This is a genomic window from Pseudomonas brassicacearum (assembly GCF_003732225.1).
In the GTDB taxonomy this organism is placed as follows: Bacteria; Pseudomonadota; Gammaproteobacteria; order Pseudomonadales; family Pseudomonadaceae; genus Aquipseudomonas; species Aquipseudomonas brassicacearum_E.
This window is the reverse complement of sequence record NZ_MOBJ01000015.1, coordinates 1-112,595: the sequence shown is the minus strand read 5'-3', so window position 1 is coordinate 112,595 and position 112,595 is coordinate 1. Positions and strand designations below refer to the sequence as shown.

Annotated in this window: 113 protein-coding genes and 1 pseudogene (1 of these 114 running past the window's edge); 51 read left to right on the top strand and 63 right to left on the bottom strand. The window is 58.6% G+C overall.

Features of this window, described 5'->3' with window-relative positions:
* From BK659_RS22280 to rpmH, 22 genes are all read right to left on the bottom strand, one after another.
* Positions 1-1,360, bottom strand: the 5' portion of a protein-coding gene (locus BK659_RS22280; protein ID WP_123427114.1) for an ABC transporter permease. The gene continues 383 nt to the left of window position 1, outside the view; 1,360 of the gene's 1,743 nt are visible here — the first part of the coding sequence; it begins with the start codon at positions 1,358-1,360; its stop codon lies off the left edge, out of view.
* 470 nt (positions 1,361-1,830) lie between these two features.
* Positions 1,831-3,663, bottom strand: coding sequence for a glutamine--fructose-6-phosphate transaminase (isomerizing) (gene glmS / locus BK659_RS22275; protein ID WP_123427112.1), 1,833 nt, complete (start codon positions 3,661-3,663; stop codon positions 1,831-1,833).
* Position 3,664: 1 nt separating this feature from the next.
* Complete coding sequence (locus BK659_RS22270) at positions 3,665-4,441, bottom strand: DeoR/GlpR family DNA-binding transcription regulator (protein ID WP_123427110.1); 777 nt, start codon at positions 4,439-4,441, stop codon at positions 3,665-3,667.
* Positions 4,442-4,645: 204 nt separating this feature from the next.
* Entirely contained in the window at positions 4,646-6,013 is a 1,368-nt protein-coding gene (gene glmU, locus BK659_RS22265; RefSeq protein ID WP_123427108.1) for a bifunctional UDP-N-acetylglucosamine diphosphorylase/glucosamine-1-phosphate N-acetyltransferase GlmU, read from the bottom strand.
* A gap of 117 nt (positions 6,014-6,130) precedes the next feature.
* Positions 6,131-6,556, bottom strand: coding sequence for a F0F1 ATP synthase subunit epsilon (locus BK659_RS22260; protein ID WP_071552658.1), 426 nt, complete (start codon positions 6,554-6,556; stop codon positions 6,131-6,133).
* A gap of 44 nt (positions 6,557-6,600) precedes the next feature.
* Positions 6,601-7,980, bottom strand: coding sequence for a F0F1 ATP synthase subunit beta (gene atpD, locus BK659_RS22255; protein WP_019694391.1), 1,380 nt, complete (start codon positions 7,978-7,980; stop codon positions 6,601-6,603).
* Between the two features lie 27 nt (positions 7,981-8,007).
* Entirely contained in the window at positions 8,008-8,868 is an 861-nt protein-coding gene (atpG, locus tag BK659_RS22250; RefSeq protein WP_019694392.1) for a F0F1 ATP synthase subunit gamma, read from the bottom strand.
* Between the two features lie 50 nt (positions 8,869-8,918).
* Complete coding sequence (atpA, locus tag BK659_RS22245; RefSeq protein WP_054594853.1) at positions 8,919-10,463, bottom strand: F0F1 ATP synthase subunit alpha; 1,545 nt, start codon at positions 10,461-10,463, stop codon at positions 8,919-8,921.
* A gap of 21 nt (positions 10,464-10,484) precedes the next feature.
* Positions 10,485-11,021, bottom strand: a complete 537-nt coding sequence (locus tag BK659_RS22240; protein ID WP_033059683.1) for a F0F1 ATP synthase subunit delta — start codon at positions 11,019-11,021, stop codon at positions 10,485-10,487.
* A gap of 12 nt (positions 11,022-11,033) precedes the next feature.
* Complete coding sequence (locus tag BK659_RS22235; RefSeq protein ID WP_019694394.1) at positions 11,034-11,504, bottom strand: F0F1 ATP synthase subunit B; 471 nt, start codon at positions 11,502-11,504, stop codon at positions 11,034-11,036.
* A gap of 58 nt (positions 11,505-11,562) precedes the next feature.
* A complete protein-coding gene (atpE, locus tag BK659_RS22230; RefSeq protein ID WP_019694395.1) occupies positions 11,563-11,820 on the bottom strand; it encodes a F0F1 ATP synthase subunit C in 258 nt (85 codons plus the stop codon).
* Between the two features lie 133 nt (positions 11,821-11,953).
* Positions 11,954-12,823 carry a F0F1 ATP synthase subunit A gene (atpB, locus tag BK659_RS22225; protein ID WP_123427106.1) on the bottom strand — a complete coding sequence of 290 codons (870 nt, stop codon included), beginning with the start codon at positions 12,821-12,823 and terminating at the stop codon, positions 11,954-11,956.
* Between the two features lie 16 nt (positions 12,824-12,839).
* Complete coding sequence (locus BK659_RS22220) at positions 12,840-13,247, bottom strand: F0F1 ATP synthase subunit I (RefSeq protein ID WP_123427104.1); 408 nt, start codon at positions 13,245-13,247, stop codon at positions 12,840-12,842.
* Between the two features lie 148 nt (positions 13,248-13,395).
* Positions 13,396-14,268: a ParB/RepB/Spo0J family partition protein gene (locus BK659_RS22215; protein WP_019694398.1), complete on the bottom strand. Its 873-nt coding sequence runs from the start codon at positions 14,266-14,268 to the stop codon at positions 13,396-13,398.
* A gap of 9 nt (positions 14,269-14,277) precedes the next feature.
* On the bottom strand, positions 14,278-15,075 hold the full coding sequence (locus tag BK659_RS22210) for a ParA family protein (protein ID WP_019694399.1): 798 nt from the start codon (positions 15,073-15,075) through the stop codon (positions 14,278-14,280).
* Positions 15,076-15,093: 18 nt separating this feature from the next.
* Positions 15,094-15,729 (bottom strand): 16S rRNA (guanine(527)-N(7))-methyltransferase RsmG, encoded by a 636-nt coding sequence (rsmG, locus tag BK659_RS22205; protein WP_185015445.1) that lies wholly within the window; start codon positions 15,727-15,729, stop codon positions 15,094-15,096.
* Between the two features lie 5 nt (positions 15,730-15,734).
* The gene (gene mnmG, locus BK659_RS22200; RefSeq protein ID WP_123427100.1) at positions 15,735-17,627 is read right to left on the bottom strand and encodes a tRNA uridine-5-carboxymethylaminomethyl(34) synthesis enzyme MnmG; all 1,893 of its coding nucleotides are present in this window, start codon (positions 17,625-17,627) and stop codon (positions 15,735-15,737) included.
* A gap of 639 nt (positions 17,628-18,266) precedes the next feature.
* Positions 18,267-19,637, bottom strand: coding sequence for a tRNA uridine-5-carboxymethylaminomethyl(34) synthesis GTPase MnmE (gene mnmE, locus BK659_RS22195; RefSeq protein ID WP_123427098.1), 1,371 nt, complete (start codon positions 19,635-19,637; stop codon positions 18,267-18,269).
* A 79-nt stretch (positions 19,638-19,716) separates the two neighbouring features.
* On the bottom strand, positions 19,717-21,399 hold the full coding sequence (gene yidC / locus BK659_RS22190) for a membrane protein insertase YidC (protein ID WP_123427096.1): 1,683 nt from the start codon (positions 21,397-21,399) through the stop codon (positions 19,717-19,719).
* Positions 21,400-21,401: 2 nt separating this feature from the next.
* Positions 21,402-21,647: a membrane protein insertion efficiency factor YidD gene (gene yidD, locus BK659_RS22185; protein ID WP_052966011.1), complete on the bottom strand. Its 246-nt coding sequence runs from the start codon at positions 21,645-21,647 to the stop codon at positions 21,402-21,404.
* The gene (gene rnpA / locus BK659_RS22180) at positions 21,640-22,041 is read right to left on the bottom strand and encodes a ribonuclease P protein component (RefSeq protein ID WP_221178169.1); all 402 of its coding nucleotides are present in this window, start codon (positions 22,039-22,041) and stop codon (positions 21,640-21,642) included. The genes yidD and rnpA overlap by 8 nt, the downstream gene beginning before the upstream one ends.
* A 16-nt stretch (positions 22,042-22,057) precedes the next feature.
* Positions 22,058-22,192: a 50S ribosomal protein L34 gene (gene rpmH / locus BK659_RS22175; protein ID WP_003213577.1), complete on the bottom strand. Its 135-nt coding sequence runs from the start codon at positions 22,190-22,192 to the stop codon at positions 22,058-22,060.
* A 565-nt stretch (positions 22,193-22,757) separates the two neighbouring features.
* Here rpmH and dnaA point away from each other — a divergent pair.
* From dnaA to BK659_RS22150, 5 genes are all read left to right on the top strand, one after another.
* Complete coding sequence (gene dnaA / locus BK659_RS22170) at positions 22,758-24,275, top strand: chromosomal replication initiator protein DnaA (protein WP_123427092.1); 1,518 nt, start codon at positions 22,758-22,760, stop codon at positions 24,273-24,275.
* Between the two features lie 39 nt (positions 24,276-24,314).
* Entirely contained in the window at positions 24,315-25,418 is a 1,104-nt protein-coding gene (dnaN, locus tag BK659_RS22165) for a DNA polymerase III subunit beta (protein WP_123427090.1), read from the top strand.
* Positions 25,419-25,438: 20 nt separating this feature from the next.
* On the top strand, positions 25,439-26,542 hold the full coding sequence (recF, locus tag BK659_RS22160; protein ID WP_019694407.1) for a DNA replication/repair protein RecF: 1,104 nt from the start codon (positions 25,439-25,441) through the stop codon (positions 26,540-26,542).
* Between the two features lie 4 nt (positions 26,543-26,546).
* Positions 26,547-28,964, top strand: coding sequence for a DNA topoisomerase (ATP-hydrolyzing) subunit B (gyrB, locus tag BK659_RS22155; protein WP_123427087.1), 2,418 nt, complete (start codon positions 26,547-26,549; stop codon positions 28,962-28,964).
* A gap of 305 nt (positions 28,965-29,269) precedes the next feature.
* Positions 29,270-29,599, top strand: a complete 330-nt coding sequence (locus BK659_RS22150) for a hypothetical protein (RefSeq protein ID WP_123427085.1) — start codon at positions 29,270-29,272, stop codon at positions 29,597-29,599.
* A gap of 136 nt (positions 29,600-29,735) precedes the next feature.
* Here BK659_RS22150 and BK659_RS22145 read toward each other — a convergent pair whose 3' ends face one another.
* Positions 29,736-30,446 (bottom strand): response regulator transcription factor, encoded by a 711-nt coding sequence (locus tag BK659_RS22145; protein WP_123427083.1) that lies wholly within the window; start codon positions 30,444-30,446, stop codon positions 29,736-29,738.
* A gap of 182 nt (positions 30,447-30,628) precedes the next feature.
* Between BK659_RS22145 and BK659_RS22140 the strand changes: the two genes are divergently transcribed.
* From BK659_RS22140 to BK659_RS22130, 3 genes are all read left to right on the top strand, one after another.
* On the top strand, positions 30,629-30,919 hold the full coding sequence (locus BK659_RS22140; protein WP_123427081.1) for a hypothetical protein: 291 nt from the start codon (positions 30,629-30,631) through the stop codon (positions 30,917-30,919).
* 431 nt (positions 30,920-31,350) lie between these two features.
* On the top strand, positions 31,351-32,352 hold the full coding sequence (locus tag BK659_RS22135; protein ID WP_123427079.1) for a FecR family protein: 1,002 nt from the start codon (positions 31,351-31,353) through the stop codon (positions 32,350-32,352).
* Positions 32,353-32,370: 18 nt separating this feature from the next.
* Complete coding sequence (locus BK659_RS22130; protein ID WP_123427077.1) at positions 32,371-34,677, top strand: CHASE2 domain-containing protein; 2,307 nt, start codon at positions 32,371-32,373, stop codon at positions 34,675-34,677.
* A gap of 352 nt (positions 34,678-35,029) precedes the next feature.
* On the opposite strand, the gene BK659_RS22125 is transcribed toward BK659_RS22130, so the two are convergent.
* The 4 genes from BK659_RS22125 to glyQ all read right to left on the bottom strand — a co-directional run bounded on the left by BK659_RS22125 (position 35,030) and on the right by glyQ (position 39,403).
* Entirely contained in the window at positions 35,030-35,791 is a 762-nt protein-coding gene (locus tag BK659_RS22125; protein WP_123427075.1) for a lysophospholipid acyltransferase family protein, read from the bottom strand.
* A gap of 63 nt (positions 35,792-35,854) precedes the next feature.
* Positions 35,855-36,394 (bottom strand): D-glycero-beta-D-manno-heptose 1,7-bisphosphate 7-phosphatase, encoded by a 540-nt coding sequence (gene gmhB, locus BK659_RS22120; RefSeq protein WP_185015443.1) that lies wholly within the window; start codon positions 36,392-36,394, stop codon positions 35,855-35,857.
* A gap of 4 nt (positions 36,395-36,398) precedes the next feature.
* The gene (gene glyS, locus BK659_RS22115; RefSeq protein ID WP_123427071.1) at positions 36,399-38,453 is read right to left on the bottom strand and encodes a glycine--tRNA ligase subunit beta; all 2,055 of its coding nucleotides are present in this window, start codon (positions 38,451-38,453) and stop codon (positions 36,399-36,401) included.
* Entirely contained in the window at positions 38,450-39,403 is a 954-nt protein-coding gene (glyQ, locus tag BK659_RS22110; protein WP_031319418.1) for a glycine--tRNA ligase subunit alpha, read from the bottom strand. The genes glyS and glyQ overlap by 4 nt, the downstream gene beginning before the upstream one ends.
* Before the next feature lie 81 nt (positions 39,404-39,484).
* On the opposite strand from glyQ, the gene tag reads away from it, so the two are divergent.
* Positions 39,485-40,066: a DNA-3-methyladenine glycosylase I gene (gene tag / locus BK659_RS22105; protein ID WP_123427069.1), complete on the top strand. Its 582-nt coding sequence runs from the start codon at positions 39,485-39,487 to the stop codon at positions 40,064-40,066.
* A 10-nt stretch (positions 40,067-40,076) separates the two neighbouring features.
* Here tag and BK659_RS22100 read toward each other — a convergent pair whose 3' ends face one another.
* Positions 40,077-40,412 (bottom strand): hypothetical protein, encoded by a 336-nt coding sequence (locus BK659_RS22100; RefSeq protein ID WP_123427067.1) that lies wholly within the window; start codon positions 40,410-40,412, stop codon positions 40,077-40,079.
* A gap of 3 nt (positions 40,413-40,415) precedes the next feature.
* Entirely contained in the window at positions 40,416-40,889 is a 474-nt protein-coding gene (locus BK659_RS27670; protein WP_148050447.1) for a hypothetical protein, read from the bottom strand.
* Positions 40,890-40,980: 91 nt separating this feature from the next.
* On the opposite strand from BK659_RS27670, the pseudogene BK659_RS22095 reads away from it, so the two are divergent.
* From BK659_RS22095 to BK659_RS22085, 3 genes and pseudogenes are all read left to right on the top strand, one after another.
* Positions 40,981-41,076 (top strand): annotated as a pseudogene (locus BK659_RS22095) (DNA-3-methyladenine glycosylase I); the annotation flags it as partial.
* Positions 41,077-41,127: 51 nt separating this feature from the next.
* Entirely contained in the window at positions 41,128-42,015 is an 888-nt protein-coding gene (locus BK659_RS22090; RefSeq protein ID WP_123427065.1) for a lysophospholipid acyltransferase, read from the top strand.
* A 71-nt stretch (positions 42,016-42,086) separates the two neighbouring features.
* Positions 42,087-42,326 (top strand): PilZ domain-containing protein, encoded by a 240-nt coding sequence (locus tag BK659_RS22085; protein WP_123427063.1) that lies wholly within the window; start codon positions 42,087-42,089, stop codon positions 42,324-42,326.
* A gap of 16 nt (positions 42,327-42,342) precedes the next feature.
* Here the strand turns inward: BK659_RS22085 and BK659_RS22080 are convergent, their stop codons facing one another.
* The 5 genes from BK659_RS22080 to def all read right to left on the bottom strand — a co-directional run bounded on the left by BK659_RS22080 (position 42,343) and on the right by def (position 47,055).
* On the bottom strand, positions 42,343-42,657 hold the full coding sequence (locus BK659_RS22080; protein WP_123427061.1) for a tetratricopeptide repeat protein: 315 nt from the start codon (positions 42,655-42,657) through the stop codon (positions 42,343-42,345).
* Positions 42,658-42,818: 161 nt separating this feature from the next.
* Positions 42,819-44,192, bottom strand: a complete 1,374-nt coding sequence (gene trkA / locus BK659_RS22075) for a Trk system potassium transporter TrkA (protein ID WP_123427060.1) — start codon at positions 44,190-44,192, stop codon at positions 42,819-42,821.
* A 23-nt stretch (positions 44,193-44,215) separates the two neighbouring features.
* Entirely contained in the window at positions 44,216-45,526 is a 1,311-nt protein-coding gene (gene rsmB / locus BK659_RS22070) for a 16S rRNA (cytosine(967)-C(5))-methyltransferase RsmB (RefSeq protein ID WP_123427058.1), read from the bottom strand.
* Complete coding sequence (fmt, locus tag BK659_RS22065) at positions 45,523-46,482, bottom strand: methionyl-tRNA formyltransferase (RefSeq protein ID WP_123427056.1); 960 nt, start codon at positions 46,480-46,482, stop codon at positions 45,523-45,525. The genes rsmB and fmt overlap by 4 nt, the downstream gene beginning before the upstream one ends.
* A 66-nt stretch (positions 46,483-46,548) precedes the next feature.
* Entirely contained in the window at positions 46,549-47,055 is a 507-nt protein-coding gene (gene def, locus BK659_RS22060; protein WP_123427054.1) for a peptide deformylase, read from the bottom strand.
* A 171-nt stretch (positions 47,056-47,226) separates the two neighbouring features.
* Here def and BK659_RS22055 point away from each other — a divergent pair, with 171 nt between their 5' ends.
* The 3 genes from BK659_RS22055 to tsaC all read left to right on the top strand — a co-directional run bounded on the left by BK659_RS22055 (position 47,227) and on the right by tsaC (position 50,045).
* The gene (locus tag BK659_RS22055) at positions 47,227-48,252 is read left to right on the top strand and encodes a LysM peptidoglycan-binding domain-containing protein (RefSeq protein ID WP_123427052.1); all 1,026 of its coding nucleotides are present in this window, start codon (positions 47,227-47,229) and stop codon (positions 48,250-48,252) included.
* 80 nt (positions 48,253-48,332) lie between these two features.
* Positions 48,333-49,436, top strand: coding sequence for a DNA-processing protein DprA (dprA, locus tag BK659_RS22050; RefSeq protein WP_123427051.1), 1,104 nt, complete (start codon positions 48,333-48,335; stop codon positions 49,434-49,436).
* A 51-nt stretch (positions 49,437-49,487) separates the two neighbouring features.
* Entirely contained in the window at positions 49,488-50,045 is a 558-nt protein-coding gene (gene tsaC / locus BK659_RS22045) for an L-threonylcarbamoyladenylate synthase type 1 TsaC (RefSeq protein ID WP_071552626.1), read from the top strand.
* A 133-nt stretch (positions 50,046-50,178) separates the two neighbouring features.
* Here tsaC and BK659_RS22040 read toward each other — a convergent pair whose 3' ends face one another.
* Positions 50,179-51,156: an NADPH:quinone reductase gene (locus BK659_RS22040; protein ID WP_123427049.1), complete on the bottom strand. Its 978-nt coding sequence runs from the start codon at positions 51,154-51,156 to the stop codon at positions 50,179-50,181.
* 179 nt (positions 51,157-51,335) lie between these two features.
* On the opposite strand from BK659_RS22040, the gene hemF reads away from it, so the two are divergent.
* Entirely contained in the window at positions 51,336-52,244 is a 909-nt protein-coding gene (gene hemF, locus BK659_RS22035; protein ID WP_123427047.1) for an oxygen-dependent coproporphyrinogen oxidase, read from the top strand.
* 104 nt (positions 52,245-52,348) lie between these two features.
* On the top strand, positions 52,349-53,170 hold the full coding sequence (aroE, locus tag BK659_RS22030; RefSeq protein WP_123427045.1) for a shikimate dehydrogenase: 822 nt from the start codon (positions 52,349-52,351) through the stop codon (positions 53,168-53,170).
* 115 nt (positions 53,171-53,285) lie between these two features.
* On the opposite strand, the gene BK659_RS22025 is transcribed toward aroE, so the two are convergent.
* From BK659_RS22025 to betC, 3 genes are all read right to left on the bottom strand, one after another.
* Positions 53,286-54,854, bottom strand: coding sequence for a SulP family inorganic anion transporter (locus tag BK659_RS22025; protein WP_123427043.1), 1,569 nt, complete (start codon positions 54,852-54,854; stop codon positions 53,286-53,288).
* Between the two features lie 166 nt (positions 54,855-55,020).
* Positions 55,021-55,953 (bottom strand): choline ABC transporter substrate-binding protein, encoded by a 933-nt coding sequence (choX, locus tag BK659_RS22020; RefSeq protein ID WP_123427041.1) that lies wholly within the window; start codon positions 55,951-55,953, stop codon positions 55,021-55,023.
* A gap of 15 nt (positions 55,954-55,968) precedes the next feature.
* Positions 55,969-57,483 carry a choline-sulfatase gene (betC, locus tag BK659_RS22015; RefSeq protein WP_123427040.1) on the bottom strand — a complete coding sequence of 505 codons (1,515 nt, stop codon included), beginning with the start codon at positions 57,481-57,483 and terminating at the stop codon, positions 55,969-55,971.
* 114 nt (positions 57,484-57,597) lie between these two features.
* Here betC and BK659_RS22010 point away from each other — a divergent pair, with 114 nt between their 5' ends.
* Together BK659_RS22010 and BK659_RS22005 are read left to right on the top strand one after the other, a co-directional pair.
* Complete coding sequence (locus BK659_RS22010; protein WP_123427039.1) at positions 57,598-58,548, top strand: choline sulfate utilization transcriptional regulator; 951 nt, start codon at positions 57,598-57,600, stop codon at positions 58,546-58,548.
* A 56-nt stretch (positions 58,549-58,604) separates the two neighbouring features.
* The gene (locus BK659_RS22005; RefSeq protein WP_123427199.1) at positions 58,605-58,931 is read left to right on the top strand and encodes a DOPA 4,5-dioxygenase family protein; all 327 of its coding nucleotides are present in this window, start codon (positions 58,605-58,607) and stop codon (positions 58,929-58,931) included.
* A 136-nt stretch (positions 58,932-59,067) separates the two neighbouring features.
* Here the strand turns inward: BK659_RS22005 and BK659_RS22000 are convergent, their stop codons facing one another.
* The 3 genes from BK659_RS22000 to trpB form a co-directional block, all read right to left on the bottom strand.
* Positions 59,068-59,499: an anti-virulence regulator CigR family protein gene (locus BK659_RS22000; RefSeq protein ID WP_123427038.1), complete on the bottom strand. Its 432-nt coding sequence runs from the start codon at positions 59,497-59,499 to the stop codon at positions 59,068-59,070.
* Between the two features lie 124 nt (positions 59,500-59,623).
* On the bottom strand, positions 59,624-60,436 hold the full coding sequence (trpA, locus tag BK659_RS21995) for a tryptophan synthase subunit alpha (protein WP_123427037.1): 813 nt from the start codon (positions 60,434-60,436) through the stop codon (positions 59,624-59,626).
* Complete coding sequence (gene trpB / locus BK659_RS21990; RefSeq protein ID WP_123427036.1) at positions 60,436-61,671, bottom strand: tryptophan synthase subunit beta; 1,236 nt, start codon at positions 61,669-61,671, stop codon at positions 60,436-60,438. The genes trpA and trpB overlap by 1 nt, the downstream gene beginning before the upstream one ends.
* A gap of 112 nt (positions 61,672-61,783) precedes the next feature.
* Here trpB and BK659_RS21985 point away from each other — a divergent pair, with 112 nt between their 5' ends.
* On the top strand, positions 61,784-62,677 hold the full coding sequence (locus tag BK659_RS21985) for a LysR family transcriptional regulator (protein ID WP_123427035.1): 894 nt from the start codon (positions 61,784-61,786) through the stop codon (positions 62,675-62,677).
* Here BK659_RS21985 and BK659_RS21980 read toward each other — a convergent pair.
* Positions 62,674-63,000 carry an ElaB/YgaM/YqjD family protein gene (locus BK659_RS21980; RefSeq protein WP_123427034.1) on the bottom strand — a complete coding sequence of 109 codons (327 nt, stop codon included), beginning with the start codon at positions 62,998-63,000 and terminating at the stop codon, positions 62,674-62,676. The two genes, BK659_RS21985 and BK659_RS21980, sit on opposite strands and share 4 nt — an antisense overlap.
* 142 nt (positions 63,001-63,142) lie before the next feature.
* Here BK659_RS21980 and BK659_RS21975 point away from each other — a divergent pair, with 142 nt between their 5' ends.
* Both BK659_RS21975 and BK659_RS21970 read left to right on the top strand, forming a co-directional pair.
* Entirely contained in the window at positions 63,143-63,358 is a 216-nt protein-coding gene (locus BK659_RS21975; protein ID WP_123427033.1) for a dodecin, read from the top strand.
* 131 nt (positions 63,359-63,489) lie between these two features.
* On the top strand, positions 63,490-63,711 hold the full coding sequence (locus BK659_RS21970) for a DUF1161 domain-containing protein (protein ID WP_123427032.1): 222 nt from the start codon (positions 63,490-63,492) through the stop codon (positions 63,709-63,711).
* A gap of 68 nt (positions 63,712-63,779) precedes the next feature.
* Here BK659_RS21970 and BK659_RS21965 read toward each other — a convergent pair whose 3' ends face one another.
* Complete coding sequence (locus BK659_RS21965; protein ID WP_123427031.1) at positions 63,780-64,781, bottom strand: LLM class flavin-dependent oxidoreductase; 1,002 nt, start codon at positions 64,779-64,781, stop codon at positions 63,780-63,782.
* A 242-nt stretch (positions 64,782-65,023) separates the two neighbouring features.
* Between BK659_RS21965 and BK659_RS21960 the strand changes: the two genes are divergently transcribed.
* Positions 65,024-65,455: an OsmC family protein gene (locus BK659_RS21960; RefSeq protein WP_123427030.1), complete on the top strand. Its 432-nt coding sequence runs from the start codon at positions 65,024-65,026 to the stop codon at positions 65,453-65,455.
* A 184-nt stretch (positions 65,456-65,639) separates the two neighbouring features.
* Positions 65,640-65,873, top strand: a complete 234-nt coding sequence (locus BK659_RS21955) for a DUF1161 domain-containing protein (protein WP_054594914.1) — start codon at positions 65,640-65,642, stop codon at positions 65,871-65,873.
* A gap of 6 nt (positions 65,874-65,879) precedes the next feature.
* On the opposite strand, the gene BK659_RS21950 is transcribed toward BK659_RS21955, so the two are convergent.
* Positions 65,880-66,299 carry a PA0061/PA0062 family lipoprotein gene (locus tag BK659_RS21950; protein ID WP_123427029.1) on the bottom strand — a complete coding sequence of 140 codons (420 nt, stop codon included), beginning with the start codon at positions 66,297-66,299 and terminating at the stop codon, positions 65,880-65,882.
* Between the two features lie 40 nt (positions 66,300-66,339).
* Positions 66,340-66,756 carry a PA0061/PA0062 family lipoprotein gene (locus BK659_RS21945; protein WP_123427028.1) on the bottom strand — a complete coding sequence of 139 codons (417 nt, stop codon included), beginning with the start codon at positions 66,754-66,756 and terminating at the stop codon, positions 66,340-66,342.
* Positions 66,757-66,815: 59 nt separating this feature from the next.
* On the opposite strand from BK659_RS21945, the gene BK659_RS21940 reads away from it, so the two are divergent.
* The gene (locus tag BK659_RS21940) at positions 66,816-67,892 is read left to right on the top strand and encodes an aminopeptidase (protein ID WP_123427027.1); all 1,077 of its coding nucleotides are present in this window, start codon (positions 66,816-66,818) and stop codon (positions 67,890-67,892) included.
* A gap of 120 nt (positions 67,893-68,012) precedes the next feature.
* Here BK659_RS21940 and BK659_RS21935 read toward each other — a convergent pair whose 3' ends face one another.
* On the bottom strand, positions 68,013-68,663 hold the full coding sequence (locus BK659_RS21935; RefSeq protein ID WP_123427026.1) for an HAD family hydrolase: 651 nt from the start codon (positions 68,661-68,663) through the stop codon (positions 68,013-68,015).
* Between the two features lie 27 nt (positions 68,664-68,690).
* A complete protein-coding gene (locus BK659_RS21930) occupies positions 68,691-69,236 on the bottom strand; it encodes a gamma carbonic anhydrase family protein (RefSeq protein ID WP_123427025.1) in 546 nt (181 codons plus the stop codon).
* A 76-nt stretch (positions 69,237-69,312) separates the two neighbouring features.
* Between BK659_RS21930 and prlC the strand changes: the two genes are divergently transcribed.
* Both prlC and BK659_RS21920 read left to right on the top strand, forming a co-directional pair.
* Positions 69,313-71,391 (top strand): oligopeptidase A, encoded by a 2,079-nt coding sequence (gene prlC, locus BK659_RS21925; protein ID WP_185015442.1) that lies wholly within the window; start codon positions 69,313-69,315, stop codon positions 71,389-71,391.
* Entirely contained in the window at positions 71,388-71,678 is a 291-nt protein-coding gene (locus BK659_RS21920) for a YheV family putative zinc ribbon protein (protein ID WP_123427023.1), read from the top strand. Before prlC ends, BK659_RS21920 begins: the two co-directional genes overlap by 4 nt.
* Before the next feature lie 136 nt (positions 71,679-71,814).
* Here BK659_RS21920 and BK659_RS21915 read toward each other — a convergent pair whose 3' ends face one another.
* Together BK659_RS21915 and BK659_RS21910 are read right to left on the bottom strand one after the other, a co-directional pair.
* Positions 71,815-72,471, bottom strand: coding sequence for a dual specificity protein phosphatase family protein (locus BK659_RS21915; RefSeq protein ID WP_123427022.1), 657 nt, complete (start codon positions 72,469-72,471; stop codon positions 71,815-71,817).
* A gap of 384 nt (positions 72,472-72,855) precedes the next feature.
* Complete coding sequence (locus BK659_RS21910; protein ID WP_123427021.1) at positions 72,856-73,158, bottom strand: hypothetical protein; 303 nt, start codon at positions 73,156-73,158, stop codon at positions 72,856-72,858.
* Positions 73,159-73,422: 264 nt separating this feature from the next.
* Here BK659_RS21910 and BK659_RS21905 point away from each other — a divergent pair, with 264 nt between their 5' ends.
* From BK659_RS21905 to BK659_RS21895, 3 genes are all read left to right on the top strand, one after another.
* The gene (locus BK659_RS21905; RefSeq protein ID WP_123427020.1) at positions 73,423-74,481 is read left to right on the top strand and encodes a PA0069 family radical SAM protein; all 1,059 of its coding nucleotides are present in this window, start codon (positions 73,423-73,425) and stop codon (positions 74,479-74,481) included.
* 244 nt (positions 74,482-74,725) lie between these two features.
* Positions 74,726-75,457 carry a carbonic anhydrase gene (locus tag BK659_RS21900; RefSeq protein ID WP_123427019.1) on the top strand — a complete coding sequence of 244 codons (732 nt, stop codon included), beginning with the start codon at positions 74,726-74,728 and terminating at the stop codon, positions 75,455-75,457.
* A gap of 89 nt (positions 75,458-75,546) precedes the next feature.
* Complete coding sequence (locus BK659_RS21895) at positions 75,547-77,088, top strand: SulP family inorganic anion transporter (protein WP_123427018.1); 1,542 nt, start codon at positions 75,547-75,549, stop codon at positions 77,086-77,088.
* A gap of 91 nt (positions 77,089-77,179) precedes the next feature.
* Here BK659_RS21895 and BK659_RS21890 read toward each other — a convergent pair whose 3' ends face one another.
* Complete coding sequence (locus tag BK659_RS21890; protein ID WP_123427017.1) at positions 77,180-77,830, bottom strand: hypothetical protein; 651 nt, start codon at positions 77,828-77,830, stop codon at positions 77,180-77,182.
* A 373-nt stretch (positions 77,831-78,203) separates the two neighbouring features.
* Between BK659_RS21890 and coxB the strand changes: the two genes are divergently transcribed.
* From coxB to BK659_RS21870, 4 genes are all read left to right on the top strand, one after another.
* Entirely contained in the window at positions 78,204-79,331 is a 1,128-nt protein-coding gene (coxB, locus tag BK659_RS21885; protein WP_123427016.1) for a cytochrome c oxidase subunit II, read from the top strand.
* 82 nt (positions 79,332-79,413) lie between these two features.
* Entirely contained in the window at positions 79,414-81,009 is a 1,596-nt protein-coding gene (ctaD, locus tag BK659_RS21880) for a cytochrome c oxidase subunit I (protein WP_019694463.1), read from the top strand.
* A 138-nt stretch (positions 81,010-81,147) separates the two neighbouring features.
* Positions 81,148-81,705: a cytochrome c oxidase assembly protein gene (locus BK659_RS21875; protein WP_123427015.1), complete on the top strand. Its 558-nt coding sequence runs from the start codon at positions 81,148-81,150 to the stop codon at positions 81,703-81,705.
* 34 nt (positions 81,706-81,739) lie between these two features.
* On the top strand, positions 81,740-82,627 hold the full coding sequence (locus tag BK659_RS21870; RefSeq protein ID WP_123427014.1) for a cytochrome c oxidase subunit 3: 888 nt from the start codon (positions 81,740-81,742) through the stop codon (positions 82,625-82,627).
* 8 nt (positions 82,628-82,635) lie between these two features.
* Here the strand turns inward: BK659_RS21870 and BK659_RS21865 are convergent, their stop codons facing one another.
* A complete protein-coding gene (locus BK659_RS21865; protein WP_123427013.1) occupies positions 82,636-82,839 on the bottom strand; it encodes a twin transmembrane helix small protein in 204 nt (67 codons plus the stop codon).
* Positions 82,840-82,909: 70 nt separating this feature from the next.
* Here BK659_RS21865 and BK659_RS21860 point away from each other — a divergent pair, with 70 nt between their 5' ends.
* The 5 genes from BK659_RS21860 to BK659_RS21840 are packed head-to-tail and all read left to right on the top strand — an operon-like array spanning position 82,910 to position 86,815.
* On the top strand, positions 82,910-83,650 hold the full coding sequence (locus BK659_RS21860; RefSeq protein WP_123427012.1) for an SURF1 family protein: 741 nt from the start codon (positions 82,910-82,912) through the stop codon (positions 83,648-83,650).
* Positions 83,616-84,206, top strand: a complete 591-nt coding sequence (locus tag BK659_RS21855) for a hypothetical protein (protein ID WP_123427011.1) — start codon at positions 83,616-83,618, stop codon at positions 84,204-84,206. The genes BK659_RS21860 and BK659_RS21855 overlap by 35 nt, the downstream gene beginning before the upstream one ends.
* Before the next feature lie 10 nt (positions 84,207-84,216).
* Positions 84,217-85,296: a COX15/CtaA family protein gene (locus BK659_RS21850; protein WP_123427010.1), complete on the top strand. Its 1,080-nt coding sequence runs from the start codon at positions 84,217-84,219 to the stop codon at positions 85,294-85,296.
* Positions 85,284-86,183 carry a heme o synthase gene (gene cyoE, locus BK659_RS21845; protein WP_123427009.1) on the top strand — a complete coding sequence of 300 codons (900 nt, stop codon included), beginning with the start codon at positions 85,284-85,286 and terminating at the stop codon, positions 86,181-86,183. The genes BK659_RS21850 and cyoE overlap by 13 nt, the downstream gene beginning before the upstream one ends.
* Complete coding sequence (locus tag BK659_RS21840) at positions 86,180-86,815, top strand: SCO family protein (RefSeq protein WP_123427008.1); 636 nt, start codon at positions 86,180-86,182, stop codon at positions 86,813-86,815. The genes cyoE and BK659_RS21840 overlap by 4 nt, the downstream gene beginning before the upstream one ends.
* 105 nt (positions 86,816-86,920) lie before the next feature.
* Here the strand turns inward: BK659_RS21840 and BK659_RS21835 are convergent, their stop codons facing one another.
* From BK659_RS21835 to BK659_RS21805, 7 genes are all read right to left on the bottom strand, one after another.
* Positions 86,921-87,694, bottom strand: a complete 774-nt coding sequence (locus BK659_RS21835; protein ID WP_123427007.1) for a MetQ/NlpA family ABC transporter substrate-binding protein — start codon at positions 87,692-87,694, stop codon at positions 86,921-86,923.
* A 61-nt stretch (positions 87,695-87,755) separates the two neighbouring features.
* Positions 87,756-88,430 (bottom strand): methionine ABC transporter permease, encoded by a 675-nt coding sequence (locus BK659_RS21830; RefSeq protein ID WP_123427006.1) that lies wholly within the window; start codon positions 88,428-88,430, stop codon positions 87,756-87,758.
* Positions 88,430-89,437: a methionine ABC transporter ATP-binding protein gene (locus BK659_RS21825; RefSeq protein WP_123427005.1), complete on the bottom strand. Its 1,008-nt coding sequence runs from the start codon at positions 89,435-89,437 to the stop codon at positions 88,430-88,432. Before BK659_RS21825 ends, BK659_RS21830 begins: the two co-directional genes overlap by 1 nt.
* A gap of 213 nt (positions 89,438-89,650) precedes the next feature.
* On the bottom strand, positions 89,651-90,364 hold the full coding sequence (locus BK659_RS21820; RefSeq protein ID WP_123427004.1) for a PA5502 family lipoprotein: 714 nt from the start codon (positions 90,362-90,364) through the stop codon (positions 89,651-89,653).
* Between the two features lie 37 nt (positions 90,365-90,401).
* Positions 90,402-91,190, bottom strand: a complete 789-nt coding sequence (znuB, locus tag BK659_RS21815) for a zinc ABC transporter permease subunit ZnuB (protein ID WP_071552583.1) — start codon at positions 91,188-91,190, stop codon at positions 90,402-90,404.
* Positions 91,183-91,968: a zinc ABC transporter ATP-binding protein ZnuC gene (gene znuC, locus BK659_RS21810; protein WP_123427003.1), complete on the bottom strand. Its 786-nt coding sequence runs from the start codon at positions 91,966-91,968 to the stop codon at positions 91,183-91,185. Before znuC ends, znuB begins: the two co-directional genes overlap by 8 nt.
* Complete coding sequence (locus BK659_RS21805) at positions 91,968-92,450, bottom strand: Fur family transcriptional regulator (protein WP_123427002.1); 483 nt, start codon at positions 92,448-92,450, stop codon at positions 91,968-91,970. Before BK659_RS21805 ends, znuC begins: the two co-directional genes overlap by 1 nt.
* Before the next feature lie 57 nt (positions 92,451-92,507).
* On the opposite strand from BK659_RS21805, the gene BK659_RS21800 reads away from it, so the two are divergent.
* A complete protein-coding gene (locus BK659_RS21800; protein WP_123427001.1) occupies positions 92,508-93,437 on the top strand; it encodes a zinc ABC transporter substrate-binding protein in 930 nt (309 codons plus the stop codon).
* A gap of 89 nt (positions 93,438-93,526) precedes the next feature.
* Here the strand turns inward: BK659_RS21800 and BK659_RS21795 are convergent, their stop codons facing one another.
* Together BK659_RS21795 and BK659_RS21790 are read right to left on the bottom strand one after the other, a co-directional pair.
* Positions 93,527-94,477: a homoserine kinase gene (locus BK659_RS21795; RefSeq protein WP_123427000.1), complete on the bottom strand. Its 951-nt coding sequence runs from the start codon at positions 94,475-94,477 to the stop codon at positions 93,527-93,529.
* A gap of 61 nt (positions 94,478-94,538) precedes the next feature.
* Positions 94,539-94,829: a DUF2782 domain-containing protein gene (locus BK659_RS21790; RefSeq protein WP_123426999.1), complete on the bottom strand. Its 291-nt coding sequence runs from the start codon at positions 94,827-94,829 to the stop codon at positions 94,539-94,541.
* Positions 94,830-94,903: 74 nt separating this feature from the next.
* Between BK659_RS21790 and polA the strand changes: the two genes are divergently transcribed.
* Positions 94,904-97,675, top strand: a complete 2,772-nt coding sequence (gene polA, locus BK659_RS21785; RefSeq protein WP_123426998.1) for a DNA polymerase I — start codon at positions 94,904-94,906, stop codon at positions 97,673-97,675.
* A 418-nt stretch (positions 97,676-98,093) separates the two neighbouring features.
* Here the strand turns inward: polA and yihA are convergent, their stop codons facing one another.
* Positions 98,094-98,738 carry a ribosome biogenesis GTP-binding protein YihA/YsxC gene (yihA, locus tag BK659_RS21775; RefSeq protein WP_123426996.1) on the bottom strand — a complete coding sequence of 215 codons (645 nt, stop codon included), beginning with the start codon at positions 98,736-98,738 and terminating at the stop codon, positions 98,094-98,096.
* A gap of 191 nt (positions 98,739-98,929) precedes the next feature.
* On the opposite strand from yihA, the gene BK659_RS21770 reads away from it, so the two are divergent.
* The 7 genes from BK659_RS21770 (at position 98,930) to BK659_RS21740 (ending at position 106,307) form a co-directional block, all read left to right on the top strand.
* The gene (locus BK659_RS21770) at positions 98,930-99,220 is read left to right on the top strand and encodes a c-type cytochrome (RefSeq protein WP_123426995.1); all 291 of its coding nucleotides are present in this window, start codon (positions 98,930-98,932) and stop codon (positions 99,218-99,220) included.
* A gap of 46 nt (positions 99,221-99,266) precedes the next feature.
* The gene (locus tag BK659_RS21765; protein ID WP_019694484.1) at positions 99,267-99,872 is read left to right on the top strand and encodes a c-type cytochrome; all 606 of its coding nucleotides are present in this window, start codon (positions 99,267-99,269) and stop codon (positions 99,870-99,872) included.
* 200 nt (positions 99,873-100,072) lie between these two features.
* On the top strand, positions 100,073-100,702 hold the full coding sequence (locus BK659_RS21760) for a thiol:disulfide interchange protein DsbA/DsbL (RefSeq protein WP_123426994.1): 630 nt from the start codon (positions 100,073-100,075) through the stop codon (positions 100,700-100,702).
* Positions 100,703-100,714: 12 nt separating this feature from the next.
* Complete coding sequence (locus BK659_RS21755; RefSeq protein WP_123426993.1) at positions 100,715-101,593, top strand: endonuclease/exonuclease/phosphatase family protein; 879 nt, start codon at positions 100,715-100,717, stop codon at positions 101,591-101,593.
* The gene (locus tag BK659_RS21750) at positions 101,590-103,737 is read left to right on the top strand and encodes a diguanylate cyclase (RefSeq protein WP_123426992.1); all 2,148 of its coding nucleotides are present in this window, start codon (positions 101,590-101,592) and stop codon (positions 103,735-103,737) included. Before BK659_RS21755 ends, BK659_RS21750 begins: the two co-directional genes overlap by 4 nt.
* A 100-nt stretch (positions 103,738-103,837) precedes the next feature.
* Positions 103,838-104,617 (top strand): N-acetylmuramoyl-L-alanine amidase, encoded by a 780-nt coding sequence (locus BK659_RS21745; protein WP_123426991.1) that lies wholly within the window; start codon positions 103,838-103,840, stop codon positions 104,615-104,617.
* A 73-nt stretch (positions 104,618-104,690) separates the two neighbouring features.
* Complete coding sequence (locus tag BK659_RS21740; protein WP_123426990.1) at positions 104,691-106,307, top strand: EAL domain-containing protein; 1,617 nt, start codon at positions 104,691-104,693, stop codon at positions 106,305-106,307.
* A 7-nt stretch (positions 106,308-106,314) separates the two neighbouring features.
* Here BK659_RS21740 and BK659_RS21735 read toward each other — a convergent pair whose 3' ends face one another.
* Both BK659_RS21735 and algB read right to left on the bottom strand, forming a co-directional pair.
* Positions 106,315-108,105: an ATP-binding protein gene (locus BK659_RS21735; protein WP_123426989.1), complete on the bottom strand. Its 1,791-nt coding sequence runs from the start codon at positions 108,103-108,105 to the stop codon at positions 106,315-106,317.
* Positions 108,106-108,115: 10 nt separating this feature from the next.
* Positions 108,116-109,462: a sigma-54-dependent response regulator transcription factor AlgB gene (gene algB, locus BK659_RS21730; RefSeq protein ID WP_123426988.1), complete on the bottom strand. Its 1,347-nt coding sequence runs from the start codon at positions 109,460-109,462 to the stop codon at positions 108,116-108,118.
* A gap of 443 nt (positions 109,463-109,905) precedes the next feature.
* Between algB and BK659_RS21725 the strand changes: the two genes are divergently transcribed.
* From BK659_RS21725 to gltP, 3 genes are all read left to right on the top strand, one after another.
* Complete coding sequence (locus BK659_RS21725; protein WP_123426987.1) at positions 109,906-110,193, top strand: hypothetical protein; 288 nt, start codon at positions 109,906-109,908, stop codon at positions 110,191-110,193.
* Between the two features lie 73 nt (positions 110,194-110,266).
* Positions 110,267-110,431 (top strand): DUF1328 domain-containing protein, encoded by a 165-nt coding sequence (locus tag BK659_RS21720; protein WP_007989444.1) that lies wholly within the window; start codon positions 110,267-110,269, stop codon positions 110,429-110,431.
* A gap of 595 nt (positions 110,432-111,026) precedes the next feature.
* Complete coding sequence (gene gltP, locus BK659_RS21715) at positions 111,027-112,358, top strand: glutamate/aspartate:proton symporter GltP (protein ID WP_123426986.1); 1,332 nt, start codon at positions 111,027-111,029, stop codon at positions 112,356-112,358.
* The last annotated feature ends 237 nt before the right edge of the window (positions 112,359-112,595 follow it).

Genomic DNA, 112,595 nt, shown 5'->3' with positions numbered 1-112,595 from the left:
ACTGGGTACCCAGCACGATCAGCGGGCTCAGCCAAATGTCCGGGTTCAACTTGTAGTGCAGAATCACAATGACAAACACCGGAAACAACAGGTTCGCCGGGAACGCCGCCAGGAACTGGGCCAGCGGCTGGATCTTCTCCGCCAGATGCGGACGCAAGCCGATCAGCACGCCCAGCGGTACCCAGATGAGCGAGGCCACCAGAATCAACAAGGCCACCCGCAGCAGGGTGATGGCGCCCAGACCGATCACATGCCAGAGTTCATCAAGCGTCACCTCGCTGCCGACGTAGATGACGATGTGATACAGCGCGTAAAGAGTCATGGCCACAATCGCAGTCGCCCAGATCCAGTCGATAGCCCTTGAAACCGTCGGGCTGGCCTGAACCATCACCGCTTTGGAGCGTGGCAGGCTCAGGCGCATGTTGGTGATGCGCACGATAGCCCGGAGAAAAGGCCGCAACAGGCGCTGAACGACCCGGGTGCGCTGGATCAGATTCAGTACCCACGACTCAGGGCTCCCGGCCTGGGAAGCGGTGTCCTCCATCCGGAATTTGTCTGCCCAGGCCACCAGCGGCCGGAACAGGAATTGGTCGTAAATCAGGATGACCACAATCATCGCCAGAATGACGTAACCCACGGCGTGCATGTCGCGCTGTTCGATGGCCGTCGCCAGATAGGAACCAACGCCTGGCAAAGTGATGGTTTTGTCACCCACGGTGATCGCTTCAGAGGCGACCACGAAGAACCAGCCTCCGGACATGCTCATCATCATGTTCCAGATCAGGCCCGGAATGGCGAACGGTACATCGAGCTTCCAGAACTTTTGCCAGCCGGAAAGCTGCAGATTGCTGGATACCTCTTCCAGATCTCGAGGCACCGTGCGCAGCGACTGGTAGAAGCTGAACGTCATGTTCCAGGCCTGGCTGGTAAAGATGGCGAAGATCGCCGCGCACTCCGCGCCCAGCACCCGTCCTGGAAACAGCAGCAGGAAAAATGTCACGGTGAACGAGATATAGCCCAGCACCGGCACCGACTGCAGGATGTCCAGCACCGGCACCAGCAGCTTCTCTGCCCGCCGGCTCTTGGCCGCCAACGTGCCATAGACCAACGTGAAAATCAGCGCCGCCACCATGGCCGCGAGCATGCGCAATGTCGTGCGGATCGCATATTCGGGCAAGTCGGCCGGATCCAGCGAAATGACCTGCGTCTGCAACGTCGAGATTGGAGCCCAGGTTTCGTGTGCACCAATCGAGAAGAACAGCAAGAAGCCAATCACCAACGGCATGGCGATCAGGTCCCAGCGGTTGGGAAGCAACCGTTGTGCCGTGGCCGGTATGTAATGACGCAATACCTTATTCATGTTCAGTGATTCCAGTAGCGTTCTGGAGGTGATCGTTGACCACCGATCAGCAGTTTCTAGAGCGACCGCGCACAGAACGGCTCAACAGGCAGTTGAAGCACAGCTAAGTACACTCTAGCGGGGTAATAAAACGACGGAGAGACGCCACACTAATATGGCTGGAGTCTCCTGAACGGGAGTGGAATGAACATTCGGGCAAGAATGACAAAATGTCATTCGCTGGCAGATGCGGCCTGAGGTTCACGCCATCGAAATCGACACCAACGTGTAGCTTTTCCGGTGCGGATTGTACGTTTCGAAATGTTACAGGAGCATAACCCTGAAGCAATTTTTGCGTATTTGAGAATGCCCACTCTCCGGCCGGTGAGCCAACGTCGGAGCAGAACAGCCCGTAATAAAAAGCCCCCATAAAATGGGGGCTTCGAGGGACTTTCATTCACCCGCTGGAAACACGCGACCAGCTGCAGCGTTTATTCCACCGTCACCGACTTCGCCAGGTTACGCGGCTGGTCAACGTCAGTGCCTTTGAGCACGGCGACGTAGTACGAGAGCAGTTGCAGCGGAATGGTGTAGAGGATTGGCGAGAGGATGTCGTGGATGTGCGGCATGTTGATCACATGCGTGCCTTCGCCATTGCTCATGCCGGCTTTCTCATCCGCAAACACAATCAGCTGGCCGCCACGGGCACGAACTTCCTGCAGGTTGGATTTCAACTTCTCCAACAGCTCGTTGTTCGGTGCCACCGTCACCACCGGCATGTCGTCGTCGACCAGTGCCAACGGGCCGTGCTTGAGCTCGCCGGCCGGGTAGGCTTCAGCGTGGATGTAAGAGATTTCCTTGAGCTTGAGCGAGCCTTCCATCGCCACCGGATATTGCGCGCCACGGCCAAGGAACAGCGTGTGGTGCTTGTCGGCGAACAGCTCAGCGACTTTTTCGACGGTGCTGTCCATGGCCAGCGCTTCGCCGAGACGAGTCGGCAAGCGACGCAACTCTTCCACCAGCTCGGCTTCCATGTCTTTGTCCAAGGTGCCACGCACCTGACCCAGAGACAGGGTCAACAGCAACAGACCCACCAACTGAGTGGTAAAGGCTTTGGTCGATGCCACACCAATTTCGCGACCGGCCTGGGTCAGCAGGGTCAGGTCGGACTCACGCACCAGTGAGCTGATGCCGACGTTGCAGATCGCCAGGCTGGCGAGAAAACCCAACTCTTTGGCATTGCGCAGTGCAGCCAGGGTGTCAGCCGTTTCACCGGACTGGGAGATGGTCACGAACAGCGAATCTGGCTGCACGACCACTTTGCGATAACGGAATTCGCTGGCAACTTCGACCTGGCACGGGATCCCGGCCAGTTCTTCGAGCCAGTAACGCGCGACCATACCGGCATGGTAGCTGGTGCCACAGGCGACGATTTGTACATTGCGGACCTTGGCGAACAGTTCGGCAGCTTGTGGGCCGAACGCTTGTACCAACACCTGGTTCGGGCCAAGGCGACCTTCCAGGGTACGTTGCACGACCGACGGTTGCTCGTGGATTTCCTTGAGCATGTAGTGACGGAACTCGCCCTTCTCGGCGGATTCGGTGTTATCGCGGTACTGCACCGCTTCGCGCTCGACAACTTTGCCGTCGACATCCCAGATCTGCACGCTGTCACGGCGGATTTCGGCGATGTCACCTTCTTCCAGATACGTGAAGCGGTCAGTAACCTGTCGCAGTGCCAACTGGTCGGACGCGAGGAAGTTCTCGCCCAGACCCAGGCCGATCACCAACGGGCTACCGCTGCGAGCGGCGACCAGACGATCCGGTTGTTGCGCGCTGATAACGGCCAGGCCATAGGCGCCGTGCAGTTCCTTGACGGTGGCCTTGAGGGCAACGGTCAGGTCAGGGAGCTCTTTGAGTTTGTGGTTCAGCAGGTGGGCAATGACTTCAGTATCGGTGTCCGAGGTGAAGACGTAACCCAGTGCCTTCAGCTGCTCACGCAGGGCTTCATGGTTTTCGATGATGCCGTTGTGCACCACCGCCAGATCGCCGGAGAAATGCGGGTGAGCGTTACGCTCGCACGGCGCACCGTGAGTCGCCCAACGGGTGTGGGCAATACCCAGACGGCCGGTCAGAGGCTCGGCGGCCAGCGCTTGTTCCAACTCGCTGACCTTGCCCGGGCGACGCATGCGCTCGAGTTTTTCGCCGTTGGTGTAAACCGCCACACCGGCGCTGTCGTAGCCGCGGTATTCGAGGCGCTTGAGACCTTCGAGCAAAATGGCGGTGATGTTACGTTCCGCGACTGCTCCGACAATTCCACACATGCTATATCTCCTGGCTGACTGCCGCGCATATCACGTTAATGCCGCGGGCCTGAATCTGGTCGCGAGCCTCTTGCGGCAGGCGATCATCGGTAATAAGGGTATGGACGCTGCTCCAGGGCAGCTCCAGGTTTGGAATCTTGCGGCCGATCTTGTCGGATTCGACCATCACGATCACTTCACGAGCCACGTCGGCCATTACTCGGCTAAGACCGAGCAGCTCGTTGAAAGTTGTGGTACCGCGCACCAGATCAATGCCGTCGGCACCGATGAACAACTGGTCGAAATCATAAGAGCGCAGGACCTGCTCGGCGACCTGCCCCTGGAATGACTCGGAATGCGGATCCCAGGTTCCACCGGTCATCAACAACACGGGCTCATGTTCAAGTTCGCTCAGCGCATTGGCGACGTGCAGGGAGTTGGTCATGACGACCAGACCCGGCTGTTGGCCAAGTTGCGGAATCATTGCGGCGGTGGTGCTACCGCTGTCGATGATAATCCGCGCATGTTCACGAATCCGCGTCACCGCGGTTCTGGCGATGGCTTGCTTGTACTGGGAGACGGATTGGCTCGGGTCACTGACCAGCTCTTGCGGCATGGTGATCGCGCCGCCGTAACGGCGTAGCAACAAGCCATTGCTTTCAAGCGCCGCCAGGTCTTTGCGAATTGTAACTTCCGAGGTTTCAAAACGCTTGGCCAATTCATCCACACTGACTTCGCCCTGTTCATTGAGCAAGGCAAGAATATTGTGGCGACGTTGTGGTGTATTGCGCTTCGACATGACTGGTAAGTTTCGATTCGAAAGATAACGAAAGCAATCAAAACCTATCGGCGAAACTTCGTCAAGCTGGCGCATCAAAAAAATATCTGTGGGTAACCTATAAAAAGATCGCAGCCTGCGGCAGCTCCTACGGGGATCGGGTACACCTATTCCGTAGGAGCTGCCGCAGGCTGCGATCTTTTGATCTTACGATCTGTGGATAACTCAGCTCTTCTGGATTTTCACCGGTCGCTTCCAGCCATCGATGTTCTTCTGCCGAGCCCGACCAACGGCCAACTGGGACTTATCCACATTCGAGGTAATCGTCGAACCCGCCGCAGTCGTCGCGCCGTCCAGGATATCCACAGGCGCCACCAACGAGTTGTTGGAGCCAATGAATACGTCTTCACCCAGGACCGTCTTCCACTTATTGACGCCATCATAGTTGCAGGTGATGGTGCCCGCGCCAATGTTGGTCCGCGCGCCGACTTCGGCATCGCCCAGATAGGTCAGGTGACCGGCCTTGGCGCCTTCACCCAGATGGGCATTCTTCAATTCGACAAAGTTACCCACATGGGCGCGGGCTTCCAGCACAGTGCCCGGACGCAAGCGTGCAAACGGACCGGCATCGCTGCCTTCGCCCAGCACCGCGCCTTCGATGTGGCTGTTGGCCTTGATCACTACGCCTTTGCGCAAGGTGCTGTCCTTGATCACGCAGTTCGGACCAATGACCACGTCGTCTTCGATGACCACACGGCCTTCAAGGATCACGTTGATGTCGATCAGCACATCACGACCGACAGTCACTTCACCGCGTACATCAAAACGTGCCGGATCGCGCAGCGTCACGCCTTGAGCCATCAGACGAAGGCCTTCACGCAACTGATAGTGACGCTCCAGCTCTGCGAGCTGTTTGCGGTCGTTGGCGCCCTGCACTTCCATCGCGTCGTGAGGTTGCTCGGTGTCCACTACCAGACCATCGCTGACGGCCATGGCAATCACGTCGGTCAGGTAGTACTCGCCTTGGGCATTGTTGTTGGAGAGCCGGCTCATCCAGTCGCCCAGATGACTGGCCGGCACCGCCAGAATGCCGGTGTTGCCTTCGGTAATCGTACGCTCGGCTTCGCTGGCATCTTTGTGCTCGACGATAGCGGTCACCCGACCGTCAGCATTACGCACGATGCGACCGTAACCCGTCGGGTCATCGAGCTCGACGGTCAACAGTCCCATCTGCAGTGGCGCCACAAGCTTGAGCAGGCGTTGCAGGGTCGGGACTTCGATCAGCGGCACGTCACCGTAAAGGATCAACACGGTATCGGCGGTAATGAACGGCACAGCCTGGGCCACCGCGTGGCCCGTGCCGAGTTGCTTGTCCTGCAGCACGAAATTCAAGTCGTCTGCAGCCAAGCGCTCGCGCACTGCATCGGCACCGTGGCCAATCACCACGTGAATGCGCTGTGGATCAAGTTGGCGGGCAGTGTGGATAACATGGCCAAGCATCGAGTTGCCCGCCACCGGGTGAAGAACCTTCGGCAGTGCCGAACGCATGCGAGTGCCTTGACCGGCAGCAAGAATAACGATTTCAAGTGACATGACTGGCTACCAATCCTGGGAGGTCAGCGGCTGCGACCAAGAGATGAATTGCAAAAAAAGAAAAAGGGTAGCCGAGGCTACCCTTTTTAATCAATCACACAACAAGCGGGAGGCTTATCAGCCGCCGAACTTCTTGCGGATCTGCTGGACGGTGCGCAGCTGAGCTGTCGCCTCGGCCAGACGTGCGGCAGCGGAACCGTAGTCGAACTCGGCGCCTCTTTCATGCAAGGCCTTCTCGGCAGCCTGAACGGCTTGCTGAGCGGAGGCTTCGTCCAGGTCGGCAGCACGTTGCACGGTGTCGGCAAGAACCTTGACCATGTTCGGCTGAACCTCGAGGTAACCACCGGAGATGTAAAACACCTCGGCTTCCCCACCCTGTTTGATCAGGCGGATCGGACCTGGCTTGAGTTCAGTGATCAGCGGTGCGTGACCCAGAGCGATACCAAGATCACCCAGGCTGCCGTGCGCAATCACCATCTCGACCAGACCGGAAAAGATTTCTCCTTCCGCGCTGACGATGTCGCAATGGACTGTCATAGCCATCTGCTTGCCTCAACCTGATTAGCGCCCGTTGCCGGGCGCCGGGATTACAGTTTCTTGGCTTTCTCGATCGCTTCTTCGATGCCGCCGACCATGTAGAACGCTTGTTCTGGCAGGTGGTCGTAGTCACCGTTGAGGATGCCTTTGAAGCCAGCAATGGTGTCCTTCAGGGAAACGTATTTACCCGAAGCACCGGTGAAGACTTCAGCCACGAAGAACGGCTGCGACAAGAAGCGCTGGATCTTACGAGCGCGGGATACCAACTGCTTGTCGGTTTCCGACAGCTCGTCCATACCCAGGATCGCAATGATGTCCTTCAGTTCTTTGTAACGCTGCAGAACATACTGAACGCCGCGAGCGGTGTCGTAGTGGTCCTGACCGATCACGTTCGGGTCCAGCTGACGCGAAGTCGAGTCCAGTGGATCTACTGCTGGGTAGATACCCAGGGAAGCGATGTCACGGGACAGAACGACGGTGGCGTCCAAGTGGGCGAAGGTGGTCGCTGGCGACGGGTCAGTCAAGTCATCCGCAGGTACGTATACCGCTTGGATCGAAGTGATCGAACCGTTTTTGGTGGAAGTGATGCGCTCTTGCAGAGTGCCCATCTCTTCAGCCAGGGTCGGCTGGTAACCTACTGCCGAAGGCATACGGCCCAGCAGTGCGGATACTTCAGTACCGGCCAGGGTGTAACGATAGATGTTGTCGACGAACAGCAGAACGTCGTTACCTTCGTCACGGAACTTCTCGGCCATGGTCAGGCCAGTCAGTGCTACGCGCAGACGGTTTCCCGGCGGCTCGTTCATCTGACCGTAAACCAGTGCCACTTTGTCCAGAACGTTGGAGTCCTTCATCTCGTGGTAGAAGTCGTTACCCTCACGAGTACGCTCACCCACACCGGCGAACACGGAATAACCGCTGTGCTCGATGGCGATGTTACGGATCAGTTCCATCATGTTTACGGTTTTGCCTACACCGGCACCACCGAACAGACCGACTTTACCGCCCTTGGCAAACGGGCAAACCAGGTCGATAACCTTGATGCCGGTTTCCAGCAGGTCGTTGCCGCCAGCTTGTTCAGCGAAGGACGGCGCAGGACGGTGAATGCCCCAGCGTTCTTCGGTGTCAATCGGGCCAGCTTCGTCGATCGGGTTACCCAGTACGTCCATGATCCGGCCCAGGGTCGCTTTACCGACCGGTACGGAGATGGCTGCGCCGGAGTCCTTGACTTCCAGACCACGCTTCAAGCCCTCGGTGGAGCCCATCGCAATGGTACGAACCACGCCGTCGCCCAGCTGCTGCTGAACTTCCAGAGTGGTTCCGGCCGCGCTTTGTACTTCCAGCGCGTTGTAGATGCTCGGTACGCTGTCGCGTGGAAATTCCACGTCGATAACGGCGCCGATGATTTGAACGATACGTCCGCTACTCATAGCTGGATCCTCTGAATATTTGAACCGTTAAACCGCGGCAGCGCCGCCGACGATTTCCGAGATCTCTTGGGTGATCGCAGCCTGACGCGCCTTGTTGTAGATCAGCTGCAAATCGCTGATCAAGTCACCGGCGTTGTCGGTAGCGTTCTTCATTGCGATCATCCGCGCCGCTTGTTCAGCTGCGTTGTTCTCGACCACCGCCTGGTAGACCTGCGACTCCACGTAGCGGACCATCAAGCCGTCAAGCAGCTCCTTGGCATCCGGTTCGTAGAGATAGTCCCAGTGGTGCTTGAGTTCTTGATCCGGGGTCGCCACCAGTGGAATCAATTGCTCCACGGTAGGCTGCTGCGTCATGGTGTTGATGAACTTGTTGGACACCACGCACAGGCGGTCAATACGGCCGTCCAGGTAGGCATCCAGCATCACCTTGACGCTGCCGATCAGATCATTGATCGACGGCTCTTCACCCAGGTGGCTGATAGCTGCAACGACGTTACCGCCGAAGTTGCGGAAGAAAGCCGCACCTTTGCTACCAATCACGCACAGATCGATCTCGACGCCTTGTTCGCGGTTTACCGCCATGTCCTTGACCAAAGCCTTGAACAGGTTGGTGTTCAAGCCACCACACAGACCACGGTCACTGCTCACGACGACATAACCGACGCGCTTGATAGCACGGTCGATCATGAACGGGTGGCGATATTCCGGGTTAGCGTTGGCCAGATGACCAATAACCTGGCGGATGCGCTCCGCGTAAGGACGGCTAGCCGACATGCGCATTTGTGCCTTGCGCATTTTGCTGACCGCCACTTTTTCCATGGCGCTGGTAATTTTTTGCGTGCTTTTGATGCTCGCAATCTTACTGCGAATCTCTTTTGCGCCTGCCATGTAACACCTATCAGGTTAGCAAGCGGGAGCCTCTCGGCCCCCGCTGCGGCTTACCAGGTTTGGGTGGCCTTGAACTTTTCGATACCGGCTTTCAGGCCAGCGTCGATTTCGTCATTGAAGTCACCCTTCACGTTGATCTTCGCCATCAATTCGGCGTGATCGCGGTTGAAGTAAGCAATCATGGCCTGCTCGAAGCTACCGATTTTTGGAATCTCGATGTCTACCAGGAAGCCACGTTCAGCGGCATACAGGGACAACGACATGTCGGCAATGGACATCGGCGCATATTGCTTCTGCTTCATCAGCTCGGTAACGCGCTGACCGTGCTCAAGCTGCTTGCGAGTGGCTTCGTCCAGGTCAGAAGCGAACTGGGCGAATGCAGCCAGTTCACGGTACTGAGCCAGAGCGGTACGGATACCACCGGAAAGCTTCTTGATGATCTTGGTCTGAGCGGCACCACCCACACGGGATACCGAAACACCGGCGTTCACTGCAGGACGGATCCCGGAGTTGAACATGGCGGATTCCAGGAAGATCTGACCGTCGGTGATGGAAATCACGTTGGTCGGAACGAACGCGGAAACGTCGCCAGCCTGAGTTTCAATGATTGGCAGAGCGGTCAAGGAACCGGTCTTGCCAGTCACGGCACCGTTAGTGAACTTCTCTACGTACTCTTCCGAAACGCGGGATGCGCGCTCCAGCAGACGGGAGTGGAGATAGAACACGTCGCCTGGGTAGGCTTCACGGCCTGGTGGACGGCGCAGCAGCAGGGAAATCTGGCGGTAAGCCACTGCTTGCTTGGACAGATCGTCATAAACGATCAGCGCGTCTTCACCGCGGTCGCGGAAGTATTCGCCCATGGTGCAACCGGAGTACGGTGCCAGGAATTGCAGTGCAGCCGATTCCGAAGCACTGGCAGCTACGACGATGGTGTTAGCCAAGGCGCCGTTTTCTTCCAGCTTGCGAACCACGTTGGCGATGGTCGATTGTTTCTGACCGATAGCAACGTAGACGCAGAAGATGCCGCTGTCTTTCTGGTTGATGATCGCGTCGATCGCCAGAGCGGTTTTACCGATCTGACGGTCACCGATGATCAGCTCACGCTGGCCACGGCCGACAGGGATCATGGCATCGACAGCCTTGTAGCCAGTCTGTACAGGCTGGTCTACCGACTTACGCCAGATCACGCCCGGAGCAACTTTCTCGACCGCATCGGTCTCGGTGTTGTTCAGCGGACCTTTGCCGTCAACTGGGTTACCCAGTGCATCGACTACGCGACCCAGCAGTTCCTTACCAACCGGAACTTCGAGGATGCGGCCAGTGCACTTGGCGCTCATGCCTTCAGCCAGAGTCTGGTAAGAGCCCAATACAACGGCACCTACAGAGTCTTGCTCCAGGTTGAGGGCCATACCGTAGACGCCGCCCGGAAACTCGATCATCTCGCCGTACATAACGTCGGCCAGACCGTGAATCCGCACGATGCCGTCAGATACGCTGACGACAGTGCCTTCGTTACGGGCTTGGGAGGTCACATCGAGCTTTTCGATGCGGCCCTTGATAATTTCACTTATTTCGGAAGGATTGAGTTGCTGCATTGCTCTGCTGCCCCTTCAAACTCAAGATTTCAATGCTTCGGCAAGGTTCGCGAGTTTGCCGCGAATCGAGCCATCGATTACCAGGTCGCCGGCGCGGATGATGACACCACCAATAAGGGTGGCATCCTCCGCAGCGTGCAGTCGCACTTCCCGGCCGAGCCGTGCACTGAGAACCTTGGCGAGTTTGTCTTGCTGTTCTTGGTTCAATGCAAAAGCACTGGTGACATCCACATCTACCGATTTCTCTTGTTCGGCCTTGTACAGGTCAAACAGAGCGGCGATCTCCGGCAAAAGCGGGAGACGGTCGTTTTCAGCAACGACGTGGATGAAATTCTGTGCCTTGGCATCGAACTTGTCGCCACACACGTCGATAAACGTGGTGGCCTTGTTTGCGCTCGTCAGTCGCGGGGCCTTGAGCACGCGCTGCATGGTGTCGTCTTGCGACACTGCTGCAGCCAGGCCGAGCATGGCTGACCAAGAGGCCAGTTGCTGGTGGGCCTGGGCGTGCTCGAAGGCTGCCTTAGCGTAAGGTCGGGCCAACGTGGTCAGTTCTGCCATGATCGCCCTCGCTTAAATTTCAGCAGCCAGTTTGTTAACCAGCTCCGCGTGCGCGTTTTGATCGATTGTGGCACCCAGGATCTTCTCGGCGCCGCCAACGGCCAGGGCACCCAGTTGGGCACGCAGCGCGTCTTTGACACTGTTCAGTTCCTGCTCGATCTCGGCCTGAGCCTGCACCTTCACACGTTCAGCGTCGACACGGGCTTTATCAACAGCCTCTTCGACGATCTGATTACCGCGTTTCTTGGCTTGCTCAATGATTTCGGCTGCCTGAGCTTTAGCTTCGCGCAGTTGTTGACCCGCTTTATCTTGGGCCAATTCCAGGTCGCGAGCTGCTCGGGCGGCAGCGTCCAGTCCATCCGCGATCTTCTTCTGACGTTCGTGCAAAGCCGCGATGACCGGAGGCCACACGAACTTCATGCAAAACAGTACAAAAATGAAGAACGCAACGGACTGGCCAATCAGGGTTGCATTAATGTTCACGCCAACACCTCGCTCGTTCGTTGTCCATCAGACTTGCTCAACTCGAAAATCCGAGTGATTAGTGAGCGAGTTGACCAACGAAAGGGTTCGCGAAGGTGAAGAACAGAGCGATACCAACGCCGATCATGGTTACGGCGTCGAGCAGACCGGCAACGATGAACATTTTGACTTGCAGCATTGGAACCATTTCTGGCTGACGCGCTGCGCCTTCCAGGAACTTGCCGCCCAACAGGCCGAAACCAATTGCGGTACCCAGTGCGCCCAGGCCGATCAACAGTGCAACAGCGATAGCGGTTAGACCAACTACAGTTTCCATCTTTCCTCCCGACTTTTACGTCGTATGGTTTAGGTTTTTTAGATTAAAGCGGTAAAACAAATCGTTTCATCGAGCCCGGTACGGGCCCCCTCTCACCGAAGCGAGAGGGACATCAGACTAGCCGAAGCAGGTCTTAATGGTTCTCTTCGTGCGCCATCGACAGGTAGACGATGGTCAGCATCATGAAGATAAACGCCTGCAGGGTGATGATCAGGATGTGGAACACAGCCCACGCCCACTGCAGCACAATGCCCAGGCCGCTAAGCCAGAGCAGGCCGCTGCCGAACATCACGGCGATCAGGATAAACACCAGCTCGCCAGCGTACATGTTGCCGAACAGACGCAGTGCCAGCGAAATTGGCTTGGCAATCAGCGTCACGAACTCCAGCAGGAAGTTCACCGGAATCAGCAGGGCTTGAAGGAAAATGTTCTTGCTGCCGAACGGGTGCAAGGTCAGTTCGCCGATAAAGCCGCCGATGCCCTTGATCTTGATGCTGTAGAAAATGATCAACGCGAACACCGAGAAGGCCATGGCCAGCGTAGCGTTCGGGTCGGTGGTCGATACGGCACGGAACGGGATCTCGTGGTTGCCGGAAATGGCCGCGGCCAGTTGCGGGATCCAGTCGACCGGTACCAGGTCGATGGCGTTCATCATGAACACCCAGACAAAGATGGTCAGCGCCAGAGGTGCAACCACCGGGCTACGGCCATGGAAGCTGTCCTTCACGCTGCTGTCGACGAATTCGACCAATACTTCAACGAAGTTCTGCAAGGCACCTGGTACGCCGGAAGTCGCCTTCTTCGCCGCCATGCGGAAAAGAAGAACGAAGATCAGACCCAACGCGACCGACCAGCCGAGGGTATCGACGTGGAAAGCCCAGAAGCCCATTGCCTTGGCTTCTGCTGCGGTATGGGCAAAGCCCCAGCCGCCGGTAGGTAGCTGACCGAAGGTCAGGTTTTGCAAGTGGTGCTGGATATAGCCCGAAGCGGATTCTGCTGCCATGGTTGCCTCAAACGCCCTAAGGTCTCGAAAGTCTTGTTCTCATCAGCAGGGGAGCGAACCAGCTGACCAGTTGGGTCAGCACGAAGACGCCGAATACAGCTAGCGGCGCCAGTGGCTTCACACCTGCGAACGTCAATGCAAAAAGCACTGCCGTCAAAATCAGTTTGCCCGCCTCGCCGGCATAAAAAGACCGGACGATGGCTTGAGCTGCTCGGGCGCCGGAAAACCGAAATGCCCTGTGAGCGAAATAAACATTGGGAAGCAAGGCTATCAGGCCTCCGCAGAGTCCTGAGTATCCGGCTACGACTCCATGCCATCGCCAGAGCGCCAAAGCGGCAAGCAGCAAAACGACAAATTGCGCCAATAACACGGGAAAAACCGCCAAGCGATGGAACGGCAAGCGGTTTGGCGTGCGGGTTTCCATCACTTTTGCTCCTCAAAGGCCGGCTGCCAGAATTCAATAACTTGGCATAATTTGTGCCGACAAAATGCGCGCAGAGTATAGGGGCGGTTCAGCCCCTATTCAACTGTCAGGTAGTGATTTCGAACTCTGCGCTACATGAGGAAATGTTTCAGCGGATATGCGCGAGGACGCCTTGAAGCTCATCGAGGGAGTTGTAACCAATCACCAACTGCCCTTTGCCCTTCTTCCCGTGGCGGATCTGCACCGCAGAGCCTAGGCGCTCTGCCAGGCGCTGTTCGAGACGAGCGATATCCGGGTCGGGTTTTGAGGGTTCGACAGGCGCAGGTTTGCCACTCAACCACTGGCGAACCAGTGCTTCGGTCTGGCGCACGGTGAGGCCACGTGCGACAACATGTCGCGCCCCCTCAACCTGTTGATTTTCCGGCAAACCAAGCAAAGCACGGGCATGACCCATTTCCAGGTCACCGTGGGACAACATGGTCTTGATGACTTCCGGCAATGCAATCAGGCGCAACAAGTTGGCGACGGTCACGCGGGATTTGCCCACCGCCTCGGCGACTTGCTGCTGAGTCAGCTGGAATTCCTGCTGCAAACGCTGCAGGGCGACCGCTTCCTCGATCGGATTGAGGTCTTCACGCTGGATGTTCTCGATCAGCGCCATGGCGATCGCGGTCTCATCCGGCACATCGCGGACCATCGCCGGGATGGTTTCCTGGCCAGCCTGCTGGCTGGCACGCCAGCGGCGTTCACCGGCGATGATTTCAAAGCGGCCAGCACCGATCGGGCGAACCACGATCGGCTGCATCACGCCTTGAGCCTTGATCGACTGCGCCAGTTCTTCCAGCGCCTGTGGGTCCATGTCCCGACGCGGCTGGTACTTGCCGCGCTGGATCAGGTCCAGCGGCAGGTGTTGCAGCTCACGCTGATCGGCCTGCACCGCCTGTTCTTCCAGCAAGCTGACAGTCGGACCACTCAGCAGTGCATCCAGTCCACGTCCGAGACCTCGTTTCTTGACGGCCATGGGGATTCCTTAAGTTGCCTGAGCAGCGGCAATGCGTGAATTTTTGCGCTGACGACGAACCATCTCGCCCGCCAGGGCCAGATAGGCCAGTGCGCCACGGGATTGTTTGTCATAGGCCAACGCCGGCATGCCATAACTTGGCGCTTCGGCCAGACGGATGTTGCGCGGAATCACGGTGTCATACAGTTGCTCACCGAAGTGTTCCTTGAGCTGCGCCGACACATCGTTCATCAGGCTCAGGCGCGGGTCATACATGGTCCGCAGCAGGCCTTCGATTTTCAGATTCGGGTTCAGCAATTCAGCGATACGCTTGATGTTATCCACAAGGTCGCTCAACCCTTCGAGCGCGAAGTACTCGCACTGCATGGGGATAATGACCCCGTCGGAAGCAACCAGAGCATTGAGCGTGAGCATCGACAGCGACGGTGGGCAGTCGATCAAAATGTAATCGTAGTTCTCACGGATCGGCGCCAAAGCGCTGCGCAGACGGCTTTCCTTCATCTGCATTTCCAGCAGAACGACTTCAGCCGCCGTCAAATCGCGGTTGGCCGGCAACAACTGGTAACCACCGTGTTCGGAAAAGTGCATGGCCTGAGCCAGATCGCATTCGCCGATCAACAGGTCGTAGACCGAGTTTTCCAGACCGTGTTTATCCACACCGCTACCCATGGTGGCGTTGCCCTGTGGATCAAGATCGATCAACAACACCCGTCGCTTGGTCGCGACCAGGGATGCTGCGAGGTTGATGCAGGTGGTGGTCTTGCCCACACCACCCTTTTGGTTCGCTATCGCGAATACCTTAGCCATTCTTGCTTGTGTTCCCAATCATGCCGTGCGGCGCAGTATCAGCAGATGGCGTTGGCCTTGGCAACCGGGTACGGCCAGGGCGTGTTCGCTATCGAGGTGGAAGTCTGCCGGCAATGCTACCAGCTCATCCGCGGGATGAACGCCCTTCATTGCCAGCCAACGTGTATCGCTATCGCCCAAGTGGCGAGTCCAGTTGCTGAAGTTCTCCATGCTGCTGAATGCCCGGGAAATGATCCCGTTGAACGGCAGTTCAGGCGTGAAAGCTTCGACGCGACTGTGGATAACTTGCAGGTTATCCAGTTTGAGTTCGAGTTTGACCTGAGTCAGGAAGCGGGTTTTCTTGCCGTTGCTGTCCAGGCACGTCACTTGCGACTCGGGAAACAGGATCGCCAGTGGAATACCCGGCATACCGCCGCCGCTGCCAACATCCAGCCAGCGGCCGTTTTCGATGAAGGACATCACGCTCAGGCTGTCGAGCAAATGCCGTGAAACCATTTCGTCGGGATCACGCACGGCGGTCAGGTTGTAAGCCTTGTTCCATTTGATCAACAGGGCCAGATAACCCAGCAGCTGCGCGTGCTGGGTTTCTGTCAGGTTGACACCGAGCTGGCGAGCACCTGTGGATAACTCTTCGGCGTGTTGCGAGGTGACCATCGAACTCAAGCGCTTTGCTCCAACTGACGGCCCGCGCCGCGTTTTTTCAAATGAATCATCAACAGCGAAATCGCTGCCGGGGTCACACCCGGGATCCGCGATGCCTGGCCCAGGGTCTCTGGACGGGTCGCGCCGAGCTTGCTCTGGATCTCTTTGGAGAGACCGGAGATGTTCGTGTAATCGATATCCATAGGCAATTTGGTGTCTTCGCTGGCCCGCAGGCGAGCGATTTCATCTTGCTGGCGGTCGATGTAACCGGCGTATTTGGTCTTGATTTCGACCTGCTCGGCGACCTGTGGATCTTCTGCACCGGCGCCCGTCACCGAGATCAGACCAGCGTAGTCGATTTCCGGACGGGTCAGCAGGTTCAGCAAGTTGTATTCGTGAGTCAGCGGCGTGCCAAATTTTTCGGCAATCGCATCGCCCTGTTCAGTGCCCGGGCGAACCCAGGTGCTTTTCAGGCGTTGCTCTTCGACTTCGATGCTTTCGCGTTTTTTGCAGAAAGCCGCCCAGCGCACGTCATCCACCAGACCCAGTTCGCGACCTTTTTCGGTCAAACGCAGGTCGGCGTTGTCTTCACGCAGGATCAAACGGTATTCGGCGCGGGAGGTGAACATTCGGTACGGTTCCTGGGTACCCAGGGTAATCAGGTCGTCGACCAATACGCCGATGTACGCCTCGTCGCGACGCGGGCACCAGCTGTCTTTGCCCTGGGCGCGCAATGCTGCGTTGGCCCCGGCCAGCAAACCTTGGGCACCGGCTTCTTCGTAACCGGTGGTGCCGTTGATTTGTCCGGCGAAGAACAGACCGCCGATGACTTTGGTTTCCAGGCTGTACTTCAGGTCACGCGGATCGAAGTAGTCGTACTCGATGGCGTAGCCCGGGCGAACGATATGGGCGTTTTCCATGCCGCGAATCGATTGCACGATCTGCAATTGCACGTCGAACGGCAAGGATGTGGATATCCCGTTCGGGTACAGCTCGTGGGTGGTCAAACCTTCCGGCTCGATGAAGACCTGATGGCTTTCCTTGTCGGCAAAGCGGTGGATCTTGTCTTCGATCGACGGGCAATAACGCGGGCCAATACCTTCGATCACCCCGGAGTACATCGGCGAACGGTCGAGGTTCGCGGCAATGATCTCGTGAGTACGGGCGTTGGTATGGGTAATCCAGCAGCTGACCTGCGCTGGATGCTGTTCTTTGGACCCCATGAACGACATCACCGGAATCGGTGTATCGCCGGGCTGCTCGGTCATCACCGAGAAATCCACAGAACGGCCATCGATACGCGGCGGCGTACCGGTTTTCAGGCGACCCACGCGCAAAGGCAGTTCACGCAGACGATGGGCCAGGGCGATCGACGGTGGATCGCCGGCACGACCGCCGGAATAGTTCTGCATACCGATGTGGATAAGTCCACCGAGGAAGGTGCCAGTGGTCAACACCACGGAGTCCGCGAAGAAACGCAGGCCCATTTGGGTGACAACACCACGCACTTGTTCCTGTTCGACGATCAGGTCGTCGGCCGCCTGTTGAAATATCCACAGGTTCGACTGGTTCTCGAGAATCTCGCGCACAGCGGCCTTGTACAGAACGCGGTCGGCCTGGGCGCGAGTAGCGCGCACGGCTGGGCCTTTGCGGCTGTTCAAGACGCGAAACTGAATACCGCCTTTATCGGTAGCCATGGCCATCGCGCCGCCAAGGGCATCGATTTCCTTGACCAGATGGCTCTTGCCGATCCCGCCAATCGCGGGGTTGCAGCTCATTGCTCCGAGGGTTTCCACGTTATGCGTCAGCAACAGGGTTTTTGCCCCCATACGTGCTGATGCAAGTGCTGCCTCGGTACCGGCATGACCGCCGCCGATGACGATCACTTCAAAACGGGAAGGGAAATCCACCACGCACCTCGTGCCTGCTTCAGTTAGGTAATCAGGAATAGTTTGAGCTCAGGTTTTTGGACCTGGGCGGCAAGTATAGGGACTTCGCCCTTTCTAAAGAACCCTTTGCACAAAATTTAACCAGCTGTGGAGAAGTCGGGGTAATAGAAATTAAAAAGAGAGAAATTTATTAAATCTTTGTTTTTATGTTTATTTCTACTGCGCTACCTTTCTGTGGATAGATTCATACAGCCCTTTATTTTCAATGTGTACAGAGGTTCAAAACCCTGTGGTCATGTGCCAAGGAGGCCCTTGGATAACCGGTGTAAGCCTGTGGATGAATGAGGTGGTTATCCACAGAGGTGGTTTTCCTCAGTTTTGAGGCCCTGTTATCAACTGTGCTCAGTGGCAGTTATTCACAGGGCTTAATCCACAGAAAAGCGCTGAATGGGGCAAATTCCGCCCACGGGGAAACCACCTGTGCGATGGATACGCATGGCAACGGAAGAAGAAAAAGGGATTTGATGCGATGCTCACCCTCGTAGGAGCTGCCGAAGGCTGCGATCTTTTAGCGGTTAATGCGCCTACGAAGCTCAAACGCACAGGGCAAAACATCAAAAGATCGCAGGCTACGCCAGCTCCTACGTGGGGGATGTAGGGCTATTTACCGATACAGAAGCTGGAAAAGATCCTTCCCAGCAGGTCGTCGGAGCTGAATTCGCCGGTAATTTCACCCAACGACTGCTGCGCCTGACGCAAATCTTCAGCCAGTAGCTCTCCGGCACCGGCCAAGGTCAGCTGTGCGCGACCATGTTCGAGTGAGGCACTGGCATGGCGCAGGGCTTCCAGGTGACGCCGACGGGCGCTGAAACTGCTTTCCGAGGTCTGCTCATAGCCCATGCAGGCCTTGAGATGATCACGCAGTAGCTCCAGGCCTTCGCCTGCAGACCTGGCGCTCAGGCTGATGGTCACGTGGCCATCGTCGCTGACTTCCAGTGCAATCGCCTCGCCAGTGAGGTCTGCCTTGTTGCGGATCAAGGTCACTTTGGCCGGATCTGGCCGCTGTTCGAGGAATTCTGGCCACAAGGCAAAAGGATCAAGTGCTTCAGGGGCAGTGGCATCGACCACCAACAACACCCGATCTGCCTCGCTGATAGCCTTCAATGCCCGTTCCACGCCAATCTTCTCGACCTGGTCATCGGTATCGCGCAATCCAGCCGTATCGACCACATGCAGCGGCATACCGTCGATGTGGATATGCTCGCGCAGGATATCCCGGGTAGTGCCGGCAATTTCGGTAACGATGGCCGCTTCACGGCCGGCCAATGCGTTGAGCAGGCTGGATTTACCGGCATTCGGACGACCAGCGATCACCACGGTCATGCCGTCGCGCAGCAATGCGCCTTGCCCGGCTTCACGCAACACGGTGGATAACTCATCGCGCACCGCATCGAGCATCGTCAGTACGTGGCCATCGGCAAGAAAGTCGATTTCTTCTTCAGGGAAGTCGATTGCCGCCTCAACGTAGATCCGCAGCGCAATCAGTTGCTCGGTGAGGTTATGCACACGTTGCGAAAAAGCGCCTTGCAACGAGCGCAAAGCGTTACGAGCAGCCTGTGCAGAGCTTGCCTCAATGAGGTCGGCGATGGCTTCGGCCTGAGCCAGATCGAGTTTGTCGTTGAGGAACGCGCGTTCGCTGAATTCCCCCGGCCGGGCAAGTCGGCAACCCAATTGCAGGCAACGCTGCAGCAGCATATCCAGAACGATCGGCCCGCCGTGGCCCTGGAGTTCTAGCACATCTTCGCCGGTGAATGAATTCGGCCCAGGGAAATACAGGGCGATGCCTTCGTCCAGCACCTCTTCGTGTTCACTGAGAAACGGGCCGTAATGGGCAAACCGCGGTTTCAGCTCGCGACCGCTGATGGCTTTGGCCGCCACGTTTGCCAGCGGTCCGGAAATACGGACGATACCGACACCGCCACGGCCTTGAGCGGTGGCGACGGCGGCGATGGTTTCACGAGGAGCGCTCATGATTCGATATCCAGATCAAAATGGCAGATAGCAAAACGCCCCACTAGGGGGCGTTTTGAGTGGTTATCCACAGAGTAAGTTATGCGGCGGCTTTTTTGGTAGCCGCTTCAATCTTACGAGTGATGTACCACTGTTGGGTGATGGACAGGCAGTTGTTCACAACCCAGTACAGCACCAGACCCGCCGGGAACCACAGGAAGAAGAAGGTGAAGATGATTGGCATCAGCTTCATCACCTTGGCCTGCATCGGATCCGGAGGAGTCGGGTTCAGCTGCTGCTGGATGAACATGGTTGCGCCCATGATGATCGGCAGAATGAAGAACGGATCCTTGATCGACAGGTCGGTAATCCACAGCATGAACGGTGCCTGGCGCATTTCAACGCTTTCCAGGAGTACCCAGTACAGCGAAAGGAATACCGGCATCTGCACGAGGATTGGCAAGCAACCACCCAGCGGATTGATCTTCTCTTTCTTGTACAGCTCCATCATGGATTGCGACATTTTCTGCCGGTCATCACCATGTTGTTCTTTCAGCGCAGCCAGTTTCGGCGCCACTGCACGCATGCGCGCCATGGATTTGTAGCTGGCAGCCGACAGCGGGAAGAAAATCCCCTTGATCAGCATGGTCAGGAAGATGATCGACCAGCCCCAGTTACCGACAATCGCGTGGATGTGTTGCAGCAACCAGAAGATCGGCTGGGCAATGAACCACAGAATGCCGTAGTCGACCGTCAGTTCCAGACCTGGGGATAACTCTTTCAGTATCGCCTGGCTTTTCGGACCTGCGTACAAGGTAGCGCTGGTTTCAGCCTTGGCGCCAGGCGCAACGGACAATACCGGGCCAGTAAAACCGATGATGTAGTTGCCTTGGCTGTCTTTGCGAGTCTGCACCACGTTGCTGTCGTTCTTGGCTGGAATCCAGGCAGTCACGAAGTAGTGTTGCAGCCAGGCGACCCAGCCACCGTTAACGGTTTCTTTCAACGACGCCTTGTCGATATCTTTCATCGACACTTTTTTGTACGGCTCTGCACTTGTCCACAGGGCAGCGCCCAGGTAAGTAGCAGTGCCGGTAGCGGTGGTCGAAGAAGGATCGGCACTTGCATCACGCTTGAGCTGGGCAAACAGGTTGCCAGTCCAGGCCTTGTCGCTGGTGTTGTCGATCAGATAAGTGACTTTCAGATCGTACAGACCGCGAGTAAAGCTGAAGCGCTTAATGTAATTGACGCCAGCGTCGCTGAATTTCAGGTCAACGTTGAGCTGGTTCTGGCCATCAGCCAGTTGATAAGTCTTCTGTTCGGTCGAGTAAACCGGACGACCGGTAGGACGAGCATCCGGACCGTTGGTACCGGTCAGGCCGCTTTGGGCCAGATAAGTACGTTCGCCACCGTTATCAAACAGCTGGAACGGAATTTCCGGGTGGTCCTGACGACGTGGATACAGCGGCAGCATCAGCTGGGCGATATCACCACCTTGAGGATCGATAGCCAGTTCGAGCACATCCGTTTTGACGCGGATGAGATCTTTGTTGGTCACTACCGGCATTGCGGTAGGGGTACTGGTATCGGTATTCGCGCTGGGTACATCGGCACTGGCGGCAGCATTGTTACCAAGTGGCGTGTCCGGAATAGCCGGGGCAGCCTGATTGGCAGCAACATTCTGAGTCGGCAGGGCAGCCTGACCGTAGTCCTGGTTCCATTTCAGAACCATAACGTAGGACACGATTGCCAGGGCGACGATCAGGATCGTGCGTTTAATATCCATGATTACTCGGCCATCGAAGAAGAACGGGAGGTAGGGATAGATGGAACCGGGTCATAACCACCGGGATTCCACGGATGACAGCGACCTAAACGACGAAAGGTCAGCCAGCCACCGCGCAGAAGGCCATGATTTTCAATGGCTTCATACGCGTAGCAGGAACAACTGGGGTAGAAACGACAGTGGCTGGCCATCAGAGGACTAATGGCATAGCGATAAAACTGGATCGGAACGAGTGCCAGTTTACGCATCGGTGCTGTCTACCCCTACAGTTTCGGTTTTGACTGCTGGTACCGGCGTGCTGCGTGCCAGACGTTTCCAGAGTTTGCCGAAATGCTGAATCAATTCGGGGTTTTCTACGTCGCCCAAACCTTTGCGCGCGACGATAACGATATCCCAGCCAGCCAGAGAATCCTGGTTGAGGCGAAAGGATTCGCGCATCAGACGTTTGAGGCGATTGCGCTCAACGGAGAGCTTCACACTCTTTTTCCCGATAACCAGTCCTAGACGGGGGTGATCGAGATCGTTGGTGCGTGCAAGGAGCAGGAGATTTTTCCCCGGAACCTTGCCGGTAGGGGAGTCAAAGACTGCCTTGAAATGCCGGGGGGTAAGCAAACGCTTTTCCCGACTGAAGTCCTGACTCACCTCCAGTACCTGATTATCAAACTGCCAGACGCGCACGACCTTTGGCGCGACGACGCGACAGGACGGCACGGCCGTTCTTGGTAGCCATGCGAGCACGGAAACCGTGAGTACGAGCGCGTTTGATAGTGCTTGGTTGGAAAGTACGTTTCATGTCGTGTTACCTGGTTCGTCCACAACGGGCCGGAATGGCCCCCGTTTTAAGAGACCGGGGATTCTAGAGAAAGCAAGCCTCTAGGTCAATTTCCAACCAACGTTTCCTTTAAATGGATATCTGCAGGGTTCGTCCTTGAACGGTGGACAGCTAGATATAAAAATAAAGAAGGGAATTATTTAAAGCTTTTCTGTAAAGCTTATAAAAGCTAGGCACACCATCCTCTGTGGATAACTACCTTAAGGCCTTCTACTACGGGCTGTACAGAGAATGACAACTACCGTGGAAAACGGTGTTCAGCCTGTGCTGCGCTGTCGGATAAGCTGTGTGTGGAATGGCTGGTTATCCACAGGCAGGTTATCCACCGAGTTTGCCCCCCACTTGTACAACGATCTTAAGGGGGCTTATCCACAGAGCTTATGCACAGACCATTGGTCGTCTTTTTTCCGTATAAAGCGTTGATTCTTCGACACCCGTGAGCAACCTACGTGTGGATAAGTCGGCGTCTGGTCGCTACAATGGCCGCTTGTTTTTGCCTCACCGGCTTTCAACTTAGGGGATATCCGTGTCAGTGGAACTTTGGCAGCAGTGCGTGGAGCTTTTGCGCGATGAGCTGCCTGCCCAACAATTCAACACTTGGATCCGTCCACTACAGGTCGAAGCCGAAGGCGACGAGTTGCGTGTCTACGCACCGAATCGTTTTGTTCTCGACTGGGTCAACGAAAAATACCTGAGCCGCGTGCTCGAGCTGCTGGATGAGCACGGCAACGGCATGGCGCCCGCGCTTTCCTTATTAATAGGCAGCAAACGCAGTTCAGCACCTCGTGCTGCGCCGAATGCGCCGTTGGCTGCAGCGGCGTCTCAAGCCCAGGCAGCTGCCGCACCGGCACCGGTCAGCGCATCTGCGCCTGCCGCGCCGACCAAGCGTGCAACGCAAAAAGTCGCCGAGGTCAGTGAAGAACCGTCCCGCGACAGTTTCGACCCAATGGCTGGCGCCAGTTCGCAACAGGCCCCGGTCCGTGCAGAACAACGCACCGTGCAGGTCGAGGGTGCGCTCAAGCACACCAGTTACCTGAACCGCACCTTTACCTTCGAGAACTTCGTCGAAGGTAAATCCAACCAGCTGGCCCGTGCGGCAGCCTGGCAGGTCGCGGACAATCCCAAGCACGGTTACAACCCGTTGTTCCTGTATGGCGGCGTTGGCTTGGGTAAAACCCACTTGATGCACGCTGTGGGTAACCACCTATTAAAGAAGAACCCGAATGCCAAGGTCGTGTACCTGCATTCCGAGCGCTTCGTGGCTGACATGGTCAAGGCTTTGCAGCTGAACGCGATCAACGAGTTCAAGCGCTTCTACCGTTCGGTCGATGCGCTGCTTATCGATGACATTCAGTTCTTCGCCCGCAAGGAACGTTCCCAGGAAGAATTCTTCCACACGTTTAACGCCCTGCTTGAAGGTGGCCAACAGGTCATCCTCACCAGTGACCGTTATCCGAAAGAAATCGAAGGCCTTGAAGAGCGCTTGAAGTCGCGCTTCGGCTGGGGCCTGACAGTTGCCGTCGAGCCGCCGGAACTGGAAACCCGCGTCGCGATTCTGATGAAGAAGGCCGACCAGGCTAAAGTCGACCTGCCGCACGATGCCGCGTTCTTCATCGCCCAGCGTATTCGTTCCAACGTCCGAGAACTCGAAGGCGCGCTCAAACGCGTGATTGCCCACTCGCACTTCATGGGCCGCGATATCACCATCGAGTTGATTCGCGAATCCTTGAAGGACCTGTTGGCGCTTCAGGACAAGCTGGTCTCTGTGGATAACATTCAGCGCACCGTCGCCGAGTACTACAAGATCAAGATTTCGGATCTGCTGTCCAAGCGCCGTTCACGTTCGGTCGCACGTCCACGGCAAGTGGCCATGGCCCTGTCCAAGGAACTGACCAACCACAGCCTGCCGGAAATCGGCGATGTGTTTGGCGGCCGCGACCACACTACGGTGTTGCACGCATGCCGCAAGATCAACGAACTTAAGGAATCCGACGCGGACATCCGCGAGGACTACAAGAACCTGCTGCGTACACTGACCACTTGATGAACACCAGCGCAGCTTATTAAGGCAAGGGACTAGACCATGCATTTCACCATTCAACGCGAAGCCCTGTTGAAACCCCTGCAACTGGTCGCAGGCGTCGTCGAGCGCCGACAGACCTTGCCGGTGCTTTCCAACGTGCTGCTGGTTGTCGAAGGCCAGCAGTTGTCGCTGACCGGTACCGACCTGGAAGTCGAGCTGGTCGGGCGTGTGCAACTCGAAGAACCGGCCGAGCCGGGCGAAATCACTGTCCCGGCGCGTAAGCTGATGGACATCTGCAAGAGCCTGCCGAACGACGCGCTGATCGACATCAAGGTCGATGAGCAGAAGCTCGTCGTGAAAGCCGGCCGTAGCCGTTTCACCCTGTCGACGTTGCCAGCCAACGACTTCCCGACGGTGGAAGAAGGCCCGGGCTCGCTGACGTGCACTCTTGCGCAGAGCAAGCTGCGTCGCTTGATCGAGCGCACCAGCTTCGCCATGGCTCAGCAGGACGTTCGCTACTACCTCAACGGCATGTTGCTGGAAGTCTCCGCCGGCATCATCCGCGCCGTGGCCACCGACGGTCACCGTCTGGCCATGTGCTCGATGCAGGCCGACATCGGTCAGCCAGATCGTCACCAGGTGATCGTTCCACGTAAAGGTATTCTGGAACTGGCACGCTTGCTGACTGAACCGGAGGGCAATGTCAGCATCGTTCTGGGCCAACACCATATTCGCGCCACCACCGGCGAGTTCACCTTCACCTCGAAACTGGTCGACGGCAAATTCCCCGACTACGAGCGTGTTCTGCCGAAGGGTGGCGACAAGCTGGTACTGGGTGATCGTCAGGCATTGCGTGAAGCGTTCAGCCGTACCGCGATTCTGTCCAACGAGAAGTACCGCGGCATTCGTCTGCAACTGGCCAACGGTCAGCTGAAGATCCAGGCGAACAACCCGGAGCAGGAAGAGGCGGAAGAAGAAGTTGGCGTTGAGTACAACGGTGGTTCGCTGGAAATCGGCTTCAACGTGAGCTATCTGCTCGACGTGCTGGGCGTGATGACTACCGAGCAAGTGCGCTTGATCCTGTCTGACTCCAACAGCAGTGCGCTGGTGCAAGAGTCCGACAACGACGACTCGGCTTACGTTGTCATGCCGATGCGCCTGTAAACATGTTCAGCAGACGCTAGATGTCCCTCAGTCGTGTCTCGGTCACCGCGGTGCGCAATCTGCACCCGGTGACCTTCTCCCCCTCCCCCCGCATCAACATCCTGTACGGCGCCAACGGCAGCGGCAAAACCAGTGTTCTGGAAGCCATCCATCTGCTGGGGCTCGCCCGTTCGTTTCGCAGCACCCGCCTTTTACCGGTCATCCAGTACGAGCAGCTAGCGTGCACGGTATTTGGTCAGGTCGAATTGGCCGAGGGCGGACATAGCGCCTTGGGAATTTCGAGGGACCGCCAAGGGGAGTTTCAGATTCGCATCGACGGGCAGAACGCCCGCAGTGCTGCTCAACTGGCAGAAATCCTGCCGCTGCAATTGATCAACCCCGACAGCTTCCGTCTGTTGGAAGGTGCGCCAAAGATTCGCCGACAGTTTCTGGATTGGGGCGTGTTCCACGTGGAACCACGTTTCATGTCTACGTGGCAACGGTTGCAGAAGGCCCTGCGCCAGAGAAACTCTTGGCTGCGGCATGGTACACTTGACGCCGTTTCGCAAGCGGTTTGGGACAGAGAATTGTGCCAGGCCAGCGCTGAAATTGATGAATACCGCCGCGCTTATATCAAAGCCTTGAAACCAGTCTTTGAACAGACCTTGAGCGAACTCGTCGAACTCGAGGGCTTAACGCTTAGCTATTACCGGGGTTGGGACAAAGAGCGAGAGCTGAGTGCAGTGCTCGCCGCATCCGTTCACCGGGATCAGCAAATGGGGCATACCCAGGCCGGACCACAACGCGCTGATTTGCGTCTTAGATTGGGCGCACACAATGCCGCGGACATCTTGTCTCGTGGTCAGCAGAAGTTGGTGGTCTGTGCATTGCGGATTGCCCAAGGGCATTTGGTCAGCCAGGCCCGGCGCGGCCAATGTATTTATCTGGTGGATGACTTGCCGTCCGAGCTGGATGAGCAGCACCGCCGTGCGCTGTGCCGTTTGCTGGAAGACTTACGCTGCCAGGTGTTTATCACCTGTGTAGATCACGAATTATTGAGGGAAGGCTGGCAGACGGAAACGCCAGTCGCCCTGTTCCACGTGGAACAGGGCCGTATCACCCAGACCCACGACCATCGGGAGTGAAGGCATGAGCGAAGAAAATACGTACGACTCAACGAGCATTAAAGTGCTGAAAGGCCTGGATGCCGTACGCAAACGTCCCGGTATGTACATTGGTGACACCGACGATGGCAGCGGTCTGCACCACATGGTGTTCGAGGTGGTCGATAACTCGATCGACGAAGCTTTGGCCGGCCATTGCGACGACATCAGCATCATTATCCACCCGGACGAATCCATTACCGTGCGCGACAACGGTCGTGGCATTCCGGTAGACGTGCATAAAGAAGAAGGCGTCTCGGCGGCCGAGGTCATCATGACCGTGCTGCACGCCGGCGGTAAATTCGATGACAACTCCTACAAAGTATCCGGCGGTCTGCACGGTGTAGGTGTGTCGGTTGTAAACGCCCTGTCCGCAGAACTGGTCCTGACCGTTCGCCGCAGCGGCAAGATCTGGGAACAGACTTACGTCCACGGTGTTCCGCAAGAGCCGATGAAGATCGTTGGTGAAAGCGAGTCCACCGGTACGCAGATCCACTTCAAGCCTTCAGCTGAAACCTTCAAGAACATCCACTTCAGCTGGGACATCCTGGCCAAGCGGATTCGTGAACTGTCCTTCCTCAACTCCGGTGTCGGCATCGTCCTCAAGGATGAGCGCAGCGGTAAGGAAGAACTGTTCAAGTACGAAGGTGGCCTGCGTGCGTTCGTTGAATACCTGAACACCAACAAGACTCCGGTCAACCAGGTGTTCCACTTCAATGTCCAGCGTGAAGACGGCATCGGCGTGGAAATCGCCCTGCAGTGGAACGACAGCTTCAACGAGAACCTGTTGTGCTTCACCAACAACATTCCTCAGCGCGATGGCGGCACTCACCTGGTGGGTTTCCGTTCGGCACTGACGCGTAACCTGAACACCTACATCGAAGCGGAAGGCCTGGCGAAGAAGCACAAAGTCGCCACCACCGGTGACGATGCCCGTGAAGGCCTGACCGCGATCATTTCGGTCAAGGTACCGGATCCGAAGTTCAGCTCCCAGACCAAAGACAAGCTGGTTTCTTCCGAAGTGAAGACCGCGGTCGAACAGGAAATGGGCAAGTACTTCTCCGACTTCCTGCTGGAAAACCCGAACGAAGCCAAGCTGGTTGTCGGCAAGATGATCGACGCAGCCCGTGCTCGTGAAGCGGCGCGTAAAGCCCGTGAGATGACCCGCCGTAAAGGCGCGCTGGACATCGCCGGCCTGCCGGGCAAACTGGCGGACTGCCAGGAAAAAGACCCTGCCCTGTCCGAACTGTACCTCGTGGAAGGTGACTCTGCTGGCGGCTCCGCCAAGCAGGGACGTAACCGCAAGACCCAGGCGATTCTGCCCCTCAAGGGCAAGATCCTGAACGTCGAGAAGGCGCGTTTCGACAAGATGATCTCTTCGCAAGAAGTGGGCACCTTGATCACCGCGTTGGGCTGCGGCATCGGCCGTGACGAGTACAACATCGACAAGCTGCGTTATCACAACATCATCATCATGACCGATGCTGACGTCGACGGTTCGCACATCCGTACCCTGCTGCTGACCTTCTTCTTCCGTCAGCTGCCGGAGCTGATCGAGCGTGGTTACATCTACATCGCTCAACCGCCGTTGTACAAAGTGAAGAAAGGCAAGCAAGAGCAATACATCAAAGACGACGACGCCATGGAAGAGTACATGACGCAGTCGGCCCTGGAAGATGCAAGCCTGCACCTGAACGAGGAAGCACCGGGCATCTCCGGCGAAGCCCTCGAACGTCTGGTGAATGACTTCCGTCTGGTCATGAAGACCCTCAAGCGTCTGTCCCGCCTGTACCCACAGGAACTGACCGAGCACTTCATCTACCTGCCAGCGGTGAGCATGGATCAGCTGTCCGATCACGCTGCGATGCAGGATTGGCTGGCCCAGTACGAAGTTCGCCTGCGCACCGTCGAGAAGTCTGGCCTGGTCTACAAAGCCAGCCTGCGTGAAGACCGTGAACGTAACGTCTGGCTGCCAGAGGTCGAACTGATCTCCCACGGCCTGTCGAACTACATCACCTTCAATCGCGACTTCTTCGGCAGCAACGATTACAAGACTGTTGTCTCCCTGGGCGCTCAATTGAGCACCTTGCTGGACGACGGCGCGTACATCCAGCGCGGCGAGCGCAAGAAGCCGGTCACCGAGTTCAAGGAAGCCCTTGAATGGCTGATGGCTGAAAGCACCAAGCGTCACACCATCCAGCGATACAAAGGTCTGGGCGAGATGAACCCGGATCAGCTGTGGGAAACCACCATGGACCCAAGCCAGCGCCGGATGCTCAAAGTGACCATCGAAGACGCCATCGGCGCGGACCAGATCTTCAACACCCTGATGGGTGATGCGGTCGAACCACGTCGCGACTTCATCGAAAGCAACGCGTTGGCAGTCTCTAACCTGGACTTCTGATCTGTTGTTGGTTCACAAAATAGTTGCTCATTTTCACCCATAAATGAGTCCGGCTCCCCACTAAGAGGTGAGCCTGAAAAAAGGCCAGCGCACCGCGCTGGCCTTTTTTTTGCATTTTTTTGAACATCGAGGCTCGACTATCCTTAGGGATCCTGTACGGCACAGCTTCCTTTTCGCTTCAGCAATAGTGAACTGGCGAGACTGAATCGTGTCTATGAAACCAGGGACGACTCAGTAACTACATGGCCGGCGGTGCCGATCAAATCAACCGGGCCAGCCCTTAAAGCGTTCAGTAGGAATCAAACATGTCTAAGAAGCTTGCTGCTGTTTTGTTGTCCGCAGTTGTAGGTATGGTTGCCGGTAATGCAATGGCAGCTGATGCTCAGTGGAAAAAAGATCACCCACGTCGAGCCGAGGTCAATAGTCGTCTGGCCAACCAGAACAAGCGAATCCATAACGAAGTCAAAGAGGGTGAAATGACCAAGGGACAGGCGGCCAATCTGCATAAGGAAGACCGCCAGATTCGTCAGGAAGAACGGGACATGGCTAGCCAGAATAAAGGGCACATTACAAAGCAGGAGCAAAAGAGCCTTAACCAGCAAGAAAATGCGGTAAGCCACCAGATTGGTGGCTAGGTTCAATTTGCTTCTGCTGAACGGGTCTCTGTGCTGAGACCCAACAGCCTGCAAAAATGTAAAAGGCCAACGTTCAGCGTTGGCCTTTTTTATTGTTTGCGAGAAGACATTTAAAGATCGCAGCCTGCGGCAGCTCCTACGAGGCGACGCTTTCCAGTCGATACCCATACCCGTAGATCGTCAGCAACTGCCAACCACGATCGGCCGTCAGCCCGAGCTTGTTGCGCAGGCGGTAGATGTGAGTATCCAGTGGCCGTGAAGACACCATCTCTTCATGGGTCCAGAAACGCTCGTAGAGATATTCCCGTGACAGCGGCCGGCCCAGGTTGGCAAACAGGCAGCGGGCCAGGCGGTATTCCCGTTCGGTCAGGCTGATGGGTTTGCCGGCGCGGGTCACCGTCAGTTCGGCGTCGTCGAAGTTCAGATCGTTGAAACTCAGCACTTCGCTGGCCGCATTGCGCTGTAAGCCGTGTCGGCGCAGTACGGCGCTGACGCGGGCCTGGAGCTCGTTGGGACGAAACGGTTTGCTGACGTAATCATCGGCGCCGGCGTTCAACGCCTGGACGATGTCACTCTCGGCATCGCGGCTGGTGAGCATGATGGCGGCGGGAGGTGCCTCCATATGTTCGCGGGTCCAACGTAGTAGCGATAGACCGCTGAGATCAGGCAACTGCCAGTCGAGTATCAACAGGTCGAAGGTCTCGCGTCGAAGCTGGCGCAGCAGGTCTTCGCCGCGTTCGAAGCTATGTAAGGTCCACGCTTGCTCCCCGGTTCCGGGAATCTGTCGCAGTGTCTGTTCCACCCGGCGTAGCTCGGCGGGTTCGTCATCCAGTATTGCGACACGCATGCGGGGGCGTTCCTTCATCTCGTAGAGTGCGATGGGTAAAAAATCCTATGTGCGGAGTTTAGGCTCATTGTCTGAATCTGAACAATTATGGTGAATTGCTCCAGATTCCCTGCGTCTGGGTAGGCTGATATCAATTGGCCGTTAACCGGCGGATATCAGCTCGAAGACTCGAGGACACAACGATGGGGAACAGGCTGAATCTTCGTGTACTGATCACGAAGGTGATCGAGGGCAAGGCGCTCACACGCTGTCTGTCGTTGGCGTTTGTGGCCTTTGTCGGGGTTACGTCGCAGACCGTGAGCTCAAGCAGCGAAGCACCGGATGAGCACGCGACACAGCGCTTCTTCAGTCCTGCTGCGGTGAATGTGGCGTTCAGTGATTCACGAGGCTTTGCACCGGTCAGCACCTCCGCAGACAGCGCGCAACCGGTTCCCCTGCTGCTCCCTGAAGAGCAGCAGCGTTGGGTGTTCTAACAACGGGCTCGGGCAATTCTGAACAATTATGGAGAATTGCCTCATCGACCATGGGTGCCGGTAAATTCTCAAGCGTTGAGTGGCACAGGAGCATTCGGAAGTGCTCCGACACAGGGAGTGTCATCGCCAACCTGGCGGGACCGCCGATCGCCGGTTCGCTTGCGGTCTGCAGTTCAGGGGAAAAAAAGGAGTGCCTGCTCACGTTGTAAAACCGGATCGATGTTGAATCGATTCCGACACAAGGATGTGTCACCTCCTACCCTCTTCGATTTGTTTACCTTCATGGATAACCGCGACTGCCTTTGTAATCGATGCGGGCGTTTTGCATAGACGTGGGCTATCTGCCATCGAGCCCTGTCAGGTATGGTGCGTAAGGCTGATGAATTAGCTGGTCGGCCAGATTCTAAGAAAAAGCGTGAAAAGCGAATCCAATGAACCGAATGACTTCTTTGCACTGTCGCCACCTTGGCACCTGTCTGTTGCTGGTTGTTGGCTTGGTGGGCCCATTGACGCAGAACGCATCCGCAGCGTTCTTCGACTCAAAGCGCTTGCCGTATATCGATGACCATCAGCAGTGCCGTGGACAACCCCTGCCCGCCACTGTCGAGCATCTGACGGGCGAAGCCTGGAAGCTCGACCGCAAGGGCAAGCAGGTGGCGCTTGAAGAAGGGATGACGATTGACGAGCAGGAAGGCGTGAAGACCTCCCCTTCGGCGTTCGTCAGCCTGTCGTTGGGTGACGGATCGCGCATCGTTCTGCCGTCCAGTTCACAGGTCACGTTGCGTTTGAACGAAGAACTCGTTATCCCGCAGGTGATTCTTGAGCAAGGTCAGGTCGAGTCGTATGTGATCAAGCGCGCCAGCGACTATGATCGTTTTCAGATCGTGACGCCGGTGGGCGTGCTCGGGGTCCGAGGCACACACTTTCGGGTGCGCAACGAGGACAATGGGCAATCGCTGATCGAAGTACTGAATGGCCAGGTGGCCGTCGATCGTGGTGAAGACGTTGATGCGCCACCAAAAAAACGCACGGGTAAACCGCTCGCGAAAAAGGCCGAAAAACCAGCAGATGAAGTGCAGGTCATGGCGCGCCAGGGGTTACGCATTCAGAAGGAAGGCAAGCTCACACCGATCGACCTGTTGCCCGCGCCGCAGTTGTTGGGGCAGACGGGTCAAAACGGCCCCACACCGGTCTGGCAGTTGATCATGAAACCCTTGCACGGTGCCACGCGCTACCGGGCGCAAGTGGCGACCGACACAGACTTTCTGAACATCAAGCAGGAACAGTTTTCCAGCACGCCAGAGATCGACTTCAGTGGATTGAAGGCATTTTTCTACCATGTTCGACTCTCTGCGTACGACGCGCAGGGGCTTGAGGGGGAAACCGGGGTATATGACATCTTCTATTACCCCAGGACCACGCGTGTCCAATAGCGACTCGGTTATTTGCCGATGAAGCACAGACCAAGGAGGGAAGGTCGCGAGCCGACTCAGGCCCAGCGGCTGTTTCATCGGATGGTCCGGGAATGGCTGTGGGTCAGTCTGATCCTGCTGCCGTTGACGGCGATTCTGTCCTTGAGCCATGGGCTGACGCTGAGCAATCTGCTGTACGACAACCTGCGTCGATTGAGCCCGCTCCCGGTCGATCCACGAATCCTCGTCGTCACTATCGACGATTACAGCCTGCAGCAACTCGGTCAGTGGCCCTGGTCACGAACCTTACACGCCGACCTGCTGGATCGGCTCACCGATGCGAAGGCCAAGGGCGTGCTGTTCGACGTCATCTTCAGCGAGCCCGACAAACTTCCCGACAACGACCTGCGCCTGGCACAAGCGATGTGCCGGGCCGGCAATGTGTTCGTGCCTTTGTTGCGCGAAGGGGTTGCGCGCTATGGGCAGCCGCTGGGTGAAATCGAACCGGTAGCGCCGTTGAGCCACTGCGCCAAAGGTATCGGGCATATCAACGCCGAGGCGGACGCTGATGGCATCGTGCGCAGCGTCTACCTGCGTGAAGGCCCTGAGCGCAACCCGAGAGCGCAATTGGCCGGGTTGCTCTACGAGATGACCACAGACGGCCCTGATACCCTGCCCGGCTCGCCGTTGTCATTGACGGTTCAAGGCTGGCAACGAACCAACGGTATTCGAATTCCCTTTATCAGCGCGAATGCGGGCTTCCCCAGTGTTCCCTATGTCAGCGTGCTGCGCGGCGAAGTCCCACCCGAGTTGTTGCGTGATCGCCTGATCCTGATTGGCTCCACGGCGCCTGGGCTGGGCGACCGCTATGTGACACCGCAATCGGAGAGTATCGGCACAACGCCGGGCATCGAGATTCAAGCCAACATCCTCAACGGTCTGCTGCAACAGCGCAGCATCGTGGTGCTCGCCGATGGCTGGGTGGTCGGGTTGTCGACGGTCATCGTCGCGTTGCTGCTGGCCTTGCTGCTGTTCCGTCCACGGCGCGCCTTGTGGTTGACCCTGGGATGCATGGTGATGGCCCTGCTCGCCTCGGCTCTGCTGCTTCGAGCGGGTTGGTGGTGGTCGCCCGCGGCCAGTTTGCTCGGAATGCTGCTGGGTTACCTGATCTGGAGCTGGCGACGCCTGAGCGCGGTGCTCGCCTACTTCGGCTGGGAACTGGCCCGGCTTGATAGTGAGCCGAAAGTGTTCCCTGAGCGGCGCCGCACGCCATCGCCGGTCGGCGATGTATTGCAGGGGCAGATCGTTGCTCTGGAACAGGCCATGAGCCGGACCCGCGACACCCGACGGTTCATCGCCGACGGCCTGGAGTACCTGCCAGTGGCGACACTGATCAGTGATCCTGGCGGGCGAATCCTGCTGGCCAACCGCAACGCCCGGAGTCTGTTTGCCAGTGATCTGGTTGGCGAAGACCTGCTGCAACGGCTCTCGAACATTGGTTATCCGGCGCTGGTTGAAGAGGGACATCCCGCGTTGTCGACGCTTGAAACCAGCGAGTTTCGCGACACCCAAGGGCGAAGCCTGCGTCTGGATCTGGCGCCGTTACTGCCGGCGGAAGGTGGAACAGCGATTGGCTGGCTGCTCAGCCTCACGGATTTGAGCGTCGAGCGTGATGCCGAGGAGCAGCGCGCGGTGTTGTTGCGGTTTCTTTCCCATGACTTGCGTGCGCCGCACTCGGCGATTCTGGCCTTGCTCGACGTTCAGCATTACCAAGGCACAGGTGACGCGCAGCTGTTCAGCCAGATCGAGTTGCAAGTGCGCAAAGCCTTGAGCCTGACCGAGGCCTTTGTGCAGTTAGCCAAAGCTGAGTCCGAGGCGTACCAGTTCGAACCGAGCATGTTCGCGATGCTGGTGCTTGATGCGTTTGATCAGGCGATGAGTACCGCGCAGCTCAAGCAGATCGAGTTGCTGCATGATCTGGATGAAGAGGCGGAAGGCATGGTCCTGGCCGACCAGTCGTTGCTGACCCGGGCGCTGTTTAACCTGTTGGAAAACGCCATCAAGTACAGCCCGGCAGGTTCGCAGGTCCGCGTGTGGGTGAATTGTGCACAGGGCTGGCTGACCTGCGAGATCACTGACCAGGGCAAAGGAATTACGGCTGAGGAACTGCCCGAGTTGTTCAGCCAGTACCGGCGCTTTGCATCGTCTCAAGGCAGTGACGGATTGGGCCTGGGGTTGTCGATGGTCAAAGCTGTGGTGGATCGACATGGCGGACGGATTTTCTGTGAAAGCCGGATTGGGCAAGGCACGACGTTCAGCGTTCAACTGCCGTTGCTGGAGGAATGAAATACGGTGTAGAGCTGCCCCCGTAGCAGCTGTCGAGCCCGCGAGGCTGCGTCCGGCTGCGAAGCAGTCGTAAAATCAGGCAACGCATTCTTCCAGGCAAACCGCATACACAGGATTTGCGAGGACTTCGTCCTCGAACGCAGCCTCGGCAGCTGCTACGGATCGCGTGATAACCAGGGGTAGAAACAGGTATAAAAAAACCGGCGCAAATAGCCGGTTTTTTTTGCGTCGTGAAAACTTATGCACGTTTTTCCGCGTTTTATGAGCTTAAGAAATATCTATATAAATCATAAATTTAGCTAACAAATAAGACGCTTTTCAACAAAACCGTACACAGGTTATCCACAGAACCTCAGACAGTCTCTTTATCCGCCGCAGCAGGCAGTGAGCCCATGTCTCGTTGGGTCTGTTCGTTCCAGGCCGCAGCGCGGTCGTTGAGCTCGGCAATCGCTCGTGGGCCGCTGCCTTCGGCGTACATCGGCGCGCCGATGACCACGGTGATGGTGCCAGGTGTTTTCAGCCAACCGGTTTTCGGCCAGAACTTGCCGGCGTTATGGGCGATTGGCAGCACAGGCAACTGCGCATTGACCGCCAGCGCCGTACCACCCCGAGAGAACTTGCCCACCGTGCCGAACGGAACGCGGGTGCCTTCCGGGAAGATCAGCACCCAGACATTGTCCTTGAGCAGCTCGTCGCCCTTCTTCGCCACGTGCTTGAGCGCGGCTTTCGGGTTGTCGCGGTCGATGGCGATCGGTCGCAGCATGGCCATCGCCCAGCCGAAGAACGGCACATACAGCAGTTCGCGCTTGAGCACCTGGCTCAACGGCTCGAAGTAGGCCGACAGAAAGAACGTCTCCCAGGTGCTCTGGTGGTTCGACAGAATCACGCACGGCTGGTCAGGGACGTTCTCGGCGCCTTTGACTTCATAGCGAATGTCCAGGAACACCTTGCTCAGCCACAGTGCGCAGCGGCACCAGTAGACGTTGATGAAACGGTAGCGCGCCTTGAACGGTAAAAAAGGCGCGATAAAAAAGCTCAGGCTGCACCAGAGCAACGAGCTGGTGCCCAGCAGCAGGTAAAAAAGAAAGGTTCTGATTGCCTGCAAGATCGACATAGCGGCATTTGCCTATTAAAAGTGCGCCCCCGAACAGTCCTTGATCAGGATGTCAGAATCGCCCTAGTTGTGGATAAGTTCTGCGGCAATCGCCGCCAGATCGTCAAAAATCAAAGTACCTACCGGTAGGGTCAAGCCCTGAGTCTTTTCGCCTTTTCCGGTTTTTACCAAAACTGGCTGACAGTCGACGGCTTTTGCCGCCTCCAGGTCACCGAGACTGTCGCCGACGAACCACAGGTTAGTCAGCGCCACGTCGTAATGTGCGGCAATGGTTTTAAGCATGCCAGGTTTGGGCTTACGACAGTCGCAGCCTTCGTCCGGCCCATGCGGGCAATAGACGATCAGCCCGACCTCGCCACCCTGCTCCGCCACCAACGTGCGCAAGCGCTCGTGCATGGCGTCGAGGGTGGCGACATCGTAGTAGCCGCGAGCAATGCCCGACTGGTTGGTAGCGACGGCTACCGTCCAGCCGGCCTTGCTCAACTGCGCGATGGCTTCGATCGAGCCGGGGAGCGGAATCCACTCTTCCACCGACTTGATGTAAGCGTCGGAGTCGTAATTGATCACTCCGTCCCGATCGAGAATCAGCAGTTTCAACAGCAGCTCCTCAGCCCAGCAACGAGATGTCGGCAACGCCGAGGAACAGGCCACGCAAGCGTGCCAGCAACGCATAACGGTTGGCACGGACCTTGGCGTCTTCCGCGTTGACCATCACCGCTTCGAAGAACGCATCGACCGGCTCGCGCAAGGCGGCCAGACGCGCGAGCGATTCGCGGTACTGACGGGCCGCAGCCATTGGCTGCACCGCTTGATCCGCTTGCTGGATCGCCGAGTACAGGGAGAACTCGGCGGCGTTGTCGAAGTACTTGGCTTCAACGGTGGACGGCACACTGCCTTCGAGTTTGCTCAGCAGGTTCGATACGCGTTTGTTCACCGCCGCCAGTGCCGCGGCTTCCGGCAATTTGCGGAACGCTTCCACGGCTTGTACACGCTGATCGAAGTCCAGCGCCGAACCTGGTTTCAGGGCACGTACCGACAGGTAGGTGGCGACATCCACGCCTTCGTCTTCGTAACGGGCACGCAGACGGTCGAAGACGAACTCCAGTACCGAATCAGCCAGGCCAGCAGCCTTGACCTTGCTGCCGAACGAGTTGACAGCGAAAGCCACGGCGTCGGTCAGGTCGAGGTCGAGCTTCTTGTCGATCAGGATCCGCAACACGCCAAGAGCGGCACGGCGCAAGGCATACGGGTCTTTGCTACCGGTTGGCAGCATGCCGACACCAAAGATACCGACCAGAGTGTCGAGCTTGTCGGCGATTGCCACGGCTGCACCGGTCAGGGTGGTCGGCAATTCAGCGCCGGCACCGCGCGGCATGTATTGCTCGTTCAGCGCCAGTGCGACATCTTCTGGCTCGCCATCGTTGAGGGCGTAGTAGTAGCCGGCGACACCTTGCATCTCCGGGAACTCACCGACCATCTCGGTCGCCAGGTCGCACTTCGACAGCAGGCCCGCACGCGCCGCCCACTGGGCGTTGCCGCCAATGTGTGGAGCGATGAACGCGGCGAGTCTGGAAACGCGTTCGGCCTTGTCGTAGACGCTGCCGAGTTTTTCCTGGAACACCACGTTCTGCAGACGCAGGTTGAAGTCTTCGAGTTTCTGCTTCTTGTCTTGCTTGAAGAAGAATTCGGCGTCGGTCAGACGTGGGCGAACCACTTTCTCGTTACCGTCGATGATCTGCTGCGGGTCTTTGCTCTCGATGTTGGCCACGGTAATGAAGCGTGGCAGCAACTTGCCGTCGGCATCCAGCAGGCAGAAGTACTTCTGGTTGTCCTGCATGGTGGTGATCAGGGCTTCTTGCGGCACATCGAGGAAACGCTCCTCGAACGAGCACACCAGCGGCACTGGCCATTCCACCAGCGCGGTCACTTCGTCGAGCAGCTCTGGTGGAACGATTGCAGTCCCTTCCTGACGGGTGGCCAGCTCGGCGGTACGCGTGCTGATCAGCTCGCGGCGCTCATTGGCATCGGCCAGTACGTAGGCTGCGCGCAGGTCGTTCAGGTAGTTGGCCGGCGAGGTGATGCGCACGCTTTCCGGGTGATGGAAGCGGTGACCACGGGAATCGCGACCAGCCTTCTGGGCGAGGATGGTGCAGTCGACCACCTGGTCGCCGAGCAGCATCACCAGCCATTGGGTTGGGCGAACGAATTCTTCCTTGCGAGCGCCCCAACGCATGCGCTTCGGGATAGGCAGGTCATTCAGCGAGTCTTCGACGATGGTCGGCAACAGGCTGACGGTCGGTTTGCCGGCGATGCTTTGGCTGTAACGCAGCTTCGGCCCGCTTTGATCGATTTCGCTCAGCTCGACGCCGCACTTCTTGGCGAAGCCCAGGGCGGCCTGGGTCGGATTGCCTTCGGTGTCGAAGGCGGCCTGACGTGGCGGGCCGTCGAGGTTAATGCTGCGATCCGGCTGTTGAGTGGCCAGTTTGGTGATCAGCACGGCCAGACGACGCGGTGCGGCGTAGACCTGCTTGGCTTCAAAGCCCAGGCCAGCGGCCAGCAAGCCCTTCTCGATGCCGGCGAGGAACGCATCGGCCAGGGTGTTCAGGGCCTTGGGTGGCAGCTCTTCGGTGCCCAGTTCAACCAGGAAATCTTGAGCACTCATTGTGCAGCCTCCAGCTTAGCCAACACTTCATCACGCAAATCCGGGGTCGCCATCGGGAAGCCCAGCTTGGCGCGAGCCAGCAGGTAGGCTTGCGCAACGGAACGCGCCAGGGTGCGGACACGCAGAATGTATTGCTGACGTGCAGTCACCGAGATCGCCCGGCGTGCATCCAGCAGGTTGAAGGTGTGCGAGGCCTTCAGCACCATTTCATAGCTTGGCAGCGGCAGCGGTTGATCGAGTTCGATCAGGCGCTTGGCTTCGCTTTCGTAGAAATCGAACAGTTCGAACAGCTTCTCGACGTTGGCGTGTTCGAAGTTGTAGGTCGACTGCTCCACTTCGTTCTGGTGGAACACATCGCCGTAGGTCACTTTGCCGAACGGGCCGTCAGCCCAGACCAGGTCGTAGACCGAATCCACGCCTTGCAGGTACATGGCCAGACGCTCGAGACCGTAGGTGATCTCGCCGGTTACCGGGTAGCACTCGATGCCGCCGGCCGCCTGGAAGTAGGTGAATTGGGTCACTTCCATGCCGTTGAGCCAGACTTCCCAGCCCAGACCCCACGCGCCGAGGGTTGGCGATTCCCAGTTGTCTTCGACGAAACGGATGTCGTGCACCAATGGGTCCAGGCCCACGTGCTTGAGGGAGCCCAGGTACAGTTCCTGGAAGTTGTCCGGGTTCGGCTTCAGGACTACCTGGAACTGGTAGTAGTGCTGCAGACGGTTCGGGTTTTCACCGTAGCGGCCGTCAGTCGGGCGACGACTGGGCTGCACATAAGCGGCGTTCCAGGTTTCCGGGCCGATGGCGCGCAGGAACGTGGCGGTATGGAAAGTGCCGGCGCCTACTTCCATATCGTAGGGCTGAAGTACCACACAACCTTGCTCGGCCCAGTATTGCTGGAGGGCGAGGATCAAGTCTTGGAAGGTACGCACGGCTGGCGTAGGCTGGCTCACGAAATTCACCTGTTTCTTGGGCTGCGATTTAAAGAGCGGGAGTATACCCGATTCGTTCGTCCGCACGCCCCCTGGAGCCTTATGCCACGCTGCTTTTGGTGTTCCGAAGATCCGCTGTACATGGCTTATCACGATCAAGAGTGGGGCGTACCGCTACGCGATGCGCAGCGCTTGTTCGAGTTGCTTTTGCTCGAAGGGTTCCAGGCCGGTCTGTCATGGATCACCGTGCTGAGGAAACGCGAACGCTACCGTGAGGCGCTGTTCGGCTTCGACGTGCAGCGCGTGGCGCAGATGAGCGACGCCGAAATCGACGATTTGATGCTCGATCCGGGGATCATTCGCAACCGTCTCAAACTCAATGCCGCCCGGCGCAATGCCCAGGCCTGGATGGCGCTGGAAGACCCGGTGGCGCTGCTCTGGTCGTTTGTCGGCGGCGTCCCGAAGATCAATCATTTCAAGGATCGCAGCGAAGTGCCGGCCGTGACGCCCGAGGCCGAAGCGATGAGCAAAGGTTTGAAGAAAGCCGGCTTCACCTTTGTCGGCCCGACCATTTGCTATGCCCTGATGCAGGCCTCGGGGATGGTCATGGATCACACCACCGATTGTGATCGCTACGCCATCTTGCGCAGTGGGCGGTTAGAAATGTTTTCTGCGGGCATCTGAATGTTCCTTCTTATAGTGTCGGGCTAGGCTGACGCTTTCCTCTAACCGATGGGAAAATGCCTAGAAACTGGCCAAGACCAAAAATGCTTATTAATCCAAGCAAAGCCAATACATATTTAGTTTTTACAAGAAGTTTTATTCCATCAGGGCAGTCCTGTACTTGTTGCCAAACCAGTTTCTCTTCACAGCCAATGGCGATGTCAAATAGTGACATTTCATTAGTTAGGGACCACCAAAAACCTGCTACCGGGCTGTAGCCGTCAGAGAGAATAAGCGTTATAAGTATAAGAATTAATGCAGAAAGCCCTATAAAAATGCTTTCCTTTTTTAGTTCGGCGTTATTCATTTTTCACATCTCATTTTTTTCTGATGCGGTTAATATAGCTAGTCCACTTATTCTCATAGTCCAAGTTAAAACTAACAAGCCCAGTACTATGAAAAATCCAACCCATAGCCCTTTTGACATAGTTGCAATCATCGCGAATGGCACTATCAGGCCACCAAATCCAGCTATGCCAACAAATGCCCAAAATCCACCCCAAAGAGACCAAGTAAACAAAACGCTATACAGGAATAATATAAGGCCGAAGACATAAGAACTTATATATATTCCAGTTCCAGTATAGGGTCTTAATTTTCGAACTGCTGAAAGGGGTAGAAGCAAAATCAGGACAACAGCAAGACATATCCAACCGAAAGAAATCAAAGGAGGTAAGAAGTACTCGTATGCCCGAGTAATACCAATGAAGAAAAAAACTGGCAAAGCTAGGGCTGCTAAAATTACTGCTATAGAGAAAAAAATCCCGCCTAATCTACTAAGCATGCTGACACCTCCTTGTTTTCAATTGTCATATAGTAGCGTTTGGATTGTCGCTATACCATGTTGAACAATCCAGTAAAATCGTGCCATGCGAATTGACTACGCCTGCACGCAGGCCTCGGGGATGGTCATGGATCACACCACCGATTGTGATCGCTACGCCATCTTGCGCAGTGGGCGGTTAGAATAGCCGGCTCGCGATACGGATCATTACGTCGGTTCAGAAGATCAGGAGTGACCTGTGGATAAGTTTAAAGGCGCCTTGCTGGTAGGCGCTCTGCGTTTGTTTGCCCTGCTCCCGTGGCGGGCGGTGCAAACGGTAGGCGCGGCGATTGGCTGGGTCATGTGGAAAACCCCCAACCGTTCCCGCGACGTGGTGCGCATCAACCTCGCCAAGTGTTTCCCGGACATGGACGCCGCCGAGCGCGAGCGTTTAGTGGGACAGAGCCTGATGGACATCGGCAAATCATTGACCGAAAGCGCCTGCGCCTGGATCTGGCCGGCCCAGCGCTCTATCGACCTGGTGCGTGAAGTCGAAGGTCTGGACGTGCTCAAGGACGCGCTGGCTTCCGGCAAAGGCGTGGTCGGCATCACCAGCCACCTGGGCAACTGGGAAGTGTTGAACCACTTCTATTGCAGCCAGTGCAAACCGATTATTTTCTACCGTCCACCCAAGCTCAAGGCAGTGGATGAATTGCTGCGCAAACAACGGGTGCAATTGGGCAACCGCGTGGCGGCGTCCACCAAGGAAGGTATCCTCAGCGTCATCAAGGAAGTGCGCAAAGGTGGTGCGGTGGGCATACCCGCTGACCCGGAACCGGCCGAATCCGCCGGGATCTTCGTGCCCTTCTTTGCCACCAAGGCCCTGACCAGCAAGTTCGTGCCGAATATGCTCGCGGGCGGCAAAGCGGTCGGCGTCTTCCTGCACGCCCTGCGCCTGCCGGACGGTTCAGGCTACAAAGTGATCCTGGAAGCCGCGCCCGAGGCGATGTACAGCACCGATACCGAGACGTCCTGCGCGGCCATGAGCCAGATCGTCGAGAAGTACGTGCGGGCTTACCCGAGCCAGTACATGTGGAGCATGAAGCGCTTCAAGAAACGCCCGCCGGGTGAAGAGCGCTGGTATTGATCCCATTGGCATGATCTGTGGATAACCTTGGGCTGGGGTTATCCACAACCGTTCAATCAAGGGCGCAGAAGATGTCCGAACACCGTAAGTCATTTCGAATCAAGATCCAGCACGAGAGTTTCGGCGAGTGCCTGGGCCAGACTCGCAACCTTTCCGCCAGTGGCGTCTACGTGAAGCATCCGACGCTCGCGGCGTTGGCCAAGGGCGCGGTGGTCTATGGCCAGGTGCAGGGTTTGCCGTGCGGTGCGCCGCGAGTGCGCATGGAAGTGGTGCTGGTCGACGCTGAAGGCATCGGACTGCGTTACCTTTGAATTGAGCGTTTTTTGATCAGTTTTTCAACCGGTCAAGCTTCTTCAGAAACACCGTCATTTCCTTTTCTGCCTGCTTGTCGCCGTGAGCGCGGGCGGCTTCCAGGCCCTGCTCCCAAGCCTGACGGGCGGCTGCATGGTCAGCCAGCGCCAAGTGGGCCTTGCCCAACAACTTCCAGGCTGCCGAATACTTCGGATCGAATTCCACGCAACGGCTGAAATGCTCGGCTGCTTGGGCATTTTCGCCCAGATCCAGATAACCCTTGCCCAGACCGAAGCGTAGCAGCGAGTTATCCACACCCTTGGCGAGCATTTTTTCGAGGGATTCGAGCATCGGTAGCTTCCTTCTAAGGGGGGCGTCAGCAAGGGATGTGAGTTTTCAAGATAGCTATCGCGAGCAAGCTCGCTCCCACATTTGATCTGTGGCGTACGCAAATCCAATGTGGGAGCGAGCTTGCTCGCGATGAGGCCAGGCCTGTCAGCACAAATCCAGGATCAGAAAAAGCTCAACCCCACATGGAACAACTTCTCCACATCGCGGATATGCTTTTTATCCACAAGGAACAGAATCACATGGTCGCCAGCTTCGATCACCGTGTCGTCGTGGGCGATCAGTACTTCTTCGTCACGAATGATCGCACCAATGGTAGTGCCTGGCGGCAGGACGATGTTTTCGATGGCCTTGCCGATGACCTTGCTCGACTTCGCATCGCCATGGGCAATGGCCTCGATGGCTTCTGCCGCACCGCGGCGCAGTGAGTGCACGCTGACGATATCGCCACGGCGCACGTGGGCCAGCAAGGTGCCGATGGTCGCCAGTTGCGGGCTGATGGCGATGTCGATGTCACCGCCCTGAATCAGGTCGACGTAGGCCGGATTGTTGATGATGGTCATCACCTTCTTCGCGCCCAGGCGTTTGGCCAACAGTGACGACATGATATTGGCTTCGTCATCGTTGGTCAGCGCCAGGAAGAGATCGGCGTCGGCGATGTTCTCTTCCAGCAGCAAATCGCGGTCCGAGGCGCTGCCCTGCAACACCACGGTGCTGTCGAGGGTGTCCGAGAGGTGGCGGCAGCGCGCCGGGTTCATCTCGATGATTTTCACCTGATAGCGGCTTTCGATAGCCTCGGCCAGCCGTTCGCCGATCTGCCCGCCACCAGCGATGACAATACGTTTGTAGCTCTCGTCGAGCCGGCGCATTTCACTCATCACTGCACGAATGTTCGCTTTGGCGGCGATGAAAAACACTTCGTCGTCGGCTTCGATCACTGTGTCGCCTTGCGGCAGGATCGGCCGGTCACGGCGGAAAATCGCCGCCACGCGGGTGTCGACGTTCGGCATGTGTTCGCGCAATTGGCGCAGTTGCTGCCCTACCAACGGCCCGCCGTAGTAAGCCTTGACCGCCACCAGCTGGGCCTTGCCCTCGGCGAAGTCGATCACCTGCAAGGCGCCGGGATGCTCGATCAGGCGCTTGATGTAGTGGGTCACTACCTGTTCCGGGCTGATCAGCACGTCGACCGGAATCGCGTCGTTGTCGAACAGGCCGGCGCGGGTCAGGTACGCGGCTTCGCGCACCCGGGCGATTTTGGTCGGCGTGTGAAACAGGGTATGCGCGACCTGGCAGGCGACCATATTGGTTTCATCGCTGTTGGTCACCGCCACCAGCATGTCGGCGTCGTCGGCACCGGCCTGGCGCAGCACCGTCGGGAACGAGCCACGACCTTGCACGGTGCGGATATCGAGGCGGTCACCGAGGTCACGCAGGCGTTCGCCGTCGGTGTCGACCACGGTGATGTCATTCGCTTCGCTGGCCAAGTGTTCCGCCAGTGTGCCGCCCACCTGCCCGGCGCCGAGGATGATGATCTTCATCCGGTCACTCCCTTGAAATCCGCTTAACCGCGTGCGGCGGCAATCTTGATCAGCTTGGCGTAATAGAACCCGTCGTGACCGCCCTCTTGCGCCAGCAACTGGCGGCCATGCGGTTGCTTGATGCCGGCCTGGCTGGCGATGTCGAGTTCGCGAGCGCCCGATGTGCGAGCGAGGAAGGCTTCGATGACTTCGGTGTTTTCAGTCGGCAAGGTCGAGCAGGTGGCGTACAGCAGAATGCCGCCGACTTCGAGGGTCGGCCACATTGCGTCCAGCAACTCACCTTGAAGCACCGCGAGCGCGGCGATGTCATCCGGCTGGCGGGTCAATTTGATGTCCGGGTGCCGGCGAATGACGCCGGTCGCCGAGCACGGTGCGTCGAGCAGGATGCGCTGGAACGGCTTGCCGTCCCACCACGCCTGAGTGTCGCGGCCGTCGGCGGCGATCAATTCGGCGCTGAGGCCCAGCCGCTCAAGGTTTTCCCGCACGCGAACCAGACGCTTGGCTTCCAGGTCCACGGCCACCACGCCGGCCAGTTTGGGCTCGACTTCGAGGATATGACAGGTTTTGCCGCCCGGTGCGCAGCAGGCATCGAGCACCCGTTGGCCCGGCGCGAGGTCCAGCAGATCCGCCGCCAGTTGTGCGGCTTCGTCCTGCACGCTGATCCAGCCTTCAGCAAAGCCCGGCAGCTGGCGCACATCGCCCGGCGTGTCGAGCACGATGCCGTCCTGGCTAAACACGCACGGTTTGGCTGCAACGCCGGCATCACTCAGCAAGGCGAGGTAGGCATCGCGGGAATGATGACGACGGTTGACCCGCAGGATCATCGGCGGGTGCGCGTTGTTTGCCGCGCAAATGGCTTCCCATTGCTCAGGCCAGAAAGCCTTGAGGGATTTTTGCAGCCAGCGCGGGTGGGCGGTGCGCACCACCGGATCGTGCTCAAGCTCGGCCAGCAGCGCTTCGCTTTCACGTTGGGCGCGGCGCAGTACAGCGTTGAGCAAGGCTTTGGCCCAGGGCTTTTTCAGCTTGTCGGCGCAACCCACGGTTTCACCGATGGCGGCGTGAGCCGGGACGCGGGTGTAAAGCAGTTGGTAGAGGCCGACCAGCAACAGCGCTTCGACATCGGCGTCAGCGGCTTTGAAGGGCTTTTGCAGCAACTTGGCCGCCAGCGCCGACAAGCGCGGCTGCCAGCGTGCGGTGCCGAAGGCCAGGTCCTGGGTGAAACCGCGATCGCGGTCTTCGACCTTGTCCAGCTGCGTCGGTAGCGAACTGTTCAGCGAGGCCTTGCCGTTAAGGACGGCGGCCAGTGCCTTGGCGGCGGCCAGACGCGGATTCATTGGGCTTCCACCGCTTGGCCCAGGACGGTGCCCAGGGCAAATTTCTCACGACGACTGTTGAACAAGTCACTGAAGTTCAGCGCCTTGCCACCGGGCAATTGCAGACGGGTCAGGCACAGCGCCTGTTCACCGCAGGCGACGATCAAGCCGTCCTTGCTGGCGCTGAGGATCTCGCCCGGTGCGCCTTTGCCTTCGGCGAGGCTGGCGGACAGCACTTTCAAGGCTTCGCCATTGAGCGTGCTGTGGCAGATCGGCCACGGATTGAACGCGCGAACCAGACGTTCCAATTCGACCGCTGGACGGTTCCAGTCGATGCGCGCTTCGTCTTTGTTCAATTTGTGAGCATAAGTGGCGAGGCTGTCGTCCTGCACTTCACCTTCCAGCGTACCGGCGGCCAGACCGGCAATTGCCTGAATGACTGCCGGCGGACCCATCTCGGCGAGACGGTCATGCAGGCTGCCGCCGGTGTCAGCGCCGCTGATTGGCGTAGTGACCTTGAGCAGCATCGGCCCGGTGTCGAGGCCGGCTTCCATGCGCATCACGGTCACGCCGCTTTCACGGTCACCCGCTTCGACGGCGCGCTGGATCGGCGCCGCACCGCGCCAGCGTGGCAGCAACGAGGCGTGGCTGTTGATGCAGCCCAGGCGCGGAATATCCAGCACCACTTGCGGCAGGATCAGGCCGTAGGCCACGACGACCATCAGGTCCGGCTTGAGCGCGGCCAGTTCGGCCTGGGCGTCGGCGTTGCGCAGGGTTGGCGGCTGCAACACCTGGATGTTGTGCTCCAGAGCCAACTGCTTGACCGGGCTCGGCATCAGCTTTTGCCCACGGCCCGCCGGACGATCCGGTTGGGTGTAGACCGCAACGATCTCGTAAGGGCTGTCGAGCAGGGCCTTGAGGTGTTCGGCGGCAAATTCGGGGGTGCCGGCAAAGACAATGCGCAGTGGCTCAGTCATGGGAATTCTCGGTTGGAAACACGCGGAAAAGAAAAAGGCTTGCCGCAGCAAGCCTTTGGAAGGGCATCAAGCGTTCTGGCGATGGAGCTTTTCCAGTTTCTTCTTGATGCGGTCGCGTTTGAGCGTGGACAGGTAATCGACGAACAATTTGCCGTTGAGGTGGTCGCATTCGTGCTGAATGCACACCGCCAGCAGCTCTTCGGCGATCAGCTCGAACGGCTTGCCGTCACGGTCCAGGGCCTTGATCCTGACGCGTTGCGGGCGGTCGACGTTTTCGTAGAAGCCCGGTACCGACAGGCAGCCTTCCTGATACTGGCCCATCTCGTCGGTCAGGGTTTCGAACTCGGGGTTGATGAACACCCGAGGTTCGCTGCGGTCTTCGGAAAGGTCCATGACCACGACGCGTTTGTGCACATTGACCTGGGTTGCCGCGAGGCCGATGCCGGGTGCTTCATACATTGTTTCAAACATGTCATCGACCAACTGCCGCACTTCGTCGTCCACTACGGCCACTGGTTTGGCGATAGTACGCAGGCGCGGGTCGGGAAATTCGAGGATGTTCAAAATAGCCATAAGCGTAATTGCTGCACGTGTGAAGTAAAGTCTGGGCCGATTGCCTGGCGGGTCCGAAGATGCAGGCTACCGTTGTAAAACGTAGTTCCCTTCTTTTCATTAGCAAGAGGGGAGCGAGCCACGGGGGCTCCGGCGTTCTACTCGAATGCACATAATAAAGGGATTCACTGCATGAGGAAATCACTACTCGCCTTGCTGCTTCTAGCCTCGGCCGGTTTCGCACACGGACAAGTGCAACTCAAGGAAGGTTTCCCACAGCATTACACCGTAGTGGCGGGTGACACGCTCTGGGGCATTTCGGGGAAATATCTCCGCGAACCCTGGAAGTGGCCCGAACTCTGGCAGGCCAACCCGCAAATCGAAAACCCGAACCTGATCTATCCCGGCGACTCGCTGTCGCTGGTCTATATCAACGGGCAACCGCGCCTGACCGTCAATCGCGGGGCTTCAAGGGGCACTATCAAGCTCTCGCCACAAGTGCGTAGCACACCGATGGCCGACGCCATTCCGAGTATTCCGCTGCGATCCATCAACAGCTTCCTGTTGAGCAACCGCATCATCGACAACGTAGAAGACTTCAACAAGGCGCCGTATATCGTTGCCGGTGACGCCGAACGGGTGCTCAGTGGCATGGGCGATCGCATCTACGCGCGCGGAAAGTTCGACCCGGCGCATTCGGTGTACGGCATTTTCCGTCAGGGCAAGGTCTACAGCGACCCGCAAAGCAAAGAGTTCCTGGGGATCAACGCCGATGACATCGGCGGCGGCGAGATCATCGCCACTGAAGGCGACGTAGCGACCCTTGCCTTGCAACGCACGACCCAAGAGGTTCGCCTCGGCGACCGCTTGTTCAGCGGCGAAGAGCGGGCGATCAATTCGACCTTCATGCCCAGCGCACCCACAACCGATATTCACGGCTTGATCATCGACGTGCCACGGGGTGTTACGCAGATCGGCGTGCTTGATGTGGTGACCCTGAACAAGGGCCTGCGCGACGGTTTGGTCGAAGGCAACGTGCTGGTGGTGATGAAAACCGGTGAAACCGTGCGTGACCGGGTGACGGGCGAGCAGGTGAAAATCCCGGATGAGCGCGCCGGTTTGCTGATGATCTTCCGCACCTACGAAAAGCTCAGTTATGGCTTGGTGCTCAACGCCTCGCGCTCCTTGGCGGTGATGGACAAGGTGCGTAATCCGTAAAAGACTCAACAAGTTACCAACAGACTTATCCACAGCTTGTTCCTGACTCAACAGGACCAATAACGATCAAGGATGATCTTATGCCGCTGTTTGCCCCTACGCAGGTTTCGCCGGCAGAACTGGAAGCGCGTTTGCGTTTGCATCGCCTCCCGGAACTCGGACCACGACGTTTTCAAAAGCTGCTCGAAGCCTTTGGCTCGGCCTCAAAAGCCATCAGCGCCCCGGCCAGTGCCTGGCGTGCGTTGGGGTTGCCAGCGGCCAGTGCCGAGGCCAGGCGTAGCCCTGAAATTCGCGACGGCGCCTACCACGCATTGGCCTGGCTAGAGCGTGAGGGCCAGTATTTACTGATGTTTGACCAACCTGGCTACCCGGCGCTGCTGGCAGAAATCAGTGATCCACCGCCGCTGCTGTTCGTCGCGGGCGATCCGGGCATTCTGGAAAAACCGCAGTTGGCGATGGTCGGCAGCCGACGCGCATCAAGGCCGGGGATGGACACCGCCACGGCGTTTTCTCGCAGCCTCGCGGGCGCCGGTTTTGTCATCACCAGCGGCTTGGCATTGGGCATCGATGCGGCGGCGCATCAGGCCGCATTGGATGTGGGTGGGCAGACGGTTGGAGTGCTCGGCACCGGACTGGAAAATTTTTATCCACAGCGCAATCGACGAATTGCCGACGCGATGATTGCCCAGGGCAGCGCGGTGGTGTCCGAGTTTCCGCTGGATGCCGGGCCACAGGCCAGCAACTTCCCGCGTCGCAACCGGATTATCAGCGGTTTGTCCCTCGGGGTGCTGGTGGTCGAGGCCAGTGTTGCCAGCGGCTCGTTGATCACCGCCAGGCTGGCGGCGGAGCAAGGGCGCGAGGTGTATGCGATTCCAGGCTCCATCCATCATCCCGGCGCCCGTGGTTGCCACCAGTTGATCCGCGATGGCGCAGTGTTGGTGGAAACTATCGAACATATCCTCGAAGGCCTGCGCGGTTGGCAGAATCTGCCGTTATCCACAGAGGCCCCGGCCGCCATCGATCACCCGTTGCTGTGCCTGCTGTTTGCCGCGCCGCATACCAGTGAGGCCCTGGCCGACGCGGCGGGATGGGCGTTGCCGAAGGTATTGGCCGCGCTGACAGAGCTTGAAATGGATGGCCGGGCGGTGAGCGAAGGCGGACGCTGGTTTGCGCGCGTAAGCTAGGTTCATAAAAGATCGGTAAACTGCGCACAGCCTTATTTTGGAGAGTCGGTAATGGTCAACAGTTGGCGTGTGCAACAAGCCGCACGAGAAATTCGCGCAGGGGCGGTGATTGCCTATCCAACCGAAGCCGTCTGGGGCCTGGGTTGCGACCCGTGGGACGAAGAGGCGGTGTATCGTTTGCTGGCGATCAAGGGCCGTTCGGTGGAAAAGGGCCTGATCCTGATTGCCGACAACATTCGCCAGTTCGACTTCCTGTTCGAAGACTTCCCGGAACTGTGGATGGATCGCATGGCCAGTACCTGGCCGGGGCCGAACACCTGGCTGGTGCCCCATCAAAACATGCTGCCGCAATGGATCACCGGGGTACACGAGACCGTGGCGCTGCGGGTCAGCGATCATCCGCAAGTGCGGGACTTGTGTGCGTTGGTCGGGCCGTTGGTGTCGACTTCAGCCAACCCGCAAGGCCGGCCGGCAGCGCGCACGCGAATTCGCGTCGAGCAGTATTTCCGTGGGCAAATCGACCTGGTGCTGGGCGGTAATCTGGGTGGGCGCAAAAATCCCAGCCTGATTCGCGATCTGGCGACTGGCAAGGTTGTGCGCCCGGCTTAAGACCGAGGTGAACCCATCGCGAGCAAGCTCGCTCCCACAGTAGATCTTTAGTGAACACAGATTTTGTGTACGACAACGATTCAGTGTGGGAGCGAGCTTGCTCGCGATGAGGCCCTTCCAAACACCCTGATACTTAAGGCAGCAACACCGTCGACCCGGTAGTACGCCGCGCCGACAACTCAATGTGTGCCTTCGCCGCTTCAGCCAGTGGATAACGCTGGCTGATGTCCACCTTCAACTTACCGCTGATGATCATCGCGAACAGCTCATCGGCCATGGTTTGCAGGTTCTCGGCATTGTTGGCGTAAGTCCCCAGGGTTGGCCGGGTCACGTACAGCGAGCCCTTCGCGGCGAGAATCCCCAGGTTCACGCCGTCCACCGCCCCCGACGCGTTGCCGAAGCTCACCACCAATCCGCGTGGCGCCACGCTGTCGAGCGAGGTCAGCCAGGTGTCCTTGCCGACGCCGTCGTACACCACGGGGACCTTTTTGCCGTCAGTCAACTCCAGCACCCGCTGTGCGACGTTTTCATGGCTGTAGTCGATGGTTGCCCAGGCGCCGTTGGCTTTTGCCAGCGCGGCTTTCTCAGGTGAACTGACGGTACCGATCAACTTCACGCCCAAGGCCTTGGCCCATTGGCAGGCCAGCGAACCGACACCGCCGGCAGCGGCGTGGAACAGTATGGTTTCGCCACCTTTGAGCTCATAGGTTTGACGCAACAGGTACTGCACGGTCAGGCCCTTGAGCATGACGCCCGCTGCCTGTTCGAAGCTGATAGCGTCCGGCAGATGCACCAGATTGTCTTGCGGCAGTACATGCATCTCGCTGTAAGCGCCCAGCGGGCCACTGCCGTAGGCCACGCGGTCACCGACCTTGAAACGCGTGACATCGCGGCCCACCGCGTCGACCACGCCAGCGCCTTCTGCGCCCAGGCCCGATGGCAAGGTTGGCGGTGCGTAGAGGCCGCTGCGGAAATAGGTGTCGATGAAATTCAGGCCGATGGCCTTGTTGCTCACGCGCACCTGCTGCGGGCCCGGCTCGGCAGGCTGATAATCCACATACTCAAGCACTTCGGGCCCGCCATGGGCTCGGAACTGGATACGTTTGGCCATCTGCACTCTCCTTGGGTGTGTTTGCCGTCAGTCTTTCGGCGAAGGTCCCTATCGGACTCCTAAGCTTGATCTTCGTCAACTGCGACGGTCACGAGTGCAGTGTTATGCTACGCGCCCATTTGCGCCGGCCGCCGTTCTGATCGAGCGCCGCGTAGCTTTGCCCGATTCAAGGTGATGCCATGACTACCCGCACCGAGGCCGTAAAAGCCTACCTGCTCGACCTGCAAGACCGTATTTGTGCCGCGCTGGAAGCCGAAGACGGTGGTACTCGCTTCGTCGAAGACGCCTGGACCCGGCCTGCCGGTGGTGGCGGTCGTACGCGGGTGATCGAAAACGGCGCAGTTATCGAGAAGGGCGGCGTCAACTTTTCACACGTCTTTGGTAGCGGTCTTCCGCCTTCCGCCAGCGCTCATCGGCCGGAACTGGCCGGACGCGGCTTCGAAGCCCTCGGCGTGTCGCTGGTGATTCACCCGCACAATCCGCATGTACCGACCTCCCACGCCAACGTGCGCTTTTTCATCGCCGAGAAAGAAGGCGAAGAGCCGGTCTGGTGGTTTGGCGGCGGCTTCGACCTGACCCCTTACTACGGCAATGAAGAAGACTGCGTGCACTGGCACCGCGTGGCCGCGCAGGCCTGCGCGCCGTTTGGTCCGGACGTCTACAGCCGTTATAAAGACTGGTGCGACAGCTATTTCCACATCAAGCATCGCAACGAGCCTCGGGGTATCGGTGGCCTGTTCTTCGATGACTTGAACGAGTGGGACTTCGACACCTGCTTCGCCTTCATGCGTGCCATCGGCGACGCTTACATTGACGCTTATCTGCCAATCGTCCAGCGTCGCAAGGCGCAAGCCTTCACCGCGAAGCAGCGCGAGTTCCAGGAATTTCGTCGTGGGCGCTACGTCGAGTTCAACCTGGTGTACGACCGTGGCACGCTGTTTGGTCTGCAATCGGGTGGGCGTACCGAGTCGATCCTCATGTCGCTGCCGCCGCAAGTGCGCTGGGGCTACGACTGGAAGGCCGAGCCTGGCAGCGAAGAAGCGCGCCTGACCGAGTATTTCCTGCAAGACCGCGATTGGTTGGCCTAACCCCTGTAGGAGCTGCCGAAGGCTGCGATCTGTTCAAGGCGTTGCGCCGATTTAGATCAAAAGATCGCAGCCTTCGGCAGCTCCTACGCGAATGAGGAATCCTGATGGACCGTTACGTCGTATTCGGTAATCCGATTGGCCACAGCAAATCGCCGTTGATCCATCGCCTGTTTGCCGAGCAGACCGCTCAGCACCTGGACTACAGCACCTTGCTGGCGCCGCTGGATGACTTTTCCGGTTGTGCCCGGGCGTTTTTCAACGAAGGTCGTGGCGCCAACGTCACGGTGCCGTTCAAGGAGGAGGCCTATCGTCTGGCCAATAGCCTGACGGAACGGGCGCAGCGAGCGGGTGCGGTCAACACCTTGAGCAAACTGGCGGATGGCAGCCTGTTGGGTGACAACACTGATGGCGCCGGGCTGGTGCGGGATTTGATGGTCAACGCCGGGTTCAGCCTGCGCGGTAAACGCATTCTGCTGCTGGGCGCAGGCGGTGCGGTGCGTGGCGCGTTGGAACCGTTGCTGGCCGAGCAGCCGGCGTCGGTGATCATCGCCAACCGTACAGTGGAAAAAGCCGAATTGCTGGCCGAACTGTTCGCCGATCTCGGCCCGGTGTCTGCCAGTGGTTTCGACTGGCTACGTGAGCCGGTCGACCTGATCATCAACGCAACGTCGGCCAGTCTGTCAGGCGATGTACCGCCGATTGCCAGCAGCCTGATCGAACCGGGCAAGACCGTTTGCTACGACATGATGTACGGCAAGGAACCGACCTCGTTCTGCCGCTGGGCCAGCGAACACGGCGCTGCGGTGTCGATGGATGGCTTGGGGATGCTCGCCGAACAGGCCGCCGAAGCATTCTTCCTGTGGCGCGGCGTACGCCCGGACACCGCACCGGTGCTGGCCGAACTCCGTCGGCAGTTGGCGTTATAACCAATGTGGGAGCGAGCTTGCTCGCGATAGCCATCTGTCAGTCACATCAGTGCTGGAAGTTGCTGGCGTCATCGCGAGCAAGCTCGCTCCCACAGGGGGCCATCGTGATGTCGGTTTAATCCTCGAACCGGATCGGGCATTTCTCCGGTCCTTCGAGCTTCATCAACTCCTCGACCACATGCCCCCGCGCCCGGCGCAGGATCAGGCTGCGGCCTTGTCTGAGCAGTCGTCGCGCTTCCTGGTGCAGCATCTCCACGCCGGAATAGTCGATGAAGTTGATGTACTGCCCTTCGATCACCACCTTCAACCCTTGAGTGCGTTGCAAACGCACTTGCAGGTAGTGGCTGGCGCCGAAGAAGATCGAGCCGCCGACCCGCAGAATCTCTTCATCGCCTTCGCGCCACTGCTGCACGCGGGGTTGTGAGGTGCGCTTGAGGTAGAAGAACAGCGAGACCAGCACACCGGCATAGATTGCCGTTTGTAGCTCCAGCAGCAAGGTCGCGACGCAGGTCAGTGCCATCACCGCGAATTCGGCATGGCTGACCCGGAACAACGCGCGAATGCCGCGATGGTCCACCAATCCCCAGCAAATCAGCAGAATGCTCCCGGCCATGGCCGGAATCGGGATATGCGCAATCAGCGCCGCCCCAGCCACCGCAAACAACGCCACCCACAGCGCCGAGAACACCCCGGCCAACGGCGAGCAGGCGCCCGCTTCATAACTCAAACCTGAACGGGTGAAGGAGCCGGCCGACAAGGAGCCTGAGAAAAAACTGCCGACAATGTTCGAAAGCCCCTGCGCGCGAACTTCCTGATTCGCATCGAGCAACTGCTGCGAACGCGCCGACAACGAGCGGGCAATCGACAGGCTGGTGACCAGCCCGAGCATGCCGACCGCCACCGCGCTGGGCAGCAGACGCAACATCAGGTCCAGATCCAGCGGCAACGGGCTGAACGGCGGCAACCGGCCCACGAATGAGCTGACCAACTTCACATGGCCAAACATCGATGGCCACAGCCACACCAACAGGCCGCTGAAGATCAGGCTGATCAGCAGGCTCGGCCAACGCGGCAGCAGCAGTTTCAGCGCGATGCCTACCGCCAGCGTGACGAGGCCCAGCACCAGCGACGGTTTATCCAGCGCGCCGATGTCGCCGATCAATGACATCAGGCTGTTCAACGCCGTGGCCTGATTCGGCAGGTCCAGCCCCAACAGGTTCGGCAACTGCCCGAGGGCGATCACCACCGCCGCACCGAGGGTGAAACCCAGCACCACCGAGTGCGAGACGAAGTTCACCAAGGCACCGAAGCGCAACATGCCCAGCAGCCACTGGAAAACACCGGCGAGGAAGGTCAGCAGCAGAATCAGCGTGACGTAATCCTGGGAGCCGGGCACGGCCAAGGGACTGACGCTGGCGTAAAGAACGATAGAGATTGCCGCCGTCGGGCCACAGATCAAATGCCAGGAGGAACCCCAGAGGCAGGCGATCAACACCGGAATGATGGCGGCGTACAAGCCATATTCGGCGGGTAACCCGGCGATCAATGCGTAGGCAATGGATTGCGGCAACGCAAGAATCGCCCCGCTGAGGCCAACGACAAGATCGCGGCCGACGTTGGCGCGGGTTTGCCTGGGCAGCCAGCTGAGAAAGGGGAAGAGTTTATGGCGGTTGGGGATTGCCATGGATCCTCTCGGTGAGTGACTGAAAATGCTTCAGGGTGGTGTTTCAGTTGCGGCGGTGCAAGGGCAAAAGTCGATTCGCGAGCAAGCTCGCTCCCACAGGTTCGCGCATTTCCCTGTGGGAGCGAGCTTGCTCCGGGCGGCGATCCGACGATGGCGTCCTCGGACTTTATAACTTGGCTTTGACCACTGACAATGCATCCTTCCCATCCGCCGTTTTCACGCCGTCCAGCCACTTCTCCAGCACTGCCGGATTAGCCTTGATCCACGCCTTCGCCGCATCGGCGTTGCTGACCTTCTTGTTCACCACCTCGGCCATGATGCTGTTCTCCATCTCCTGGGTGAAGCTCAGGTTGGTCAGCAGTTTGCCGACGTTCGGGCAGGCCTGTGCATAACCTTTACGGGTCAGGGTGTGGACGCTGCCGGTGTCGCCGAAGTACTTCTCGCCGCCCTTCAGGTAATGCATTTTCAGTTGCACGTTCATCGGGTGCGGGGTCCAGCCGAGGAAGGTCACGAACTTCTGTTTTTTCACCGCGCGGGACACTTCGGCGAGCATCGCCTGTTCGCTGGACTCAATCAGCTTCCATTGGCCTAGGTCGAAATCGTTCTTCTTGATGATCTCTTGCAGCGAGATGTTCGCCGGCGCGCCGGAGCCAATGCCGTAGATCTTTTTATCAACTTCTTTTGGGTGTAGCTCGGCGTATTTGTTCAGGTCGGCAAAGTCATGCACACCGGCGTCCCACACATAGTCCGGTACCGCCAGGGTGAACTCGGTGCCGTCGAGGTTCTTCGACAGTTGGGTGACATCGCCATTGGCCACGAACTTGTCGTAGAAACCCTGCTGCGCCGGCATCCAGTTGCCCAGGAACACATCGACCTGGCCATCCTTGAGCCCGCCAAAGGTGATCGGCACCGCCAGGGTGTCGACCTTGGCCTTGTAACCCATGCCTTCAAGCAGGAAACCGGTGATGGCGTTGGTCGCGGCGATGTCGCTCCAGCCCGGGTCCGCCATCTTCACCGTGTCGCAGCTTTGCTCGGCGTAGGCCGACACACTGCTCAAGGCCAGCAGCCCCGCCGTCAGTACTATGGATAACCTTTGCATGTTCTTCCCCTTACGTTATTGGTTTTGGCAGGGTTGTGGATAACGTGCTTTGCGCTCCAGATCATCAAGGTCGATGTGGTTGCGCATGTACTGCTGACTGGCGTCGACCAGCGGCTGGTGGTCCCAGCTCTTCAGCTTGCCGAGGGTCAGCGCCTGAGTGACGAAACGTCGTCGACGCTGGCTGGCGAGCACCTGTTGGTGGATTGCCGGGATATCCCATTTAGCGCGTGCTTCGGCGAGAAAATCGTCGAACATCTGGCGATGTTGCACGGATTGGCTGAGTTCTTCCTGTTCGTGCGGATCGTTGTGCACATCGAAGAGCAGACATGGGTCGTCTTCGCTGTAGATGAATTTGTACGCGCCACGGCGGATCATCATCAGCGGGCTGATCGTGCCTTCGGCCATGTACTCGCCGAACACTTCGTCGTGCCCGCCCTGCCCCTGCAAGTGTGGAACCAGCGAGCGACCGTCCAGTGGCAAACCGGGTTCCAGGCTGCCACCGGCCAATTCCACCAGGGTCGGCAGCAGATCGGCGGTGGACACCGCAGCACTGACTCGCCCAGCAGCGAACTGCCCCGGCGTGCTGACCAGCAGCGGTACGCGGGCGGCCATTTCGAACCAGTGCATTTTGTACCAGAGCCCACGCTCGCCGAGCATGTCGCCGTGGTCACCGGAAAAGACAATGATGGTGTCGTCGATCAGCCCCGTATCCTCGAGGGTTTGCAGAAGTTTGCCGACGTTGCTGTCGATATAGCTGCACGCACCGAAATAGGCGCGCCGCGCATCGCGAATCTTATCCACAGGCAGCGGCTTGCCCCACAGATCGTAAACCTTGAGCAGACGCTGGGAATGCGGATCGAGATCGGTTTGCGCCGGGGTTTCCGGCAGCGGGATATCTTTGTCGTCGTACAGGTCCCAAAAGGCTTTGGGAATGGTGTACGGATCGTGTGGGTGAGTCATCGACACGGTCAGACAGAACGGCTGATCGCCGTCTTCGCGGATATGATCGAACAGGTACTGCTGGGCCTTGAACACCACCTCTTCATCGAAATCCAGCTGATTGGTGCGCACGCAGGGCCCGGCCTGTAGCACCGAGGACATGTTGTGATACCAGCTCGGGCGCACGTCCGGTTCATCCCAGTTCACTGCCCAACCGTAGTCAGCCGGATAGATATCGCTGGTCAGGCGTTCTTCGTAGCCATGCAGCTGATCCGGACCACAGAAGTGCATCTTGCCGGACAACGCGGTGCGGTAGCCGAGGCGCCGCAGGTAGTGGGCATAGGTCGGCACGTCTGCAGGAAAATCCGCCGCGTTGTCGTAGGCGCCGATCTTGCTCGGCAACTGGCCGCTGACCAGGGTGAACCGCGAAGGTGCGCACAACGGGCTATTGCAATACGCGGCGTCGAATACCACGCCTTGCGCGGCCAGGCGGCTCAGGTTGGGCAGCTTGATCGGCGATGGGCCGTAGAACGGCAACAGGGGCGCAGCCATTTGATCGGCCATGATGAAAAGAATGTTCTTGCGCTTCATGTGATCGCGGCATTCCATAGTGAGGAGTTATGCGAAAGTGCTGTGATCGAGGATGTAGCCCACGCACTTCGTGGTAAAGCCCACGCCAGGCAATGACTAGGATAAGAACAGCTTATGTATGACGCCCTTGGTGATTTGTCCCTGGACCTGTTCCGCGCCTTTGAAGCCGCTGCGCGTCATCGCAGCTTCACCGCCGCGGCAGTGGAGCTGGGCACCACGCAACCGGCTGTCAGCCAGCAGATCAAACGGTTGGAGGAGCAACTCGGTACGCGGCTGTTCGACCGCATCTACCGAGGTATCGAGCTGACCGAGGCCGGGGCGATTCTGTTCGAGCAAGTGCAGGCCGGTTTGCAGAGCATCGACGCCGGGCTGAATGCGATCAGCGCCCAGCATCAGCACGAGGTGTTGCAGGTGGCCACCGACTTCGCCTTTGCCGCGTATTGGCTGATGCCGCGACTGCACCGTTTTCATGAAGCCAATCCGCAGGTGGACGTCAGCCTGGTCACCAGCGAGCGCAGCCACAACATGCTGCGCACCGACATTGACGTGGCCGTGCTGTTTGGTGATGGGCGTTTCAAACAGGGTGAAAGTCATTGGTTGTTCAGCGAAGAAGTATTTCCGGTGTGCAGCCCGCTGCTGCTTAAAGACCGCGCGGTGCCCCTGCCTGCCCACGCTCTGCAAGAGTTGCCGTTGCTGCATTTGCGCGGCGAAAACAGCAGCCACTGGTTCGACTGGAGCGGCGTGTTCCGCACCTTGGGCATCGCCACCCCTCCCGCGCCGGGGCAGTTGCGCTTCGACAATTACACGCTGCTGATTCAAGCGGCGATTGGTGGCCAGGGCGTGGCCATCGGTTGGCGACACCTTGTGGATAACTTGCTGGCGCAAGGCTTGTTGTGCCGGCCGATTGCCGAGACGGCGATGTCGAGCTTCGGTTATTACGTGGTCCTGCCCCAGCGCAAACGCCGCAGCGCGCTGATCCAGAAGTTCGTTGACTGGCTGATGACCGAACAGGCCAGCAGCGCGGAGTCGCTGACAGGTTTGGCCCTGCCGTCGATTGCGGTGTAGCGTTGCGGCTGGAATGAATCCCAAGACACGAGAACGCTATGCAACAGATCAAGGGCATGCAACGGATCAAGGGCTACCACGCCCACGTTTACTTCGACGCAAACACCATCGACCAGGCGCGAGCCCTGTGTGAGCAGGCTGCGCAGTTGTTTCCGCTGACGATGGGCCGGGTGCACGAACGGCCGGTAGGCCCGCACCCGGACTGGAGCTGCCAGTTGGCCTTCGCGCCGGAGCAGCTTGGCGAAGTGCTGCCGTGGCTGGCGCTCAATCGCAAAGGTTTGGTGGTGTTTGTGCACCCGGATACCGGTGATGACCTGGCCGACCACACTGACCATGCGATCTGGATGGGTGCGATACGGCCACTGGATTTGTCGATTTTTTGAGCAGGTTTGAGAGCTAGGTTGCCTGTCAGGGCCTCATCGCGAGCAAGCTCGCTCCCACAGGGGAACGCATTTCAATGTGGGAGCGAGCTTGCTCGCGATGACGGCGGTTCGGACTACACAAAACCCTGATCAACACTCAATACAGCACACCCTCCAGCACCTCATAAACCACCCCGGTGCCTATGGCGATCAGCACAATGTCGCCGCCCATGCGTCGCCATTCGTAACCCGGGTAGTACGGCAAGTGTTCGAGGGCTCGGCTGTCCAGGCGTTCGCCGTAGTAGCCGCGCGGCAAAGGTTGGCCTCTGACCCAGCGAACGCCCGGCGGTGGTGGCGCACCGCGTACGAAATACCCGTGGTTGACGCGGATCACTTCGCGTACCGGACCGAAGTCCCGAGGTGGCTGTCTGTATTCAGGGCCATGCTCGCGGTGTTCATCGCCACGATGCTCATACCGCGGGCCGCCGCGATCATGATCGTCGCGTTCATCGGCGCTTACGTGGAGCAAGGGCGTGGCGCCGAGCATCAATACACCCAGGCTGGCGATCAAGCGTTTGGGCATTTTCATTTGGGTCTTCCTCACAGCGTCCACAGCAAAAAAAGGGGCTCAGAACTCGGTTCCAAACCCCTGGGTCTTGCTATTTAGTCTGCGGTGCCGGGCACTTAATTCCTCTGTATCAGGAACTTTACTCTTAGCTGACGCGGGCTTTACGCACACCTTCGGACAACGCCGAGCACAGGCCCAGTACGCCGTCGATGGCCTGCTCAGGTGTGGCCGCGTTGGCGATGTGGTCGATCAGCGCCGAACCCACCACCACGCCGTCTGCCAGACGGGCGATGGACGCCGCTTGCTCCGGTGTGCGGATGCCGAAACCGATGCTGATCGGCAGGTCGGTGTGGCGACGCAAACGGGTGACGGCTTCTTCGACGTGTTCCAGGGTCGCCGCGCCAGCACCGGTCACACCGGCTACCGACACGTAGTAAACGAAACCGGAACTGCCATTGAGCACGGTTGGCAGGCGCACGTCGTCGGTGGTCGGGGTGGTCAGGCGGATGAAGTCGATGCCTGCCGCTTGCGCCGGGTCGCACAGCTCGGCGTTATGCTCGGGTGGCATGTCGACCACGATCAGGCCGTCGACGCCGGCTTCTTTGGCATCGCTGATGAAGCGCGGTACGCCGTAGTAGTGGATTGGGTTGAAGTAACCCATCAGCACCAGTGGAGTGTCGGTATTGTCTTTGCGGAACTCGCGAACCATTTGCAGGGTTTTCGCCAGGTTCTGTTTGGCGCCCAGGGCGCGGATGTTGGCAAGCTGGATCGCCGGACCGTCGGCCATCGGATCGGTGAAGGGCATGCCCAACTCGATCACGTCGGCGCCGGCTGCTGGCAAACCCTTGAGGATCGCCAGCGAAGTGTCATAGCTCGGGTCACCGGCGGTGATGAAGGTCACCAGGGCGGCGCGGTTCTGTTCTTTGAGTTCGGCGAAGCGTGTTTGCAGGCGGCTCATCAGTGTTTCTCCTGCTGGGAGTGCTCTTGTTGAGAGTGCTCCATGTGGTGCATCACGGTCTGCATGTCTTTGTCGCCACGGCCGGAAAGGTTGACCACCATCAGGTGATCTTTCGGCAGGGTCGGTGCGCGTTTGAACACTTCGGCCAGGGCGTGGGCGCTTTCCAGTGCAGGAATAATCCCTTCCAGGCGGCAGCATTTGTGGAAGGCGTCGAGGGCTTCGTGGTCAGTTACCGAGGTGTACTGGACGCGGCCGATGTCATGCAACCAAGCGTGTTCCGGACCGATACCCGGGTAATCGAGACCGGCGGAGATCGAGTGGGCGTCGATGATCTGGCCATCGTCGTCCTGCAACAGGAAGGTCCGGTTGCCGTGCAGCACGCCCGGTACGCCGCCGTTCAGGCTGGCCGCGTGTTTGCCGGTTTCGATGCCATGACCTGCTGCTTCAACGCCAATGATTTCGACGCTTTTATCATCGAGGAACGGGTGGAACAGGCCCATGGCGTTGGAACCACCGCCGATGCACGCCACCAGGCTGTCCGGCAGGCGACCTTCCTGGGCTTGCAGCTGTTCGCGGGTTTCCTTGCCGATCACCGCCTGGAAGTCGCGGACCATTGCCGGATAAGGGTGTGGGCCGGCCACGGTGCCGATCAGGTAGAAGGTGCTGTCGACGTTGGTCACCCAGTCACGCAGGGCTTCGTTCATCGCGTCTTTCAGGGTGCCGGTGCCGGCAACTACCGGGATCACTTCGGCGCCCAGCAGCTTCATGCGGAACACGTTGGCCTGTTGGCGCTCGATGTCGGTGGTGCCCATGTAGATCACGCAATCGAGGCCAAAACGTGCAGCCACGGTGGCGGTCGCCACGCCGTGCATGCCGGCGCCGGTCTCGGCGATGATGCGTTTTTTACCCATGCGCCGCGCCAGCAGGATCTGGCCGATGCAGTTGTTGATCTTGTGCGCGCCGGTGTGGTTCAGCTCTTCGCGCTTGAGGTAGATCTTCGCGCCGCCGCAGAATTCGGTCAGGCGTTCGGCGAAATACAGAGGGCTTGGACGGCCGACGTAGTCGCGCTGGAAGTAGGCCAATTCTTCTTTGAATGCAGGATCTTCCTTGGCCGCTTCGTATTCGCGGGCGAGGTCGAGGATCAACGGCATCAGGGTTTCGGCAACGTAGCGGCCGCCGAACGCGCCAAACAGGCCGTTGGCATCAGGGCCGTTGCGCAGATTAGTCTGGGTCATGGGGCGCTCCAGTTGAATACGTGAAGTGGCAATGGCGTTCACTCTACCCCTGACGTTCCACGCTGAAAACCGATAAGATCGCCGTAACCTGTCAGGAAAACTCACAGATCCCATGAGCCATGACCTTCCCCCGCTGAACGCCCTGCGCGCCTTCGAGGCCACTGCCCGCTTGAACAGCGTCAGTCAGGCTGCGGAGCAATTGCACGTGACCCACGGTGCGGTCAGCCGGCAGCTGAAAGTGCTCGAGGAGCATCTGGGGGTGAGCCTGTTCGTCAAGGATGGGCGCGGCCTGAAACTCACAGATGCCGGCGTGCGCTTACGCGATGCCAGCAGCGAGGCCTTCGAGCGTTTGCGCACCGTGTGCGGTGAGCTGACGCAAGGCCACGCCGACGCGCCGTTCGTGCTCGGCTGCTCCGGCAGCTTGCTGGCGCGCTGGTTTATTCCGCGTTTGGGCCGGCTGAATGCCGACCTGCCGGATTTGCGCTTGCACCTGTCGGCGGGTGAAGGTGATCTCGACCCACGACGACCGGGGCTGGATGCCTTGCTGGTGTTTGCCGAGCCGCCGTGGCCTGCGGACATGCAGGTTTATGAGTTGGCCAGTGAGCGCATCGGCCCGGTGTTGAGCCCGCGCTTTGCCGGTTACGACAGCCTGCGCCAGGCGCCGGCTGCTGCGTTGCTCAACGAACCCTTGTTGCACACCACTTCACGCCCGCAAGCCTGGCCCAGTTGGGCGCAGCGCAACGGCCTCGATGCCAAAGCGTTGAAGTTCGGGCAGGGTTTCGAGCATTTGTATTATTTGCTGGAGGCGGCGGTGGCGGGGTTGGGCGTGGCGATCGCCCCTGAGCCGCTGGTGGCCGAAGATTTGCAGGCCGGTCGCCTGGTTGCGCCGTGGGGGTTTAGCGAAACCCCGGCGCAACTGGCGTTGTGGCTACCCAAGCGCGCCGCGGACGGGCGCGCTCGACAGTTGGCGCAGTGGCTGAAAAACGAGCTGCGCCAAACCCTTTAATTACCGCGTTTGTACAGCAGATACGCCGCCAGCAAACCCAAGGCACCGACCGCGACGCTGGCGGTGGTCCACGGGTGCTCCTGGGCGTAATCGCGGGTGGCGATCCCGGTTTCGCGGGTTTTGACTTTGACTTCTTCGTACGCATCGCTGAGCAGGTGGCGCGAATGCTTCAGCGCGCTCTCGGCGTTGTTTTTGAGAGCCTTGAGGGTTTTCAGCGACTCGTCCGAGGCATCGCTCTTCAGGCTTTCCAGCGACTTGAGCAGACTCTCGATCTCGGCTTCCATGCTTTGCAATGACGCTTTACGCAACGAGGTGATGGCCATGATGACTCTCCTGCATTGATTGAGTGCGTATGTTGGTTGGGACTCCAGCGGTTCGCGAAAGTGCAGTAAATCTTGGGAATGGCAGGCACAAGAAATACCGAAAATCGCTGCTAGGCTCTAATCACTACTCAAGGAGAGCGCCATGACTGACCATCACACTTACAAGAAAGTCGAGCTGGTTGGCTCGTCCCCGACCAGTATTGAAGAAGCCATCAACAACGCCCTGGCCGAGGCCAGCAAAAGCATCAAGCACATGGAATGGTTCGAAGTCACCGAAACCCGCGGGCACATCAAGGACGGCCAGGCGGCGCACTTTCAGGTGACGCTCAAGGTCGGTTTCCGGATTGCCAATAGCTGAGGTTGAGCTAGGCTTCTGAACTTGTGCGCTGGCCGATTGCCATAGGGAATGGCAAAGCGCTACTTCGTCTTGGGCGACAGACGCTCAGTGTTAACGCTTACCCCTTTTGATCCGACCAGGGAATGTGACCGATGAAGAAATTTATGTTGGCGGTGGGTTTGTTGAGCATTGCGGGAACAACCTTTGCGGCGGGCAAGCCGTGCGAAGAGTTGAAAAGCGAAATCGCGGCAAAAATCGACGCCAAGGGCTCCAAAAACTATTCGCTGGAAATCGTTGATAAAGGCGCGGCCGCGGGTGGCAAGGTGGTCGGCAAGTGCGAGGCAGGCAAGAAGGTCATCGTCTACAAGAAGTAGATTGAGTCCGTTGTTTATGTAAAAGCCGACGCCATGGCGTCGGCTTTTTTCCGGGTGCTGTTTGGGGCTCAGCCCTTCATCACTTGCGCCAGCAGTTCGTAGGAATGCAGGCGATCGGCGTGTTCGTACAGATCGCTGGTGAAGATCAGTTCGTCGGCCTGAGTCTGCTCGATCAGCACCTCAAGTTTTGCGCGAATCTTCGCCGGGCTGCCGACCATCGCCAGACCGAGGAAATCACCGACGGCTTCTTTCTCATGAGGCAACCACAGGCCGTCCATGGTTTTCACCGGTGGACGCTGAACCAGGCTTTGGCCGCGCATCAGTGCCAGAATCCGTTGGTAGACCGAGGTCGCCAGGTAATCGGCTTGTTCGTCGGTATCGGCGGCTACCAGCGGCACGCCGAGCATCACGTAGGGTTTATCCAGTACGGCTGAAGGTTTGAAGTGATTGCGGTAAACCCGAATCGCTTCATGCATATATCGTGGTGCGAAATGCGAGGCAAAGGCGTAAGGCAAACCGCGTTCGCCGGCCAGTTGCGCGCTGAACAGGCTGGAACCCAGTAGCCAGACTGGCACATTGGTGCCCGTGCCGGGCATCGCGATAATGCGCTGGTCCGGCGTGCGTGGGCCCAGGTAGCGCACCAGTTCGGCCACGTCTTCCGGGAAGTCGTCGGCGCTGCCGGAGCGTTCACGGCGCAAGGCGCGGGCGGTCATCTGATCGGAACCCGGTGCGCGTCCCAGACCGAGGTCGATTCGCCCCGGATAGAGACTTTCGAGGGTGCCGAACTGCTCGGCGATCACCAGCGGTGCATGGTTGGGCAGCATCACGCCACCGGAACCTACACGAATGGTCGACGTCCCGCCGGCCAGATAGCCAAGCAGTACGGAAGTCGCGGAACTGGCGATGCCATCCATGTTGTGGTGTTCGGCGACCCAGAAGCGGTTGTAGCCCCACTTCTCGACGTGTTGCGCCAGGTCCAGCGAGTTGCGCAGCGATTGGGCGGGGCTGCCGTTCTCGCGAACGGGCACCAGGTCCAGCGTCGAGAACTTGATATCGGACAGTTGTTTCATAAGCCGGCTTCTCCAATGAGGGTACGCAGGCTTTTCTCACCAACGAAAACCTGCCGAATGCATGAGCGTGCTCTATGCAATGTGGGCATATACCCGAGTTTCAATAGCAGACATGAATTTGCCGACCAGATAAGTGGTTCGATCTGACAAGGTGAACTTTGCCCAGTCTTCTATCCTCAGAACCCTGGCAACCGAAAACCATGAAGGCGCGACCCTTCGCGCCGGATTTTGAGGAGGCAGAGATGAGTATCAAAAAGAAAGCATCGGCGCATTGGGTCGGTGATCTGAAAACCGGCCTGGGTTCTATCTCGACTGAAACCGGGGTTTTGAAAAATGCACCTTATGGCTTCAAGGCGCGTTTTGAAGGCGGCCCCGGCACCAACCCGGAAGAGCTGATCGGCGCCGCTCATGCGGGATGTTTCTCCATGGCATTTTCGATGATTCTCGGTGAGGCTGGCCTCAAGGCCGACACAATTGACACCAATGCCGAGGTGACACTGGATCAGGTCGACGGTGGTTTTGCGATCACCGCCGTGCACCTGACGCTCAAAGCGAAAATCCCCGGCGCCAGCCAGCAGCAGTTCGAAGAACTGAGCAAAAAAGCCAAAGAGGGCTGCCCGGTGTCCAAAGTGCTGAACGCCAAAATCAGTCTGGATGCAACGCTGGTGAATTGAGTTCTGTGCAGTAAAGATCGCAGCCTTCGGCAGCTCCTGCGGGTTCACATCGATCCTCGTAGGAGCTGCCGAAGGCTGCGATCTTTTTTGTTCCGGATCAAACTCGCTGGGTAAAACTGTGGTCGAATAAGTGACAGCAGCTTCAGCGCATAACTGTGCGCGCTGCCTGAAGGGAGCTTCAACCATGAAACGTTTTGCCTTGGCGGTTATCTGCAGCGTGCTGGCCACATCGGCCCTGGCGGCAACCAAATCCTGCGAAGAGCTCAAGGCCGAGATCGAATCCAAGATCCAGGCCAATAACGTATCGTCCTACACCCTGGAGATCGTCACCAATGACGAAGTGCACGACCAGAACATGGTGGTCGGCACGTGTGAAGGCGGAACGAAGAAAATCATCTATCAGAAGAACGACAGATAATCCGTCTTACGGGATGCAAAAAGTCTGATTCTCTTCGGCGACGAGTTCGCGCTTGGCGTTATACAGCCGGGCACTGGGCGTGGTGGTCAGCGAGCGAGCTTCGAGCAGGTAACGTTGGCCGGCTTCGAAATGATCGTAGCGCACGGTCAAATAGCACAATCGGTTTGGCGAATCGAAGTTCATGCCAAAGCCTCCGTAAAACTGCTCGAAGTCGAAGCGAACCTTCAGTTCATGGCTGCCGGGTGTGACCTGGAAGAATCGCCCGTCTTTCAGGCGCTTATTGTCCAGGCTCTCGGCCATGAGGACTTTGCCACCGGGCGTTGGCATGGCGAAGTCGACCCAGGCCATGTTCGGGTTCGCGGCTGGCAACGGGGTCATACAGCCGGCCAGCGAGCTGATGGCGAGAAAAAGCAGAATCCTGCGCATGATCAATTTCCGGGTGGTCAGGTATTAATCATAGCGCCGATCAGGTGCGCCGGCAGCCTGCCGGATGCGCCTGGCCAACGACTTTTCGCTGCTGATCGTAGAGCTTGGCCCACGGCCGGAAGCCGATATTCCCTGCTTGCAACTGATACCGCTGGCCGGCATTGAAATCGTTGAATTTCACACTCAACTGGCAATCGCGCCACAAAGGTTCGGCGTCGGGGCCGATGTCAGCCGGTTGCACCGCAAACAGATAACGCACCTTCAGCTCATGGCTGCCCGGCGGTACTTCGAAGTAGCGTTTATCGACGGAGGCCTTGGCATCGACTTCCAGCGCTTGCAGCGTGGTGCCGTTTTGATGGGGGCCAAGGTCGATCCAGGCTTGTGTCGGGTCGGGTTGGGGCAGTCCGGCACAGCCGGCCAACATCAGCAGACTTCCAGTCAGCATTAACACGCGCATAGCGAAGCTCCAGTCAGGCGAGATAGTCTTGCGGGCAGACTCCCCAAGGATGATTCGATGTGATCAGGCCGCCTCCAAGCCATCGGTTACTTGATCGCGTTTTGCGCGTTTTGTTTCCGGCCACGCTGCTTTTACTGCTCAACGGTTGCACGAGCGTCAGCTACTACGGCCAGTTGGCCAGCGGTCAGTGGCAATTGCTGCGTGCGCGTGAGCCGGTGAGCGAGGTAGTTGCCGACCCTGCGCGTGACGCGAAACTGCGCGCGCACCTGGCTCAGTCACAAAAGGCCCGCGAGTTCGCGAGTCAGCAGTTGCATCTGCCAGACAACAAAAGTTATCGCCTCTATGCCGACATCGGCCGACCGTTTGTGGTGTGGAATGTGTTCGCCACGCCGGAGTTTTCCCTCAAGCCGCAGAATCATTGCTTTCCGATTGCCGGATGCGTGGCCTACCGCGGGTACTACAGCCAGAGCGCCGCACGAGGCGATGCGGCGCTGCAGCGTCAGCAAGGCATGGACGTGTCGATCAGTGGCGTTGAAGCCTATTCGACCCTGGGCTGGTTCGACGACCCGATCATCAGTTCGATGATGAACTGGGGCGACGAGCGTCTGGCGACGCTGATTTTTCACGAGTTGGCGCATCAGCGGTTTTACGTGAAGGACGACACCGAGTTTAACGAGTCTTTTGCCACCTTCGTCGAACAGGAAGGCACCCGCCAATGGCGCGTGGCGCGCGGTTTACCACCTGCCAGTAAGGCTCAAGAGCAGCAGCGCGATCAATTTACCCGATTGGTTCTGGATACCCGTACGCGGCTCGAAAAGCTCTACGCATCGCCCCTGGCGGCTGAGCAGATGCGCCAGCGTAAAGCCGCCGAGTTCGAACGTTTGCGCAGCGACTACCGAGCCCTGCGCGACGGCCAATGGGCTGGCGAGAAGCGCTACGACGCCTGGATCAATGCCCCGATGAACAACGCCAGGTTGCTGCCATTCGGGCTCTATGACCAATGGGTGCCGGCGTTTTCCGTGGTGTTCAAACAGTCGGGTGGGGATTGGCTGAAGTTTTATGCAGCGGTCGAGAAGTTGGGGGCATTGCCCGTAGAACAACGCAAGGCTGCGTTGAAGGCGTTGGCAGCCCTTTGAGATTTGCGTTGGATGAACTGACGCCATCGCGAGCAAGCTCGCTCCCACAGGGGATCGCGTATTTACCCAACAACTCGGTCTAATGTGGGAGGGGCGGGGGTGCTCGCGATGGCGGTGCAACTAGCGCTGCAAAAACGCCTGATGCAACTCGGCCAATGTCTCGAAGTGATACGCCGGCTGTTCGGCGCTCAATTCTTCGTGGCTGCCGAAACCATAACCCACTGCTGCCGCGTCCAATCCGTTGCGCTTGGCACCGATCAGGTCGTGTTTGCGGTCGCCGATCATCAGCGTGGTGCTTGGATCGAGTCCTTCTTCAGCCATCAAATGGGCAATCAGCTCGACCTTGTCGGTGCGGGTGCCGTCCAGTTCGCTGCCGTAGATCACCTTGAAGTGCCGATCGAAACCGAAGTGCCGGGCGATTTCCCGGGCGAAAATCCACGGCTTCGACGTCGCGATGTACAGCTGCCGCCCTTGCCCGTTAAGGGTTTCCAGCAGGGGTGTGACGCCGTCGAACACCCGGTTCTCGTACAGGCCGGTGACCTTGAAGCGCTCGCGATAGAAATTCACCGCCTCCCAGGCCTTGGGCTCGTCGAAGTCGTAGAACTGCATGAAGGCTTGCAGCAATGGTGGGCCGATGAAGTGTTCGAGTCTGGTCAGATCAGGCTCGTCGATCCCCAGTTTGCTCAAGGCGAACTGGATCGAGCGGGTGATGCCCTCACGCGGGTCGGTCAGGGTGCCATCGAGGTCGAATAAAACAGTTTGGTAATGCATGAAGATTCCTGAGTGAGTCTGCCGGTGTCAGAGCTGGTCGTAGCCTTCGGCCAGATGCAGGTCCTTGAGCTTCACGTAATTCGCCGCGCTGTAGGTGAAAAACGCCCGTTCCTTGTCAGTCAGTGGACGGATCTGTTTCACCGGGCTGCCGACATAGAGGAAACCACTTTCCAGGCGTTTGCCCGGTGGCACCAGACTGCCAGCGCCGATGATCACGTCGTCTTCGACCACCGCGCCATCCATGACGATACTGCCCATGCCGATCAGGATCCGGTTGCCGACCGTGCAGCCGTGCAGCATGACTTTATGGGCGATGGTCACGTCATCGCCGATCAGCAGCGGGAAGCCGTCGGGGTTGAAGGGCCCTGCGTGGGTGATGTGCAAAACGCAACCATCCTGCACGCTGGTGCGCTGACCAATGCGGATACGGTGCATGTCGCCGCGGATCACGGTCAGTGGCCAGACCGAGCTGTCTTCGCCTATTTCGACGTCGCCGATCACCACTGCCGAACCGTCGACAAACGCGCCTTTGTCGAGCACGGGGGTGTGGTTCTGGTACTTGCGAAGGGACACGATAGGCTCTCTCTCTTTTGTTGATAGCTGCGGTTGGCGTCGATTGTAATTAAGATGGGGCTATGTTTCTTCCAGCATGTTTCTATCAGCCAAGGTGCCAACCGTGAGCGTGAACAACCCTCTTCTGCAGTCCTACGACCTGCCGCCGTTCTCGGCGATCCGCGCCGAGCACGTACAACCGGCCATCGAACAGATCCTCGCGGACAACCGTGCCGCCATCGCCGAGATCCTCAAAAGCCAGGGTAAACAACCTACCTGGGCCGGACTGGTGCTGGCGATGGACGAGTTGAACGATCGCCTGGGCGCGGCCTGGAGCCCGGTCAGTCACCTGAATGCGGTGTGCAACAGCGCCGAACTGCGTGAGGCTTACGAGTCCTGCCTGCCGGCACTGAGCGCCTACGCCACCGAGTTGGGCCAGAACCGCGAGCTGTTCGAGGCCTATGAAGCCCTGGTCAACAGCCCGGAAGCGGTCGATTTCGACGTCGCGCAAAAAACCATTCTTGAGCACGCGCTGCGTGACTTCCGTCTGTCGGGTATCGATTTGCCTGCGCCTGAGCAAAAGCGTTACGCCGAGGTGCAGAGCAAACTGTCCGAGCTGGGTAGCCATTTCTCCAACCAATTGCTCGATGCCACCCAGGCCTGGACCAAACACATCACCGATGAAGCCGCCCTCGCCGGCCTGACTGATTCGGCCAAGGCGCAGATGGCTGCCGCCGCCCAGGCCAAAGATCTGGATGGCTGGCTGATCAGCCTGGAATTCCCGAGCTACTTCGCGGTGATGACCTACGCCCATGACCGCGCGTTGCGCGAAGAAGTCTACGCTGCGTACTGCACCCGTGCGTCGGACCAAGGCCCGAATGCCGGTCAGAACGATAACAGCCCGGTGATGGAAGAGATCCTCGATCTGCGTCAGGAGCTGGCCAAGCTGCTGGGTTTCGCCAGCTTCTCGGAGCTGAGCCTGGCGACCAAAATGGCCGAGTCCAGCGATCAGGTGCTGAACTTCCTGCGCGATCTGGCCAAGCGCAGCAAACCGTTCGCCGCGCAGGATCTGGAACAGCTCAAGGCCTACGCCGCCGAACAGGGCTGCCCGGATCTGCAAAGCTGGGACAGCGGTTTCTACGGCGAAAAGCTTCGTGAACAGCGTTACAGCGTCGCCCAGGAAACCCTGCGTGCGTACTTCCCGATCGACAAAGTACTGAGCGGTTTGTTCGCCATTGTCCAGCGTCTGTACGGCATCGAAATCGCCGAGTTGAAAGGCTTCGACACCTGGCACCCGGACGTTCGCCTGTTCGAAATCAAGGAAAACGGCCAGCACGTCGGGCGCTTCTTCTTCGACCTGTATGCCCGCGCCAACAAGCGTGGCGGTGCCTGGATGGACGGCGCCCGCGATCACCGCCGTACCGCCGCAGGCGTGCTGCAAAGTCCGGTGGCCAATCTGGTGTGCAACTTCACTCCGGCCGACAGCGGCAAGCCTGCCCTGCTGACCCACGACGAAGTCACCACCTTGTTCCACGAATTCGGTCACGGCCTGCATCACCTGCTGACCCGCGTCGAATATTCCGGTGTGTCCGGTATCAACGGGGTGGCCTGGGATGCGGTCGAGTTGCCAAGTCAGTTCATGGAAAACTGGTGCTGGGAGCCGGAAGGCCTGGCATTGATCTCCGGTCACTACGAAACCGGCGAGCCACTGCCGCAGGACCTGCTGCAAAAAATGCTCGCGGCGAAGAACTTCCAGTCTGGTCTGATGATGGTACGTCAGCTGGAATTCTCGCTGTTCGACTTCGAACTGCACGCCACTCACGGCGACGGCCGTAGCGTGCTGCAAGTGCTCGAAGGCGTTCGCGATGAGGTTTCGGTGATGCGTCCGCCGGCCTACAACCGTTTTCCCAACAGCTTTGCGCACATCTTCGCTGGCGGTTACGCGGCGGGTTACTACAGCTACAAATGGGCTGAAGTGCTGTCGGCCGATGCTTTCTCGAAGTTCGAGGAAGAAGGCGTGCTCAATGCGGCCACCGGTCGTGCGTTCCGCGAGGCGATCCTGGCCCGCGGCGGTTCTCAGGAGCCAATGGTGCTGTTCGTCGATTTCCGCGGACGTGCGCCGTCGATTGACGCACTCTTGCGCCACAGCGGCCTCAACGAGGACGCGGCAGCATGAGTGACGGGCCTGTGAGCAAAACCAAGAAACGCTTCATCGCCGGGGCAGTCTGCCCTGCGTGCAGTGAGCCGGACAAGTTGATGATGTGGAGCGAAGACGAAGTGCCGCACCGCGAATGCGTGGCCTGCGGTTATTCCGACACGTTGAACGAGCAAGGTCTGTCAGTGCCCAAGGAATTGGGTACGCGGGTTAACACCACCGCGTTGAAGGTCCCGGACGCCAAGGTCCAGGCTGTGCAGTTCTTTCCCAATCCAAAGCTGAAGAAAAAGCCCGACGATCATTCCTGATCACCCGGCTCTTTGAAATCCGCCTTTGAGCCTGAGTGCTCAAGGGCGGTCTCTGTCGACGACCACCACCATCCTCTATTGCAGGTCCATGAGCCGCCTCACCTGTTTGGGTAAGGGGCTTGTTGTGGCGCGCCTCTCAGATCTTCGGTTCTTCGCTATTCACCGTTTTTAACCAGCTTTTCATCGAGCAGGTAGCAAACACACTGGTACTGCAATCGCCGTTAGCCAGCGCGGTGCGCAGTTTGTCGATATCTGCCTTCATCATGTAACGAATGCCGTTCTTGAAGTGGGTATTGTCGTCGAAACCGCCCTGGGTCATTTCGTTCAGAGCGTCCTCCTTGCTCCAGCCTTGCACCACCACGCGGTACATCGCAGCCATCAAGCCGGTGCGATCCGATCCGCGTTTGCAGTGGATCAACACCGGGCCTTTGCTTTGACCGGTTTGAATGGCCCGCAACGCACTCAGCACCTCGCTGTCATCGACATGGCTGGTCTTGTACGGCAATTGCACCAGGTTGATGCCGGGTGTCGATAGCCAGCTTGCGTCGGACTCGGGCAGAAAATTGATCACCGTCGCGATCTGGAATTTTTCCAGCAGTGGTAGCGCTCCATGATCGGGAAGTGCGCTGCGGTAGAGGGTCGGTGACATCTGGTAAAGGCCGTACTGCGCTTCGACGGGTTGGGCCCATTCTGCGGGACGGATGGATTGGGTTTGCTCGGCCTGAACCTGATCGAACGCAAAGCACGCCATGAATGACAGGCACAGTGCGAGCAAGAGGCGGTTTTTCGACATGAGTCAGGAGGCCGTGGATGAAGGAATGGGCGACGAAATCCCAGCCTGAACCCTGAGCAGTCAAAGCTCTGTGAGGGGCTTGTCAAAGAATCGTTAAGCCTGAGACCTTCTGTGACCTTTACGATGCCGGCATTTGCGGAAAAGCAATGGCGGGAGGGTGAACTTTACTTGCACGAGCTGGCGTAATAGGCGGACGTAGATAACGTGAGCGGACATTATCGGTTTACGTCAGCGTGAGGTGAAATAGACGTGGGCTGAGAAAACGCGATAAGCAAGTAGTATTGAGCGTTGTTAAGTTGATATAGACAACGCCTACGGGAATGATGTCGTAGGCGTTGGTTTATGACGGGTAGAGTGTATTACCCGACATGGCACCCAACCGGATCACGGGCTGACGATGTTTGCATAAGCTTTGGCCAACGCCAGCAGCTTGGCTTTGTCATCGGCATCAATATCGCCATCACCGTCGACATCCTTGCGCAGGGTCCCGATAGTGAAGGAGCGCCCGCCGTCGCTGGAAACTGCGGTCATGAAGATCGAGTCAACCAATGCTTCCGTTTGCATTTTATTTTCTGGATCCCAACCCAGTTCCTTGCGGGCAAGTTGCATCGACACAAGAGTATTGGGTTCCGAAGGACCAGGTTTCATTAGTTGCAGGAAAATACCGCGTTGATTAAGGAAAGACATCGTTAAATCCTTTTATGGGTTATCCAGAGTGGTGTTGCAAGTGGCAAGGATAATACGGGTGATTTTTATCGGATGGCCAATAGTTATATGTTTCCCGTTTTTACGGTTATTGGTTGTTGGTTGTTGGTTATTGGTTATTTAACAAGTAACCCGTATAAAACGAGTAGAACTTTAACTTGGCACCTTCGCTGAAGCTGCCGAACGGCACTGGCCTGACAGCGAATCTTTCGATACTGTACAGGCATACAGTTATGGGGTTTTCCAATGTTCACGCCCTTGCCACCTCGCGGACGCGGCACCGCCAGCAATCCGCACAATCGCTTTGCGCCAAACCGTTCGGTGGCCGAAGACGATGGCTGGTACCAGGAAGCACCGCTGACCCAGGGCACCGAGGTGCGCATCGAGACGGCGAAAACCATCATCACCCGCAACAACTCGCCCGACCTGCCCTTCGATCGCTCGATCAACCCCTATCGAGGTTGCGAACACGGTTGCATCTACTGCTATGCGCGGCCAAGTCATGCCTATTGGGACCTGTCGCCGGGCCTGGATTTCGAGACGAAGCTGATTGCCAAAAGCAACGCTGCCGACGTACTGGAGCAACAGCTTTCCAAACGCGGTTATCAGTGCGCGCCGATCAACCTGGGCTCCAACACCGATCCCTATCAGCCGATCGAGCGCGAACACAAAATCACCCGGCGAATTCTTCAGGTGTTGCTGCGTTACCGGCATCCGGTGACCATCATCACCAAGGGATCGCTGATTCTTCGCGATCTGGATCTGCTCAGTGAATTGGCCGAGCAGCGGCTGGTGGCGGTGATGATCAGCCTGACCAGCCTCGACGACGAGCTCAAACGCATCCTTGAGCCGCGGACGGCTGCCCCGAAGGCGCGGTTGCGGGCGATTCGGGTCATGCGCGAGGCCGGGATTCCGGTGGGCGTCTTGTGTTCGCCGATGATTCCAATGATCAACGACAGTGAGCTGGAAAGCCTGCTGACCGAAGCACATGCGGCCGGTGCGCAGAGTGCGGCGTACATGATGTTGCGCCTGCCGCTGGAGGTGGCGCCGCTGTTCGAGGAGTGGCTGACGGCTCACTATCCGCAACGCGCAGCCCATGTGTTGAGTTTGATCCGCCAAAGCCGCGGCGGTGAACTGTATGACAGCCGCTTTGGCGCCCGCATGCGTGGTGAAGGACCGTTCGCCGACCTGCTGGCGCAACGCTTCGCCAAAACGATAAAGCGTCTTGGGCTCAATCAACGTGAAGGTTTCAATCTGGACTGCGAAGCCTTTTGTCCGCCTGGTGCTCAGATGTCGTTGCTTTAGCAACAATTGGCCTATGGTTGAGTAGTGAAAAACGCTGGGAGTTTTTATCCCGGTCACGTTTTTTGTAACCTTGAACGCATGTTCTAGAGCGGTTGATTCAGTTTGAGTTAAGTTTCGCTGGTTACCTTGTTCATCGAGTGACTAGATGGTCACTGGTCGGCGATCTGAATGTTTTCCAGCCAGTCGCTGGCTTTATCCCAGGTAAAACGGGAAAATTTCCCTACTCCGTCAAAGAGGATGAATTATGAGTGACAAGGATAAACAGCCGTTGGCTGCGTCGGCTTCCGCCCTGCCCGAGGCCGAAAGCGCCGATGCAGCGCTGCAGCATATTGTTGACGGTTTTTTACACTTCCACCACGAGGTCTTCCCGCAACAGGAAGAACTCTTCAAGAAACTCGCTACGGCTCAGCGGCCCAGAGCGATGTTCATTGCATGCGCGGACTCGCGCATCGTTCCCGAATTGATTACCCAAAGCGCCCCTGGCGATCTGTTCGTCACCCGCAACGTTGGCAACGTAGTGCCGCCCTATGGCCAGATGAACGGCGGGGTTTCCACGGCCATCGAATATGCAGTGCTGGCCCTTGGCGTGCAGCACATCATCATTTGTGGGCATTCCGATTGCGGTGCCATGCGTGCGGTACTCAATCCGCAAAGCCTGGAAAAAATGCCCACGGTCAAAGCCTGGCTACGTCATGCCGAAGTAGCAAAAACCATGGTCCAGGAAAACTGCCATTGCGCTGACGAAAATGAAAGCATGCAGGTGCTTACCGAAGAAAACGTCATCGCCCAGTTGCAGCATTTGCGCACTCACCCCTCAGTGGCCTCGCGCATGGCCAATGGTCAGCTGTTTATCCATGGCTGGGTCTACAGCATCGAAACCAGCGAAATCAAAGCCTACGACGCGGATAAGGGCTGCTTCCTGCCTCTGGACGGCAGTCATCCGATACCCATGGCGACGCCAAAAGCGCGCTTCTAAATCCTCCTAAACACCGTGTCTGGTCTGGCCAGGACCGCTGAAAAAGCGGTCGGGCTTCGCCGCGCCTGAAGAATCTCAGGAGAACGCTAATGCGTGCTGCGCAATTGAAAGCTGTTTTGCCACGGGAGCTGCTCGCTTCGGTGGTGGTGTTTCTGGTCGCCCTGCCCTTGTGCATGGGCATTGCAATCGCTTCCGGCATGCCGCCGTCCAAGGGCCTGATCACCGGGATTATCGGTGGCCTGGTGGTCGGTTGGCTGGCCGGTTCGCCGCTGCAAGTCAGTGGTCCGGCTGCGGGGCTGGCGGTATTGGTCTTTGAACTGGTACGCCAGCATGGTGTGGCGATGCTCGGGCCGATTTTGCTACTGGCCGGGTTTCTGCAACTGCTGGCCGGGCGTTTGCGCCTGGGCTGCTGGTTCCGCGTGACGGCGCCGGCAGTGGTCTACGGCATGTTGGCGGGCATTGGTGTGCTGATCGTGCTGTCGCAGATGCATGTGATGCTCGACGGTCTCCCTAAACCCTCCGGCCTGGATAACCTCAGCGGGTTTCCGGCGGCCATTGCCCAAGCCGTGCCAATACTGGGTGGCGGGCTGGGTTGGCAGGCCGGTCTGCTTGGGCTGTCGACGATTCTGGTGATGGGCTTGTGGGAGAAGTTTCGTCCGCAAGCGCTGCGCTTTATTCCCGGCGCCTTGCTCGGCGTTGGTTTGGCGACCCTTGCCAGTCTGGCGCTGGCATTGAACGTCAAACGGGTCGAAGTCCCGGCTAACCTGGCCGAGGCGATTGACTGGCTGAAACCGGCCGACCTGTTGAATCTGGCTGACCCCAACCTGCTGATCGCGGCCTTCGCCGTGGCCTTCATCGCCAGCGCCGAAACCCTGCTCTCGGCCGCCGCGGTGGATCGCATGCACAGCGGCGAGCGTTCGGATTTCGACCGCGAATTGTCAGCCCAGGGTGTGGGCAACATGCTCTGCGGTCTGGTCGGTGCGCTACCGATGACGGGGGTGATCGTACGCAGTTCAGCCAACGTACAGGCTGGCGCCAAGACTCGGTTGTCGGCGATTCTCCACGGTGTCTGGCTGCTGGCGTTTGTGATGCTGCTGTCCAGTGTGCTGCAAAGCATTCCGGTGGCCAGCCTGGCCGGCGTGCTGGTGTATACCGGGGTGAAACTGGTGGATCTGAAGGCGTTTCGCGGACTGGGACGGTATGGCCGAATGCCAATGTTTACCTATGCGGTGACCGCACTGGCAATCATCTTCAGTGACCTGCTGACCGGGGTGCTGATCGGTTTCGGCCTGACCCTGGCGAAGCTGGCCTGGAAGGCCTCGCGATTGAAGATCAGCCTGATCGACCTTCCGGCAGAGGGTGAAATGGAGTTGCGACTGGTGGGCGCTGCGACCTTTCTCAAGGTGCCGGCGTTGACCCAGGTGCTGGGGGCTATTCCAGCCGGTGCGACGGTGCATGTGCCGCTGAATAACCTGAGTTACATCGACCACTCATGCCTGGAATTGCTTGAGGAATGGGGGCGGGCCAATGCCAGCAAAGGCTCGAAATTGTTAATTGAGGCGCGTGGGTTGAAGCGAAGGTTGGAGGGGCGATTGCGGACAACCGTGGGGGTAGGCTCCGTCAAGGCTTAAAGCAAAAGATCGCAGCCTCCGGCAACTCCTACAGGGAATTACATTCATCCGTAGGAGCTGCCGAAGGCTGCGATCTTTTAGACGCTACGGATCAAGCCGCTGGCTGATCCAGTTCCAGACCTACGCCCAGCTGGCGCGACAAACACGGCCAGCGCTTCCAGGCGGCACCGGTGTCCGGGCTGTTGAGCTTTTCCCGGTAGGCTTCGACGGATTCCAGCGCGAAGCTTTCTTCATTCAGCATCTCGTCGACGGCGTGATGTACAGCCTCATCCAGTTGATTGGCGAAGTCCTCGCCGATCAGTTGGTGGGCAATCAGGTTGGCGACAGTCATGTCCAATGGGATCAGTGGCTGGCCGAAATGTTTGATGTAGAGATCGTTAACCTCTTCTACCAGGCGATGCGCCAGATAGGCTTCGTCCAGCAGGCTATCCAGGCCAACGTGACCGGCCATGATTGCCGGTGGCTGGAGGAAGAACTGCTCGGCGATTTTCAGCACCGGTTTGATCTGCGACTCGATACCCGCTTCGCGAGCTACGTCGTTGGCGGCGTCGAGCAGGTCTGGCACTTGTTCTATATAAGCGGCAACAAAACGGGTCATCACGCCATTGGCGTCGACGTCCGGCAATTGGATGGCGGAGTGCAGGTGCGGCAATTGGACTTCCAGCTGACGGGTCAGCTGACCGGTTTCGGCTTCATGTTGTTGGGCACGTTGAATCTGCTCGCGCAATGCGGCGGTGTTCATGAAAACTCCAGGAAACGAATGCAAGGAAATAGGGGAAGACATAAGTTAGCCTGCTTATCAAAGTGGCTAAGACGTATTTGTCATAATTATTTCACCTTTGATGCCGCTGCGTTATATCGATTTGCCATCACCGATCCCACATCCTTCTCCATCCGTGGCCTGTGGCGCAAGTGCAAGGTGTTTCAGTTGATTTACGCCATCGCGTTGCGAGGTCGCACTCGCTGTCTATACTCGGATCTGAATGGAGTTAGCTGATGACGCCCGACTGCATAGGCAGCAAGGCCCGGCGATTCAAGTTCGTAGTCTGAAAAAGCCGCTCCCTTGCCGCTGGTGTTAGCCGGCGGGATAACAAGAACGATAAGGGGAACCCGCAATGATGCGACATCCACACGTCTGGATGGGCCTCCTGTTGTGGTCGATTTTCAGCCAGGCGCAAGCGGCCTGGACTGTGAATATGGCGCCTGGAGCGACTGAAATCAGTCACGCAGTATTTGATCTGCACATGACCATCTTCTGGATCTGTGTGGTGATCGGCATCATCGTTTTCGGCGCCATGTTCTGGTCGATGATGGTGCATCGACGCTCCACCGGGCAGGTGGCCGCCAAGTTCCATGAAAGTACGACGGTCGAGATCCTCTGGACGGTGGTGCCTTTCATCATTCTCGTCGCCATGGCTGTTCCGGCGACCGCGACCCTGATCAAGATGTACGACGCCAGTGAACCGGATATCGATATCCAGATCACCGGTTATCAGTGGAAGTGGCACTACAAATACCTGGGCCAGGATGTCGAGTTCTTCAGCAACCTGGCCACATCGCAAGAGCAAATCCACAACAAGAGCGCCAAAGGCGAAAACTACCTGCTGGAAGTCGATCAGCCGCTGGTGCTGCCGATCGGTGCCAAGGTGCGCTTTCTGGTGACCTCCGCCGACGTCATCCACTCGTGGTGGGTGCCGGCGTTTGCGGTCAAGCGCGATGCGATTCCCGGGTTCGTCAACGAAGCCTGGACCCGTATCGACAAGCCCGGCATCTACCGTGGCCAGTGCGCCGAGCTGTGCGGTAAGGACCACGGCTTCATGCCGATTGTGGTCGACGTCAAAACCAAGGCCGATTACGACACCTGGCTGACCGATCGCAAAGCCGACGCCGCCAAGCTCAAAGAGCTGACCAGCAAAGAATGGACCCTCGACGAGCTGAAGGAGCGTGGCGACAAGATTTATCACACCACCTGCGCCGCCTGTCACCAGCCTGAAGGCCAGGGTATGCCGCCGCTGTTCCCGGCACTCAAAGGCTCGCCAATCGCGACCGGGCCGATAGAGGACCACCTGCACCGCGTGTTCTTCGGCAAACCCGGCACCGCCATGGCCGCGTTCGGCAAGCAGCTGTCGGAAGTCGATATCGCAGCCGTCGTGACCTACGAACGAAATGCCTGGGGCAACAACAAAGGCGACATGGTCACCCCTAAAGACGTACTGACCCTCAAACAGGCGGCAAGCAAATGACCCGGTCTATTGCGTGTTCCCGTGAACGCTTGGGGCTAAGCACCCCGAGCCGCCCAGCCCACCCGTTTGCAGGAGACAGGCCATGAATGCTGTGAACGATGACCACGGTCATGCAATTGTCGACAACCACGTCCACGGTCCCGCCAAGGGCTTGATGCGCTGGGTGCTGACCACCAACCACAAAGACATCGGCACGCTGTACCTGTGGTTCAGCTTTATGATGTTCCTGCTCGGCGGCTCGTTCGCCATGGTGATCCGCGCCGAGCTGTTCCAGCCTGGGCTGCAGATCGTCGAACCGGCGTTTTTCAATCAAATGACCACCATGCATGGCCTGGTGATGGTCTTCGGTGCAGTGATGCCGGCGTTTGTCGGCCTCGCCAACTGGATGATCCCGCTGATGATCGGCGCGCCGGACATGGCCCTGCCGCGGATGAACAACTTCAGCTTCTGGTTGCTGCCGGCAGCGTTTCTGCTGCTGGTGTCGACGCTGTTCATGCCGGGTGGCGGACCGAACTTCGGCTGGACCTTCTACGCCCCGCTATCGACGACCTATGCACCGGAAAGCGTGACCTTCTTCATCTTCGCCATCCACCTGATGGGCATCAGCTCGATCATGGGCGCGATCAACGTGATCGCCACCATCCTCAACCTGCGTGCCCCGGGCATGACCCTGATGAAAATGCCGCTGTTCGTCTGGACCTGGCTGATCACCGCGTTCCTGTTGATCGCGGTGATGCCGGTGCTGGCGGGTTGCGTGACCATGATGCTGATGGACATCCACTTCGGCACCAGCTTCTTCAGCGCTGCCGGTGGGGGTGATCCGGTGCTGTTCCAGCACGTGTTCTGGTTCTTCGGCCACCCCGAGGTGTACATCATGATCCTGCCGGCGTTCGGTGCCGTCAGCTCGATCATTCCGACCTTCGCCCGCAAGCCACTGTTCGGCTACACCTCGATGGTCTACGCCACGGCGAGTATTGCCTTTCTGTCGTTCATCGTCTGGGCGCACCACATGTTCGTGGTCGGCATCCCGCTGGTGGGCGAGCTGTTCTTCATGTACGCGACGCTGCTGATCGCGGTGCCCACCGGGGTCAAGGTGTTCAACTGGGTCAGCACCATGTGGCAAGGCTCGTTGACCTTCGAGACACCGATGCTGTTTGCCGTGGCGTTCGTGATCCTGTTCTCCATTGGCGGGTTCTCCGGGTTGATGCTGGCCATCGCCCCGGCGGACTTCCAGTACCAGGACACCTACTTCGTGGTCGCGCACTTCCACTATGTGCTGGTGCCGGGGGCGATCTTCGGAATCTTCGCTTCGGCCTACTACTGGATGCCGAAATGGACCGGCCACATGTACGACGAAACCCTCGGCAAGCTGCACTTCTGGCTGTCGTTCATCGGCATGAACATGGCCTTCTTCCCGATGCACTTCGTGGGCCTGGCGGGTATGCCGCGGCGAATTCCGGACTACAACCTGCAATTCGCCGACTTCAACATGGTGTCGTCGATTGGTGCGTTCACTTTCGGTGCGACGCAGATTTTCTTCCTGTTCATCGTGATCAAGACCATCCGCGGTGGCCCGGCGGCCCCGGCGAAACCATGGGAAGGCGCGGAAGGCCTGGAGTGGAGCGTGCCGTCGCCGGCGCCGTATCACACGTTCGTCACGCCGCCGGAAGTGAAATGAACAGCCTTTCTTGTGTGGGAGCGACGGTGCGGCGATCCGACTTGCTCGCGATGAAGGCGACGCGGTGTGTCAGGCGCACCGCTATCGCGAGCAAGCTCGCTCCCACAAGGTTCTATTTCTATATAGAGACCCGCCATCATGGCTGACTCTGTTTCCATGAAAAAGCTGGTCACCCGGCTGCTGTTGGTGGTGGCCGGCATGTTCGTCTTCGGGTTTGCCCTGGTGCCGATCTACGACGTGATGTGCAAGGCGTTTGGCATCAACGGCAAAACCGCCGGGCAGTACGAAGGCGAGCAGGTCGTCGACAAGTCGCGGCAAATTCGCGTGCAGTTTCTGTCGACCAACGCCGTGGACATGGTCTGGGAGTTTTATCCCAAGGCCGACGACATGGTGATCAATCCGGGGGCGGTGAACGAGATGATCTTTGTCGCCCGCAACCCGACCGATCACCCGATGAGTGCGCAGGCGATACCGAGCATTTCTCCGGGCGACTCAGCCGTGTATTTCCACAAGACCGAGTGCTTCTGCTTCACCCAACAGGTGCTGCAACCCGGTGAACGAATCGAAATGCCCGTCCGTTTCATCGTTGACCGTGAGATTTCCAAGGATGTGAAGCACCTGACGCTGGCTTACACGCTGTTCGATATCACCGCACGTCATCCACCGGTCGTGGCAAACACCAATGCCGGTCCTTGAGGCGTTCAAGCGTGCCCGATAAGGAGAACAATAAATGGCAAGTCATGAGCATTATTACGTTCCCGCCCAGAGCAAATGGCCGATCATTGCCACGATCGGCATGTTCGTCACCGTGTTTGGCCTGGCCACCTGGTTCAACGACCTCAAGGCAGCGCGCCCGGAATCCCACGGCCCGCTGATCTTCTTCGTTGGCGGTCTGTTGCTGGCCTACATGCTGTTTGGCTGGTTCGGCACAGTGATCAAGGAAAGCCGCGCAGGGCTGTATAGCTCGCAGCTTGATCGATCGTTCCGTTGGGGCATGAGCTGGTTCATTTTCTCCGAGGTGATGTTCTTTATCGCTTTCTTCGGTGCGCTGTTCTACGTGCGCAACCTGTCCGGGCCCTGGCTCGGCGGCGAGGGCGATAAGGGCATCGCGCACATGCTCTGGCCGAACTTCCAGTTCGCCTGGCCGTTGTTGCACACCCCTGACCCGACACTCTTCCCGCCGCCCAGGGAAGTCATCAGCCCCTGGGGCTTGCCGCTGCTGAATACGGTGTTGCTGGTCAGTTCCAGCGTCACCGTGACCATCTCCCACCATGCCTTGAAGAAAGGCCATCGCGGTGCATTGAAACTCTGGCTGGCGCTGACGGTGCTGCTGGGTTGTGGGTTTCTTGGCTTCCAGGCCAAGGAATACATCCATGCATATCACGAACTGGGGCTGACCCTGGGCTCAGGCGTGTATGGCGCGACGTTCTTCATGCTGACCGGTTTCCACGGCGCTCACGTGACCATCGGCACGATCATCCTGTTCGTGATGCTGATGCGGATCATGCGTGGGCATTTCGATGCCGATCACCAGTTCGGTTTCGAGGCGGCCAGTTGGTACTGGCACTTCGTCGACGTGGTGTGGATCGGTCTGTTTGTCTTCGTTTACGTGCTTTGAGGCAGCGCTTACCAGGGCGCGCTGGACACCAACTGGCCGCTGAAGAATCCCCAGGCAATCAAGCCGACGGTGATGGCAGCCAGGCTGACACGAACACTCAGGGCGATGACCAGGCGGTTTGAGCTGCTGTCGTCCTTGACCAGAAAAAACAGGCCGCTGAACAGGCTGACAACCGTGGCAATCAGCATCAGGACGATGGCTGCTTTGAGCATGGTGAGACTCCGGGGGGAATGCAATGCACTTGAGTATAGCTATCCCGTTTAACGATCTTCTGGCGGCGTCATGAAGCGCTTTCGGCCGGGCATCGCGCCGACGTTGGTGGTGCTCGCCTTGCTGCCGTTGCTGGTCTTTCTGGGCTTTTGGCAGCTGAGCCGGGGCGAGCAGAAACGCGTGTTGCTGGAGAGCTACGCCGAACGCCGCGCGGCTGAGCCGATGCCCAGTGAACAACTGTCGAGCACACAAGACCCGGCATTTCGACGCGTTCGCCTGCATGGCCAGTTCGATGCCGCCCACAGTTACCTGCTGGACAACCGCACCCGCAATGGCCGGCCAGGGGTCGAGCTGCTGCAACCCTTTCATGACCAGGCCAGCGGCCTTTGGTTATTGCTCAATCGCGGCTGGCTGCCGTGGCCGGATCGGCGCAAACCGCCCGTGTTCACCACCCCCGAACAGTCCCTGAGCCTCGACGCCTGGGTGTATGTCGCACCGGGCGCGACCTTTCAGCTGCATGCCGATCCGGCGAATGCCAACTGGCCACGGCTGGTGACGGCGATCGATCCGGCCAAGCTTTGGAGCGAATTGGGCCGCAACGGTTTTGCGTACGAATTACGTGAAGAAGCGGGCCCGGCGTCCTACGAGGCCGATTGGCCGGTCGTGGCCATGGGGCCGGAAAAACACCTCGGTTATGCCGTGCAGTGGTTCGCCATGGCGCTCGCACTGTTCGGTCTTTATCTCTACTTCGGATGGCACAATGCAAAGGAGAAACAGCATGGGAGCGGCCATGAGTCCACCCAACATGTCTGAAGCGCAGGCACCACATCGTCGTCGTGGGCGTTGGCAGTTGGTGCTGATCCTGCTGATGGTGATTGGTCCGATGATCCTCGCCACCGGCATGTACAAGTTGCAGTTCTGGGTGCCGGAAGGTCGCAGCTATCACGGTGAATTGATCGGCAACGGTCAGAGCCGTGCCGACCTGGGGGTGCAGGCGGACGAAGACCGTTGGCAGATGCTGGTGACCGCACCGCAGGACTGCTCGGTGGATTGTCAGCAGTTGGTGTACCTGGCCCGGCAGATTCAGGTCGGTCTGGGGCGGGATGCTTCGCGTGCCAGTCATGCATTGGCCGCCGGCCAACCCTTGAGCGCGGATTATGAGGCTAAGCTCAAACGTGAGTACCCGCAGTTGCAGCGTTATCCACTGGACCTCTCGACCTACAGCAAAAACGTTCAGGGCAAAGGTACGGCGCAGCTGTGGATCATCGATCCCCACGGCAACCTGGTGCTGCGCTACGACCCCACCGTCAAAGGCAAGGACTTGCTCAACGACCTGCGCCACCTGTTGAAACTGTCGAACATCGGATAAGGGCATCGTCATGGCCAAGCCTGGATTTCGCCTCGCGCTGTTTGCCACCTTGCTGGCACTGATTGTCGTCTTGCTGGGCGCCTATACCCGGCTGACCCACGCCGGCCTCGGTTGCCCGGACTGGCCGGGTTGCTACGGTTTTATCAGCGTGCCGAAAAGCGAAGCCCAACTGGCCCATGCCGAGCTGCATTTTCCGGACACCCCGGTGGTTGCCCACAAGGGCTGGAACGAGATGATCCACCGCTATTTCGCCGGCACCCTTGGCTTGCTGATTGTGTTGCTGGCGGCGCGTGCCTGGACCCACCGTCATCATCTGGATCAACCCCTGAAGCTGCCGTTGTTCTTGCTGGCGGTGGTGTTCGCCCAAGCAGCATTCGGCATGTGGACGGTCACTCTTAAACTCTGGCCGCAGGTGGTTACGGGGCATTTGCTCGGTGGTTTTGCGACCTTGAGCCTGCTGTTTTTGCTGACTTTGCGTTTGTCCGGTGTATTGCCGGCGCTGATCGTGCCGCGACGTTTGCAGTACTGGGCGACGGCCGGGTTGCTGCTGGTGGTCGGGCAGATCGCCCTTGGCGGTTGGGTCAGCTCCAACTATGCAGCAGTGGCCTGTATCGACTTTCCCACCTGTCACGGTCAATGGTTGCCGCCTGCCGATTTCGCCAACGGTTTTCACCTGACCCAACACATCGGCCCCAATTACCTCGGCGGGCAGCTCGACAGCGATGCGCGCACGGCGATTCACCTGACTCACCGCATTGGCGCGCTGTTGGTCACGCTAGTCCTGCTGGGGCTGGCCTGGCAGCTGAAGGTCGTCGGCATGACCCGGCTCGCCGGTCTGGTGCTGATGGCCTTGGCGGTGCAGATCAGCTTGGGCATCAGCAATGTGCTGTTTCACCTGCCGTTGCCGGTGGCCGTCGCCCATAACGCGGGTGGCGCGGCGCTGTTGCTGACGATGGTGTTGGTCAATTATCACGCACGAACCAGCCTGGTTCGAGTCAGGCAGCAGGCACCCGGGCGCTGGCGCTTCAGTCCGCGTCAACACACGGCCGGGCCCATAACAATAAAAGGAGAAATGCCATGGCGACCCTGATCGGTGAACGGCAGAGCCGGGCGGTCTGGCGTGACTATCTGGAGCTGACCAAACCGAAAGTCGTGGTGTTGATGCTGATTACCTCGCTGGTTGGCATGTTCCTCGCCACCCGTGCCGGGGTGCCGTGGACGGTGCTGGTGTTTGGCAATCTGGGGATTGGTCTTTGCGCGGGCGGTGCGGCGGCGGTCAACCATGTGGTGGACCGGCGCATCGACGCGGTAATGGCGCGAACGCATAAGCGGCCACTGGCCGAAGGCCGGGTTTCACCGACCGCCGCACTGACCTTCGCACTGCTGCTGGCGGTGGCCGGGCAGGCCTTGTTGCTGGCCTTCACCAACCCGCTGACTGCTTGGCTGACCCTTGCCTCGCTGCTTGGCTATGCAGTGGTCTACACCGGGTTCCTCAAGCGCGCCACGCCGCAGAACATCGTCATCGGCGGGCTGGCCGGCGCCGCGCCGCCGCTGTTGGGTTGGGTTGCCGCCACCGGGCATGTCAGCGCCGAACCGCTGCTGCTGGTGCTGATCATCTTTGCCTGGACGCCGCCGCATTTCTGGGCGCTGGCGATTCATCGCAAGGAGGAGTACGCCAAGGCCGATATTCCCATGTTGCCGGTGACCCACGGCGAGCATTACACCAAGATCCACATCCTGCTTTACACCTTCGCCCTGCTGGCCGTGAGCTTGATGCCCTACGTCATTCACATGAGCGGCTTGCTGTACCTGATCTGCGCCCTGGGACTGGGCGCGAGGTTTCTGCAATGGGCCGTGGTGCTGTACCGTGGCACTCAGCCGCACGCGGCGATCAACACCTTCAAGTACTCTATTTACTACTTGTTCCTGCTGTTCATCGCCCTGCTCGTAGACCACTACTTATTGTTGAACCTATGACTCGAACCCAGAAAACCGTCTTCATTCTTGTTGCCCTGATCGCGCTGGTCCTGGGGCTTACCGTCAACAAAGTACTGTCTGGCAAAGGCCAGGGCGACCCGACTGCGCTGATCGACGCGGGGATCATCCTGTTGCCGCAAAGCCGCAACCTGCCGGATGTACAGATGACCAATCAGGACGGCCAACCGGTCACGGTCAACGCGTTGAAAGGCAAGTGGAGTCTGCTGTTCTTCGGCTACACCTTCTGCCCGGACATCTGCCCGACGACGCTGGCGCAACTGCGGCAGATCAAGAGCGAGCTGCCGGCGGATGCGGTCGACAAGCTGCAGATCATTCTGGTCAGCGTCGACCCGAACCGCGACACCCCCAAGCAGCTCAAGCAATACCTGGGTTACTTCGATCCGCAATTTGTTGGCCTGACGCCGGCTTCGGTCGAAGACCTGCAGAAAGTCGCCAATGCGGTGAGCATTCCGTTCATTCCGGCTGACACCAGCAAACCCAACTACACCGTCGACCACAGCGGCAACCTGGCGGTGATCGGGCCGGACGGCACGCAGCGCGGGTTCATTCGTGCGCCGTTGAACAACACGAAACTGGTGGCCCAGTTGCCGGTGATGCTCAAGCGTCAGTAATTCTTCAGGCACAAAAAAAGATCGCAGCCTTCGGCAGCTCCTACGCACGGATATCGTGTTCTGTAGGAGCTGCCGAAGGCTGCGATCTTTTTTGTAGTGTTTAGATCAGAACGCCGGCAATACCGCGCCTTTGTACTTCTCCAGAATGAAGGCTTTTACTTCCGGGCTGTGCAGGGCAGCAACCAGTTTCTTCATCGCGTCGCTGTCCTTGTCGTCCGGACGGGCGACCAGGATGTTCACGTAAGGCGAGTCTTTGCCTTCGATCACCAGGGCGTCCTTGGACGGATCGAGCTTGGCTTCCAGCGCGTAGTTGGTGTTGATCAGCGCCAGGTCGACCTGGGTCAGCACACGCGGGATGGTCGCGGCTTCCAGTTCACGGAACTTCAGGTCCTTGGTGTTTTCGGTGATGTCCTTGACGGTCGACAGGATGTTTTTCGAATCCTTCAACTTGATCAGACCGGCCTTCTCCAGCAGCAACAGCGCGCGGCCGCCGTTGGTGGCGTCGTTCGGGATCACCACGTTGGCGCCACCTGGCAGTTCAGCGAGAGTCTTGTACTTGCTGGAGTACGCGCCCAGCGGCTCCAGGTGCACACCGGCAACGCTCACCAGGTTTGTGCCCTTGGCCTTGTTGAACTCATCGAGGTACGGCTGGTGCTGGAAGAAGTTGGCGTCCAGGCGTTTTTCGGCAACCTGTACGTTTGGCTGCACGTAGTCGGTGAACACCTTGACCTTGAGGTCGACGCCTTCTTTGGCCAGTGCCGGCTTCACGAACTCAAGGATTTCCGCGTGCGGAACCGGGGTAGCGGCGACGGTCAGGGTTTCAGCGGCCTGAGCAGAAAACGCTGCAACGGCAGCGAACGCGACGAGTAGTTTTTTCATCCAGCAAACTCCTTGTGAGGCACCCGTTCGGGCGCCTGCCAGCCGTGGCCGGCGATTGCATTTATTTTCGGGAAAAGTGCACCACCAGCTTATCGCCGACGGTTTGCAGAACCTGGACCAACACCAGCAGCAACACTACGGTCACCACCATCACGTCAGTCTGGAAACGTTGGTAACCGAAGCGGATCGCCAGGTCACCCAAGCCACCGGCGCCGACCACACCGGCCATGGCCGTGTAGGACACCAGCGTAATCGCGGTCACCGTGATCGCTGCGAAAATGCCCGGGCGGGCTTCCGGCAGCAGCGCGTTGATGATGATCTGGCGGGTGGTCGCGCCCATCGCCTGGGTCGCTTCGATAATGCCGCGATCGACTTCACGCAGGGCGGTTTCCACCAGTCGGGCGAAGAACGGCGTAGCGCCCACCACCAGCGGCGGGATCGCACCGCCGACGCCCAGCGAGGTGCCGGTGATCAACACAGTGAACGGGATCATCACGATCAGCAGAATGATGAACGGCAGCGAACGCAGGATATTCACGATCAGCGACAGCAGTGCGTAAACGCCTTTGGCCTCGAGCAACTGGCGCGGGCTGCAGAGGAACAGCAACACGCCCAGCGGCAGGCCGAGCAGTACGGTGAACAACAGCGAACCGCCCAGCATCAGCAAGGTGTCACCGGTGGCCAGCCAGATTTCGAACCAGTCGATATTGGCGAAGAAACTCATCAGGGCTTCCATTAACGCAGCACCTCCATGTGGACGTCAGCTGCGGTGAAGCGGGCAAACGCCGCGTCCATGTCGCCACCGGTGACCGCCAGGGTCAGTTGCCCGTAGGGGACGTCTTTGATGCGGTCGATACGACCGGCGAGGATGCTGTAGTCCACACCCGTTTCCCGAGCGACGGTGCCCAGCAACGGCGCGTAGGTGGCGTCGCCCTGGAAGGTCAGGCGCACAATACGGCCCGGCACGTGAGCGAAGTCGTCGCGCTGTTCGCTTTCGTCGATCTGCTCGTCTTCCTGAACGAAGCGTTTGGTGGTCGGATGTTTCGGGTGCAGGAACACGTCGGCTACCGGACCTTGTTCGACGATTACGCCGGCATCCATTACCGCGACCTGGTCGCAGACCCGGCGAATCACGTCCATTTCATGGGTGATCAGCACGATGGTCAGGTTCAGCTCACGGTTGATCTCGGCCAACAGTTGCAGGACCGACGCGGTGGTTTGCGGGTCGAGGGCGCTGGTGGCTTCGTCGCAGAGCAGGATTTTCGGCTTGGTCGCCAGGGCGCGGGCGATGCCGACGCGCTGCTTCTGGCCACCGGACAGCTGCGCCGGGTACTTCTTTGCGTGGTCGGACAGGCCGACGCGAGCAAGCAACTCGGCCACGCGCTGGTCGATCTCGCTGCGCGACAGTTCACCGGCCAGGGTCAGCGGCAGTGCAACGTTGTCGGCAACCGTCTTGGAGGCCAGCAGGTTGAAGTGCTGGAAGATCATCCCGACTTGCTGACGGAAGCGGCGCAGAGCATTGGCATCCAGCGCGGTAACTTCTTCGCCATCGACGATGATCTTGCCGCCGCTGGAGTTTTCCAGGCGGTTGATCAGACGCAACAGGGTACTTTTTCCCGCACCGGAATGACCGATCAGGCCGAACACCTGACCGTTCTCAATCGACAGATTGGTGGGGTGCAGCGCGGGAATATCCTTACCGGCAACGCGGTAAGTTTTATGGACGTTTTGAAACTCGATCACGTAGCGAACCTTGTGGGGCGCGTTAGAAAAGGATCAGCGGTTAGCCGGGCGGGCATTTTAGCCTGTCCGTATAGAGGTTCTTAGCATTTATTTCGCATTCATCCAGTCATTTGGAAATAACGCGATCAAAGGTCATAAACAAGAAAAAGATCGCAGCCTGCGGCAGCTCCTACACCGGTCCGTAGGAGCTGCCGAAGGCTGCGATCTTTTCTGTTAAGGCTTACGCGGCGTCAGAACCATTTGTGCCGGGACATTGCGCAAAATCTGCCGCTCGATCTTCAGGTCGAAGTCGGCATCAAGCTTCTTCACCCGTTTGGTCAGCAGCGTGGCCAGCCACGGGTAATCCTCGGTGCGAGGTGCCTGGATGCTGACGTCGCACTGGTAACTCACCACATCGCTGGCAATCGCATCGAGTTGCCGCCGCAACTGCTTGCTATCGGCGATGTTCAGCGCAACGGTGGTGCTCTCAGCCGTTGGGTCGATGACCTTGGCGACACGCTTGGCTTCGGCGGCTTTGAGGGCGGCTTCGGCCTGGTCCAGTTCAGCTTTGCGCGCATGGCTGATGGCGTTGTTGACGCCACCGGTCAGCGCCGGGGCTTTGGGCATCAACGCGCGAGCCCGGCTCAGGGCCGTGGCGGCGGCATTCACGTCGCCTTTTTGCAGAACGATCTGGCTGCGTTGCAAATAGGCTTCGGCGAGTTGCCGTTGATATTGCTCCAGCGACTGATCGTTGGGCGATTCGGCTTGCAAAGCGGCCAATTGATCCTCGGCGGTGGCCAGTTCACTGCTGGCCAGGCTTTGCTCCAGCTGCGCGATCGCCGTAGCCCGTGCGTCAGGAACTGCAGGGGCTGGCGGCGTGCTTTGGCAGGCGCCAAGTAGCAGCGAAAATGCAACAAGGAGCAGATAACGGGAGGCGAACGGCTTCATTCCTGCGACTCTCTGATTGCGCAAAAAACGAGCAAGTCTACACCCCTCGACGGGGCAGGACAAAACTCAGCAGAAACAGCGCGGCGGCAGCCACCACAATCGATGGGCCAGCCGGCGTGTCCTTGAACCACGACAGCGCCAGGCCACCGCAGACCGCAAGTATACCGAGCAAACTCGCGCCCAAGGCCATCTGCTCTGGAGAGCGTGCGTGACGTTGTGCCGCAGCCGCCGGGATGATCAGCAGAGAAGTAATCAGCAGCACGCCGACGATTTTCATCGCCACCGCGATCACCACTGCAATCAACAGCATCAAGGTCAGGCGCAACGCCGCCACGGGCAGACCTTCGACCGTGGCCAGTTCTTCGTGCACGGTAATCGCCAGCAACGGCCGCCACAGCGCCACCAACAGCAGCATCACCGCCGCGCTGCCGCCGAGAATCCACGAAAGATCGGTCGGGCTGATCGCCAGCAGGTCGCCGAACAGATAGGCCATCAGGTCGATCCGCACTTCATGCATGAAGCTTAGTACCACCAGCCCCAGAGAGAGCGTGCTTGGCGCAAGAATCCCCAACAAGGTGTCGGAGGCCAGCGGCTGTCGCTGTTGCAAGGTCACCAGCAGCACGGCCAGCAACAGGCAGCCGACGGTGACGGCGATGGTCGGGCTGACATCCAGCAGAAAACCCAACGCCACACCGAGCAAGGCCGCGTGGGACAGGGTGTCGCCGAAATAGGCCATGCGCCGCCAGACCACGAACGATCCCAGCGGACCTGCGACGGCGGCCAGGGCCAGGCCTGCGAGCAGGGCGTACAACAGAAAATCAGCCATGCTTGCAGCCATCTCCATGAACGTGGGTGTGAGCGACCGGTACTGCGCTGACGACTGAGCCATGCAGGTCGTGGGCGTGGTCATGATGGTGGTGATAGACCGCCAGGCTCTGCGCGTTCTTGCCGAACAACTCGACGAACGCCGGGTCGCCGCTGACTTGCTCGGGATGCCCGGAGCAGCAGACGTGGCGATTGAGGCAGACCACCTGGTCGGTAGTGCTCATCACCAGGTGCAGATCGTGGGAAACCATCAACACCCCGCAACCGTGGCGATCGCGCAGGCGGGTGATCAAGCTGTAGAGCTCGGCTTGTCCGGCCACGTCGACGCCCTGTACCGGCTCATCGAGCACCAGCAGTTCGGGCTCGCGCAACAGGGCGCGGGCCAGTAATACACGCTGCATTTCGCCGCCGGAAACGCTCTGCACCGGGCTGTCGATCACCTGTTCGGCACCGACTTCCTTGAGCGCCGCCATGGCACGCGCACGGTCCACGCCCGGCACCAGGCGCAAGAAGCGCAGTACCGAGAGCGGCAAGGTCGGGTCAACGTGCAGCTTCTGCGGCATGTAGCCGACCCGCAGTTTCGGCTTGCGCCAGACGCTGCCGCTGTCGGGTTTGAGCAGACCAAGTACGGCGCGGACCAGCGTGGTCTTGCCGGCGCCGTTGGGGCCGATCAGGGTGACGATCTGCCTCGGCTCGACGCTCAGTTCGATGTTGTCCAGTACGCTTTGCCCGGCAAAGGTCACCGCAACCTGATTGAGGCGGATCAACGCAGTGCTCATCAAGCCCCCTGGCAACCCGAGCAGAGACCGACCACTTCGACAGTCTGACCTTCGACCACAAACCCGACGTCGCTCGCGCTGTGGATGATCGTGTCGCTGATGGATTTCTGTTCGAGCTCGATGGCCGCATGGCATTCGCGGCAAATCAGGAACTGGCCCTGGTGGGCGTGCCCCGGATGATTACAGCCAACGAAGGCGTTGAGCGAAGAGATGCGATGGACCAGGCCGTTATCCAGCAGGAAATCCAGCGCGCGGTAGACGGTCGGCGGCGCAGCGCGGCGGCCATCCTGCTCGCTGAGTACCGCCAGAATGTCGTAGGCGCCCAGCGGCTTGTGGCTTTGCCAGACCAGTTCCAGCACCCGCCGACGCAACGCGGTCAGGCGCAAGCCTTGACGTGCGCAAATGACATCGGCCTCGGACAACGCGCTGTGCACGCAGTGAGAGTGGTCGTGGGGACGGCTGGCTAACGGTGTTTTAGGCATGAGCGGCGACGAGTTTTGTGAGAGACGTTATTATGTTACCCGTTCTCGCCTCTTTGAGTGGTCATCGTGTCCAGACTTTTTGCCATTTTTGTCACATTTACTGCCGGTTTGTTTGCGATCAACGTCGCTCATGCCGAGGTGAATGTGCTGACCAGTATCAAGCCCCTGCAGCTGATTGCTGCTGCGGTGCAGGATGGCGTCGGGGTTCCCGAAGTGTTGCTGCCACCAGGTGCGTCGCCGCATAACTATGCCTTGCGTCCTTCCGACGTACGGAAGGTGCAGTCGGTGGATTTGCTCTACTGGATTGGCCCGGACATGGAGGGTTTCCTTCCGCGCGTGCTTAAAGGTCGTAGTCTGCCAGCGGTTGCGGTGCAGGACCTGCCCGGTTTGAAGCTGCGCCGCTTCGCGCAAGACAGCCACTCCCATGCGGAGGAGGCCAACGAGCATGATCACGACCACCGCCCCGGCAGTCTCGATGCTCACCTTTGGTTGTCACCGGTCAACGCTCGGGTGATCGCGGCAAAAATCGCCACTGACCTCAGTGCTGCCGATCCGGCCAATGCGCCGCGTTATCAGAGCAACCTCAAGGCGTTCGATGAGCGTCTGGATGCGCTGGATCTGCGCTTGAAAGCGCGCCTGGCGGGTGTCGCGGACAAGCCTTACTTCGTGTTCCACGAAGCGTTCGATTACTTCGAAGACGCCTACGGCCTCAAGCACACCGGCGTGTTCAGCGTTGCTGCCGAAGTGCAGCCCGGTGCCCAGCACGTTGCGGCGATGCGCTCGCGCTTGCAGGAAGTCGGCAAGACCTGCGTGTTCAGCGAACCGCCGTTGCGCCCACGCTTGGCCGAGACACTGGTGGCCGGTTTGCCGGTGAAACTGGCGGAGTTGGATGCGTTGGGTGGTTACACGCCGGCGACGGCTCAGGGTTATGAGAAGGTGTTGGAGAAGTTGGGGAGTGATTTGGCGGGTTGCCTGGAGTCGCTTTAAAGCATTATTCGGCTGCGCCTCAATCGCGAGCAGGCTCGCTCCCACATGGATCACCGAGAACCTGTGGGAGCGAGCCTGCTCGCGATGCTTTAAAGGGCGAACGGCAACGGCGTGCTGACGTGCTGACGCTGCGCCAGGCGCTGCTGAAACTCCATCGGATCGTGAATCAGCACGTCCTGCCCGGCAAAGGATTCGGCGGCGATCAAGCGCGACAGCCAGAACCGCACGCACGCCACCCGCAGCATGGTCGGCCACAGTTCGGCCTCGGTGGCGGTGAACGGACGTAGCGCCGCATAAGCACCGAGCAGTGCCCTCGCCCGTGGGCCGTCAATCAAGCCGTCTTCGTCCGAGCACCAGTCATTCAGGGCAATCGCTACGTCGTAGAGCATCGGGCCTGAACAGGCGTTGTAGAAGTCGATCAGCCCGGTCAGGTGCGTGCCTTCGAACATCGCGTTGTCGCGGAACAGGTCGGCGTGGATGTTGGCCCGAGGCAGCGCCAGGATTTTGGTCTTCTGCTCAGTGATTTCGTTCAAGGCGCGTTGCAGCAGATTGCTTTGTGCGGCATTCAGGTGCGACAGCAGTTGCGTGCCTTCTTCGAGCATCCAGTCGAGGCCGCGATCGGTTTTGCGCTTGATCATGTGGTCTTTGGTCGCCAGGTGCAGGTGCCCCAGCAATTCACCGACCTGTGCGCAATGCTGTGCGTTGGCTTCCTTGATGTGCTTGCCGGCCAGCCGCGGCTGCAACAGTGCGGGTTTGCCGGCCAATTCACGCAGGGCGATGCCGTCGGTGGTACGCAGCGCGTAGGGCACCGGCAAATCGGCATCATGCAGCACGTCGAGCAGCTCGATAAAGAACGGCATCTCCTGCACGGGGCCGCGCTCAACCAGAGTCAGGACAAACTCGCCCTGCTCCAGACTGATAAAGAAGTTGGTGTTTTCGCTACCCGCGGCAATCCCCTGGAAATCAAGCAGGCGGCCGAGCCCATAAGGGGCGAGAAAGGTTTCCAGCTCGGGCCGAGCCAGGGGAGTGAACACAGACATGGTTAAAAACTGCTCAGTTCGGGCGCCGGGAGTTGAGCCAGCGCCGATTAAAGTTAAGAAACTACTTCCAGGTAAAAATTTCCCACGACGGAATCAGCATATCCGGCTGGTCCGAGCGGATAAAGTTTGCTTCCGTTCCGTCCGCGCGCACCAAAAAGTACGGTTTGCCTCCCTTCGGGGTGACCTTGATCGCATACAGGAAGCCGTTCTGGCGGTACTCCTGAATGGTCTTGTCACCTTCAGTGTGGATGGTGACTTCCGGTTCCGGCGTCGGTGCATCATTGGCTGCCATGACGGCCAGTGGAGTGATTGCAAAGAAGCCAGTCAGCAACAGGCGATTTAGTGAGCGCATGATAACCTTGTCCCTTTGTCGTCAACGGTCCCGCTATTCTAGCGCCGGACCCGCCGAAAAGGTTGATCCTGCTCATGAGCCAAGCCCCCCTCGTCCTGGTGGACGGTTCTTCTTACCTGTACCGCGCCTTTCACGCGCTGCCACCGCTGACCACCTCCAAAGGCCTGCCGACCGGTGCGGTCAAGGGCGTGCTGAACATGCTCAAGAGTCTGCGCAAGCAGTACCCGGACAGCCCGTTCGCTGTCGTATTCGACGCCAAGGGCGGGACGTTTCGCGATGACATGTACGCCGAGTACAAAGCCAACCGCCCAAGCATGCCCGACGACATGCGCGTGCAGATCGAGCCATTGCACGCGAGCGTGATTGCCCTGGGCTTTCCGTTGCTGTGCGTCGAAGGCGTTGAGGCCGACGACGTAATCGGTACGCTGGCCCGCAGCAGCGCGGCCGCTGACCGCCCGGTGGTGATCTCTACCGGCGACAAGGACATGGCGCAACTGGTCGACGGGCACATTACCTTGGTCAATACCATGACCGGTAGCGCGATGGACGTGGCTGGCGTGAAGGAGAAATTCGGCGTCGCTCCCGAACAGATCATCGATTACCTGGCACTGATGGGTGATTCCTCCGACAACATTCCGGGCGTGCCGGGCATTGGCCCGAAGACGGCGTCTGGCTTGCTGGTGGGCGTGAACGGCGGCCTCACCGAGCTCTATGCGCAGCTCGATATCGTCCCGACCTTGCCGATTCGTGGCGCTAAAACGCTGCCGGCCAAGCTTGAAGAGCACAAGGAGATGGCGTTCCTCTCCTATCAACTGGCGACCATCAAGGTCGACGTACCGTTGGACATTGGTCTCGACGACTTGCACCTGGGTGAGCCGGACCGTGAAAAGCTTGCCGAGCTCTATACCCTGCTCGAGTTCAAGAGCTGGTTCGAGGAGCTTCAGCGTGACGCCAAGCGAGCGGGCCAGGAAGTGGTGGCGGCGGTTGAAGAAGCCGTGGTCGGCGACGATGGGCCCAAGTACACCACGGTTCTCACCCAGGCTGATTTCGACGTCTGGCTGAAGAAACTGCAAAACGCCAAGTTGTTCGCCTTCGACACCGAAACCACCGGTGTCGACGCGCAGCAAGCGCAACTTGTCGGGCTGTCGTTCGCTGTACACGCCAACGAAGCAGCCTACATCCCGTTGACCCATTCCTACATGGGCGTGCCGGATCAACTGGATCGCGACACTGTGTTGCGCGCGCTGAAACCGATTCTGGAAGACCCGAGCAAGCTCAAGGTCGGCCAGCATGCCAAGTTCGACATGAACATCCTGGCCAACTGCGCCATAGGTGGCGATCAGGGCTGCGGCATCATGGTGCAAGGCATCGCCTTCGACACCATGCTCGAGTCCTACGTGCTGGACTCCACCGCAACCCGTCACGATATGGACAGCCTGGCGCTCAAGTATTTGGGCTACACCACCACCAGCTTCCAGGACATCGCGGGCAAGGGCGTCAAGCAACTGACCTTCGACCAGATCTCGCTGGAGCTGGCCGGGCCATACGCCGCTGAAGACGCCGACGTGACACTACGTCTGCATCAGACCTTGCAGGAAAAACTCAATGCCATTCCGAGCCTGAGCAAAGTCCTGAGCGAAATCGAGATGCCGCTGGTTCCGGTGTTGGCGCGAATTGAACGTCAGGGCGCGTTGGTCGACGCCAACCTGCTGGGCATCCAGAGCGTTGAGCTGGGCGACAAGTTGGTAGCTCTCGAGCGTGAGGCGTTCGCCATCGCCGGTGAAGAGTTCAACCTCGGTTCGCCGAAACAATTGGGCGTGATCCTGTACGAAAAACTCGGGCTGCCGATTCTCAGCAAAACCGCCAAGGGCCAGGCTTCAACCGCCGAAGCGGTGCTGGCGGAACTGGCCGAGCAGGATTACCCGTTGCCCAAAGTGCTGATGCAGTACCGCTCCTTGAGCAAGCTGAAAAGCACCTATACCGACCGTCTGCCGGAGCAGATCAACCCACGCACCGGGCGGATTCACACGTCCTACCATCAAGCGGTGGCAGCGACCGGTCGTTTGTCTTCCAGTGATCCAAACCTGCAGAACATTCCGATTCGTACCGCCGAAGGTCGACGGATTCGTCAGGCATTCGTTGCGCCGAAAGGCTACAAGCTGCTGGCGGCGGACTACTCGCAGATCGAACTGCGGATCATGGCCCATCTGGCCAAGGACGAAGGGCTGTTGCACGCATTCCGCAACGACCTGGACGTGCACAAAGCCACCGCTGCCGAGGTGTTCGGGGTTGAACTGGCGGACGTCACCACCGACCAGCGGCGCAGCGCCAAGGCGATCAACTTCGGTCTGATCTACGGCATGAGCGCGTTTGGCCTGGCCAAGCAGATCGGCGTCGACCGTAAGCAGTCCCAAGCCTACATCGACCGTTATTTTGCCCGCTATCCAGGTGTGCTCGAGTACATGGAGCGCACCCGGGCCCAGGCGGCTGAGCAGGGTTTCGTCGAAACCATTTTCGGCCGTCGCCTGTACCTGCCGGACATCAACGCGAAGAACCCGGCCCTGCGCAAAGGCGCCGAACGCACGGCGATCAACGCGCCGATGCAAGGCACCGCGGCGGACATCATCAAGAAAGCCATGGTGGCAGTGGATAACTGGCTGACGACTTCAGGCCTGGACGCCAAAGTGATTCTGCAGGTGCACGATGAATTGGTGCTTGAGGTTCGCGAAGACCTGGTTGATCAGGTTCGTGAGGAGGTTCGCGTTCACATGAGCGGCGCAGCGACCCTGGATGTACCGCTTTTGGTGGAAGTCGGTGTCGGCAACAACTGGGATGAGGCGCATTAAGCCGTTTTGAGGTACTTTTTCTCGGGGATAGCGCCGCGGCGTAGTGTCGCGGCCAGTCACTGGCGAAGGGCTATTAGTTCGGAAAATGCTTGGGATTATTCCCAATAGGTTTTGAAATTAATCGGAACTAAATCCGTGAACCGCCACTCAGAGTTACTGAATGGGTGGTGAAGCCCTTCGATGCTCCTATGTTGTGTTAAGTGTTGGCAGATATCTGGACCCCGCCCTAGCGGTCCGGAAACTTAGACCCCGGATTACTCTCTCCCCATACGTAATTCGGGGTTTTTTTTGCCCGCAAACTGCCTGCGCGTCGCTCATGCTGCGTTAAAAACAGGCTCGCAATGCTCATTTAGGGCCCTAAACTCCGCTTGCTCGCCTGTTTTTGCCTTGCCTGAGCGCCGCGCAGACAGCTTGCGCCTTACTCTGCGGCCGCCTCGGCGCCCTTGTCTGCCAGTTCCATCCAGTTCGCCAATACAGTGTAGGCGTCTTCCAGGCCCAGGCGTTTTGGGGCCGAGAACAGCTGGATAGTCACGGTTTCGCCCCAGCCTTTACGGATTTCCGCCTGAACTTTGAGCAAGGTGTTCTTTGCTGCGCCATAGGTCAGTTTGTCGGCCTTGGTCAGCAGAATGTGCATCGGCATGCCGCTGGCCACGGCCCAGTCGAGCATCAGCAGGTCGAAGTCGGTCATTGGATGACGGATGTCCATCATCAGAATCAAACCCTTCAGGCTCTCGCGGCTGCCCAGATAAGCTTCCAGGTGGCGCTGCCAGTGTTGCTTCAGCGGGATCGGCACTTTCGCGTAGCCGTAACCCGGCAGGTCGACCAGACGGCGTTCATCGTCTAGCTTAAAGAAGTTCAAGAGTTGCGTGCGACCTGGCGTTTTCGAGGTGCGAGCCAGGCTGGCGTGAGTCAGAGTGTTCAGGGCGCTGGACTTGCCGGCGTTGGAACGCCCGGCGAAGGCCACTTCAAAGCCTTCGTCGTCAGGGCATTGGTCGACTTTGGCGGCGCTGAGCATGAAGGTGGACTGTTGGCACAGACCGAGGATGGGGTTCTTGAGTTGCATGGGATTTCCGATGTGGGCGGTGCCGAGATTGGTCGCAAAGAGCAGCGTCGTTTCCGTTTCAGTGACGCCAGTATATAATGCCGCAGATTTTGTGTGCGCTTTGTCCCAGCGTAGGATGAAGTTCACGAGAGCGATTGACCTTGATTGCGCACTAGAACGCAGAACGCTCTCAACCCTGAAAAGGTCGTTTTATGACGAAATGGCTGCTAGCTGCCGGTGTCTTGATGCCGCTTTACAGCGCTCAGGCTACACAGGATCCGGAAGCTGTGTACAACCGTGTTTGTGGAGCCTGTCATTCCGGCCAACTCCCAACGGCGCCTCGAAAGGGTGATCAGGAAGCTTGGGCGCCAAGACTGGCGCAAGGTATGGAGACGCTGGTGCAACACGTGACCCAGGGTTTCAAGGCGATGCCGCCGCGTGGTTTGTGCATGGACTGCAGTGCCGAGGATTACCGAGCAATCATCCAGAGGATGAACGAGTGATCCCGGTCCATAACTCTTTAACCCTTAGCCGTAGTTGGATTAGCTGATGAACAAATTGATCGTGAGTCTGCTGTTGACCCTGGGGATCTCCGGCATTGCCCATGCTGCAGGTGATGCGACTGCTGGTCAGGCGAAAGCCGCAGTATGTGGCGCCTGTCATGGCCCGGACGGCAACAGCATGGCGCCAAACTTTCCAAAGTTGGCGGGTCAGGGTGAGCGTTACCTGAACAAGCAGCTGCACGACATCAAGTCGGGCAAGCGCACCGTTCTGGAGATGACCGGCCTGTTGACCAACCTGAGCGATCAGGACCTGGCCGACCTCGCTGCCTACTTCGCCAGCCAGAAAGGCAGCGTCGGCGCAGCAGACCCGAAAGTCGTGGCTCACGGTGAAGAGTTGTTCCGTGGCGGCAAACTGGACCAGGGCATGCCTTCGTGCACCGGTTGCCACTCGCCTAACGGTGCAGGCAACGCCGCTGCTGCCTTCCCGCACCTGGGTGGCCAGCACGCTCAATACATCGCCAAGCAGCTGACTGATTTCCGTGAAGGTAACCGTACCAACGACGGCGACACGAAAATCATGCAAAGCATTGCTGCAAAATTGAGCAACAAGGACATCGAAGCGGTGTCCAGCTATATTCAAGGCCTGCACTAAGGCCGGTTGCGCGGGCGCTGCGCAAGGTGTTGATCTCGCGCAATGTTAACGCTCGATTAATCCTTTGATGCAAGCATAAAAAGGGTGGCTTTGGCCGCCCTTTTTTGTGGCCGCTGCCGTTACACTAGATAACTGATGCCCGCCATGACCTGCCGGAAAGCAGGTCGCGCGAGGCGAGCCAATTTGCCCAGGAGTAAAGCATGCGTAATCTGATTCTCAGCGCCGCACTCGTCACTGCCAGCCTGTTCGGCATGACCGCCCAAGCTGCCGAACCGCTTGAAGCCGGTAAGCAATATGTCGAATTGAGCAGCGCCGTTCCGGTGGCTGTGCCTGGCAAGATCGAAGTCGTGGAACTGTTCTGGTATGGCTGCCCGCATTGCTATGCGTTCGAGCCAACCATCAACCCTTGGGTTGAAAAACTCCCTGCCGACGTGAACTTCGTGCGTATTCCGGCCATGTTCGGTGGTATCTGGAACGTTCACGGCCAGCTGTACATCACCCTGGAAGCGATGGGCGTGGAACACAAGGTTCACAAAGCCGTCTTCGAAGCGATCCACGGTGGCAAGAAGCTCGCTACCCCGGAAGAAATGGCTGAGTTCCTGACCGGCGAAGGCGTCGACAAGGACAAGTTCCTGAGCACCTACAACTCGTTCGCCGTCAAAGGCAAAGTTGAAGATGCCAAGAAAAAGGCTCAGGCCTATCAGATCTCTGGCGTACCGACCATGGTCGTCAACGGCAAATACCGTTTCGACCTGGGCACTGCCGGTGGTCCTGAAGGTACCTTGAGCGTGGCCGATCAGCTGATCGCCAAGGAGCGCGCCGCTAAGTAAGCGGCGCACGCCATGCGCCGTTGGGGTGCTGAACGTCTTGTTGGCCTGCACAACCCGCAAGTCAACGAGCATCATCTGGAATCCTCGGGCTTGCCCGCAGACAGCCGTTTGCGTTTGCTCAGTTTTAACATCCAGGTCGGCATCAGTACCGAGCGTTATCGGCATTACCTGACCCGTAGCTGGCAGCATCTGCTGCCGCACACCGGGCGCGCGGATAACCTGCAAAAGATCGGCAGTCTGCTGGGCGACTACGATCTGGTCGCTTTGCAGGAAGCCGATGGCGGCAGCCTGCGGTCAGGCTACGTCAATCAAGTCGAGCACCTGGCTCAGCTCGGTGCCTTCCCCTACTGGTATCAACAACTCAATCGCAACCTGGGTCGTCTCGCTCAGCACAGCAATGGCGTGCTCAGCCGTTTGCGCCCATGGGCAATTGAAGATCATCCGCTGCCCGGGCCCAAGGGCCGTGGTGCGATTCTTGTGCGGTTTGGCGAGGGACCGGAGGCGCTGGTGGTCGTAATGATGCACCTGGCATTGGGGGCGCGCGTGCGGACAATGCAGTTGGCCTACATTCGCGAGCTGATCGGCGACTACAAGCATCAAGTGCTGATGGGTGATATGAACACCCACGCCAGTGATCTGCTGCAAACCTCTCCTCTGCGGGACCTTGGTTTGCTCGCGCCACAAGTCGAAGCGACTTTCCCCAGTTGGCGCCCGCAACGCTGCCTGGACCATATTCTGCTCAGCCCTACGCTGACCCTCGAACGGGTCGAAGTGCTGGCACAACCGATTTCCGATCACCTGCCGGTCGCGGTAGAGATTCGTCTGCCGGGTTCGCTCACGGCCGATGCATTGCCCGCGTTGAGTCCTGCCCTTCGCGGAACCCCTGAATGAGCGACGAAGCACAGCGCTGGAAAGAGAAATACCTCAAAAGTATCGAACAGCAGGAAAAGCTCGAGCGCCGCTGGGATGCCCGCCTCGACTTGCTGCGTCGCGGGCTGGTGCGCAGCACGCTGGCGGCCGAGGGCACCGACCGCGCGGTTGACCAGTGCATGAAGGAAATGCGCGAAGTCATCCGCACCAACGATATGGATGCAGGATTGGCCGCATTGCTGCCACGCCTGGAGAAAGCCGTACTCGACTCCGAGCAGCGTCGCGAGACCCGGGTCGATCAGGTCAGCGCTGCGTTGACCGCCCTGGTCAGTCAGCTCCAGAGTTTGCCGTTGCCGCGGGAGATCAGCCGCCCGCTGAAGACCTTCGCCAAGCAACTCGACGGACGGGTCAGCCAGGCACGTGAAATTCCTTTGTTGCTGGGTGAGCTCAGTGGTCTGCAAGGTCAAGCGCTGAGCCTGCTGGAAAACCCTGCCGAGCCAAGCCGCCCAGGTTTGCTGCAACGTTTGTTTGGTGGTCGAGACGCTGATGCGCAGACCTTGGAAGCCGGTGCGTCTCAACACGAAGCGCCAGCTCCGAGCCCCGTTGAGCAATTGTCGGCACCTGTTGTAGAGGCAATACTTGGGCCGGTGCGTGAATCATCGATGCCGGCACTGGTCCAGGTTATTACACCAGCGGTGCAGGAAGTCCCGACACCGACCGCGCCAGTGCCGCACGGCGTGATTGCAGAGTCTGCGCCTGCGGCACCTCAGCCACTGGAAGAAACCAGGCCATCACCTGAAGTGGTGGCTTTTGTTCCTCCTGTGTTAGTCGTCGAAGCTGCGCGTGCCAAAGCGCTGGTAGCGGATCAGGATCTACCTGATACGGATCCGCTGGAAGAGCCGCAGGCTGCCCCGGCAGTTGATCCGACGACGGCTCCCGACGCAATGGCAATCAATCCCGACGAGCTGACGTCCACCGTCCCACGAGCGGGCGATGAAGCTTCGCCGTTACACGGCAGCCTTCCGCCCCCACCGGCGATGGCAGAAGTCCCGACGGCTCTGGACTCGGAGCAATCCGAGCAGGATGTTCTTTATGCACTGCCGGACTCGCCGGAGCCGTCCTACAGCTCGGTGGCCAAGCACATCGAGAGCACATTGCTGGGTCTGCTGGACGACTTGTCGTTGCCGGAGCGCCACCGACCGCAAGCCGAGGCGATGCGCGACCGGCTGCAAAATGGTTTGAACTGGTACGAACTGCTGCCGATCCTCGATGATCTCGCGGTTTTGATGCTGGCGATTACCGACAGTGGTCAGCATGAGTTCGAGGTTTACCTCAAGCAACTCAATGAGCGACTGGAATCCTTCCAAAGCAACCTGCAAGCCGCCAGCGAAGGCCATGCCGACAACCGCTCTGCCGCACGGGAGATGGACACGCAGATCCGTGAACAGGTCGATGGCCTGCAGAGCAGCATGCAGGACGCCGCGGATCTGGAAGGCCTCAAGCATGTGCTGGAGAACCATCTTGAAGGTCTGCTCGGCACCATGGATCAGCACCAGAAGCAGCGCGACGAGCGTGAGCAGGAAGTTGCGGCGCGCCTGCAAGGCCTGGCCGAACGGGTCGCGAGCATGGAGCAGGAAGCTCAGGGCTATCGCGAGCACCTTGAAGAGCAACGCCAGAAAGCCCTGATCGATCCGCTGACCGGCTTACCGAACCGGGCGGCCTGGAGCGAGCGTCTGGAGCATGAGGTTGCCCAGTGGCAGCAACACGGCAACTCGCTGTTGCTGGCGATGCTCGATCTCGATCACTTCAAGCGCATCAACGATAACTACGGCCACCTGGCCGGCGACAAAGTGCTGAAGATCATCGCCAGCGTACTGCGCAAGCGCCTGCGCGGAACGGACTTCATCGCCCGTTTCGGTGGTGAGGAATTTGTTTTGCTGGTGCCCAACACCCCTTTGACAGTCGGCGCCAAGTTGGCAGAAACCCTGCGCGCGGCTATCGAAGCCTGCCCTTTTCACTTCAAGGGCGAGCGCGTGACGATCACTGTTTCCATGGGAATGACGGCGTTCAAAGCGGGAGAACACAGCGATCTTGTGCTTAAAAGAGCCGATCAGGCGCTTTACCGGGCAAAAAACGCCGGCCGCAACCGAGTGGAGCTGGGCTGACGAAAATTGTTCAATTTTGTTTTATGCCAGGCTTTTGCCGGCCCGGAAGAAGGCAGTACGTTACACTGTTGCATTACTGTCTTCAGCGTAGTGCCTTTTCATGAAATCGATTCCTCTGCTTTTGGTGCTTCTTGTCCTGGCGGGTTGCGCCAGCGGCCCTCGAATCGACACCAGCCATCCTTCGGTTAATCACGACAACCGCGTGCAGTTTATTGTGGTGCATTACACCACCGCCTCGCAGGAGCGTTCACTGGCGTTGTTGACCCATGGCCAGGTCAGCAGTCATTACCTGATTGGCGACGACAAGAAAGCCACCATTTTCAAACTGGTGGATGAAAGCCGCCGGGCCTGGCATGCCGGGGAAAGCGAGTGGGATGGCCGGACCTGGCTGAACTCAAGTTCGATTGGTATCGAAATCGTCAATCCGGGGTTTCACGATACGCCTGCCGGGCGCGTCTGGTATCCCTACAGCGAGGCGCAGGTTCAGTCTTTGATCTTCCTGATCAGGGACATCAGCAAGCGCAACAACATCAGCCCGCGAAACATCATCGGCCACAGCGACATCGCGCCGCTGCGCAAGCTTGACCCGGGTCCGCTGTTCCCGTGGAAGCGTCTGGCCGACGAAGGGCTGGTGGTCTGGCCCAATGCCGAGGCGGTGGCGCGTCAGCAGGCGTTGTTCGAAGCGCAACTGCCGAGCATCACCTGGTTCCAGCAAGAACTGGTGCGCTTGGGCTACACGACACCGCAGACCGGCGAGCTGGATGTGGCCACCCGGCATGTGCTGGCGGCCTTTCAGATGCACTATCGCCCGTCACGGTTTGACGGTACGCCAGACGCGCAAAGTGCCGCGATCCTGCAGGTGCTCAACCAGACAAAATAATGACGCCCGCCCGACGGTCAGGGCTATTTCCTGATCAGTAGCTATAACTCATTGGTAATCCTTCGGATATTCAATGATGACGGCCGCTAGCGAGACCCTGCGCAGTTGGTTCTATCGCCCTTGGTCTTTGGCGATACTGGCGGCTGCGCTGAGTGCGGCTTTGCTGCTGGCCGGTAGCCTGGGCGTGGCGCTGCGGCAGGTCCAGCAACGCGAAAGCGAACAGATGAACGCTCAGGGCGAACGATTTCTGGAGCGCCTGGAGCAGCTGTTCGGCCAACTGCGTGAAGGCCTGGATGACCTGGAAGCACAGCCGTTGCGTAGCTGCGATACGGAGATGATCGCGACCTTGCAGCAGGTCAGCTTCAATTACCGCTTCGTGTATGAAGCGGCCTATATCGACGCCACGCAATTGTGCTCGAACCGACCGCGCCAGGATGCGCTTTCGGCGCTCCGGCCACCTGATATCAAAGGACCGACCTACAGTTATTGGCTCAACACCTCGACTGAACCCGACGAAAACCGTGCAGTGCTGATGCTGGGGCGCGGTAACTTTCGTGTGGCGACTTCACGCGGGCATTTGACCGACATGGTTGATCTGACACCCGACAGTAGCCTGTTGGTGGTGGTCGATCATGGCACCCGGGCGATCCCGGTCCTCGGAGCGCCGCAAGCCTGGCCACCGACTGACCCTTGGTCGCCCTTCAGCAGCGAACCGTTGCAGGTCACGAAAACCCGGCTGATCTATCGCATGCCGACCAACAATCCTGAGTATCAGTTGGTACTGATCAGTCCTCGAACCGCGCTGCGCCTGCCCACGCTGTGGTGGTGGCTGGTGCCGGCAAGCCTGGTGCTGGGCGTGAGCATTGGCGGTCTGGTGTTTCTGCTGGCCCGTCAGCGGCAGTCGCTGGGCGGTGAATTGCAGGGAGCCCTCAAGCGTGGCGAGTTACAGGTTCTGTACCAGCCGATCTTTGACCTCAAAACTCGTCACTGTGTCGGCGCCGAAGCCTTGTTGCGCTGGCGTCGGCCGGACGGCACGCTGACCAGTCCGGATCTGTTTATCCCCATGGCGGAAAACACCGGCCAGATCCGTCAGATCACCGACTTCGTATTGCAGCGATTGCTGGAACAGCTCGGTAAGTTACTTCGCGCCAACCCGCAGTTGTATATCTCGGTCAACCTCGCCGCCTGCGATGTCATGGTGCCGCGAGTCGGCGAGGTCATGGCGCGTTTGCTGGCAATGCACCGGGTCGCTGCGCGGCAGATCGCGTTTGAGGTGACTGAGCGCGGGCTGATCGATGTAGTGGTTGCGCGGGAGAACCTGCAAGCCCTGCGTGATGCCGGGCATCAAGTGCTGATCGACGACTTTGGCACCGGCTATTGCAGCTTGGCCTACCTGCAAACCCTGCCGGTGGATTACCTGAAAATCGACAAGGCTTTCATTGACGCGCTGGGCCACGACGCCGCCAGCAGCGGTGTGGCGCCGCACATCATTCGCATGGCACATGCCTTGCAGCTCAAGGTGATCGCCGAAGGTATCGAACATGAAGCCCAGGCCATATTGCTGAGCAGTGAAGGCGTGAATTACGGGCAAGGATGGTTGTTTGCCCATGCCTTGACCGCGATGCAGTTCATTGAATTGATCACCCGTGGTCGCCGACAGGCACCCCGCCGGCTGGATGATGAAGCGTGAACGCTCCTTACAGTGGCAGTGCCATGTAAAACTGAGTGCCCTGCCCCGGTCGGGAATACACCCCCATGCGGCCACCGTGCAGTTGCACAATCTCTTTGCACAGTGCCAGACCTAGCCCGGCTCCGCCCTTCTTGCGCCCGACCTGAACGAAGGGCTCGAAAATCCTCCCCTGCTGGCCGTAAGCGATGCCTTCGCCATTGTCCTCGACGCTGACGATCACCCGTTCACCATGTCGGCGAGCCTGCAAGCGTATCTGCCCGTTGTGGTTGGTGTGGCGCAGAGCGTTGTCGATCAGGTTGTCCAGTACCCGGTCGAGTTGAGCCTGATCGACATGTAATCGCGGCAGCGGTGCTTGCACTTCCACCAGCAATTCGATGCGTTGCTCATTGGCCCGTTCGGCGAAACGCCCTTGTGCCTGTTCTAAAAGGTCATCGATATTGCATGGCGCCAGGGTGAGCTTTTGCAGGCCATTCTGATAACGGGAGAAGTTCAGCAGGTCGTTGATCAACTGCATCAAGCGCTGCATTTCCTCATTCACCGTGTTCAACAGATCGGCTTCGCGAGAGTCCTCGGCAAAGTGCGCGCGTTCCCGGAACAGGCCGAACGCCATGTGCATGCCGGTGACCGGCGTACGCAGCTCATGGGAGGCGCGCAACACGAACTCACTGCGTACCCGTTCAAAGGCCCGCTGTTCGGTGACATCGTGCAGCACCATGACGGCGCCAAGGATATGTCCCTGGGTGTGAATGACCGGCGTCAGGCTGTAGGTCAACAGCCGCGATTCGCCATCGACTTCGATGCTCAGGTCTTCAGGCGCACGCTCCAGCGTTCCACCGCGCAGTACCAGTTGCAGTTGTTCATCGAGCTCCGGCCGTTGAAGCGCGGTGCCCAGGCCTTGGCCGAGGCGGCCTTCGTCCCAGCCCAACTGACGCTGTGCGACCGGATTCAGGTGTTCCAGATGGCCCTGACGATCAATCATCAGCAAACCGTCGTCGATGCTGTCGAGCACGGCTTGCAAGCGTTGCTGGCCGGCGAGCAGTTCATCGACATTGGTTGCCTGATGTTCACGCAAGGCTTCGGCCATGATCCCGAAGCGCCGGGTGAGCTGGGTCAGCTCCACCGCCGGGGAGATCGGCAGGGTGACATCGAAGTTACCCTGGCCGATGTTATCCGCGGCCTTGGCCAGTGCCTCGATCGGCTCACCGAAGCGCCGGGCGATGCCGTGAGCGGTGATGAAGCCGATGGTCAGTACTGCCAACCCGACCAATCCGAGCAAACCGGCAATCAGCAGCGCATGTTCGCGGGCATTGCGCTGGGTATCGTTGATGTTGTCCAGTGCCTGTTTATGTTCGGCGATCAAGCCGTTACGCAGCACGTTGAACTTTTCGGTGAGGTCCCGATTGCCAACGAGCTTGCCGGACGGTTCCTGCGTGAGGCTGAAGGCTTTGAGAAAGGCCAGGTAGTCCGTGCGAGCCTGCTCGAAGCCGTGATGCTCGCCATTGAAACTGCTTTCGTGCTCGATGCCTTGATCCAGCAGCTCGAAGTAGCGCCGTTCAGAGGTTTCCAGTGCCTCAAGGTCGGGCTTTATGCTGAGCATGTTGATCAACTGATCGTCCAGGGTCTGGCGCAGCTTGAGTTCCAGGTCCAGGGTGATGAAGTTGTCGCGGATCAGCGCTTCCTGGTTACTGGCTATCTGCATCACGCTGACCAGCCCGAGTACCAGGCCGAGCAGCGCCACGGTGATCAGTGCCGAGATACTCAGAAACAGCCGTGTGCGCAACTTCATTCCCAGCTTCATAAGGTGCTGCTCACAGGTTGTACTGTTTGCGTTTGCGGTACAGCGTCGAGGCGTCGATACCCAGGGTCTTGGCCGCTTGATCGAGGGTGGCGGCGCTGGCCAGTACCGCGCCGATATGGGCTTTCTCCAATTCATCCAGGCTTAGCGCCGCACCGATTCTCGGGGCGTTGCTGGTGGTTTGCTCGGCCATGCCCAAATGGCTGATCTCGACCCGCTCCTGTGGGCAAATGATGCTCGCGCGTTCGACCACGTTACGCAGTTCGCGGATATTGCCTGGCCAGCGATAGCCGAGCAGCGCCTCGCGTGCTTCGTTGCTGAAGACACGAGCCGGCCTCGAGTACTCCTTGACGAAACGTGCCAGGAAGCGGTCGGCCAGGGCCAGGATGTCCTCGGCGCGTTCGCGTAGTGGCGGCAGGTGCAAGGTGATGACGTTCAGCCGGTAGAGCAGGTCTTCGCGGAAACGACCGTCGCGAGCCATGTCTTCAAGATTGAGGTTGGTGGCGGCGAGGATTCGCACATCGGCGCGACGGGTCACCGGGTCGCCGACCCGCTCGTATTCCTTATCCTGAATGAAGCGCAGCAGTTTGGGTTGCAAGGTCAGCGGGAAATCGCCGATCTCATCGAGGAACAGCGTTCCGCCATCGGCCTGATTGACCCGACCGAGGGTGCTTTCACTGGCGCCGGTGAAGGCCCCGCGGCTGTGGCCAAAGAGTTCGCTTTCCATCAACTCGGCAGTCAATGACGGGCAGTTAATGGTGACGCAGGATTTTTTGGCGCGTTTACTCCAGCCATGAATGGCACGGGCCAGTTCGCCTTTACCGGTACCGGACTCGCCGAGAATCAGAATGTTGGCGTCGGTGCTGGCGACCTGGCGGGCGGTTTCCAGAACGACTTTCATCGCCGGGCTGTGGGAGTCCAGGCCATCGTTGGGTTTGCGGACTTCACCCTCGAGGGCTTCCAGGCGTGCCGAGAGTTGGCGGACTTCCAGTTGTTTGGCAGTGGCCAGGCGCAACTGGTCGGGGCTGCAAGGTTTGACCAGATAATCGGCGGCGCCGGCCTGGATCGCATCGACGGCGGTGTCCACGGCCGAGTGCGCGGTGATGATCACCACGCGCATCCAGGGTGCTTGCACGCGCATTTGCGCCAGGACGTCGAGACCGTTGTCTTCGCCCAGACGCAGGTCGAGGAAGCACAAGTCGAAGACCTGTCGTTGCAACAAGACTTCGGCCTGAGCTGCGCTGTTGGCGGTGGCGACGGTATAGCCTTCGTCTTCCAGGCAGTAGCGAAAGGTGCGCAGGATGGCGGATTCATCATCTACCAGCAGAATGCGGCCTTGATGCTCGTTGGCTGATTCCATTTTTCCTACGCTCCTTAAATGAATGCTCTTAATTTAGTCTCGGAAAAATCGGGCAAGTTGCATGGTTGATTCTGGGCGCTTCGCGGCAGAACAGGGTAGTTATCTGCTCAATATGTGTATAACTGTTTGATTTGTATAAATTTTTATAATTTAACGACGTGCCCGGCAATCTCCTGCCTCTTTTTCTGACATCCGTGTCCCTTCATACATTCCAAAAATTTTCGACTTTCTGAAAATCGATCGTGCATTACGCACGACCCTTCGCGGGGCATCGTGCAGGATGCGTCCGAATAAATTTCTTTAATCAGAATAACTGTTTGATTTTATTTAATTTTATTCCATTGAGGGAGCTGGCATGCAGGCTGCAATAGTCTGGTTAAGCCGGGGCCTTCAAGAAGGAACGTCCCCTAACCAATAGCCACCAGTGTGGGAGGAGTTTCAGGATGAATCGCCAACGTGCCGCCCAATTGCGTATCTCGCCACTGTCTATCCAGCAAGGGTTGTTTGCCGTTGTTGCCTTGTTGATCACCTTGATCGGCGGCCAGCAGTTCTTGCGCTGGGAACAAAGCCAGCAGCCAGAGGCAGCAATTGCGCCGACTCTTCACTTGACCCAAACCCATTTCAGCGCCGTCAGCAGCCGGTCTGCTGATGCCGCCCCAATCAGAATGATGAGTGTGGACCAGGCAGAGCCCGGGTCCGGGACGCTGCATCAGGAACGTTGGGTGTTCTAGGTAACAGGCTTGGCGCGATGTTCATGTGCCGGGAATAGCTGCACCTCAAAATAGACGCGTAAGGAGAATCACCATGCTGAGCTGGGCAATCACATTCCTGATTATTGCCATTGTCGCTGCCGTACTGGGCTTCGGTGGTATCGCGGGCACCGCCACGGGTATCGCCAAGATTCTCTTTGTCGTGTTCCTGGTGATGTTTGTTGCTTCGTTCTTCTTTGGTCGCCGCGGTCGAGGCTGATCATGGGCGGTTTGTTGAAGACACTGGCCACCGCAGATTTGCCAGTCGCGTGCGACGTGACAAGTCTGCGGCGCGCTTACGCTTATATGCGCAAAGTATCGTCCTAGAGCAGCCAAACGAATTTTATCGCTGCGGCCTGCCGGCAAAAAACCTTCGACGTTCTTCACAAAGCATGTCGCGGTGTTTCCGGGTGACCGTATATCGAGAAATTTAGCGCTAATCCCTGCTCACTTTTCACCGTGGCTAGTAGGATTTTTCTGTAGTTTTTGTCCCTATTTGGCTGCTCAAAAAACCACCAATCTCCTCTGCGATGGCCGGTTCACGGCACTTATGTCTGCCGAAATGTCGTATTCGAACCGGCTGGGACTGCCGTTTTATTTGAAAAAGTTCATGCCGATTCGGCATAGGGTAGGCGTTTACGGCATTAGACGTCGCTCCCGTGCATCGGAATAGTTGCGCCTTTTTTATCTGCCAGAGAGCCGTAATTACGCGCTCCGGGCGACCTTATCCGGGGGCAGATGCACAGGCTTTTCCGCCATTGAGCGTTCCAGTTTGTGCATCTTCCCGAGTCCATTTATAAGAAAAGGGTAATGATATGAAGAAGGCAAAGCTGAGCCTCGCCTGGCAGATCCTCATCGGTCTGGTGCTGGGGATTGCAATTGGGGCGCTGCTCAACCACTTCAGTGCGGAAAAAGCCTGGTGGATCAGCAACGTTCTGCAACCGGCAGGCGATATCTTTATCCGTCTGATCAAAATGATCGTGATCCCGATCGTGATCTCCTCGCTGGTTGTCGGCATTGCCGGTGTGGGGGATGCGAAGAAGCTCGGGCGCATTGGTCTCAAGACCATCGTTTACTTCGAAATCGTTACCACCATCGCCATCCTGGTGGGTCTGGTGCTGGCCAACGTGTTCCACCCGGGCTCCGGCATCGACATGAGCACCCTGGGCACTGTGGATATCTCCAAGTACCAGGCGACCGCGGCCGAGGTTCAGCATGAACACGCGTTCATCGAAACCATCCTCAACCTGATTCCATCGAACATCTTTGCCGCCATGGCGCGTGGCGAGATGCTGCCGATCATCTTCTTCTCGGTGTTGTTCGGTCTCGGTCTGTCGAGCCTGCAATCGGACCTGCGCGAGCCGCTGGTGAAGATGTTCCAGGGCGTCTCGGAAAGCATGTTCAAGGTCACTCACATGATCATGAACTACGCCCCGATCGGCGTGTTCGCACTGATCGCAGTGACCGTTGCCAACTTCGGTTTTGCGTCCCTGCTGCCGCTGGCCAAACTGGTGATCCTGGTTTACGTCGCCATTCTGTTCTTCGCCTTCGTGATACTGGGCCTGATCGCTCGCCTGTTCGGCTTCTCGGTGATCAAGCTGATGCGCATCTTCAAAGATGAGCTGGTGCTGGCCTACTCCACCGCGAGCTCGGAAACCGTGTTGCCGCGCGTGATCGAGAAGATGGAAGCCTACGGCGCGCCGAAAGCCATTTGCAGCTTCGTGGTGCCAACCGGTTACTCGTTCAACCTCGATGGTTCGACCCTGTACCAGAGCATCGCGGCAATCTTCATTGCCCAGCTGTACGGTATCGATCTGTCGATCAGCCAGCAGTTGCTGCTGGTACTGACCCTGATGGTCACCTCCAAAGGTATCGCCGGCGTGCCGGGCGTGTCCTTCGTGGTTCTGCTGGCGACTCTGGGCAGCGTGGGCATTCCATTGGAAGGCCTGGCGTTCATCGCCGGTGTCGACCGCATCATGGACATGGCCCGCACCGCACTGAACGTGATCGGCAACGCCCTGGCCGTACTGGTCGTCTCCCGTTGGGAAGGCATGTACGACGACGCCAAGGGCCAGCGCTACTGGAACTCCCTGCCGCACTGGCGCAGCAAAGAGAAGCTGCCGGCGGGTGAGACTTCCAGCAACTAATTGCGAACCTGTGGGAGCGGGCTTGCTCCGGGCGGCGATCCGACGATGACTGAGTAACAGCCAACATTGATGTCGACTGATACACCGCTATCGCGAGCAAGCTCGCTCCCACAGTGAATTCAGGTCAGTCCATAGAGCTGGGTTCAACAAGCCCCCCAGCCGTACCAAACAAACCCCGGAGAAATCCGTAATGCTGTTCACTTAAGCATTTGAGTCCACGCCGGGCTTCCTAGAAAA

Coding starts and splice junctions, on each gene's coding strand:
- BK659_RS22025 (WP_123427043.1), bottom strand. CDS start 54,854: ATGGCAATCCCCAACCGCCATAAACTCTTCCCCTTTCTCAGCTGGCTG.
- BK659_RS27670 (WP_148050447.1), bottom strand. CDS start 40,889: ATGCTTAGTAGATTAGGCGGGATTTTTTTCTCTATAGCAGTAATTTTA.
- BK659_RS22135 (WP_123427079.1), top strand. CDS start 31,351: ATGAACCGAATGACTTCTTTGCACTGTCGCCACCTTGGCACCTGTCTG.
- BK659_RS21805 (WP_123427002.1), bottom strand. CDS start 92,450: ATGCCTAAAACACCGTTAGCCAGCCGTCCCCACGACCACTCTCACTGC.
- aroE (WP_123427045.1), top strand. CDS start 52,349: ATGGACCGTTACGTCGTATTCGGTAATCCGATTGGCCACAGCAAATCG.
- rpmH (WP_003213577.1), bottom strand. CDS start 22,192: ATGAAACGTACTTTCCAACCAAGCACTATCAAACGCGCTCGTACTCAC.
- BK659_RS21820 (WP_123427004.1), bottom strand. CDS start 90,364: ATGAAGCCGTTCGCCTCCCGTTATCTGCTCCTTGTTGCATTTTCGCTG.
- BK659_RS21745 (WP_123426991.1), top strand. CDS start 103,838: ATGAAATCGATTCCTCTGCTTTTGGTGCTTCTTGTCCTGGCGGGTTGC.
- BK659_RS21735 (WP_123426989.1), bottom strand. CDS start 108,105: ATGAAGCTGGGAATGAAGTTGCGCACACGGCTGTTTCTGAGTATCTCG.
- hemF (WP_123427047.1), top strand. CDS start 51,336: ATGACTACCCGCACCGAGGCCGTAAAAGCCTACCTGCTCGACCTGCAA.
- BK659_RS22270 (WP_123427110.1), bottom strand. CDS start 4,441: ATGTCGAAGCGCAATACACCACAACGTCGCCACAATATTCTTGCCTTG.
- BK659_RS21790 (WP_123426999.1), bottom strand. CDS start 94,829: ATGCGCTCACTAAATCGCCTGTTGCTGACTGGCTTCTTTGCAATCACT.
- BK659_RS21860 (WP_123427012.1), top strand. CDS start 82,910: ATGAAGCGCTTTCGGCCGGGCATCGCGCCGACGTTGGTGGTGCTCGCC.
- yihA (WP_123426996.1), bottom strand. CDS start 98,738: ATGCAACTCAAGAACCCCATCCTCGGTCTGTGCCAACAGTCCACCTTC.
- polA (WP_123426998.1), top strand. CDS start 94,904: ATGAGCCAAGCCCCCCTCGTCCTGGTGGACGGTTCTTCTTACCTGTAC.
- dnaN (WP_123427090.1), top strand. CDS start 24,315: ATGCATTTCACCATTCAACGCGAAGCCCTGTTGAAACCCCTGCAACTG.
- trpB (WP_123427036.1), bottom strand. CDS start 61,671: ATGACCCAGACTAATCTGCGCAACGGCCCTGATGCCAACGGCCTGTTT.
- BK659_RS21980 (WP_123427034.1), bottom strand. CDS start 63,000: ATGGCCATCACCTCGTTGCGTAAAGCGTCATTGCAAAGCATGGAAGCC.
- BK659_RS22220 (WP_123427104.1), bottom strand. CDS start 13,247: ATGGAAACCCGCACGCCAAACCGCTTGCCGTTCCATCGCTTGGCGGTT.
- BK659_RS21985 (WP_123427035.1), top strand. CDS start 61,784: ATGAGCCATGACCTTCCCCCGCTGAACGCCCTGCGCGCCTTCGAGGCC.
- BK659_RS21950 (WP_123427029.1), bottom strand. CDS start 66,299: ATGCGCAGGATTCTGCTTTTTCTCGCCATCAGCTCGCTGGCCGGCTGT.
- BK659_RS21760 (WP_123426994.1), top strand. CDS start 100,073: ATGCGTAATCTGATTCTCAGCGCCGCACTCGTCACTGCCAGCCTGTTC.
- BK659_RS22085 (WP_123427063.1), top strand. CDS start 42,087: ATGTCCGAACACCGTAAGTCATTTCGAATCAAGATCCAGCACGAGAGT.
- BK659_RS22240 (WP_033059683.1), bottom strand. CDS start 11,021: ATGGCAGAACTGACCACGTTGGCCCGACCTTACGCTAAGGCAGCCTTC.
- BK659_RS21725 (WP_123426987.1), top strand. CDS start 109,906: ATGAATCGCCAACGTGCCGCCCAATTGCGTATCTCGCCACTGTCTATC.
- BK659_RS22215 (WP_019694398.1), bottom strand. CDS start 14,268: ATGGCCGTCAAGAAACGAGGTCTCGGACGTGGACTGGATGCACTGCTG.
- prlC (WP_185015442.1), top strand. CDS start 69,313: ATGTTTCTATCAGCCAAGGTGCCAACCGTGAGCGTGAACAACCCTCTT.
- BK659_RS21740 (WP_123426990.1), top strand. CDS start 104,691: ATGATGACGGCCGCTAGCGAGACCCTGCGCAGTTGGTTCTATCGCCCT.
- trpA (WP_123427037.1), bottom strand. CDS start 60,436: ATGAGCCGCCTGCAAACACGCTTCGCCGAACTCAAAGAACAGAACCGC.
- BK659_RS21850 (WP_123427010.1), top strand. CDS start 84,217: ATGGCCAAGCCTGGATTTCGCCTCGCGCTGTTTGCCACCTTGCTGGCA.
- choX (WP_123427041.1), bottom strand. CDS start 55,953: ATGCAAAGGTTATCCATAGTACTGACGGCGGGGCTGCTGGCCTTGAGC.
- BK659_RS22005 (WP_123427199.1), top strand. CDS start 58,605: ATGCAACGGATCAAGGGCTACCACGCCCACGTTTACTTCGACGCAAAC.
- atpG (WP_019694392.1), bottom strand. CDS start 8,868: ATGGCAGGCGCAAAAGAGATTCGCAGTAAGATTGCGAGCATCAAAAGC.
- BK659_RS22040 (WP_123427049.1), bottom strand. CDS start 51,156: ATGGCCAAACGTATCCAGTTCCGAGCCCATGGCGGGCCCGAAGTGCTT.
- BK659_RS21965 (WP_123427031.1), bottom strand. CDS start 64,781: ATGAAACAACTGTCCGATATCAAGTTCTCGACGCTGGACCTGGTGCCC.
- recF (WP_019694407.1), top strand. CDS start 25,439: ATGTCCCTCAGTCGTGTCTCGGTCACCGCGGTGCGCAATCTGCACCCG.
- BK659_RS21720 (WP_007989444.1), top strand. CDS start 110,267: ATGCTGAGCTGGGCAATCACATTCCTGATTATTGCCATTGTCGCTGCC.
- BK659_RS21920 (WP_123427023.1), top strand. CDS start 71,388: ATGAGTGACGGGCCTGTGAGCAAAACCAAGAAACGCTTCATCGCCGGG.
- dprA (WP_123427051.1), top strand. CDS start 48,333: ATGCCGCTGTTTGCCCCTACGCAGGTTTCGCCGGCAGAACTGGAAGCG.
- BK659_RS21945 (WP_123427028.1), bottom strand. CDS start 66,756: ATGCGCGTGTTAATGCTGACTGGAAGTCTGCTGATGTTGGCCGGCTGT.
- BK659_RS21895 (WP_123427018.1), top strand. CDS start 75,547: ATGCGTGCTGCGCAATTGAAAGCTGTTTTGCCACGGGAGCTGCTCGCT.
- BK659_RS21960 (WP_123427030.1), top strand. CDS start 65,024: ATGAGTATCAAAAAGAAAGCATCGGCGCATTGGGTCGGTGATCTGAAA.
- BK659_RS21840 (WP_123427008.1), top strand. CDS start 86,180: ATGACTCGAACCCAGAAAACCGTCTTCATTCTTGTTGCCCTGATCGCG.
- BK659_RS21750 (WP_123426992.1), top strand. CDS start 101,590: ATGAGCGACGAAGCACAGCGCTGGAAAGAGAAATACCTCAAAAGTATC.
- BK659_RS21910 (WP_123427021.1), bottom strand. CDS start 73,158: ATGTCTTTCCTTAATCAACGCGGTATTTTCCTGCAACTAATGAAACCT.
- BK659_RS22125 (WP_123427075.1), bottom strand. CDS start 35,791: ATGTCGATCTTGCAGGCAATCAGAACCTTTCTTTTTTACCTGCTGCTG.
- BK659_RS21870 (WP_123427014.1), top strand. CDS start 81,740: ATGGCAAGTCATGAGCATTATTACGTTCCCGCCCAGAGCAAATGGCCG.
- BK659_RS21865 (WP_123427013.1), bottom strand. CDS start 82,839: ATGCTCAAAGCAGCCATCGTCCTGATGCTGATTGCCACGGTTGTCAGC.
- BK659_RS21905 (WP_123427020.1), top strand. CDS start 73,423: ATGTTCACGCCCTTGCCACCTCGCGGACGCGGCACCGCCAGCAATCCG.
- gyrB (WP_123427087.1), top strand. CDS start 26,547: ATGAGCGAAGAAAATACGTACGACTCAACGAGCATTAAAGTGCTGAAA.
- BK659_RS22150 (WP_123427085.1), top strand. CDS start 29,270: ATGTCTAAGAAGCTTGCTGCTGTTTTGTTGTCCGCAGTTGTAGGTATG.
- BK659_RS22100 (WP_123427067.1), bottom strand. CDS start 40,412: ATGAATAACGCCGAACTAAAAAAGGAAAGCATTTTTATAGGGCTTTCT.
- BK659_RS21770 (WP_123426995.1), top strand. CDS start 98,930: ATGACGAAATGGCTGCTAGCTGCCGGTGTCTTGATGCCGCTTTACAGC.
- tag (WP_123427069.1), top strand. CDS start 39,485: ATGCCACGCTGCTTTTGGTGTTCCGAAGATCCGCTGTACATGGCTTAT.
- BK659_RS21955 (WP_054594914.1), top strand. CDS start 65,640: ATGAAACGTTTTGCCTTGGCGGTTATCTGCAGCGTGCTGGCCACATCG.
- atpB (WP_123427106.1), bottom strand. CDS start 12,823: ATGGCAGCAGAATCCGCTTCGGGCTATATCCAGCACCACTTGCAAAAC.
- rsmG (WP_185015445.1), bottom strand. CDS start 15,729: ATGGTCACCTCGCAACACGCCGAAGAGTTATCCACAGGTGCTCGCCAG.
- BK659_RS22145 (WP_123427083.1), bottom strand. CDS start 30,446: ATGCGTGTCGCAATACTGGATGACGAACCCGCCGAGCTACGCCGGGTG.
- znuC (WP_123427003.1), bottom strand. CDS start 91,968: ATGAGCACTGCGTTGATCCGCCTCAATCAGGTTGCGGTGACCTTTGCC.
- yidC (WP_123427096.1), bottom strand. CDS start 21,399: ATGGATATTAAACGCACGATCCTGATCGTCGCCCTGGCAATCGTGTCC.
- cyoE (WP_123427009.1), top strand. CDS start 85,284: ATGGCGACCCTGATCGGTGAACGGCAGAGCCGGGCGGTCTGGCGTGAC.
- BK659_RS21935 (WP_123427026.1), bottom strand. CDS start 68,663: ATGCATTACCAAACTGTTTTATTCGACCTCGATGGCACCCTGACCGAC.
- BK659_RS22140 (WP_123427081.1), top strand. CDS start 30,629: ATGGGGAACAGGCTGAATCTTCGTGTACTGATCACGAAGGTGATCGAG.
- BK659_RS21755 (WP_123426993.1), top strand. CDS start 100,715: ATGCGCCGTTGGGGTGCTGAACGTCTTGTTGGCCTGCACAACCCGCAA.
- glmS (WP_123427112.1), bottom strand. CDS start 3,663: ATGTGTGGAATTGTCGGAGCAGTCGCGGAACGTAACATCACCGCCATT.
- gltP (WP_123426986.1), top strand. CDS start 111,027: ATGAAGAAGGCAAAGCTGAGCCTCGCCTGGCAGATCCTCATCGGTCTG.
- algB (WP_123426988.1), bottom strand. CDS start 109,462: ATGGAATCAGCCAACGAGCATCAAGGCCGCATTCTGCTGGTAGATGAT.
- ctaD (WP_019694463.1), top strand. CDS start 79,414: ATGAATGCTGTGAACGATGACCACGGTCATGCAATTGTCGACAACCAC.
- BK659_RS22010 (WP_123427039.1), top strand. CDS start 57,598: ATGTATGACGCCCTTGGTGATTTGTCCCTGGACCTGTTCCGCGCCTTT.
- BK659_RS22000 (WP_123427038.1), bottom strand. CDS start 59,499: ATGAAAATGCCCAAACGCTTGATCGCCAGCCTGGGTGTATTGATGCTC.
- BK659_RS22260 (WP_071552658.1), bottom strand. CDS start 6,556: ATGGCTATGACAGTCCATTGCGACATCGTCAGCGCGGAAGGAGAAATC.
- rsmB (WP_123427058.1), bottom strand. CDS start 45,526: ATGAATCCGCGTCTGGCCGCCGCCAAGGCACTGGCCGCCGTCCTTAAC.
- yidD (WP_052966011.1), bottom strand. CDS start 21,647: ATGCGTAAACTGGCACTCGTTCCGATCCAGTTTTATCGCTATGCCATT.
- BK659_RS22080 (WP_123427061.1), bottom strand. CDS start 42,657: ATGCTCGAATCCCTCGAAAAAATGCTCGCCAAGGGTGTGGATAACTCG.
- tsaC (WP_071552626.1), top strand. CDS start 49,488: ATGGTCAACAGTTGGCGTGTGCAACAAGCCGCACGAGAAATTCGCGCA.
- BK659_RS21915 (WP_123427022.1), bottom strand. CDS start 72,471: ATGTCGAAAAACCGCCTCTTGCTCGCACTGTGCCTGTCATTCATGGCG.
- fmt (WP_123427056.1), bottom strand. CDS start 46,482: ATGACTGAGCCACTGCGCATTGTCTTTGCCGGCACCCCCGAATTTGCC.
- BK659_RS22055 (WP_123427052.1), top strand. CDS start 47,227: ATGAGGAAATCACTACTCGCCTTGCTGCTTCTAGCCTCGGCCGGTTTC.
- atpE (WP_019694395.1), bottom strand. CDS start 11,820: ATGGAAACTGTAGTTGGTCTAACCGCTATCGCTGTTGCACTGTTGATC.
- BK659_RS21890 (WP_123427017.1), bottom strand. CDS start 77,830: ATGAACACCGCCGCATTGCGCGAGCAGATTCAACGTGCCCAACAACAT.
- BK659_RS22130 (WP_123427077.1), top strand. CDS start 32,371: ATGAAGCACAGACCAAGGAGGGAAGGTCGCGAGCCGACTCAGGCCCAG.
- BK659_RS21875 (WP_123427015.1), top strand. CDS start 81,148: ATGGCTGACTCTGTTTCCATGAAAAAGCTGGTCACCCGGCTGCTGTTG.
- atpA (WP_054594853.1), bottom strand. CDS start 10,463: ATGCAGCAACTCAATCCTTCCGAAATAAGTGAAATTATCAAGGGCCGC.
- betC (WP_123427040.1), bottom strand. CDS start 57,483: ATGAAGCGCAAGAACATTCTTTTCATCATGGCCGATCAAATGGCTGCG.
- BK659_RS21795 (WP_123427000.1), bottom strand. CDS start 94,477: ATGTCTGTGTTCACTCCCCTGGCTCGGCCCGAGCTGGAAACCTTTCTC.
- glmU (WP_123427108.1), bottom strand. CDS start 6,013: ATGTCACTTGAAATCGTTATTCTTGCTGCCGGTCAAGGCACTCGCATG.
- glyS (WP_123427071.1), bottom strand. CDS start 38,453: ATGAGTGCTCAAGATTTCCTGGTTGAACTGGGCACCGAAGAGCTGCCA.
- BK659_RS21900 (WP_123427019.1), top strand. CDS start 74,726: ATGAGTGACAAGGATAAACAGCCGTTGGCTGCGTCGGCTTCCGCCCTG.
- BK659_RS21765 (WP_019694484.1), top strand. CDS start 99,267: ATGAACAAATTGATCGTGAGTCTGCTGTTGACCCTGGGGATCTCCGGC.
- BK659_RS21830 (WP_123427006.1), bottom strand. CDS start 88,430: ATGGAAGCCCTGATGAGTTTCTTCGCCAATATCGACTGGTTCGAAATC.
- BK659_RS21975 (WP_123427033.1), top strand. CDS start 63,143: ATGACTGACCATCACACTTACAAGAAAGTCGAGCTGGTTGGCTCGTCC.
- trkA (WP_123427060.1), bottom strand. CDS start 44,192: ATGAAGATCATCATCCTCGGCGCCGGGCAGGTGGGCGGCACACTGGCG.
- znuB (WP_071552583.1), bottom strand. CDS start 91,190: ATGGCTGATTTTCTGTTGTACGCCCTGCTCGCAGGCCTGGCCCTGGCC.
- BK659_RS21970 (WP_123427032.1), top strand. CDS start 63,490: ATGAAGAAATTTATGTTGGCGGTGGGTTTGTTGAGCATTGCGGGAACA.
- def (WP_123427054.1), bottom strand. CDS start 47,055: ATGGCTATTTTGAACATCCTCGAATTTCCCGACCCGCGCCTGCGTACT.
- BK659_RS22210 (WP_019694399.1), bottom strand. CDS start 15,075: ATGGCTAAGGTATTCGCGATAGCGAACCAAAAGGGTGGTGTGGGCAAG.
- BK659_RS21835 (WP_123427007.1), bottom strand. CDS start 87,694: ATGAAAAAACTACTCGTCGCGTTCGCTGCCGTTGCAGCGTTTTCTGCT.
- BK659_RS21855 (WP_123427011.1), top strand. CDS start 83,616: ATGGGAGCGGCCATGAGTCCACCCAACATGTCTGAAGCGCAGGCACCA.
- mnmE (WP_123427098.1), bottom strand. CDS start 19,637: ATGAGCGCTCCTCGTGAAACCATCGCCGCCGTCGCCACCGCTCAAGGC.
- atpD (WP_019694391.1), bottom strand. CDS start 7,980: ATGAGTAGCGGACGTATCGTTCAAATCATCGGCGCCGTTATCGACGTG.
- coxB (WP_123427016.1), top strand. CDS start 78,204: ATGATGCGACATCCACACGTCTGGATGGGCCTCCTGTTGTGGTCGATT.